Below are 85,985 nucleotides of genomic sequence, written 5' to 3' on the forward strand. Positions count from 1 at the left end.
CGCGGCCGGAGCAGGCGCGGCGGCGGCCGGTGGCGGTGCAGCAGGCGCGGCGGCTGGGGTTGCGTCGGCGCCGCATTGGGTCTTGCGGAAATCATTCCACTTCTGACCGTTGAGGCTGCCGTCGGTCTTGGCGGCCTTATACTTCGCGCTGCACTCCTGCATGGTCAGGGCGTGCGCCGGCGCGCTGGCCGCAAAAGCTGCAAAACCCGAAACGGCAATCACGCACAACAATCTGGTCTGGATAGTCATCCCTGGTCTCCCTTGGGGGGCATTCGTAAGACCATTATCCTAGCGCAACCGGCGCGTGCGACAACGCGTGGACCTGCCCACCCGCCAAAATTTTGTGGCGGCCAAATTGCCGCACGTTCATCCGCGGTTCAGCATCGCCGCGCGACGGTTCCTCCTCCCTTCCTTACGAGGTGCACCCCCATGATGAAGATTTCCTCGCTCGCAACCGTCGCCGCCCTTGCCACCGCTCTGGCGATGGGTGGGGCCTTCGCGCAAACCGCCGCGCCGGCTCCCGGTGCCGCTCCCGCCGCCACGGCCAAGGCGCCGAAGGAAGCCAAGCCGCGCAGCGCCGCCTCGCTCGAATGCTCGAAGCAGGCCGACGAGAAGGGCCTGAAGGGCAAGGAGCGCAAGAAGTTTCGTCGTGAGTGCATAAAGGAGGCCGGCGGCAAGGCGGCTCCGGCTGCGGCTCCCGCGGCGGCCCCCGCCAAGCAGTAATCGACGACGCCTGGAGCGCCGGCACCAGGCGGCGCGCCACGTCATCGAGTGACCGCCTACCTCCAACGGCGGCTCAGGACCGCTCCGGCCAGCTCCGGGGCGGTCTCTTCATCCCCCGCCTGTCGCGTGTCGGCTTTCGCGCGCCGGGAGACGTCTTGCCCGTGTCACAAATCGACCGGCCGATGCATTGCTGCACCGCGTCGCTGCAATTGTTCCGTTAACGCGGATTTGTCATAAGACGGCGTGACCCTGATCCGCGCATCGCTAGCACCTGCCGCCCCCAGCCGCGCCAAACTTCTCAGCGCGATCGAGACCGTCGTCATCGGCAGCGCCGGCGGTTTACTGTTCTTCTGGGCGCAGTTGCCGGGCGGCCTGATCTCGGGCGCGATGACCTCGGTCGCCATCGCGGCGCTGCTGGGGCGGCCGCTCGCGATGCCGCCGGTGCTGACGCAATCGGTGCTGCTGCTGCTCGGCATCTCGCTGGGCTCGCTGATGTCGCGGCAATTGCTGCAGCACATGGGCTCCTATCCGCTCACCATCGGCCTGCTGGCGCTCGCGACGTTCTGCTCGACCTTCGGCTCGAGCTACTACTTGCAGCGCGTGCATGGCTGGGACCAGACCTCGGCGTTCCTCGCCGGCAGCCCGGGCGCGCTGTCGCAGATCACCATCCTCGCTGCCGAGAAGGGTGCGGACGTCGCAGGCATTGCCGTGGTCCAGACCATTCGCGTGATCATCCTGACCGCCGCGCTGCCGATCATGCTGGCGGTGACCGGGGTGACGCATGCCGCGCAGCTGCCGCTGCCGACCGGAGAAGCCTCCCCGCTCGGCCTCGCTGCGCTGATCGCGGCATCGATCGGCGCCGCGCTGTTGTTGCGCTGGGTGAAATTTCCGGCGAGCTGGATGTTCGGTGCGATGCTCGCCTCCAGCCTGCTGCATGGCGCGGGGCTGGTCGATGGCGGCCTGCCGCCCTGGATCCGCAACATCGCCCTGGTCGGCATCGGCGCTGTCATCGGCACCCGCTTTGCCCGGATGAAGACCTCGACCCTGCTGAACCACGTCAATGCCGGCCTGGGGTCGTTCGCGATCGCGATTGTCGTCTCCGCCATCTTCGTCGTGGTGATCGCCTTCACCACCCATGTGCGGCTCGCCGATGTCGTCGTCGCCTTCGCCCCCGGTGCGATGGACGCGATGATGGCGCTGGCGCTGACCCTGCACATCGACCCGATCTTCGTCGGCGCACACCATCTGTCGCGCTTCGTGTTCGTCACCATCTCGACGCCGGGCATCATCCACCTGTTCGGACGGCCGCAGGACGACGTCGACGATTAGGTATTCAGGCTCACCTCGCCAGAGCCGTCACCCTGAGGTGCGCCGCTTGGCCGCGTCTCGAAGGATGAGCGGCCCCTGTCGGGCCGTCGTGCTTCGAGACGGCCGCTTGCGCGTCCTCCTCAGCATGACGGGTTATGGGGCGTGCTCTGCAAGCGGTGTAGGATGGGTAGAGCGGAGCGAAGCCCATCGGCCGCGGTCCACGGATGGCATGGTGGGTTTCGCTGCGCTCTACCCACCCTACGGTCTGCGGTTCAGGACTTGGCGGTCTTCGCGACGCCCCAGGCGGCGATCGCGGCCATCAGCAGCGAGATCAGCACGTTGTAGCCGGCGAGCGAGAGGCCAAGGAAGCGCCACTGCACCTCGTCGCAACGGACCACCTTCACGGTGTCGAGCTTCTCCAGCAGGCTGCCGGCATTGCCGAGATTGAGGATAGGGCCGGTGCAATCGGTCGGTCCCGGCCAGAAGCCCCATTCGACGCCCGAGTGATAGGCGCCGAGCCCGGCATTGGCGAGTGCGGCAAGGCCGAGGATCGCAAGCCCCGCCAACAGCACCGGGCGCGGCGCGCCCTTCGCGGCGGCCAGCGCCACCACCGCGCCGAGTGGGACAGCGAGATAGTAAGCATAGCGCTGCTCGAGGCAGAGCGGACAGGGCAGGATCTCCAGCACGAGCTGGAAGAACCAGGCGCCCGCGATCGTCGCCAGGGCGATCACCGCGACTGCCGCCGATGCCATCAAGGCGGGGTTGCGGGCTGCGCCGGCGTGCGAAGGATGGGCAGTGGCGAGCGTCACGGCGGGTCTCCTGCGAGCATCATCCGGTCGGGCCATCACCCACCTCCATGCTCTGTCCGGGTCGTATCGCGCGAAAATACCGCTGTCGAGGCACGGGACAATCACATCCGCGCGGGTTGACCGTGACGGGCCGCCCGCTATAGTCCGCCGCGCTTCGCGACCCCGGCTATTTTCTCGGCCCGGGCCACGAATGCCCCTGTGGCGGAACTGGTAGACGCGCTCGACTCAAAATCGAGTTCCGCAAGGAGTGCTGGTTCGATTCCGGCCAGGGGCACCAACTAGGCTGGTCAAACCGCGCGTCGATCTCGGCGATCCCCCGAACATCCGCCTTTGGCGATGCGGGTGCCCTTCGGTCCGCCCTCGATGATGAATCCCACCGTTCCGCCTGGGTACGGAATACGCAAACCAATCCGGCATTGCGGCACGGCCGTGCGCCATCCGTTCCATTAGCAGCATGCTGACGCGACTTAGGCACGAGGCTTGGCCCGCCGGTACAGTTGCCGCAGCGACAGCGCGTGCAGCAGGATCCCGCATGGCACCACGAAAGCAGGGGTCAGCACACCCGGATAAGCGCCGGTAGCGCCGATGCTCGGCACGTCCGGAACGATCAGCTGGAGGGGACCGGGCGAGGTGATCGCCCCCATGGTGATCGCGACGGCGAAGTCGGCGAGGCCGAAAATATTCCAGCTGATCGCCGCCCTTCGGCCCTGAGCTGTACCGTTCGCCGCTGCGATCGCCGCCGGCAAGGCGAAAAGGCCAGTCAGTACATCCCCAATTCCTGCCGGCCATCCGAGCAAACCGGTCAGCGTCCCACGCAGTGCGGCAGCCAGAGCCCAGCCGCCGAATACGCGGTAAAGCTGAAGGGCGACAAGCCAGCTCGCCGGCATCGCATCGAGCACCTGCCCCACCCGTTTCGACGACAGCAACAGCGGGACGCCGATGATCACCGGCAGCCAAATCGCCGCCGGCAGCGCCGGCAATGAGGTGCCCGTGCGGAAGGCGCCATTGATCGCCGCGCTCCAGGCGACGGCGAACCAAAGCGTGTAGGGAATCATGACCGTCAGCCAGGTCGTGCGGCGCTGGTCCGGCGCCAAGTCGGTGCTCTCGAGGCCGAGCCACAAACCGAGCGCGATAAGCCCATGCACCGTCAACTGGTGTACCGTAGTCGGAACACCGCTGGCCTGCATGATCGGCAGCCAGTAGATCAACCCAATCCACGCCGCCGTCAGCGGCGCAAGCCACAGCAGACTACGCCATCCCTGGCGCGCGGAGCCGATATCGGCGTGAACAACTGAGGCTGTCATGTTGTCGCCTCCTCGTGGCAACTTTGCTGATCATAGATCGGCCCAAGCCTCTACCAGGTTGGTACGAGCGCAATTGAACTGCTTAGTCGGTTGAGGCGCACCGCCCCGACTGCACGCGCCGAGCGGACCTAAGCGCGGCTCCGTGCGAGTGACAATACAGCCGCTGCCGGCGGGGACTACTGGTGATAATCTTGATGGGGTATGAAGCAGGACTTCACAGTCGGGCAAAGCGCGCTCAACGGCGCGGAAGCCGTTCAGTGATCACCGGATGTCACGGCAACGGCGATGTCCCTGTCGTCAGAATGACCCGAACATCGAACCTAGTAACAGGATGGCCACGAGCGCAACAATGCAACTGACAATCACGGTCATCACCATGTCGAGATAACTTTCACGGTGAGTGAGACCACTGATCTGCAATAGCAGCAACACCGTGCCGTTGTGTGGAAGAGCATCCAGGGTGCCGGCGCTCATTGTCGTAATACGATGCAACAATTCGGGGGCGATGCGATGTTCAACGGCAAGGCGCATGAAGTCTCCGCCAAATGCATTGAGCACAATTGCCATGCCGCCAGAAGCAGTGCCGGTCAGCCCCGCCAGCACATTCATGGAGACGGCTAATGAGACGAGCGGACCGCCTCGAATCGAGAAAACCGCATCGCGAACCAACGCAAATGCCGGCAACGCGGCAACTACCGCGCCGAAGCCAACGAGACTGGCGATCATCAGCATCGGCAAGGCTGCAGAATTCGCACCGGCGTCGAGGCTTTCGCGAAGGGATGGCAAGCGTCGCAAGTTGATGAAAAGGACGGCCAGGTTTGCCGCCGCAAGCGCTACAACAACCGACCAGACGCCGGACACGGCCCCGATCGTCGTGCCGCCCCACTGCTCCTTTGACAGGAACGAAAAATCGAGTCGCGGGAATACGACAAGCGACATCAGGAAGTTCGTGCCGATAACAACGACGAGGGGCAGCACCGCCAGCGCGAAGCTGGGTCCGCCTTCGGCCCGCTTGCCATGCGGCAACTCGGCCGGATCGAAGTCGCCTGCCGGCGCCGCCTGCTCGCGAACCATCTCGTTAACGACAGGAGAGATTTCCACCTCGCCACCGTAACCTTCGCCAGCCTTGCGTGCGGCCGCCTCAGCCCGGCCGAGCCACCACATCCCGAACACGAAGATGATAATCGACGCGATGATACTAAGCCCAGGGGCCGCGAAGGTGGTGGTGCCGAAGTACGGCATCGGAATGGCGTTGTTGACCGAAGGCGTTCCCGGCATCACCGACATGGTGAACGTGAATGCACCGAGGCCGACCGTCGCCGGCAGCAGCCGGCGCGGGATGTTTGCGGCTCGGAACATCTCGTGAGCCATGGGCACCAGCACGAAAAATGCGACGAACACACTCACGCCACCGTAGGTCACAATCGCCGAGGCGATCACCACCGCGAGCATGGTGCGGCTGGTTCCCAACTTGTTTGTCAAGTATTGCGCGATGGCGCTGATTGAGCCGCTGTCCCCCATGAGCTTTCCGAACAACCCGCCCAGCATGAACATGGGAAACCATTGCGCGACAAACCGCGCTGCCCCGCTCATGAACGTTTGGGTCCAGTGAGCGAGCAACGGTTCGCCAGAGAACACCGCCGCGATGAGCGCCGCCAGCGGAGAGACCAGCAGCACACTCACCCCCCGGTACGCGAGCCACATGAGCAGAGCTAAACCGAGCAATACCCCAAACAGTCCCATGGAGCACCTTCTCCAACAATTCCGGGTTGATAATGACCGCGGTGAGAATCAACCTCCCGCGACAGGTTCTTCGAGATCGTTGGCGACAGGGGCTATCTCCACCAAGCGTTGTTGCGGCAGCAGGAACAGCCACGTCACCAGCACGAAAGGTGCCGTAAGTGCCGGGATGGCAAACGGCGTCAACGCAACGTTCAGGGCTGCCTGGGTGATCACCGTGAACACCGTGGCAAGTGCCGCGTAGGCCACGACGCGCCAGCTCGGCTGGTAGAAGACAGTACCAAGTGCGATCGCCGTCAGGACGGGGCTGAACCCGAGCAGACCACCGGTGATCAGGTCGCTCTCGGCGCCCAAAAGATGAGCCGTCAGCACAGCCAGTATCGCTCCCCCTAGAGCGAAGGTTGCTGCCGCGAGCGAGCTCACGGCGAGCCCCGCAAGCAGGAAAAGCGATGCGATGCCACTGGCTTTCAGAAAGACTTGCGAAATGCTCAGGAACACTCCCTGGACAAGGTCAATCAGCTGGAGCGGGCTCGCTTTGTAGGGCTGAAACGCGGTGACGACGGCGCCGGACGGCAGCGCCGTTCCCGCAAGGCCGGAAAACCCATACGTGGCCAGCAAGAGAAGCCACGTTATGAGCACGAACGGAAATGTGAGAGCGCCACCCCAAGGCTTGACGACGTTCGTGGTGGCAAGCATCACGACAACGGATACGGCCGCTCCCAGGATCACGTACACCCAAAGCAGCGGCCCGGGAGCCAGGAACGTAGCCAGCGCAAGGCCAACAAGAATGCCGTTGAAGCCATAGAGCCCGGAATGGAGCGACTCGCTATCGACTCGAAGCCATTGCGCCGTCAGGTTTGACATGACGACCGCGACGACGCCGGCAATCGCCACCCGTGGGGCACCGGCTGCGTAGGAGCCCCAGGCGATCGCGACGAGAAAGAGAGCCCCGCTCAACGGGTTGTTCTGGAACATGACTTGACCGATTCCGCGCAAGTTGATGTCCAGAAATCGCAACACGCCCGAGGATGCGGAGAGGCTTTCCCAGCTCGCCAAGATCTTTTCCATTACTGCCTCCTCGAACGTGTCGACGGGCAGGCCGTCGGCAGCGCCGCCCTCTACCGCCACAAATAGAGCGGAGGTAACGCGGCTCCGATGACCTCCTCGCGTACCACCCCCCAGAATTCCCGCACTTTGGCCTTCACCTGCGCTGTTTCCCTACCCAGCACCTTGAAGATCAGGCCCGCATCATTGGGCAGACGACACGCGCCGAACGCCATGCCCTCCGCCAGGTTGACCTCGGCTTGCATCCGTTCGTGGATACGCTCTGCCGTGTCAGCGGGTGTGCACAGGATCACGTTGGCGAGCACGTCGAAAGAGTTCATCACGCCCGTCTGCCGCATCTCATATCGCCGCGGCTCGATCACCAGCTTCTCTGCGAACAAGGACCGGCCATCGGGCCGCGCAGCTGAGGTAGAGATCGACAACACGGTTGCTCCAAAGCACTCGTCGGGACGATAATGCTTGCGGCCGGATTGAATGATTTCCGAAAACAGCAGTGTCGCCGATGGGGCGATTGAGATTTGAGTGTCGCTGAGGAATCGCGAGTGCCGGTGGGGGATCACTGGATCTGGAAGGAATTCCAAATAGGCGTCGTCGTCGAGCGCAATCGTCTGACTTTGCGCCGCATAGTTGGCCTCCATCGCATGAATTTTGGTTGCCGATTGCGACGTCAGATGAGCCTGCGCACGCGAACCAAGGGTTATGTCGAGAGCGAGCCGGTCTCCCTGCAACACGCAGCCTGTGGTGGTTATGAGAAACACGCTAGCCAAACTCGGCATCGCCTCGTCGCAGTGCAGCGCGCGCTGCACCATGTAAGGCGCGCGGCATTGCAAGTTGGCCAGGATCGTCTGGCCCGAGCGGTGCTCGAAGCCCAGGCGCAGGAAACCCGTCTTCCCGACAGCGCCGCTCTGCATCTGCGGCGGCTCATCCTGGAAAGACGCGAATTCTGGCATCGATGCGCCGAGCGATTCCGCGCGGGCCCAGGGATGAAATGCGACCGATGTCATGCTGACCGCCGTGCGCGCGGATCGATATCGAACAGAAACTCCCGCTCAATCAACGCGACCAGTTCGGGAACGCCCTCTCCCGTCTTGCAGTTGGTGAACAAAAACGGCTTTATGCCGCGCATCATTTTCGAATCCTGCCTCATCACATCGAGGCTGGCTCCAACGTGAGGAGCAAGATCGGTTTTGTTAATGACCAGTACGTCTGAATAAGTGATCCCGGGTCCATTCTTGCGGGGGATCTTGTCGCCTGCGGCAACGTCGATCACATATATGAAGTAGTCCACCAACGCGGGCGAGAAAGTCAGCGTGAGATTGTCCCCTCCACTCTCGATCAGTACGACATCGCTGTCCGGGAAGCGTCGTTCCATATCTTCGACCGCCGCGAGGTTCATGCTCGGGTCTTCGCGCACGGCGGTGTGAGGACAGGCTCCCGTCTCCACGCCGATGATGCGTTCGTGGAGCAGAATGCCCTTGAGTGTACGCTGAACGTGCTTGGCATCTTCGGTCGTCACGACATCGTTGGTGATGATGAGTACCTTGAAGCCGAGATCGAGCAAGCGCGGTGTGATCGCTTCCACAATCGCGGTCTTACCCGACCCGACCGGGCCGCCGATGCCGATGCGCGTGATACTTTTCGACATTGCAGGCTCCATTCAGCGTCAATTCATGAACAAGCGCACGTGCGCTCGGGTGTGGACTGCGGCCAGAATTTCCGTCAAAGGCGCAAAGCTCGCCATGTCCGACAGCCGCTTGGTCGCGGCGATCCCGTACATCTCTTCCGTTCGTCCGGTCAGTTCGTAGAGAATCTGCTGTGTTTCGATGTGGCTGACCTTCATCAGCCGCAAAGCTGCACTGAGGATCGTCGTCGCAACGCCATACTGATGCACGACGAACGCTTGGTAGGCAGACAAATCCTGCACAGCGAAGTTGATCGCCAATGCGATGGGATAACAGCCGGGGGTGACGGATCTCGCAATGCACTCACGCCAGGTGTAGAGCAGCGGCGCACCCACCACCTCGACACCCATTTCGGTGAATTTCCTGCCCATGCGAATCGACATTGATCGCGCTTCGTCGGAGAGCTTGCGCGCGTAAACCTGCGCGTCGATTCGCACGAGAGTATCGACGTCGCCGGCAGTTGCCACGCGATGCGCGGTAATCAGGGCGATGCAGTCACCGCGCGCCGCCTGCTCTACCGCCGAGCGCGCGAAGGCTCTCAGCGTAGCCGCGTCAGTGACGACACCTTCCTGGACCGCGGATTCCAGTCCCAACGAAAATGAGAACGCACCAATGGGAAACATCGAGTCGCCAAATTGCAGCAACCGCGAGAGTAATGCGGCCGTCCTCGGCGCGTCGAAGTTGTCATTTCCGGTGGTCACGTGCGGAATCGGCTGTTACCGGCGACGTTCGTCCGTGTGCGGCGGTTGCCGGATGGGCGTGGACTTGCGCCGGCGGATGTCCATGGAGGTGTCCCATCCCTGCCTCGCCGTCGGCGTAGCTCTCGTGAGTGTGCGAATGCACCGACCCTTCCGCGCCACCGAAGAGCCGCCGGGATTCGTGCGGCGCGAGGTAGGGAACGACCTCTCGTCCGGATGCGAATTCGTAGCGAATTCCCTCAAATCGGTGTGTATTCATCACGGAGGCCATCACCTTGCGATCGACCGTCAGCGGGACATAGACGAGATTGTTCTTGACCAGCGCCGGCCAATGCTGGTTGCCCATGGCATGGCCCAGCTCAACGCACGTGCGCATTGCTATTTCGGATGCCAGAGTCCTCAGATCGCCTAGATGCACGATCATTACGTCGCGCAGCTCGATGCGCGCGACGAGCGCCGAGAGCGCCTGTGCATTCCAAAGCAGAACGTCGCCATCGCAAATGTGCGTATGGCGGTCGAGGGAGACTGCCACCTCTTCGCCTTTGGCGGTGGTCTTGCGGAAGCGGCTCTTCTGCGCCTCCCACTGATCGATCTCGACCAGGTCTACGTCAGCGCCCGACAGCCGCCCGGCCCATTCGGGGTCGGCGGAATTGCCGAGAACGCTCTCGATTATGATCATGGCCGCTCCTCAGCTGAAGAAATACTTCTGGTTCAATGAAACCATGGTCAGGGGTGGAACCGTGGCGTGTTTGCCATCCACCGTCACTGCAAAGGTTTCCGGACTGACTTCGATCTTCGGCGTCTTGGCATTTCGAACCATGTCCTGCTTTCCGATCTTGCGCACATTCTTCACGGGCATCACCTGGCGGCGGAGGCCCAGCCGCTCCTTGACGCCCGCAGCATGTGCAGAGCCGGAGACGAACGTGATGCAATTGGCGGCCAACGCATCGCCGTAGGCGCCAAACATGGGCCGGTAATAGGTAGGTTGCGGCGTCGGCAGCGACGCGTTCGGATCGCCCATCACCGCCCAGCTTATGAAGCCGTTCTTGATTACGATCTTCGGCTTAGCGCCGAAGAACGCCGGCTCCCACAGCACGAGGTCGGCGATCTTCCCGACTTCGACCGAACCCAGCACGTCCGCAATACCATGTGCGATTGCGGGATTGATCGTGATCTTGGCGACGTAGCGTAGCACTCGAAAATTATCGTTGCCCGGCACGTCTTCCGGCAGCTTGCCGCGTCCAGTCTTCATGGCATCTGCGGTCTGGATGCAGCGGAGCCAGCATTCCCCGATACGGCCCATGGCCTGCGAGTCACTCGAGAACATTGAAATGACGCCGAGATCCTGAAGGACGTTTTCCGCAGCGATAGTTTCGGCGCGGATGCGGCTCTCGGTGAATGCAACATCCGAGGGAATGTCGGGGCTGAGGTGGTGACACACCATGATCATGTCGTACAGCTCCGCCTGCGAATTAATGCCGTAGGGGAGCGTGGGGTTGGTCGAGGACGGCAAGACGTTGGGGAGGCCGGCGATCTTGATAATATCGGGCGCGTGGCCGCCGCCGGAACCTTCAGTATGGAACGAATGCACCGTTCGCCCTTCAAGCGCCGCGATCGAATCGTCGATGAAGCCGGATTCGTTTAGTGTATCGGTATGGATGCAGACCTGGGTGTCCGTCTCATCGGCGACGGTGAGCGCGGAGCGCAGCACCGCCGGAGTGGTGCCCCAGTCTTCGTGACATTTGACGCCGACCGCACCTGCCTCAATCTGTTCAACCAGAGCGGCTTTGCCGTGTCCGTGTCCTTTGCCGAGGATGCCGACATTGAGCGGCCAGTTCTCGAATGCTCGCAACATCATGCTGATGTTGCCGGGGCCCGACGTGACCGTTGTCGCGTTGGATCCGTCCGAAGGGCCGGTCCCGCCACCGATCAGGGTAGTCGTGCCGTTTGAAAGCGCGGCCTCCGCCTGCTGCGGAGAGATGAAATGAATGTGAGTGTCGATCCCGGCGGCCGTCAGGATGAGATGCGAGCCCGAGATGGCGTCGGTCGCCAGTCCTAGCTCCAGGCCCGGCGTAACGCGATCCATCGTCTGAGGATTGCCGGACTTTCCGATTGCACAGATGCGTCCATCTTTGATGCCCACGTCCGCTTTTACGATGCCCAGCATCGCGTCGATCACGGTTACGTTGGTGATCACGAGGTCGGGTGCGCCACCCGCCCGCGTTACCTGATTGTCCATCCCCATGCCCTCGCGCATGCTCTTGCCGCCGCCGAAGACGATTTCGTCGCCGTAACCGCCGCGCAGATCGCGCTCGATTTCAACGAACAGGCCGGTATCGCCCAAGCGGATCCGATCACCTGTCGTCGGGCCAAAGAGGCCGACATATTCTTGTCGAGAAATGGTAGCCATCGCGGCCCCTCATTCAAGAAATCTGCGTATCCAGCCTTGGTCTATGAGGAGCGAAAGCCGCGTTGCGCGGCCAGTGCCACCGCCTTGGATTTCACCGTGGCGGCGTTCCTGTCCGCCGTGGGACCATCGACCAGATTGTTGAAACCGTAGACGGCGCGCTTGCCGCCATAGGGAACGAGCTGAACCTCGCGCTCGTCGCCGGGCTCGAACCGAGTTGCAGTGGACGACGGGATATTCAAGTGCAGCCCGAACGCTGTGGCGCGATCAAATTCCAGCGCAGGGTTGACCTCGAAGAAATGGAAGTGCGATCCGACCTGTACGGGCCGGTCCCCGGCATTGCGCACCTTGAGCGTCGTGACCGGGCGATCGGCATCGAATGTGATCTCTGCCGGGCTGCACACGTAGCCGCCGACCGGCACGTTTGATGTGGCCGGATCGACATCGGCGGCAACCTTGGGGCCCAGTTTTGGTCCAGCCATGTCGATCTCCTCCAGGCATTCACTGAATCGGCGTATGCACCGTGACCAGGCGGCTGCCGTCGCTGAACACGGCCTCAACCTGCACCATGGGAATGAGATCGGCGACGCCATCCATCACGTCGGCCTTGGTCAGAACGGTACGCGCCTCGTTGGTTACGTCTTCGATCGTCTTGCCGGCACGCGCGCCATCGAGAGCGGCCGCCGATATCACGGCGACAGCTTCCGGATAGTTGAGCTTGAGGCCCTTGGCTCTTCGTTTCAGCGCCACGTCCGCCAGCATGTGGACGAGCAGCTTGTCGAACTCTCGCGGGGTCAACTGCATGGGATCCTTCCGGAGCCAGGGCTCTCAAAGAGCGCAGACACGTTGGAACAGATTTCCGGCAAGGATCATCCGGTGTTCTACTCAGTTCGATATCGGGAAATACCCAAGAGCCGATCTTGTCGTGCTCAGCTCTTGCGTTCGTCAGTATGATGGCCTTTGATAAACTTCATACCGAGGTACGGCCGTGGTGGACTCACTGACGAGGTCGTCTTTGTGGGTTGTCGATCCCAGCACCGCCCTTCTGTTCGGCGGGCTGGTTTTCGCCAACCTTGCGGCATGGGTCTCGGCGTTTGCCCTGTTCGCCGACCGTCCCGTGATCATGGCCACTGCCCTGCTCGCCTGGGTGTTCGGGCTGCGTCACGCGGTCGATGCCGATCATATCGCCGCGATCGATAACGCGGTACGCAAGTTGGTCCAGGCGGGCGGCACGCCGAAATGCGCCGGGCTATACTTCGCGCTCGGGCATTCCACCGTCGTGGTGATGGCGACGATGCTGCTGTCGGAAACCGCTATCGGTCTTTGGGGCGAGGACAGCCTGGGCAGGCGCATCGGCGGCCTGATCGGCACTTCGGTTTCGGCCGCGTTCCTGCTGCTGATCGCACTGATCAATCTTGTGACCTTCATCAGCCTGTGGCGCACCTTCCGTTCCGTACGCTGGCAGGCGAGCCATCGGATGGAAAACCTCGATGCTGTTGCTAACGGCCCAGGTGTGCTGGCACGCATGCTCAGGCCAGCGTTCCGCGTTGTGACGAAAACTTGGCATATGTATCCGTTGGGCCTTTTGTTCGGGCTCGGCTTCGACACCGCGACCGCAATCGGCCTGATCAGCATCTCGGCGGCGGAGGCCGTACGCGCCACTTCGGCCTGGAGCGTCTTGGTGTTTCCCGCACTGTTTGCCGCTGGCATGACCCTCGTCGATACCGCCGACAGCGCGCTGATGGTGAGCGCCTATCGCTGGGCCTTCGTCGATCCGCTGCGCAAGCTCTGGTACAACCTCACGATCACGGGAGCTTCCGTCGTCACCGCACTGTTCATCGGCGGGGTGGAGGCGCTCGATCTCCTCGGCAGGCAGTTTGATCTCTCCGGCCACCCGTGGTCAGCGATCGCAAGCCTGAACGACAGCCTTGCTGGTCTAGGCTTTGTCGTGATCGGCTTGTTCGGGTTCACCTGGCTCGTGTCCGTCGCGCTGTACCACGCGTTTGTTGCAGACCGCATGTCTGCCGTGAGCGGCCCGAACGCGCGCAGTCTTGAGTGTACCAACGCTTCCGACATAGCGTGAGATTGCCGCAATCACTCGGCATGTACACCGCGGTCGGTTCACGGCAGTCTTGCTTCGCTGACGAAGAGTCGTTAGGGCGAAACCAACTTCTTGCGTACGGCATAGCGAACCAGCTCGGCGGTGGACGACATCCGGAGCTTGCGCATGGCCGAGGCACGGTGGGTCTCGACAGTCTTCACGCTCAGCTTCAGGATCGCGCCGATCGACCTGTTGGTGTGCCCTTCCGCGATCAGCTGAACCACGCTCTGCTCGCGCGAGGTCAACAGCATGTCGGCCCGGTTCTGCTTGTTCGCCCGGTAGTCATGAAGCAGCTTCTCCAGGAGAACGTTGGTGAAGTAGGGCCGTCCGTCGAGCAGGGCCTCGACGGCGGAGATGAGGTGCTTGCGGGCATCGGACTTGAAGAGGAAGCCGCGGATGCCAGCAAGAACGGCCTCCGTCAGAAGCTCCTCGCTCTCGTGCATCGTCAAGATCAGGACCTCGGTCCGCACACGCAGTGCCTTGAGGCGACGGCTGACCTCCAGGCCGTTCATGATCGGCATGGAGTAGTCGACGATCATGATGTCGGGTCTGGTCTCCAGTGCCAGCGCGACGGCCTGCTCTCCGTCGGTCGCTTCTCCGCTCACGATCCAGTTAGAGCGCGTTTCAACGATCGCGCGAAGGCCGGAGCGCACGATTTCATGATCATCCGCAATCAAGATGCGTTTCACGACGTCGTTCCCGTTTGCCGGCCCCGGCCCTGTCGGGCGGACAACGGCGGTGACCGGCCGCGAAGTCGAATGATCATACGGCGCCTGTCGCTGAGGATTATCCAACAAAACCCTGAGATGGCCCGGCGAACGGTACTGACGCCGGGACAACGCCGACGGCACCGTTCAAGCCTCGACCAGGCCCGACCGGACAGCATAGCGGACCAATCCGGCCGTCGAGTTCACCTCCAGCTTGCGCATCGCGGCCGCCCGATGGGCCTCGGTCGTCTTGACGCTGAGATTGAGGATCGCACTGATCCCCTTGTTGCTGTACCCCTCAGCAACCAGCTTGACCACGAGCTGCTCGCGCGCCGTGAGTTCGTGGTGACGCTCGCCATCGGCACTGGATCCGCGATCGACGTCGGTCGCGCAACTCTGCGTGCAGAATGGCCTGTGCAGCAAGAGGGACTCGACCGCCGCGAGCAGCAGCCTGTTCGCATCCGACTTCACCAGGAATGCGCGCGCGCCGGCCTCGAACGCCTGCTGCGCGATTAGACCCGAGTTGTGCACCGTGAAGATCAGAACCTCGGTCTGCAGCGGGTAATCCCTGATCCGCCGCGCCACCTCCACTCCGGTCATGCGTGGCATCGAGAAGTCGAGGATGGCGACGTGAGGCCGGCTCTCGATCGCGGCCGCGACCGCTTTGCCGCCATCGGTGGCCTCGGCCACCACCTCCCAATCCGCGCGTTGTTCGATCACCGCGCGCAAGCCCGAGCGTACGGCCTCGTGATCGTCGGCTATGAGAATTCTCTTCATAGCGGCACACTCCGAATTCTTCACGGCGGTCAAGCCGCGCGTTCAAGCCTGCCGCGTGGCCTAGTGTTCTTTCGCTGATTGCGTGCCTCTGCGGGCCTTTACGATATTTGCGGTCCTTCGCCGATTGCGTCTGCTGGCGGTGAGAGCATGCGGGAACACGGCGCACAATATGGTGCCGGAATGCGGCGCCATTCGATTGGACTGGATATCGAGCGAGCCTCCGATCTCGCGCAGCCGCGCCCGCATCGCGAGAATTCCAACCCCGATCGATACCGCCGAGCCGCTGCGCCGGCCGGGGTTGGGGGGCAGGCCACGTCCATTGTCGCTGACCGTCAGCCGGAAATGGCCGTCGGTCATGCCAATGGCAATGGCAACCTCCGTCGCTTTGGCATGACGGAACACGTTTGTCAGGGCTTCCTGGACGACGCGCAGCAGCGTCCGCTTGGTCTCGTAAGGCAGCCGGTCGACGTCCGGCACGATGTTGACGGTCACGCGCAAGGATGTACGCGCCGAAAATCCTTGGCTGTATCGCTCGATCGTGGCTTTCAATCCCTCGCCCGCCAGATTCCGCGGATGCAAGAGATAGGCAAAGGCGCGGATTTCCCGGATCGCCTCATCGATCGACGCATCGATGTCGTCGCAGAGCCGCTGGGCCGAAGCCGCGTCGCCAAGATTGCTCCGGACGCGCATCAGACCGAGGCTCGCGGCAATCAGATGCTGACAAGTTGAATCGTGAAGATCGGACGCGATCCGTTGCTGGATCCCATCCTGAATGGACGACAGGCCGACACTGGTATTGAGCCCGTCGGCGCATCTGGCGGCGTTCCCAAAGGGATCGTTGCGCACATCGCGGTGGCTGCCGATCAATCGGACGACACCGCCGATGGCGCGATCGACAATCGGCGTCACCGTTGTTTCCATCGTCCGGGGCGAACCGCCAAGCGTGAGACGCTGTCGGACCCTGACCTCCGTTCCTTCTGCAAGGCCGGCTCGGAGCGCCTTGCAGACGGATCTGGCGTCGTCCCCGCTCATGCAATCATAGATGTCCGCGTCGCGGACGTCTTCCGATGACACGCCGAGCTGAGACTCGAATGCTGGGTTGATTCCCTCGTAGGTGAAATGTCCGCGGAAGGATGGGCGCACGGCGAAGAGAAGATCTGCCGAACACATCCAATAGAGTCCGTCGATCGGTCCTTGCGAACCGATTCGCAGCCAGTTCCCGAGACTGGTTCGATCGGACACGCTGGCGGGAACGCCATGTGGCTTCACGGTACGCAACTCGCTCTATTCCTGCGGCTCCCCGACATCTTGAAGACATCGAGGGTCTCCCTCCCCGCCGGCATCCACCACCGGATCGGAAGACGCGCCCTTAGGCAAATCAACAATACACCTCGCGCGACGCCCACACCATAAAGTGGCACGGTCGCGGGAATGAAATCTCGAATTCGTGAGGTGCGCTCCGCGCAACGCCATGTGCAGTTTGTGCCACGCCAGCGACGCTCAAATCCGATGCAACTGTGACTAAAAGTCAGAATGCGGATTTCCCGAGGGACCAGCCGGCGTAATCGGCGGCCTGACCCGGTGCACCTCTCGGCTCAACGGCGGCCGCCCGCAAGACGCAGCAGCATCATGAACAGGTTGAGAAAATTGAGGTAGAGCGACAGCGCGGCAAGGATCGACTTGCGGCCTGCGGAGGTATGGTCATCCGCGACGTCGTACATCGCCTTGATCCGCTGCGTATCGTAAGCCGTGAGCCCCGCAAACACGCCGACGCCGACAATCGAGATCAGCCAGTCAAGTCCGGTCGACGATAGGAACAGTTCACAAGGCTTGCAATGATAATTCCGACCAGGCCCATGAGCAGGAAGGTGCCCAATCCCGAGAGATCACGCCGGGTCGTGTAACCGAGGATGCTGAGCGCTCCGAAACTCGCGGCCGCGATGAAGAATACGCGCGTGATCGACGAGCTGGTATAAATATGCAGCAATATCGAGAGCGATATGCCGACCAGGGCTGCATAGACGAAGAATACGAGCCGGGCCGTCGACACCGACAGCGTGTTGATACGCGAGCCGATAAAGAACACCAGCGCGAGCGGCGCCAGGATGAAGACCCACATCAGCGAGCTCTGCAACAGTGCAGGACCTATGACCTGATAGGTCGCCCAGGCGACGACAGCGGTCAAGCCGACGCCTGCCGCCATGTAGGCGTAGATCCGCAGCATGTAGTCGCGCAGTCCGGCGTCCATCGCGATCTCGCCGCCGGCGCGATCCGCTGCCGTCAGGTTGTGATCGTAATTCGACATCGCTTGCCTCCCCTGGAGCTCGCCGATGGGGCCCACGTTAGGCTTCCAGCCTGCGGAGCGACATCGGATAATCACCCGAAGACGCTCGACAAAAACCCTCCGCTTCCAATGTATCCTCTGTAGCCAGCGATCGGCCGCGCCGTCACGCGCATTACCGATCCACATGCAGGAAACTTGCTTCGGCGCGGTAAGCCCTTTGGAGAAGACGCTCTACACCTCTGTCACTGGAGGCCGGCCGCAGTCTGGCCTAATCTGGGGCATGCGCTTCTTCTTCAACATCGCCGACAGGTATGGTGTCTCGGCCGACGGGATCGGACACGAATGCGCCGAGCAGGATGCCACCGTCCAGCATGCATGCCAGGTGCATTGCTGCCGAACTCGCCAAGGCCAGTGAATTCTTCCGCAGCAGTTTCGTGCTTGTTGCCCCGCGACGGGGCCCGCCCGCTCCTGCGCAAACGAGTTCGGCGCAGCCACCTCGCGCGCCGAGGCCTAAGGCCGCGAGCGCCCAGTTCCGCTGATTTCCTGCCGCCGCTCCCTACAGAGAATCCCTGATGTGCGGCCGCGAGGCGGACCTCTAAAGTCTTCGCGGGGTCGGTTGCAAGCGCGGCCACCTCGGATTGGAAGGCATCCGTCAAGGCGGCGAACGAGGCCGATCGGAAACTCTCGCGCAACGCGCTGATTGCGCTTGTGATCGGATCGTCTGACGTCATTGTCACTGACCGCTCGGAGGCGAGCATGAACATCCAAGCCATGTGTTGCACCTTGATCCTGGGCGCTGTGATGGCCATCACCGCACCATCTGCCCCCTGTCGCGCCCAGGCGAGGGACAGCAGCGTGGCGGCGCCGAAGCAAGCCGGCGCAGCCGCGCCAACGCATGCAACGCCGAATACCAATACGAATCCGGTCAAGCACCGGTACTGGCGGCATCGCGGCGGTAGGCATCCGCACTATGGCAGCCGCCGCGTTCGCACCTGAGGCGTGGCCGATCTCCAAAGACGCCGTCTGTGCGGGCGAAATACGCTCAGACTCGCCAGCTGTCCCGCTCTGCTCACGGCACCAATTTGATCGGCGCGAAGTTCGGCGCCTTGCCGGCCACCCGCCGCGGTAACCTGGCGTCGCCACACGGTGAGCAGCCCGCGGGAAACGCCGTTGCACCACCTCTACCGATCAGTTCATGCTAGGCTGTATCGCACGCGAGCCGAAGGATGGCGAGGTGGGTGCCTCATGCCGGTTACCAACTGTGTCGAACCCTACGCCTAGCTGCGTGATGTGCTGCAGCGGATGGTCGGCGGACATCCAGTGGACCGGCTCGAGCTGCCGTAGCGCGGAGAGCACAAATTCGTGTCATCCATGCGGACGTGCAACAACCCCCTTACCAACGAGCGGCGGGTTACGCGGCTGCAAAGGCGCGGAGGCTATGGATATTGTTAAAGCGATGTTCGCGGCGTTATTGGCCGCCGCCGAGCGAAAGAGGGAGCTTGCGCCCCCTCTCCGGTCACCACCACCCGCCACCCCAGCCCCATCCCGGGCCCCACACCGGACGCGGACCCCACACAGGACGTGGGCTCCAGACCGGACGCGGACGCCACACTGGCCGCGGGCCCCAAACTGGCCGGGGGCCCCAGGCGTAGGCGCCGCGCCATCCCGGACGCCACGCGCGGCGCGGACCCCAAGCGGCGCCGGACCATCGCGGACCCGTACGCCAGCAGCGGCCCCGGGCGTTGCAGACCAAACGGACCTGCTCAATATTTGCGGCGTGGCCCGCAATCTGCCCGGCGTGCAGAAGCCCGTTCGGGATCGCGGAAGCCGAGCCGGCGGTGAGCAGAACGGCACCGAGGGTGGCCAAGCCAATAACAACAGCTTTCAGTTGCATGGTTTATCTCCTTGGTTGGAGACTCCAAGAACTTCGTCAACAACGGTTGGTTGCGGGCACTGGGAATTACCCGAAGGGGGCATCGGGAATTACCCGAAGGTCGGTCAGCGTTGCAACAGATGGATGATCGCGATTGGCGCCAGGGCCACCCCGATCTAGGTCAGAGCTATGAGGTGTTCCGACAAAGTTGACACTCAGGCCGATGCCACCAGCGGCGCGAAGCAAATAGTAGTCTCGGCAAACTGACAGTACCGATCGCGTTGGCAGCCTTTAGGATCTGCTTTGACCCATGAGGGAAAGGAGGCAAAAGAGTCGGGTCGCCGATGCTCTTGTCACTTCCGTCCCTGCAGATCAGGCCCCAAGGATGATTGCTCGCTTGATGGTCGTCAGATGGCACGCGAACGGGTTTCCACTCTACCGATCAATTGCCAGCACCTCGCAGGCGACGTCGATGAAGCTGCGAACAAAACGCAGCTCGCTCTTGTCTACCGGAGTGACCAGGCAATTGGTGTAGGTTTCAGGCATCTCGACCACGTCGACCGCCACAAGTCCGGGCGACGCGAACATGCTATCGTCGAGCAGGAGACCGACGCCGACGCCGTGCAGCACCGCTTCCTTCACAAGCGGGAATGTTGTGGTCCTCAGAATACTCGACAGCTTGATGCCGAGCTCAGCGCACTTGCGGTGGAGCAGTCGTTGGGTCAGCGAGCCATCCTCCGGCACAATCACGGTCGAATCGGCGAGATCGCGCAGCGAGAGCCGCTTGCGCCCAGCAAGCGCATGCCCACGGCATACGTAGGCTCGGTAGCGCGTCGTCGCGACCGGTAGGCTATAGAGCAGATTGTCCGCCTCGGGCTGGGTGACGATGGCGATATCGACAGTGCGGTCGTGCAGTTGCTGCATCGCTAGCGACCAGCTCACCAGGGTGAAGTCGATTTGCACGCGAGGATGCAGCGACGCGTAGCGGGCGATCACCGGCATTGCCGGACGCGGTGCGTTGGCGATCACGCTGAGATGGCCGGCGGCAATCTCGCTGTAGTTTTCGACCTTCTCCTCGATCAGTTGCTCAAGCGTGCGAAGCCGGTCTGATACCGCGAATAGTTCACGCCCGGCCCGCGTAAGCTCCAGTCCGTCGCGCCGTCTGACAAACAGCTGCGTGCCCATGGTTCGCTCCAGCTTAGCGACATGTTGGGTAATAGAGGACTGCGTCACGCCCAGCTTCTCGGCGGCATGCGTGAAGCTGCCTTCGCGCGCGGCGTGGGTGAAGGCGCTGATTTGGTAGGGGCTTGTCTTCATCGCATCGATCGCGCTTTGCCCGTGAGCAAGCCGACTGTCGCAGACATTAATGCAGCTAATGTGACGTCATGGTGACGTTAACTGTGCTTGTTACTGCACTCCGACATCTTCGATCGCCGCGCCTCATGAAACTGATCCAACTGACCGACATCCATCTGACGACACCGGGCCAGACCATCGGTGGACGCGATCCCAATGCCAACTTCGAGGCCGCGCTCACCCATGCGCTCTCGCAGCATCCAGACACCGAGGCGATCGTGATTACAGGAGATCTGTCCGACTGGGGCGACCGCGCTGACTATGAGCGGTTGCGGGCGCGCATCGCAACATTACCTGTACCGGTGCATCTTGCCATCGGCAATCACGATGATCGCGCGATCTTCCTGCAAGTATTTCCCGAGCTTGCCGACGCGGACGGTCACGTTCAGTCGCGGTTTCCGCTGTCGCGCGGCACTGGCTTGGTCATCGATACTTGGGGACCTCGCAGCCACGCCGGCTTCTTCTGCGCGAAGCGTTGCGCCTGGCTTGAACAGGCGCTGACTGTGGCAGATGCACCCGTGTTCCTGTTCATGCACCACAACCCGGTGCCGACCTACATCGCGCCACTTGACCACATCATGCTGCGCGATTCGGACACGTTCGGTGCGGTGATCGCCACGCACCGTCAGCACATCGCGCACATTTTCTTCGGCCACTGTCACCTGCCGCTCTCCGGCTCGCTGTATGGCGTGCCGGTCAGCGGCTCGCGCGGCACCAATCATGCCGGATGGGCGGATTTCACCGAGCGGCACATGCTGCTCGGCTCCGACCTTCCGCAGGCATACGCCGTCATAGTCGCGAACGGCGCAACAGTCACCGTGCAGATGGTGGAGTTCGGTTACCGAGGCGAGCGGCGGATCGAGGGATCGCCTGACTACGATGCGTGGAACCGCACGACTATGGTTCGTTAAGACCGATCACCCGGGCACAAGCAGTGAGGACTGAAGCATGCAACTGAGCGCTTTGCGAATATTGACTACGCATGTCGGAAGCCTGCCGCGGCCGGGCGAACTGGAGGCTCTCCTTCTACGCCGAGAGAGGAATGAACTCGACAGTCAACTCGGAGAGCGATTGCCCAATATGGTGGCCGACGCCGTGAAATCAGTCGTCCGCCGTCAGACAGAGCTCGGCATCGATATCGTCTGCGACGGCGAGATGAGCAAGTATGCCTATTCGACCTACGCGCGCGAGCGGATGTCCGGGCTTGAGGGCGAAGATCAGCCGCTGGCCCTGTCCGAACTCAACGAGTTTCCGAACTTCGCCGAAAGAATCAAGCTCGATATCAAGACGCCCGCCTGCGTCGGGCCACTGAGCTACCATGGCACAGCGGCGCTCGCGACCGACATCGAAAACCTCAAGGCAGCCATCGAGGACACACAGGCGGAGGAGGCGTTCATGTCCGCGTCCTCACCCGGCATCATGTCGCACTACATGCCGAACAAATATTATCCTTCGCAGGATGCGTACCTCGATGCGCTCGCAGACGCGATGAAGGTCGAGTATGAGGCGATCGTCAGCGCCGGTCTCTTGCTGCAGATCGATTGTCCGGATCTGGCACTCGGGCGTCACTTCCGAGCCGCGCCATTGAGCGTGGAGGAATTTCGCAAGGAACTTGCCCAGCTTATCGAGGTGCTCAACCACGCACTGCGTGACATTCCCGCAGACCGCATGCGCCTGCATCTGTGCTGGGGCAACTACGAATCACCCCATCACCACGATATCGAGCTTGCGCACATTCTCGATCTGATTCTGAAGCTGCGCCCCTCCGCGCTGCTGGTAGAAGCGGCCAATCCACGCCATAGGCACGAGTGGGCGCTGTTCAAGGAGACGCCCCTGCCGGATGACAAGGTGCTCGTGCCGGGCGTGATCGACACCTGCACAAATTATTTGGAGCATCCGGAAGTCGTGGCGCAGCACATCGAACGCTACGCCGACGTGGTGGGCCGCGAACGGGTGATCGCCGGGACCGACTGTGGTTTTGCGAGCTTTGCGACGTTGCACACGGTCGATCCGGACATTGCCTGGCGCAAACTGGAAGCGCTGGTTCAGGGCGCCGAAATAGCCTCACGCCGGCTCTGGTAACGGCAGCTATGGGGAAGGAGGAAGAACAATGGCTGAAGCGCGTCGGTCATCATCGGCTTCACGAGTGTCGGCCGATTGCGGAAAGTCCGGCTCAGGTTGGACGGTTCGCCACCGCGGCTATACGACGAGTTTGTCTTGTTGAGATAGAAATTGTTGCCGTAAGCGGCAGCTTTGCAGCACATCTTTACCGTGCATGACGCACCGGGTTCGCCTGGCTCACGTCTTCCGCGCGTTCCCCGCGTCTCTGATCGGATTGGTGGCGCGTGCCTATGCGCGAGCATTGGCATCGGTTGATACTGCTGGCTTAACCATTGAAGAGACGCCGGCCCGCCTACAAGCAACCGCAGCATCTGTGCTTACGAGTTCGCGCGCTTGGCATGAACGCCGTACGGGCTTCGCGTGGCGCGGCCAAGCGAAGCTTGCGTTACATCTCCACTTTACGCGGCGGTACCCGCCAGCGGATCGATCGACATCAGTTGCGCCTCCAGCGTGACGACCGTCGACGCAAGCTTGTCGCGGCGCTCTCTCAGATGCTTCGCGAGAGTGGGGTAGAAGATGTGCCCCGCTTCGGCTCTGTGCGACCGCTGCTCCTCCTCGACGATGTCGGAGTTCAGGAGCTTAATTCTCCAATTGAGGTCTGCGATCAGCGCCTGCAACTGCAGAGACCCCGACATTCCAAAACCGGACGTTTGCTGCATGACATTGCCTCGATGTGAAACAGGCCGAACCCAGGTCGGCGAACAATCAGGCACTCAGCAAGGCCTATGCCAAAGGCGACACGGGTCGCGCCCTGCCTGAAACGGCTTCGGCCCGATCGAAGCGACGCATCGGAACATCCGAATTGCGGCGGCCGCAATGTCCGGTAGCCTTGCCCGGTCTTTGGCAATCAACGAGGGGCCGAAATGCCTGACGTTCTGGTTGAGACACGGAAGGGCTGGCTCGCCGGCCGAAGCGCCCAGTTCCTGGCCGCCATTCAGGACGCGATCAGCGCAACGCTGCGAACGCCGGCGCACGACAAGATCCTTCGCCTCGTGCAGCATGCACACGACGATTTATCGATCCCCGATTGGGTGGGCGAGCGCTTCACCCATATCGAGATCACGCTGTTTCCTGGCCGAACCGTCGCGACCAAGCGCGCGCTCTATGCGGCCATCGTCGAGAACCTGCAGCGGTTCGGCGTTCCCGCAAACGACGTCAAGATCATCCTGATCGAGGTGCCGCGCCAAAATGTCGGAATGCGCGGCGGCAATGCCGCGTCCGATTTCGACATCGGGTACGAGACGGCGGTTTAGCCGTCGGGCGTCACGCCATCACTGGTTGAGGATCGCCGGGATATCCTTGCCCGTCTTCGGCCCCGGCAGCGAGCTCAGGAAGGCGTGGATATCGGCGGCGTCCTTGTCGGACAGCACCTGCTCCGAGAATGACGGCATATCGTTCGGCGCCTCGCGCAGGAAGGCGATGAACGACTCCACCGGCAGCGCGATCTGCGCCAGCGCCGGGGCCGGATAGTTGAAACGGCCGCCCTGCCCGGCGCGGCCGTGGCATTCGAAGCAACCATCGGCAAGATAAAGCCGCTTGCCGTTGACGGGGTCACCGGCCGGCGCGTCGTCGGCGCGCGAGGCAACAACGGCACCGCCGACGGCGAAAGCGGCCGCGATCGCGGCGACCCCAAAACGCATCACAGCAAGACGCATCACAGCGCGGCGAATCGCAGGTTGACTGATCTTCATCTTCGCCCCCGCTTCAACGCTGATCCATCACGACGTCGAGCAACGCCGGCTGGCCGCTCTTGACGATGGCGACCGCGCGCTTCAATGCGGGCACAAGCCCGCTTGGATCGCTGATCGGACCCTCACCATAGACGCCAAATCCCTTGGCGAGCGTCGCATAGTCGACGAACGGATCCTTGATGGTGGTGCCGATATCGGTGTTGGTGATGCCACGGCCGTGACGCGCCGCCATCGCCTGCAGATACATGTATTCCTGATGATAGGCCCGGTTGTTGTGCACGATATAGAGCATCGGGATCCGATGATGCGCAGCGGTCCACAGCGTCGACGGCACGAACATGAAGTCGCCGTCGCCGCCGATCGCAACCGTCAACCGGCCGTGGCGCTTGTTGGCGAGCGCGGCGCCGAGCGAGGCCGGCAGCGTGTAGCCGACGCCGCCGCCGCCGGAGACGCCGTTCCATTGATACGGCTTGTCGAAATTCCACAGACGGTGCGGCCATGACAGGCCGATCGAGGTGCCGACCAGCGACCAGTCCTCGTCCTTGATCTGGTTGTAAAGCTCGGCGCACAGCCGCGCCGTGGTGATCGGGCTGGCGTCCCAGCCGATGGTGGCATCCGACTTCGCCTGTTCGACGGTCGCCTGTTTCGCCGCCGCGAGCTTCTTGCCGCGCGCGTCGAAGGCGGACTTGCGGCCCTCGTCGACTTGGCGCTTCACCTGCTCGATCAGCGCCGGCAGGCTCGCCTCGGCGTCGCCCGATATGTCGAGGTCGACGTCCTGGTAGCGGCCGAGATCCTGGTAATTGGCCTTCATGAAGAGGCCGCGGGTGCCGAGCGTGACGATCTTGGCGGTCTTCCTGTAGCGCGGCTCGGAGGTGCGCTCGATGCGATCGTGGAAATCGCTCAGCGTGCCCCAGATGTCATTGACCTCCATCGCCAGGATCAAATCGGCCTGCGACAGGATCGAGCGGCGGAACGACTGGTTGAGCGGATGCCGCGAGGGGAAGTTCATGCGCCCGTAATTGTCGATCACGGCGCATTGCAGCGTTTCAGCGAGCTCCACCAGGCACGGCATGCCGGTCGGCGTGCGCGCCATGCGATCGCACAGGATCACCGGGTTCTCGGCCGCGACCAGCATCTTGGCGAGCTGGGCCAGCGCCGCGTCGTCGCCTTGCGGCGCGAGCGCCGGAGTGAACTTCGGGATGCGCAGGCGGTCGCGGTTCGCAATCGGATTTTCCTGCAGCTCCTGGTCGAGCGACAGCATCACCGGCGCCATCGGCGGCGTGGTCGCTATCTTGTAGGCGCGCAGTGCCGATTCCGCGAAATGCTGCAGCGAGGCCGGCTGATCGTCCCATTTGACGAAGTCGCGGGTCAGCGCAGCCGGGTCGATCGCCGAATGCGGCCATTCGGCGCCGGGCGCGCGCTTGTCGGCCTCCATGATGTTGCCGCCCATCACGATGACGGGGACGCGATCACACCACGCGTTGTACATCGCCATCGAGGCGTGCTGCAGCCCGACCGCGCCGTGGCAGATCATCGCCAGCGGCTTGCCTTCCATCTTGGCGTAGCCCTGGCCCATATGCACCGCGATCTCTTCGTGCGGACAGGTGATGATCTCGGGCTTGGTGTTGCCGCCGTGATTGATGACGGCTTCATGCAGGCCGCGGAAGCTCGAGGCGCAGTTCATCGCCAGGTAATCGATGTCGAGCGTCTTGAGCACATCGACCATGAAGTCGCCGCCGCTCGAAGTCTGGGTGACCGGATCGGCCGGCGGCGGCGACGCATCGGCGGCAGCGAGCTTCGGGCCGGGAAGCGCGGCCTTGGGACGCTCTTCCGGAACGGCGGAGATTGCGTTGGCCGCGGCCGGCGTGCCCAGCGCTGCGGCGCCAGCTACCGTGGCACCCTTCAGGAAATTTCGACGGCTGGGATCGTGTGCGCCATCGCGGCGCGAGCTGCTGCGTTTCGACATGGCTTACTCCCCGGGAATGTCACCAGATGCCTACGAGCTCTTTGCTTGTTGGCGCGAGTGTCAGCCTCGAGCTCGAGAGCCGTCAATACACAGACACGTCAGCCTGCAGCTTTGGCTGAGGTGCTCCGCGAAATCAGCATGGGAATAAAATTGAAGGCGGTAGCGCGTTCTCTCGCAACGAGGCCGATTTGCCTGTGTGATGAGGCCATCGAGGCCCTGCTCGATCAGCACAATGTCAGATGCATCGGCTTTGATGCGCTGCGGGAGTCACAGCGCGCGACCGGTCAGATCATCGCGGCAACTCGTTCCAGCCCGATCATGCGCGCGAGCGAGCGCACTTCGGTCTTCTGATCCTCGCGGAGCTGGAACAGAAGCGGCATCGCGGCCGATTTCAGCTGCTGGACTTCCTCGGAATCGGGATCGATCGGCATGGTGGCCGATGCGGGATCGCCCGGGCGCTTGGAGTGGATCTTGCGCGCAACGGCGCGCAGCGCGGTCTCGACCGCCGGCCAGTAATATTCCTGATCCGATGTCAGCCTGAGCCGTTGCTTGATGCCGGCAATCTGGGCGTCGCTCAGCAGCGTGTAATTCTGCTGCGGCGCCGGCTTGGCGGCCACCTTCGGCTTCGGCAGCGCCTCGGGCTCGGTGGTCTTCTCGGCCGCCTTGGATTCAGTTGCCTTGGATTCAGCTGTCTTGGGTTCAGCTGTCTTGGGCTCAACCGCCTTGGACTCGGTAGCAGCCGTCGGTTCCGCAGCCTTCGGTTCAGCGGTGTTCGGCTGGCCGGTATCGGCTGGTGCGGTGACCTGCTCGAAGGCCTTCGGCGTGACGACATCGGTGGGCTCGGCGGAAGCATAGGCCTGCCGGATGGTGTCAGGCGGGCCCGGAATTGCGGCCTGCGCGCGGAGCAGCAGCGCTGACGGCGCGGCCAGCGGCTGGGCGGCCTGTGGTGGCTCGTAGCCGGCGGCCGCGAGCGAAACCACCGCGAGCTTGTCCTGCTTGCTGGCCCTGTTGGCGACCGGGGCTGCGTTGGGGGAGACCTCGGCAACCTGGGACGGCGCCGCCGGCACACTGTCGCGGCCAAGGATGGCTGATATCGCGGCGCCGGCGAGGAGGAAACTGGTCAGCGCGGCGAGGGTGATGGCTCTGGTCACACAAACGTCTCCATTCCAGGCCGGTATCGCAGCAGGCTGAACGCCAAATGCGGCCTTAGAGTGCTCCTACGGCGGCAGGGGGCTGCCACATTGGATGAAAAATCGCCGAGGCGGCCGGGGCTTAGGCCGCGGCGGCAAGCTCGTAGGCTTCCTGGATGTCGGCGACGATCTCGTGCGCCGGCCACAGGGCGCCGGGCTGAACCGAACGCATGCTCACCGTCCAGTTGGTGCGGCGCGTGCGCGGCGTGCTGACGATGTCGAATTCGACGTGGCGGCACAGCGGATGCCGCTGCAGGGCATGGGAGACCCGGGTCCTGAGTTCGTCGAGCGTTGCCGGGGTCTTGGCAAAGAGCGCCTCAAAATCCATGTCGCATGTCCATCATTGCCGGTCCCGCCGGCCGTAGCGGCGGACCATCCTGTGAGGCTATTGATGGAGCGATCGTGGTTAATGGCGCGTTAAGGCAACGGGAAGGGTTCTCGCTCGCGCCCTCCCCTACGGACTGGCCTTTGCGACGAATTAAACGAGCTTCACCCGCGCGCTCGCGGCATCGTACTCGGCGGCCGTCCGCGCCACGAGTTCGTCGACGGGGAGCACCCCGGTCACGCCTGAGGTGGAGTGCCCGCCGCTCCAGATGTCGCGCCAGCGTTTGGGGCGGCTTTCGCGTGCGCCCACGTCGATGTCCTTGCCGATGTCGATCGCGCCGCGCGCCGGCAGATTGTCGGGATCGAGACCGGCCGCCTCGATCGAGGGTCGCAGCATGTTGGTCTGCAGGCCGGTGAACGCCGTCGTGAGCAGGACGTCGTCGGCCGAGCTGTCGACCAGCAACTGCTTGTACCTGTTGTCCGCCATGCTCTCGCGCGTGGCGATGAACTTGGTGCCCATATAGGCGAGATCGCAGCCGAGCGCCTGCGCCGCGCGCAGCGCATGGCCGTCGCTGATGCCGCCGGCGAGCACGATCGGGCCGTCGAAGAAGCCGCGCACCGCGCGCACGAACACGAACGGATTGAGCCAGCCGGTCTGCCCGCCGGCGCCGGCGGTGAGCAGCACGAGCCCGTCGGCTCCGGCCGCAACCGCGCGCTCGGCGTGGCGGATCGAGGCGACGTCGGCAAACACGAGCGCACCGGCATCATGCAACGGGGCGAGCACCGGTGCGGGCGAGCCGACCGAGGTGATCACCATCTCCGGCTCGTGCCGCAGCAGCACCTCGACATCCTGCGAAAGGCGCGCATTGGAGCGATGCACGATCAGGTTCGGGCAGATCGGCGCGGCGCGTTGTCCACTCGTATCCGCGTGTGCCTCCAGACGCCTTTCCATCTCGGTGAGCCAGGCATCGAGCTGTTCCGTCTCGCGGCAATTCACTGTCGGAAACGAACCGATCACACCGTTGCGGCAGGCAGCTACCACCAGTTCGACGCCGGACACCAGAAACATCGGCGCGGCGATCAGCGGCAGCCGAAGGCGATCGCGCAAGCGGGCGAAAGGATCTGCACCAGACAAGTTGTTTCTTCCCTGCATCATTGTGTTAGCGTCACGGCCAACATTGGCACGATAAACGCCAAAGACAAGCAGACGGGAGGACAAACCACATGAGCAATCCGCTCTACGCATTTCCGGCGGCATGCGAGCAGACGCTGCGGGCGCTGGCGCGCTATCCGTCGCGGACGGCTTTCGCATGGCCGGGCGGTTCGCTCAGCTATCAGGGCGCGACCGACATGATCGGGCGGATGCAGCGCGTGTTCATGTCGCTCGGCTTCGCGCCGGGCACCCGCGTCGCCCTCCTCACCGCCAATCGCGCCGACACCTGGTGCGCCGGCGTCGCCGCGCAATTGTCGCGACTGGCGGTGACCTGGCTGCATCCGCTGGGCTCGCTCGACGACCAGCTGTTCCAACTCGACGACTCCGAGGCGCAGATACTCGTCGTCGACGGTATCACCTTCCGCGATCGCGGCGGCGAGCTCGCAGCGAAAGCGTCGGGACTCAAGACCGTGTTCACGCTCGGCCCGGCGAGCTACGGCGCGGACCTCCTGCAGGCCGTCGAGGCCGCCGGCAGTGCAAGCCCGAAGAACTTCGCCAGTCACGACGACATCGCGATCCTGAACTACACCGGCGGCACGACAGGAAAATCCAAAGGCGCATTGCGCTATCACCGCGAACAAAGCGGCTCGGTCAACGCGATTCTCGCCGACTTCGAGATTCCGGAGACACCGCGCTATCTCACGGTGGCGCCGATCAGCCATGTCGCCGGCACCAAGGTGCTGCCGACGCTGATGCGTGGCGGCACCGTGCATATGCTGAAAGGTTTCGATCCCGAGGCCGTGTTCACGACCATCGAGCGCGAGAAGATCAACTTCACGCTGTTCGTCCCGACCATGATCTATGTGATGCTGGATCATCCGGCGCTTCCCAGGACCGACCTCTCCTCGCTCGAGCTCCTGCTCTACGGCGCGTCAGCGATGTCGCCGAGCCGGCTGGTCGAGGGCATCGAGCGGATCGGGCCGGTGTTCTCGCAGCTCTACGGCCAGACCGAATGCTATCCAGTATCGGTGCTGCGCAAGGCGGATCACGATCCGAAGACGCCGGACCTGTTCGCGTCCTGCGGTTTCCCGATCGCAGCCTGCCAGGTGAAGATCCTGGATCAGGACGACCGCGAGGTCGCGACCGGCGAGGCCGGCGAGATCTGCGTCCGCGCAAGCCACGTGCTCGCGGAATACTGGAAGCGTCCCGACATCACCGCGGAGACGCTGAAGAACGGCTGGCTGCACACCGGCGACATCGCACGCATGGACGAGCGCGGCTACATGTTCATCCTCGACCGCAAGAAGGACATGATCGTCTCCGGCGGCTTCAACATCTTTCCGCGCGAGGTCGAGGACGTGCTGTCGCAGCACGCCGATGTGGCGATGGTCGCCGTGGTCGGCGTGCCCGACGACAAATGGGGCGAGGCCGTCACCGCGGTCGTGGTGGCGCGCGAGGGTGCGACGCCCGACGCCGATGAGCTGATCGGCCTGGTGAAGGCGAAGAAAGGTTCGGCGCACGCGCCGAAGCAGATCCAGTTCGTCAAGGAGCTGCCGATGACCGGCGTCGGCAAGGTCGACAAGAAGGTGCTGAAGGCCCGCTACTGGCACGGGCGCGACCGCATGGTGGGGTGAGCGCTCAGGGCAACGGCGAGAGAGCGTCAGACGGCGGCAACGGCGTGCGCGCCGGCTCCGGCCGCTGGTCGGCGCCTCCCCCGAGCAATTGATCGAGCCGCTCGCGCAGCTGATCCTGGTGATACGGCTTTGCCAGCCGCGGCAGGTCGACCTGGATGCCTTCGGGCAGTTCGGCGTAGCCGGTGGCAAGCAGGACGGCGAGTTGCGGCCGGATCTCGCGCGAGGCGGCGGCAAGCTCGATACCGGTCATGCCGGGCATCATGTGGTCGGTCATCATCAGGTCGATCGGCTGGTCGCTCCTGAGGATCTCCAGCGCATGCTGGCCGGAGCTGGCGCCGATCACGCGATGGCCGAGATCCTCGAGCATTTCCGTGGTCGACATTGCGATCAGCGGATCGTCGTCGACCAGCAGGATCACCGCCGATCGCTTCACCTTCTGCGGCGCGAACACCGGGCCTTCGAGTTCTGGCGCGGCGGTGGCGACCGGAAGCAGCAGCGTGGCCGTAGTACCCTTGCCGACCTCACTGGCAAGCTGCAGCGCGCCGCCGAGCTGCACCGCCAGCCCATGCACCATCGACAGACCGAGGCCGGTCCCCTTGCCTACCGGCTTTGAGGAGAAGAACGGTTCGATCGCCCGTTTCAGGATGTCGGGCGCCATGCCACTGCCGGTGTCGACCACGGACAGTTTCAGATAATTGCCGGGCCGCAACGCCGGATCGTTCTTCGCCTGCCAGGTCGCGAGCCTGATCTCGATCGTGCCGCCCTCCGACATCGCATCCCGCGCGTTGATCGCAAGGTTGAGGATCGCGAGCTCGAGCTGGTTGGTATCGACGAAGGCCGGTGGCAACCCTTCGGGAATGTTCAGCCGCAGCGTGACGCGCGGCCCGAGCGAGCGTTCGAGCAGGTTGCTCATGTCGCGCACCAGCGCCCCGAGATCGACCGGCACCGCGCGCAGGTCCTGCTGGCGCGCGAACGCCAACAGCCGCTGCGTCAACGACGCGCCGCGCTCGGCGCCCTGCAGCGCGCCGTCGATCAAACGGCGCAGCCGCGGATCCTCGGGCATCCGCTTGCGCAGCAGATCGAGGTTGCCCATCACCGCCATCAACAAGTTGTTGAAGTCGTGCGCGACGCCGCCGGTGAGTTGACCAATCGCCTCCATCTTCTGCGCGTGACGGAGCTGCTCCTGTGCCCTTTCGCGCGCAGCGACCTCCTTCATGAGATCGGCGGTGCGCTGCTCGACTCGCTGCTCCAGCGTCGCCGTGAGCTCGGCAAGCGCGGTGCGCTCGGCGGCGAGCTGCGCCAGCAGCGCCTCGCGCTCGATCTCCGCGGTCTTGCGCGCGGTGATGTCGGAGCAGACGCCGACCAGCGACTTGATGCTGCCGTCCGGCCCGCGCACCGCACGGGCGCGGACGTCGACCCAGTGCTGGGTGCCGTCAGGCCAGATGTTGCGGTACTCGATCTTGTAATCCGCCCCGGTCTGCAGCGTATGCTCGATCGTCTCGGTCCGCCGCGCCCGGTCATCGGGGTGAACCGCGTCCAGCAGGTCCTGATAGGTGAATCGATCGCCGGCCGTGCGTCCGAAGAAGCGCTTGCAGCTCGCGGAGGCCTCGAGCGTGAAGTCGGGCAGATGCACTTCCAGCGCGCCGAGATGGCCGGCATTGAGCGCGGTCTGCAGCAGGCTCTCGCTCTCTGTGAGATCTTCGAGGATTCCGCGGGTCTCGTACTGCCGGCGCCGGCCACGCACCGCGGCAGCCACCAGGCTCACCAGGGTCGTCGGATGGAACGGGCGCTCGATGAACGTGACGTTACCGAGTTGCCGGCCAAGCCGCGCCGCTTCCGGATTGCGCCCGGGGCCGCCAGCTTCGCTCATCAGCACGATGGGGAAATCCGACCATGAGGGCTGCTCGTTGAGCCAGCGCGCCAGGCTGGTGAGGTCAGCCTGCCGGATGGCCTCATCCGCGATGATGGCGAGGCCCGCTCCGCTTGCGATCTGGCGCTCGAGTTCGGCAAGGTCGCCGCAGATATTGGCGTAGTAGCCCGCCTCCTTGATCAGGTGAGCGGTCCTGACGGCGTCCCGCTCGCTCGCGGCAAGGATAACCGCGCGTTCCGAGGACGGGCCGGGCTTCACTGCGGCTGCCCTTCCGGCAGCGCCGCCTCACTGGCCGACGCCAAGAGCGATCCCAGGATCACTGCCAAGTCCATTGCCAAGTCGCAAATCCGCTCGGCCCCAGGGGCGAAGACGGCGGCGGCAAAATCGACACGTGTCATGGAACCCCCTTACGGGAGCGCAACTCATTTGTGCCACAAACCGTTCCGGATGCGCCGGATTAATTTTCCGGTCGAACCTGCCGCCGGGGGGACGCCCGTCTGGCCCGCTCGCTGCAGGACAGCACGTATCCCCCGGTTAGCGCCGCTCAATCACCAGGCTCTGGATCGCCTGGCCGAAATAGCCGCGCTGGTCGGCAAGCCGCGACATTGCGAGCCCGGCCCCATCAGGTCCGATCCATGACTCGCCGTCGAGCAGGATCCAGTCGCCGACCGGCTCGCGCGCCAAGCTCACCGTGAGGTCGGCATTGATGAAGGTCCATTCGCTGAAATCCAGCACCGGCGAAGTGCCGTTGGAGAAATCCGAGGCGACCACGGCCCGCATCGCCTGCGAGACGGCCGCGTCCGCGATCAGCGGACGGTCGACGCGGAACCAGATCGCGCCGGCCCCCAACTGGCCGAAGCGGCCGCGTGCGGCCCGCATCGAGATGCTTTTCACGAACGGACTGCTGGCGAGATTCCCCGGCTCGACCATGCATTGATCGGGAGTCGGCAACCCGACCGGCAGGTCGGCGATGTCAGCCGGCAGCTCCGCGGTCTGCTGCTTGATCTTCAGAACGCTGGCGGAGACCACGACGACACCGTCGGCCTTCAGCCTGACGCCGCAGAGTTGGATCTTGCGGCCCTCGCGCAGCACCTCGCGTTCGATCGTCAGCGGCGCCACCGGCACGGGGCGCATCAGGTCGATCGTCACGCGCGCGATGCGCATCGGTACCGGTGTGGGAAGCGCCTCGGCGGCCCAGATCACGAGCGCCGCTGGCGCGGAGCCGTGCTGCATCTGCGGATCCCAAGGACCCGCGGCATCTGGACTCGTGACGACGCGATCGCCGTCAACGCGAAAGATCGGCTCCATCAAGCAAGCGCCGGATCGACCGCGTCGTCGTATTCCTTCTTGAACCGGGCGATCAGTTCGGCTGCGGGCACCACCTTGGAGATGCTGCCGACGCCCTGGCCCGAGCCCCAGATCTCCTTCCAGGCCTTCGGCTTGGCGCGCTCGCCGGAGGCGTCGGTGCCGAAGCTCATCTTGGAAGGATCGGAGGTCGGCAGACTCTCCGGGTCCATGCCGGCTGCGACGATCGACGGCTTCAGGTAGTTGCCGTGCACGCCGGTGAACAGGTTGGAATAGACGATGTCCTCGGCGGACGAATTGGTGATCATGCTCTTGTAGCCGTCGACGGCGTTCGCTTCCTGCGTCGCGATGAAGGCCGAGCCGATATAGGCGAAGTCGGCGCCGATGATGCGCGCGGCGCGGATCGCACGGCCGTTGGCGATGGTGCCCGACAGCGCGATCGGTCCGTCGAACCATTGGCGGGTCTCCGACACGAACGGGAACGGCGAGATCGTGCCGGCATGGCCGCCGGCGCCGGCCGCGACCAGGATCAGGCCGTCGGCGCCCTTCTCGATCGCCTTGTGCGCGAACTTCTGGTTGATCACGTCGTGGAAGACGATGCCGCCCCAGCCATGGACGGCCTGATTGAGCTCCTCGCGCGCGCCGAGCGAGGAGATGATCATCGGCACCTTGTGCTTCTCGCAAAGCGCCATGTCGTGATCGAGCCGGTTGTTCGACTTGTGCACGATCTGGTTCACGGCGAACGGCGCCGACGGCCGCTCTGGATGGGCCTTGTCGTAAGCGGCGAGCTCTTCCTTGATCCGGTACAGCCATTCGTCGAGCAGTTCCGGCGGGCGCGCATTCAGCGCCGGGAATGAGCCGACCACGCCGGCCTTGCACTGCGCGATGACCAGATCGGGCACGGAGATGATGAACAGCGGTGCCCCGATCACGGGAAGAGACAGACGGCCCTTGAACAGAGCAGGCATGGACATTGGCAGCGGATCCTTCGGGTTGCCGGGACGGAACGAATTGTTGGCCTCAAGATGCCGGCCATCATACCAACAAGGCTATCTTTCCAGTGTCAAGTATTGCGTTTTGGCGCTGCAAAATGGATGACAAAACCTCATCCGGCAGCAGTTTTTTTGGAGCAGCGCTGGTATCCCAGACACGCCTCGCCCACGGCTATTGGCAGAGCGCCCGCGTCACGAAATTTTCGGTCTTGCAGTCGTTCGGGCCGCGCTTGTGGCGGGGCACATAGACCACCGGCGAACACTTCTCGGACGCATCGGTATCGAGGCTTTTGCCTTCCTTGAATCCCTTGCTCTGGCATAGCCGGTCGGCACCGAGCTTGCAGTCCGGCGCGCCGTTCGAGGCCACCACGCAGGCCGCGCGCCCCGTGACCATAGACGAGGGACGCGTGAGGTTCGACAGGTCGTTGATGGTCTCGCTGGGGCTCTTCAGCGGCGGCAGGATCGATTTCGATTTCTCGAACAGCTTTCCGATTTCGTTGATCAGCCCCGGATTCTCGCGCTCGACCGGCGCGGGCGCCAGCTCGATGTGCTGCGGCTGCGACGCCGGCGGCAAGGGTTGCTGTGCGGACGGCTGCACACCGAGCACCGGCGCCGCAGCCTGGGCCCAGCCTCGGTCGATCGTCGCCATGACCATCGACAGAGCAAGCCCCGCCATCACGACGCGGGCCTTCGCAATATCCAGCTTGGCAATATCCAGCTTGGCAGAATTCAGCCTCGCGGCATTCAGCAGCTCGTAGATACCATCGGCCATCGCGGCCAGCGTAACCCGAAGCCCGTGATCGGCAAAGCCGACGAAGTGCTAAATCAGCTTGAATGCGACAACAAAGCCCAGCACCAGCACGATCGCGCCGATAGCAACCCAAAGGCCGAGCCGCTTCTCCAGCTCCTTGCGGATGATATCTCCGTAGCGATTGAGCAGCACGGCAACGAAGAAGAAGCGGCCGCCACGTGCGACAATCGAGCACAGGATGAACAGCCAGATGTTGTAGCCGGCAAAGCCCGAGGTGATCGTCACGAGCTTGTAGGGAATCGGCGTCAGCCCCTTGACCAGAATGATCACCGCACCCCACTCGGCATAGGAAGCACGGAACGCGTCGACCTTGTCGGAAAGTCCGTAGAGATGGATCAGCCATTGCCCGAGCGAGTCGTAGAGCAGCGCGCCGATCGCGTAGCCGAGCACGCCGCCGGCAACCGACGCAATCGTGCACACGGTCGCGAACCACCACGCCCGCCTCGGCTGCGCCAGTGACATCGGCAGCAGCATGATATCCGGCGGGACCGGAAAGAAGGAGCTCTCAGCGAACGCAATCGCTGCGAGAAGCCAGAGCGCGTATGGCTTGTCGGCAGCGGCGATGCACCAGTCGTAAATTCGTTTCAGCATGGGCGCGATGAACCATCATGGAGCGCATTTGTCCATGGCGGGAATTGAGTTGATTTTCGGGCGAATTAGGACTGCCGCTTGCGCAGGCGGTTTTCCAGCGCGACGATCCGGCGTCGAACGACCGGGACGGGCGCGGTTTTGGGCAGCTTGACCGGCGACTTCGGCAACTTCTCGGCAATCCCGAGCAGGCGCTCGCGGCGTTCCATCTCCCGCCAGACGTCCTCCGGCTTCACGCCGGCCTCGGCCCACACCACGGTCAGGTTGTAGAGCAGATCGGCGCTTTCGCGGACCACGGCATCGGGCTTGCCGCGGAGAGCATCGATCACGACCTCGACAGCTTCCTCGGCGAGCTTCTTGGCCATCTTGGCCGGACCGCGCTGAAACAGCCGTGCGGTGCGCGACGTTGCCGGATCAAGATCCCTGGCCGCGATCACCGCCCGATAAAGCCGCTCGATCGAATCACCCATGGCTTGCAAGCCTAGTCGAAACGAGTCGCCAGCGTGTTAACGGCGCGCATGACGACGAAAAAAACCACCGACCCTGCGGCCGGTGGTTTCGATTCATTTATGACAGTTCTGAGAACCGCCGACGGTCAAACGTCAGTACGGCACATAGGGCAGTTGCGACCGACCACCGTAGTAGCCGTACGGTCCGCCACCGTAATAGGCCGGTCCACCATAGTAAGCGGGACCTCCGTAATAACCCGGGCCACCGTAATAGGCATACGAGTCGTCATAGTCGCGGCGGTTCTGGGCGGCGATGATCGCCAGCCCCGTGCCGACGATGCCGGCAAACGCGGCCGCCGCCGCTGCGCCACCATTGCCACCACGATAGGTTCGGCGGCGTGCGCTGATATCGGTCGCGCCGCTGATCCCGTGCGACGTGGTCACAGCGGCAGCCTTACCGACCGAAACGGAGCCCGCGAATGCCACTGTCGGCTCGATGGCCGTCAACACCAGCGCGGCAACGGTTGCCAGCGTGGCTGCGCGGCCAATGGACGAAAAAACACCCTTTCGCGCAAACATTGCAGTCATCCTTTGTGGAAGCCGGCCCGGCGGGCCACGGATAGCCAACCACAACCTCTAGATTAGGTTCCGCGAGCCGAATGCAAGCTGAACGAGCCCCTGCAAAGTGTCATGGCAGTCATCAGCCATTCAGCTTGGATGAGGCAGGATGTCCGCAAATTGATCCTTGAAAATGATGCTTGCACTGGCGCATTCGGTGTCATGAAACAGGCGGAAGCCGGCGCGGCACTTTGTCTCGCCTCCCGGAAGTCGTGATGCACCTCAGTCGGACCACCGTTCTCCGCTTGATGCTGGCTAGCGTGATCTGCCTCGCGGGCGGCGTGTGGCCTGGCACAACGCTGCTCCGCGCGGCAAGCGATCCGCCGCAGCCGGCCTCGATCCAGTTCACGCTCGACCGTCCGCTCGATGCCGCCGCCGCCCCGTTCGTGATGGCCACCGTCGACGGCCTGTTCAGCGCCGAGGGACTTGCGGTCAGTACCAACATCGCCACCAGCTCGGCGGATGCCATCACGCGCGTCGTTGATGGCTCGAGCGACTTCGCCCTCGTCGACGTCAACTCGCTGGTGCGTTTTCGCGACAAGCCGGGCGCCGCGCCCTTAAAGGCCATCTTAGTGCTGTTCAACCAGGCGCCCTACGCGATCGTCGCGCGCAAGAGCCGCGGCATCAAGGCGCTGTCCGATATCCAGGGCAAGAACCTCGGCGTCGCCGAGGGCGACCTGTCGATCCGGTTGTGGCCCGCGATCGCCAAGCAGAACGGCGTAAAGGTCTCGAGCGTGAAGCAGAACAGCATCAGCGCGGCGGTGCGCGAGNGAGCCGATGCTCTCCGCCGGCCAGGTCGATGCCGTCACCGGCTTCTCCTACCTCTCGGCGATCAACTTGCGGGATCGCGGTGTGCCCGCCGACGATCTCGCGGTGCTGCGCTTCGCCGATTACGGCTGCGAGGCCTATGGCTTTGCCGTCATCGTCAGCCCGCGCCTCGCTGCGGCCAAGCCGGACACGGTGAGAGGATTCGTGCGCGCGGTGATCGGCGGCACCAACGCCGCCATCAAGGACCCTGCCCGCGCCGCGACCGAGGTCGCAAGCCGCATGGACGGCGGTTCACGCGAACTGGAGCTGGAGCGGCTGCAAGCCATCATACGCGACAACATCCTCACCGACGAGGTGAAGCGCAACGGCCTCGGCGGCATCGACCGGGCGCGCTTCGAGCGATCGATCGACCAGCTCGCGGAGGATTTCAAATTCCAGAAGCGGCCGCACGCATCCGACATCTTCGACGAAACGTTCCTGCCGCCGCGCGACGACCGGCTGATCAACTGAGCATAACGCGCCGTCGCCGCTGGCCCTCCATCGCGAACCCTGATTAGATCGTATCCCGCCTGATCGGGCGGGTCTGTGGCTCAAGGGTCCGCCGGCATGTCCATGCTCCGCCTCTACACCCGCGTTCTGGAATTGCTCGGCAAGGAGGCCCGGCTCGGCTGGATTCTCGCCGGCGCCAACCTGCTGCTCGCCGGCGCACAATTCGCCGAGCCGGTGCTGTTCGGCAAGATCGTCGACGTGCTGTCGGGCCGCCCGGTGACGGGCACGTTCGCGACCGACTCGCCGTGGCCGCTGCTCGGCGCCTGGGTTGCGTTCGGCCTTTTCACGATCGGCTGCAGCGCGGTGGTTGCACTCCAGGCCGACCGGCTGGCGCACCGCCAGCGCCAGGCGGTGCTGACCGATTATTTCGAGCACATCATGCAGCTGCCGCTAACCTTCCATTCCGGCACCCATTCGGGGCGGCTGATGAAGGTGATGCTGAACGGCACCGACGCGCTGTGGCGGCTCTGGCTCGGTTTCTTCCGCGAACACTTCGCTGCGATCATGTCGCTCGTCGTGCTGCTGCCGCTCTCGCTCTATCTCAACTGGCGCCTCGCCATCCTGCTGTTCGCGCTCTGCGTCGTCTTCACCATCCTGACCACGATGGTGGTGCGCAAGACTTACGGCATGCAGAGCGAGGTCGAGGAATATTACAGCGACCTCTCGGCGCGCGCCTCCGACGCGCTCGGCAATGTCGCGCTGGTGCAGAGCTTCGTGCGGATCGATTCCGAGGTGCAGGGGTTGCGCTTTGTCGCCGACAAGCTGCTCGCCGCGCAGATGCCGGTGCTGTCGTGGTGGGCGCTGGTCACCGTCATCACCCGCGCCTCGACCACGATCACGGTGCTCGCGATCTTCACCGTCGGCATCGCGCTGCACAGCCAGGGTCTGACCACGGTCGGCGAGATCGTGATGTTCGTCTCGTTCGCCACCATGCTGATCCAGAAGCTCGAGCAAGTCGTGAGCTTCATCAACAGCGTGTTCATGGAGGCGCCGCGGCTGCGGGAATTCTTCGACGTGCTCGACGCGGTGCCGGCGGTGCGCGACCGGCCCGGCGCGGTCGATCCCGGACGGCTCTCCGGCCTCGTCGAGTTCAACGACGTCTCGTTCTCCTATGACGGCAAGCGGCCGGCGATCGAGGATCTCTCGTTCACCGCGCTGCCCGGCCAGACCATCGCGCTCGTGGGGCCGACCGGCGCCGGCAAGTCGACCGCGATCGCGCTGCTGCATCGCGCGTTCGATCCGCAGTCCGGCATCATCAACATCGACGGTATGGACATACGCGCGCTGAAGCTGACCGGGCTGCGGCGCAACATCGGCGTGGTGTTCCAGGAAGCGCTGCTGTTCAACCGCTCGATTGCCGAGAACCTGCGTGTCGGCAAGCCTGACGCCACCGATGAGGAACTGCGTACCGCTGCGGCGCGCGCGCAGGCGCTGGATTTCATCGAGCGCAGCGACAAGAAATTCGAGACCCATGCCGGCGAACGCGGCCGCATGATGCTGTCCGGTGGCGAGCGGCAGCGGCTGTCGATCGCGCGGGCATTGTTGAAGGATCCGCCGATCCTGATCCTCGACGAGGCAACCAGCGCGCTCGACGCCGTCACCGAGGCCAAGGTCAACGCTGCTCTCGATGAAGTGATGAAGGGGCGCACCACATTTGTCATCGCCCACCGCCTCTCCACAATCCGTCACGCCACCCGCATCCTGATGTTCGATCAGGGGCGCGTGATCGAAAGCGGAACTTTCGATGAACTGGTGGCAAAAGGCGGGCGATTTGCTGACCTCGCGCGTGCCCAGTTCATGTTTCAGGAGCAGCAACGCGCCGATCTGGAAGCGCCTTAATTCCGGCTTTCCAATTGAGGCGGCTGCCGAAATTCAGCCGATTTCGTCCACGATTAAGTTGGGTGGGCTCTGTTCTCCGCTGGCAAGCCGGTATAGGGTTTGCATCGCCGCATCGCGGCCCCCGGACACGCTTGAAACCCGAACGATACTCGCAAAGACCTCCTGTTGCAGGCGGGTCTCATAGGACCGGAACCTCGTGCATCTCTTTCGCCCGCTGCTGCGCAACCCGTCGTTGAAGTGGATTCTTGCCGTCGCGTTGCTGGCCGTCGCGCTGCCGCGCACGGCTCAGGCCGAAGCGCTGCTGCTGATCGAAGCCGATAGCGGCAAGGTGCTGCAGGCCGACAACGCGACGATGCCGTGGTACCCGGCGTCGCTTAGCAAGCTGATGACGGCCTATGTGACGCTGACGGCGGTCAAGGAAGGCCGCGTGTCGCTCGACACGCTGCTCACGGTGTCGCCGACCGCAGCCTCGCAATCGCCCTCAAAGATGGGCTTCCGGCCCGGTACCCAGGTCACCGTCGACAACGCGCTGAAGATGATGCTGGTGAAGTCGGCCAACGACATGGCCGTGGTGCTGGCTGAGGGCGTCGGCGGCTCGATCGATGGCTTCTCGGCGATGATGAACCAGACCGCGCGGAAGCTCGGCATGACGCAGACGAGCTACGTCAACCCGAACGGCCTGCCGGCCGACGGCCAGATCACCTCGGCCCGCGACATGGCGATCCTCGCCCGCGCCATCATCCGCGACCTGCCCGAATACGAATACTTCGTACATATCCCGTCGATCCGCTTTGGCCGCCGGATCACGCCGAACTTCAACAAGCTGATCGGGCGCTATCCGGGTGCCGACGGCTTCAAGACCGGCTTCATCTGCGCCTCCGGCTACAATCTCGTTGCCTCGGCGACGCGCGACGGCAAGCGGCTGATCGCCGTCGTGCTCGGCGCCTCCTCGGGCCGCATGCGTGCGGTCCGCGCCGCGCAGCTGCTCGACCGCGGCTTTGGCGGCAACGGGCTGGCGTGGCTGCGGCCGTCGCTGGGTACCGTCGAAAACCTCGCACCGATCGACGCCTCGCCGCCGAACCTGCACGAGGAGATGTGCGGGCCCAAGCGCAAGCGGCCCGCCAGTGACGAGGACGAAGACACCGTCGCCAACAGCGCCGGCGGTTCGGCGACCAATGGCGAGGGCAGCACCATGTCCTTCTTCGCCTCCGGCCTGCAGGCGGCGATGCCGAAGCCATCCGAGTTGCTGGGGCTGCCGGCTGCCGCGTCGGAGCCGGTCGTGGTCTATACCGGTCCGACCAAGACCGGCGCGGCCTTGGCCGCGGCGGTCGAAGCCGACAGCGAGAAGATGCAGCCAGCGCCCAAGCGCGGCAAGCGTACACGCGTCGTCATCAAGGTCGACAAGAAGTCCGACTCGGCCGCTGACGCCAAGGGCGATGCCAAGAAGGACAAGTCCGACAGCATGCAGGCCGCGGCGAAGCCGGCGCGTCACGCCAACGCGAAATCGGATTCCGCAGCCGCGAAGCCGGCCGCAAAGCCCGCCGACAAGCAGGCCGCCGCGAAGCCCGCGGCGAAGCCGAAAGCTTCGAGCAAGCCGAAGAGCGACGCCAAGCAGCCGGCCGGTTAGCCACCCCGGGGGCCCTCCCCTCTCGATGCGTCGATAGCGCGCAGCGGCTTGCCATTGGCCGCGGCATCGCTCAATACTGCCGAAAACAACGCGGTAAGCCCGCAAAAACCCGGAAGCAATCCGGGACGCCGGGCAACGTCATGAGAGGGGATTGACCACCATGGAGCGCATCTGGCTCAAGGAATATCCGGCCGGCGTGCCTGCCGATATCGACATCACGCAATACTCATCGCTGGTCGAATTGCTGGAAGAAAGCTTCGTGAAGTTTGCCGATCGCAAGGCTTTCATCTGCATGGACAAGGCGATCACCTATCGCGACCTCGACCAGATGTCGACCGCGCTCGGCGCCTATCTGCAGAGCAAGGGCCTGCAGAAGGGGGCACGCGTCGCGCTGATGATGCCGAACGTGCTGCAATATCCGATAGCGACCGCCGCGGTGCTGCGCGCCGGCTTTGCCGTGGTCAACGTCAATCCGCTCTACACGCCGCGCGAGCTCGAGCATCAGCTCAAGGATTCCGGCGCCGAGGCGATCATCGTGCTGGAGAACTTCGCCACCACGGTGCAGAAGGTGCTCGGTAACACGCAAGTCAAGCACGTCATCGTCGGCAGCATGGGCGACCTGCTCGGTTTCAAGGGCGTGATCGTCAATCTGGTGGTGCGGCGCGTGAAGAAGATGGTGCCAGCCTGGTCGATCCCGGGCGCCGTCGCATTCAACGACGCGCTCGCGGCCGGCCGCGGCATGAAGTTCAACAAGCCCACGCTGACGCGCGAGGACGTCGCCTTCCTGCAATACACCGGCGGCACGACGGGCGTTTCCAAGGGCGCCACCCTGATCCACCAGAACGTGCTCGCCAACGTGCTGCAGAACGATGCCTGGCTGCAGCCGGCGCTGAAGAAGCCGCCGCATGTCGAGCAGCTCTTCATCGTCTGCGCGCTGCCGCTCTATCACATCTTCGCGCTGACCGCCTGCTACCTGCTCGCGGTGCGCGCCGGCGGCGTCAATCTCTTGATCCCGAACCCGCGCGACATGGCAGGCTTCGTCAAGGAGCTGTCGAAGTACCAGGTCAACAGCTTCCCGGCCGTCAACACGCTCTACAACGGCCTGCTGAACACGCCCGGCTTCGACAAGCTCGACTTCTCCAAGCTGAAGACGTCGTTCGGCGGCGGCATGGCGACGCAGAAGCCGGTCGCGGAGAAATGGCTGAAGGTCACCGGCTGCCCGCTGTCGGAAGGCTACGGCCTGTCCGAGACCTCGCCGACGCTGACCTGCAACCCGGCCGACGCCGACAAGTTCTCCGGCTCTATCGGCCTGCCGGTGCCCTCGACCTATCTGTCGATCCGCGACGATGACGGCAACGAGCTGCCGATCGGACAGGCCGGCGAGATCTGCGCCAAGGGCCCGCAGGTGATGGCGGGCTACTGGAACAGGCCGGACGAGACCGCACGCGTGATGACCGCGGACGGCTATTTCCGCACCGGCGATATCGGCGTGATGGACGAGAACGGCTTCACCAAGATCGTCGACCGCAAGAAGGACATGATCCTGGTCTCCGGCTTCAACGTCTATCCGAACGAGATCGAGGAGGTGCTCGCGAGCCATCCGGGCGTGCTGGAATGCGCGGTGATCGGCGTGCCCGACGCGAAGTCCGGCGAGGCGGTGAAGGCCTTCGTGGTCAAGAAGGACCCGAACATCACCGCCGAGGACATCATCAAGTTCGCGGCCACGCAGCTCACCGCCTACAAGGTGCCGAAGCAGATCGAGTTCAGGACCGACCTGCCGAAGACCAATGTCGGCAAGATCCTGCGCCGCGAGCTGCGCGACGAGAAAAAGGCCGCGGCATGAGGCGAGCGCTGACGGCGTCGAGCGATGACTGATGCGGGCCTCGCGACAGCGGCTGACGTCCTCGCGTTCTGGCGCGTGGTCGGACGCGATCGCTGGTACGAGCGCGACGACGCGTTCGATGCCGAGATCCGGGACCGCTTTCTCGCGGCCTGGGAGAAGGCGGCTGCAGGCGAATTGTCCTCATGGGAGGCGAGCGACGACGGCGCGCTGGCGCTGACCATCGTGCTCGACCAGTTTCCCCGCAACATGTTTCGCCAGGACGCGCAGACCTTTGCCAGCGATGCGCTGGCGCGCGAGGTCGCGGGCCGTGCGATCGATCGTGGCGTCGACGAGCGCGTCGATCCGCACTTGCGCGAATTCCTTTATCTGCCCTTCATGCATTCGGAGCATCTCGCCGACCAGCAGCGCTGCGTCGAGTTGATCCGGCACTCCGGCGGCCACCCAGATAACCTCAAATATGCCGAGGACCACGCCGACATCATCCGCAGGTTCGGGCGCTTCCCGCACCGTAACCGCGTCCTGGGCCGGCCGACGACGCCGGAGGAGCAGGCTTTCCTCGATGCTGGAGGCTTTTCCGGCTGATGACGGAACAGTGACTGCCCTCCGGCATTGCCGTTCTTCCGCCAGATCGTATTGTGCCGTCCGACCGCCGGGTTTAAGACAATTCCGCTTCACCGAAGGGAGAATTAGCATGACGATCAAGGTTGGCGACAAGCTGCCGGAAGCCAAGTTTCGTGTGATGACCGCGGAAGGACCGCAGGTCAAAACCACCGACGACATTTTCAAGGGCAAGAAGGTTGCGCTGTTCGCGGTACCCGGCGCCTATACCGGCACCTGCCACAAGATGCATCTGCCGAGCATCTTCCTCAACGCCTACGCCATAAAGAACAAGGGTGTCGACACCATCGCGATCGTCTCGGTCAACGATGCCTTCGTGATGAATGCCTGGAAGCGCGACACCGACCAGCGCGACGAAGCCACCTTCCTCGCCGACGGCAATGCCGACTTCACCAAGGCGATCGGCATGGAGCTCGACGCCTCCGGCAACGGCCTCGGCATCCGCTCCAAGCGCTACTCGATGCTGGTCGAGGACGGCGTCGTGAAGAAGTTCAACCTCGAGCCCGCACCGGGCAAGGTCGAAGTCTCCGGCGGCGATACGCTGCTCGGGCAGCTCTAAGCTGGTGCCGCAGGCACACTGTCATCACCCGGCTCGACCGGGCGACCCAGTACGCCGCGGCCTCACCTTTTCAAAACCACTTTCTCAGGAATACTGGATCGCCCGCCCGCGCGGGCGATGACCGTTTTGGCGCGGCGAGCGTTTCTTCCCTTCTCCCCTTGTGGGAGACCTTCCAACGTAAAAAGCGTTGAGAGATCAATGGCTCGGCGGGTCAGTATCCGCCGAGTGTCAGGAAGAGCTGCCGCACACCCGGAGACGCTCGGGTGCGAAGCAGCATAGTGAGCGCGAAAATTGTTAGCAAGCTGAGCCGCTATCTGTACTAGCAGGGCGCCGAGTGAGACAAAATCGTCGGAGAGCTGCTTGCTTGGCCCTCGATGATTTTTCATAGCAACTTTTTTACCCGCGATCCCAAGGAGGCTCCATCTGCGGTGCGAGGGGCCGGGTTTACCTTTGTAAAGCGGCCGGGCGAATACGGCCTTGCATCAGGGGAGCAATACCGACCGCACCGAACGCGTGCCGAGGTTTTAAATGACGAGGTGTGGCCGACCGGCGAGATCATGATCGATGCCTCAAGCCACGATGCAGCCCTCCGAGCCTTCAACCTGTTTCTCGCTTCCGTTGTAGTGATGAGCGGTGGCGATGCTTTTTTCCTGCCACAGCCATTCGAAATCGAGAGACTTCGGGAAGAAGGCTCCAAAGAGCGGGCAGAGTTCTCGACACTCAGAGAAGGATTGATGCGGGCTTGTGTTCTTGCGGGGCGCGCAAGCAGACGCCGATCGATAAGCTACGCCGTGCACAAGTTGCGCCTCAGCTATGGCCTAGCGAGCCCGCCGATTGTCGATCTTGACCCCTCAATGGGAGGCCCAAAAAGGTTCTTGGTTGGACGTGATGCGATGGAGCACGTCTATAGCGCCAATGCAGTCGCGCTAGCCTACTCCGTCATCGAAGAGTTGGGCTTTGAAGTGAGGGTTAGACAGAACGAGGCGAGCAGGATGCCGGATGGCACTTGGAACGCCAGAGTGCGTGCCGACCTTGAAGCTCGATTGCGCAATGGCGGGATTGACATCACCGAAACGCACGTTTGGTCGCTGAGAGGCCGACCGACCCGGATTGAATTGGCTAAGCGACCACCCNCCCGCCGCAGTAAGGAAGCCGAAGTGGTCGCGAGGAACGGTGCGAGATGTCGAACTGAGCTTGATCGACGGCATCGCGATGGCGAGTTGGCTTAGGAGCAAGGTCAGCACGCATCGGTTTAGCGATAAAGTTCGGAGCCTGACTGCTTACGACATTCACAATGTGCAGTCTCTTGCGAGACACCTACTTTTGGGACGTTGCGGGTTGTGGCGGAAGACGCAGTGAGCGTGACAGGCTAGGAACGGGTCAACATGGCAACTCAAAAGAAAAGCGAGAGCTTCTCGCCAAACGACCATCCCAGAGCTCTCCAAGAGGAGCGTCGCCGAATTCGGCTCTTGTATTCGCTAGGCGATTTCCAGCTTGCCTTGAGTGCCTGCGATTTCCTTTACGAGTGCGATCCGCAGGGACAATATAGTAAAATTGAACTGCGGCGGTTTCGCTGTTTTGAAACTACGCTGGTCATTGCATACGGCAGGCCCTTCTCGCAGTCCGAGGGCGGCGTTCCGCCCTTGACCTTAAAAATGGCGAAGGCTCAGTTGACTGAGCCGCAGCAAGCACTGCATCGGCGTCTTATTCGGATGCGCAACAAAATCATCGCCCACTCGGATCGAGAGATGATGCGAATGACTGCTAAAACCTTTGATGTGCCGCTGGATGACGATGAAGAGAACGGGCCAAAATTTGTTCTTATTCACTCTGTGTTTGATGAAGGCATTACCCTGCTAGGCGATCTTCTGATCGATACCAATGAGCTACTCCGTAAACTCTATCATTCCATCTACAAGACGCTCTCTGACCAAGCCCAAATTGATCCGAGCTTGTTCAATATGAGGCTAGATCACGACCATCACAAGAAAGATTAACGGCACCGCCCGACATGTGTAATCTCTATTCGATCACCACCAATCAATCCGCGATGATCAACCTGTTCCGCGTGGTCAATCGCTACGTCGGCAACCTGGCCCCGATGCCCGGCGTCTTTCCGGACTATCCGGCGCCGGTCGTTCGCAATACGGACGCCGGAAGCGAGATGGTGTTGATGCGGTGGGGCATGCCACCTCCACCGCGCACCGGAGGCCCGCCAGTCACGAACATCCGCAACACGTCGTCACCACATTGGCGCGGCTGGCTCAAGCCCGAGAACCGCTGCTTGGTCCCCGCCAACAGCTTTGCCGAATATGCGCCCGAGCCGAACCCCGGGACCAAGAAAAAGGATGTCGTCTGGTTCGCGCTGAATGAGGACCGGCCGCTTTTCGCGTTCGCGGGCATCTGGACCGAGTTCAAGGGCGACCGTGGCACCAAGTCCAAGCCGATCCCGGGGCCGCATCTCGTCTACGGCTTCCTGACGACGGCGCCGAACGCGATCGTCGAGCCGATCCATCCCAAGGCCATGCCGGTGATCCTGACCACCGATGAAGAACGCGATGTCTGGATGCGCGCGCAGTGGGTGGAGGCCAACGCGTTGCAGCGCCCATTGCCGGATGACGCGCTCAGGATCGTGTTACGAGGGGCAGACAAAGAGGATAGGGTCGCGGCGTAATCCGGCCAAACCAGCCAGTATCAGTGCGAGAGAACTTACGCAGGGGTTGACCCGACGCGGCGGTCCGTGTTGATGCAACTAATGCGATACCGTTGTCAGGTGAGCCGGGGGCCAGCCGAAGTGACACCCGATGAATTTATTCGAAAGTGGAAAAGCGCCGAACTGAACGAGCGGGCGGCGGCTCAATCCCATTTCATTGATCTGTGCCGGATGCTGGACGAACCGGCGCCGACGGATGTCGATCCGAAAGGCGAATGGTACGCCTTTGAGCGTGGCGCGACCAAGACCACAGGCGGCGAGGGCTGGGCCGACGTCTGGAAGCGCGACCATTTCGGCTGGGAGTACAAGGGAAAGCGGAAGGACCTCAAGGCTGCCTTTGCGCAGCTGCAACAATATGCCCTAGCGCTCGAAAATCCGCCGCTGCTGGTCGTCTGCGACATGGATCGGTTCGAAATCCATACCAACTGGACCAATAGCGTTTCGGCGGTTCACGAATTTGGCCTCGACGATCTGCGCGACGCCAACGTCCGGCAAAAACTCAAGTCGGTCTTCTCCGACCCTGAGAGGCTCAAACCCGGCAAGACCCGCCAGGCGCTCACCGAAGAGGCGGCGGCCGAATTCGCTAAACTCGCACAGCGCCTGCGTGATCGAGGCCGCCCCGCCGAGACTGTTGCCCATTTCATCAATCGACTAGTCTTCTGCATGTTCGCCGAAGACGTCGATCTTCTACCGAACAAAATGTTCAAGCGGATGCTGGAACATGCCTCCTCGCGGCCAGACGAATTCCAGTCACTTGCGAGCGACCTTTTTAAGGCGATGCAGTCCGGAGGACGGGTCGGCTTTGAGCATGTAGCATGGTTCAACGGCGGCCTTTTCAACGATGACACGGCTCTGCCACTAGACAAAGACGACATCGCGCTAACGCTGGTCGCGGCGAACTTGGATTGGGCGGAAATCGACCCATCCATTCTCGGCACGCTGTTTGAACGCGGCCTTGATCCGGACAAGCGGTCGCAGTTGGGTGCCCACTACACGGATCGAGATAAGATCATGATGATCGTCGATCCTGTGATTGTGCGTCCGTGGCTGGCAGAGTGGGAAACAGCAAAGGCGGAAATAGCAAAGTCAGTAGAGAAATCTCGCTCCGCGAAATCGGCAAGCGCGCGCACGAAAGCACACGATCAAGCCGTTGCTGAATATCGCTCCTTCTTGAATAAGCTTCGCGCATTTAGAGTTCTCGACCCAGCATGTGGGTCGGGCAACTTCCTCTATCTCGCGCTTCTTGCGCTCAAGGATATCGAACATCGCGTCAGCATAGAAGCTGAGGCGATGGGTCTCCAACGAGAGTTCTCGCAGGTCGGCCCGGCCGCCGTCAAAGGGATTGAAATCAACCCCTACGCCGCGGAGTTGGCGCGCGTTTCCGTGTGGATTGGCGAAATTCAATGGATGCGGCGGAACGGTTTCGGGGTCTCTGACCGACCGATATTGAAGCCTCTCGATCATATCGAGTGTCGCGATGCAGTGTTGAACGAAGATGGCAGCGAAGCGACGTGGCCGGACGCTGACGCAATCGTCGGCAACCCGCCGTTTCTCGGCGACAAGGCGATGTTGAGTGTACTTGGCACGGCTTATGTTGACAAACTACGTTCAAAGTTCGCCGGTCGCGTGCCGGGCGGGGTCGATCTAGTTGTGTACTGGTTCGAAAAAGCTAGGGCGGCGGTCGAAGCCGGCTTATCCAAATCGGCCGGGCTCGTGTCCACACAGGCTATTCGCCGCGGCTCGAATAGGTCCGTGCTGGACAAGATTTCAGCAGGCGCAACTATCTTCGACGCCTGGGCTGACGAGCCATGGGTGGTGGACGGAGCGGCTGTTCGCGTTTCGCTCGTCTGTTTCGCCAGAGAGATAGATAATCCTCGTCAGTATCGGTTGGATGGCAAACGGGTCACCTCAATCCATGCCGATCTCACCGGGGATACTGTCGATCTGACGAAAGCTCTGCCCCTGCCTGAAAACGTCGGTTGGTGCTTCCAAGGACCGGTAAAGGTGGGGCCATTTGATGTTCCGGGCGACACGGCAAGAAACTGGCTACAGTTGCCGCGAAACCCAAATGGGCGATCTAACTCCGACGTCGTTCGTCCGTGGCTGAATGGACAAGACGTGACAAGGCGATCATCTGACCGCTGGATTGTTGACTTCGCTGACATGCCTGAGAAGGACGCAGCGGTATACGAAGCACCGTTCGAGTACGTTCGACGGAACGTGAAACCGTTGAGGGATAAAAACAATCGCGAGCGCCGCCGAATTTTCTGGTGGCAGCATGGAGAAACTGTTCCCGGTTTGCGCAAGAAAACGATCGGGCTGAAGCGTTTGATCGCCACGCCTCGTGTTTCGAAGCATCGCATTTTTGTCTGGGTGTCATTGAAGGTGCTGCCCGATAGCCGGATAAACATAGTGGTTCGCGACGATGATGCCACCTTCGGCATTTTACATAGTCGTTTCCACGAGGCTTGGTCGCTTCGACTTGGTGGTTGGCATGGCGTCGGCAACGACCCGCAGTATACGCCAAGCACAGGGTTTGAGACATTTCCGTTCCCGGTTGGACTTGCACCGAATATCCCTGCTGCGGCTTCCGCAAATGATCCCCGCGCGAAAAAGATCGCTGAGGCTGCCGACCAATTGCATAAGTTGCGCGAGAATTGGCTAAATCCCGCCGACTTAGTCCGACGCGAGCCAGAGGTCGTCGCTGGCTTTCCCGACCGCTTCGTTCCGATAAACGAAGATGCAGAACGCGCGCTCAAGAAGCGCACGCTCACCAACCTGTACAACGAACGACCGACCTGGCTGGCGAACGCCCATGCCGAGCTGGATGCCGCCGTCGCCGCCGCGTACAATTGGCCGACCGACATTTCGGAAGAAGATGCGCTTGCGCGGCTGTTTGCGCTCAATCAGGAGAGGGCCGCGGGATCGGCGCCGGGTGAGCTTCTAGCCGAAACCGCACCAACGGAATAGTCATGGCAACTACCATCGACCCGGGCACTTTGATCTTGATCGCAGATGCCATCAAGAGCGCTGTCGAGAGCGCCTTAGAAGCGAACTCGATCGAAGCAGCTAAAGCGCCTCTTGAGACCGTCAAGGCATTCAATGAACAGTTGCTGAAACTCGCTGTCGCTGCGCAGCACGAGATCGACCGTGGCAACGCAGCCGATACCTCGAGCGATTGAGGCCGCGCACCGCGCGCGCCCCAGCCAACCACGTTGAAGGCCCGATACCTATTGCGCCTGCGCCACCCGCTCTCCGATATGCCGGAGCCAGCCGATTACCTCATCTCCCGGATCACATTCAGCGAGACGCGCGCGGGACATCTTGGTAACCGCCGCTGTATTGAGCAACGACTTTGCCTGCCCGGTTTTTTTGTTGCATTTCTTTGGAGCATCGGCGGGCCAAGGTGCATCTGCTGTTGCTGCGTGCGCTGCCTGCGCAACAAGCGTGGGAACGTCGTCGAAGTCGGTAAACGGCGCTCCAAAGGTGACGGTAATGTTTGCGTCTTGGTAGGCTTCCAGAATGGCCTCCTGATGGAGAAAATTCTCCATTTCGCGCTTACTGGTCGTGACGGCGGAACAGCCGTCACGCGCATTCACTTCGGAGGCAAATGTATCGTACTTCCCGGGCTGCGGCGGTGGGTTGTCGCGGTCATAGATGTGGAACTCGGGCCTGTTCAGGGGATGAAGTCGCGACGTCCAAAGCGCTAGATTGTTGCCCCCGAACGGGAAGAAGATGAGTTCACCGGAAATCTCAAGCGCATCAATATCCGGCACATCCACTCCGTCGGCCCTGAGCACTTTGCTCATGCCCTTGAGGAAGGAGATGTCGTGCTTTCCTTCAACCCCCACGAACAATTTGACGGAATGATCCGGCAAGACGCCCAGCGAATGTGCGATCCGAGCGTTTGTGTCAGGCCCACCGGCAGCAACCGTCCGAGTGCCGTTCTCATGGGCCTCAATAAAGCGTAGGCACGTGTCAGGAAGCGCCCGAGCGAGCATCGGCGTGTGAGTGGTTACAATTACCTGCCGCCCGGCGGTCGCAGACAAATCAGAGAGCGCAGACATCAACATGCGCTGATTTCGCGGATGCTGGCCCGTCTCGGGCTCTTCAATCGCATAAATGACCGAGCCCGCCTGCCTCTCAATCGCCGCCTTCTCGGCCTTCGCCCTAAAGAAGTTCAGGAGCACAAGGCGCTTGACCCCACTCCCTCTCTTGTTGAGGGGAATTCCTTCGTCACCCGTGATGCTGGTTTGGAATAGGCTGTCCCACTTCTTGGTCGTTACAACGGGATTAAGGGTTTGTGCGACGGATGCATCCATCTCCTTGATCTTTTCGACGGTCGCCTCCGCGATCCTTCGGACCTCGGCTTCGACGTGGGCTTGGATCTTGGCTAAATCCTGCTCGACAGCCTTTAACGCGTCGCGAATGGCCGCCTTTAGTGGATCCTGCGCCTCCGCGTCTTGGTCGGTACTCGCTCTGTCAGATTTGAACAGGGCGAACGCTGGAAGGTAAGGAGCGAGAGCGGTCCAAACCTGCTTCCCGCCTTCCTTCTCCAAGGAAACAGGCACGAGGTCCAATTTTAGCGCCTGCGTGCCGCCCCAAATTGCAGCTCGGATCGGCGCATTTGCTTGTTTGTTTACATCGGAGAGGTCGATCCCGAGTTCAGTGGCGCGTGCGACAAGGTCAGCTTTTTTTAGCTGTAGTAAGTCGTTCACTCCGCTTCCAGTGGGATGCACGGCGACAGCTTCCACGGAGGTAAGCTTGGGGGTCGCGAGCGAGCCGTCGAAGGTCTTACGGACTTCGAGCCGCCGGTCGAGATTAACGAGATACTCGGCTTCCAGACTGGTTTCGTAGTCGGCATCCAAGATGATCTTCTCGGGAAGATCGTCGAACTCGCAAGTGATCCGCACGGCCTTGCGATCGCCTGAAAGGCAGGCATCGTCCTTGTCGGGCTTGGCCTCCTCGAAGAAGATCGCGAGACTATCCATGATGGTGGATTTTCCAACATCGTTTCGGCCCACGATCGCGGTGATGTCATCGAACTCGATGCAAACTTCGTCTTTGAAGCAGCGAAAATTCTCTAGCTTGAGCTTGGTCAGCCTCATGGAGCCCCCCGGCCTTGAAGCAGAGCGCATACCACATAGGGTTGCGCGTTGTCCTTACTGCTCGGGACCGGACACCCCGATCTCCACAGGATCATTTCAGCTTTTGAAAGGTACTTTGGGCCGAACGACATGGCGCGGGATCGCGGCACCGCCCGCCATCGGCATATCTGGTACCCGCCTTTCCCGGTTTTGCTGCGTCCACTAATATCGCGAATTCTGAGGGATAGGTCGGTGAGCGATCTCGAACGGACATGGCGCTTATGGAAGTCGCTTTCGCGGCCGGACCGCGCCCGATTTCTCGTCATGCTGAGGGCAGCCTACAGCGACGAGCGCGAGCGACGGACGACTGGCCTCGCCGCAGGCTCTGGCGTGAGGATATCGCGGCTTGCCGATCTGTCGCTAAGCGAGGCGGACCTTCAACGGCCCCGACTGTAGGAAGCCCCCCGGCGCGTTTATCGGATCGGAGTGCTAAGGTCCGGGCGGCTTGCGTAATTCGCGGTAATCAGGGTCTGCGGCCCGGGAAACCACAGGATGGGCGGCGGCGGATGGCACGTCACCCGCCGCCGCTCTCACGCGCCGCCGCCATGCTCGATCGAAACGGAGCGGCGCATCTCGCGAACTATTGGCCGGTCGCGCTGACCCACGCGATCCCGAGGACCGCGCGCGGATCGCAATCGACCCGGTAGTCGATCGTGATGCCGTCGTCCTGCGCGGCCTCGATCAGCGCGCATTCCTCGCGCTCGGTAGCCAGCACGTCAGCGAGGATTTGCGCCTCGGCCTTCTGCCGCTGCTCTCGGGTCAGCGCCGCCTTATCGTCCGCGACCTCATCGATCTCGCGATCCAGAGCCGCGGTCAGCGTATCCCGGTGCAGCCACGCCACCAGCGCCAACGCATCCCGCACCTCGGCGAAGCCGATCGCGCTCGGATCAACATTGGCGATCGGCACCTGATACGTCGTGGTCGCGAACGCGATGTCCTCGCCATGATCGATGGCATGATGCGCGATCGGGCGCCCGGCCTCTGCCAGTTGATCGATCTGCTTCCGCATCCGCTCTTTCGCGAGGCCGCTCGGCCAGGGCGCCGCGCGGACCCGTGCCAGATCGGCCTGCAACTCGCGCGCGCGACGCCGAAGGCGTTCGAGTGCGTCGATGACCGTCTCGCCCTTCTTCAAGTTCGGCTCGATGGCCGGACGCATGACGATCGCGGCGCCGTTCGGCTTCGTCCGGATGCAGGTCTCACAATTAGTGACCACCGCGCTGAGATTATTCCAGCGGGAGCCGTTCAAGTCACGCCGCTGCGTCCGGCGCACAAGCTCGGCGGTCTTCTGGTCCAGACGCCGCTGCTCGTGGAGCACGCGAACGTCATCATCGGGCAGGTCGGGGCCGCCTTGCCCGCGCGGCATCTGCAATTCGCGGAGCCGGTCCCGGTGGCGCTGGATGTCGAGATGCAGGCTTTGCCATTCCTCATGGTCGGATCGGGCCAAAAGCGCAGCGTCGTCGCGCTGCTGGCGCAGTTCACGCAAACGCTCTGCGGCGGACGGCGGCAGCGCATCGATCACGTCGCCGATATTCGCGATCAGCATTCCGGGCAACGGACCCGTCACCGGAGCGGCCCCCACGGGCGTCTCCATTTCATTCCGGATCGCAGGCCGATCGGTGCCTAAGCCGTAATTCTGAAACTGATTGATGCGCGCCATGATGCCCTCGCTTGATCGCGGAAGCGATGAAAGCACATCCCGCTTGCAATGAAATCGGGTAGCTCGTTGCAAACTTCACTCAAACATTGCGCGAAAGGATTGTAGTGATCTGACGGGCTTTTAGTGCACGGGGGTACGCCTTGAAAATCGCCCAGAGCAGTTGGCGACGCGCATCGCGATGTGGACATACGGCTTGAGACCGTGCTGTTTGCCAACTGCTGCTCTCGTAGCGGCTCATTTCCCGCTCGATGCGTTCCGCCTGCGCGTTACGGCTCAGGCCGGGACAGAACCGACCTGCAAATTCGCGGATCAGACTATGTCGTCGCTCGTGCCCGGCTCGCGTTTCCAGCGACCGCTGGCCCGGTCTGGTCCGCAACGCCTCGCGCAGGGCGGCGACATCGTCCAGCGAGAGCGAGTTGAGATTAATCCGGACCGGCGCGGTCATGATTTCCTCGGGGCCGCTTTGCGCCAGTCGCGCCAGTGCCAGTCCCTTTTAATAAAGGGACTGGCGCAACTGGCGCACTGGCGCAGGCAGCGGCTCTTTACGGCCATCGGGTGCGCCAGTCGTGCGCCAGTTCGGCGCCAGTTGCGAAACGGACGGCTATTCGTCATCGGGATCGTCGCTCGCCGGTCCTGCGGACGGATCGGGCCTTTTGAAGCGGCCAGGGATAATGAAGCTGCGGTCCTTGCGGTCTTCGTCCTTGCGCTGCTCGACCTCCAGTACCTTATTTTCCAGCCATTTCTTGATGATCGCTTGGAGCGACACGAGGTCTTTAGCGTCCGTGTCCCCGTCGTGCGTGACCTTCAATCCGAGTTGCTTTGCAAGCGCATAGCCGAACCAGTTCGGCGAGCGCCGATCGGCGCGATATGCGCCAGTCCGCGCCAGTGTCCGCGCCAGTTCCATGTCGGCGGTGGTGACGTATTTGAAGGGGTCCGGCGGGGCCCACGGACTGGCGCACGCGACAAGGTCGCCGTTGAGCAGATCTTCAACCACGAGCCGCATCCAAGTCGCCTTGCCGAGCGGTCCCATATTGGCCTTGCCGTTGCTGATCCGGATGTGCAGGCGGCGCTCGTCCCCGGATATCCCGAGCTTCGCGGCCTCGTCTGGCGTCATGAAGTTGAGCACCCGGGCGGACCGTACCGCCCAGAGCACTGAGGATGCGCCGCGCATGTCCTCAACGGTGGTTTCGGACTGGCCAGGCTTTGGCTTCCCGGGATGATGAAACAGCTCGCCCGCCGAGTTGGTCCGACCGGCAATCGAGCCGAAGCCCTCCTTGATCACCATGTCCATGTGCTCATTGAAGCTCTCGCCGACGCTGTGGAACGAGATCAGCGGATCAACCATGAACACGTCGATGCTGTTCTGGCGGATGAAGTTCTCCATGTATTTGACGACGCCGTGATCGATCACCGGCATGCCAAGGATCAGCTTGGCGATCCGCAGCGGGCTATTGCGGACAGACTGGACATAGAGACGACCGCCTAAGTCCGCTTGCGCGATCTGGTAATGCTGGCAAGTCGCGGCGAGGCGCCGATCGAGTTCGTCCTGATCTTCTTCACCATTGCAGAACCAAACCCGCAGCTTTCCCGCCGGGAGGGCCTGCTTGGTTGCGAGGTCGAAGCCGACCGCCATGCTCACGGCCTCGTAGACCGCGCGCGTGGTTTTGGCGCGACCGCCCGCACCGATCGTGGCGCCGATGGTACCGCGAATGTAGTGCCCCTCGTACAAGCTCTGCCGTTTCGGAATGGTCGCCGGATCGCGCCACCACGGGACCGGCGGCTCGCGGTTTTGCACTTTCGTGGGATCGCCGCCGCCATTCGCACCAGCCTTGGAGTGCTTAAAGCGGGTGAATTGGACCTTGGCCGCGAGGTGTTCTTCCGGCCCTTTCATGGCGCGACCTCGCGCATCGCGTCGTCGAAATCGTCGCCAGTCAGCGGGTCGGCGAGGATCACCTCGCGCCCGGCATCGATCCATCGGTCAGCGCAATCCTGCGCCGCCTCGGCGTTGGCGCCGTCGTCGTTCCGCTCGCCAAGGATCGTGAGGCTCTCGATGCTGGGCAGCACTGGAAATGCACGAATGCCGCCCTTGCTACCGGCGGCCCAAACAGGCCGAAGCCCTCGGATGTATGCGGCAAGGCACGTCTCGAAGCCCTCGCCGATGATAAGGCCGGTGGTGACGTCCTCGTCGGCGCTGATCTTGATCGCCGCGCCAGCGGCGGGGCCGAGCTTCTTGCGCGTGATCTTGCTCCCATCCCCGGCCAGGAACGTCCGCTCGATGGCCTGCGGCTGATCCGTGTGGATATTGCGCAGCAACGTCACCATGCCGGGAGCGCGCTGGCCGACGAGGGACAGCGCCGGATGGAAGCGAACGACCGTGCCGCAAATCTCAGCGGGCAGGATCAGGTGGCTTCGCCGGGACGGAAAATAACGCCGATCGATCATCGTGCCGCGCGGGTCATCACTCTTTTGCCAAATGGCGAAAGCCCACTCCTGCATTGCGTGCTGATCGCTATCGTCGGTGGACGAAGGGCGCGGCGCGCTGGTGCGCTCGGCGGCGCCACGACTGCCGCCGTGCCACTCGCAATGATGGCAGTAGAAAACAAAGCCGTCGGCGTCGGACTTCACCGAAAGACACTTCTCGGACTTCTTCTTGCGCTGATCGCTGCAACACGGGCAGCGGAACACTCGCGAGCCGAAGAACTGGCCGGGATGAGCGCCAACGCGCGCCAGCATGGCGAGAACTGTTTCGACTTGCGACGCAAACTGGTCGGGCATATTTTGCCCTCGGACTATTGTTGAAACTGTTTCGGCCCGGCGCAAGCCGGGCCGTTTTCTTGTCGTTAGGAATTTGCCTTCTCGCGTGCCTCGGCCCAATCGGCGGCCGCCTTCAAAGAAATCCGGACGGCTCGGCCGATGCGCATCTCTCGCGGGCCCAAGCCAGCATCGCGCATCTTGAAGTAAAAGCGCTCTGAGATGTCGTGCGCTTCACAGAACTTCGGGATTGTGTAGGCCGCTAGAGGCGTCGCCGGTGCGGGCGCCTTTTCGCTGGCGGGCATAGCTATGATCCTCCATGCAATGCGAAGCAGGAAGGGAATTTTCGCACGCTTGCTCAGGCTGTCAACGTAAACCGCACGCGCGTTCAAAACTGAAGAACACAACGGCGTATCACCGTGGATGACGGCAAACGCTGGCGGCTAGGAACGAATAGATGCGAAGAATGAAATATTTTCGGCGCGGACCTACTGGGCTCCGATGGCGATGACATTGTCGGAAGGCGGGGCCGCATCGTGATGCAGTAGCGCCCGGCGCGAGACCGCATCGCTGTGCTCGGTGATATATTTGCTGTAAGTCCGCTCGATCTCGGCGACCGACGTGTTATGCGTCGCGGCGACGACGCGGACAGGAACGTTTTTCAGCAGTTGCCGCACGATGCTGCTGTGCCTCAACGCGTAGACGGTCACCTCAAGAGGATCGAGGCCGATGGCCTTGACGACCTCGCGGATATCATCGCGATAATCGCTGCTGGCGTCCTTTCCACCATCGCGCCCCCAAGGTTGGCCGTCGCTCTGCACCAGCAGCGGCGCGTTCGGCGAGCGGCCGACGGCCGCCCGCGACAGCTTCGCGGCCAATGCGGGCGTGACCGGCACCGAGTATCGTTCGACTTTCTTGCGGATGCGGTTACGCCCGCCGCCTTTGCCGGATTTGACCATCATCAGCTTCGGCTCGGTCTTGTGAGCGATCAGGTCCCGGATAGTGAGCCGCGCGGCCTGCGACGGGCGCGTGCCCGTCACGGCCAGCGTATCGACGAACAGGCCGAGGTTCTCGTCGCGGTCATAGGCGGTCGCGACAAACTTGCTGACCAGATCATCGGCAAGGATGACATTGTTCGGCTCGCTGGCGTCCGGCAGCATCTGCAAGCCGGTCTGCCATGCGTGCTTGTTTTTAATGCGCTGATCCTGCGAGGCCGCGAGGTTGAGCGCGGCGATGATGTTCTTGCAATGGCGGTTGACGCTGGCCGGGACCATCTTCGCCAGCAGGCCATCGCGCCATTTGCGCAGTTCCTGCGCGTCGAGCAGCGGCACCGGCTTGGACAGCAGTGCGGCGGTCAGATGCTTGCGCGGCCAGCGCCCGTTGTAGCCATTGGCGCCACGCGCTTTCAGGTCGTCCTCGTAGCGCGTCAGCGCCACGTCGAGGGTCAACGGCTTATTGCCTTGCTCCTCTGCGGCATCATCGTCGCCACCGCCGCGCACCAGCTTGCGGGCTGCGGTGATCGCTTGCGAGTAGTCGAGGATGATCTTGCCGTCGGCCTTCTCGTAGTCGTCAGCAGTGCCGAATTTTTTCAGCCACTCGCCGCCGTGGCCGTCGCTCGCGCGGATCGACCATGTGCCGGTGCCGTCGTTGCGCCGATAGCCGAGCGACAGGCCAGGACCTAATCGTTGCCAGTGCGGGCGCTTCTGGATCGGCAATTTGAGGCGGGCGGTGGGCGTTTCGAGCGATGAATTGCGGGGCTTCGGCATGGGCGGGCGGCTTCTAGTATCCGGAAAGTGTCAGGAAGAGCGGGATACAGAAGTGTGCGCCGAGTTACAGGGTGATGCAATATTTACTCGCGTTTACATGGACTTAGATGGGGACTAGTTGATGCATCGAGATGCATGGAGTTGCAAAACTTTCCCCTTGTGGGAGAAGGTGGCGCGGATGCAATCCGCGCCGGATGAGGGGTCTCTATTCGAAGACAGACCCTTCACCCGTCCGCGATGCTCCGCATCGCGTCCACCCTCTCCCACAGGGGGAGAGAGCAAGATCGTCGAAATTCCAGATTCGTAGGATGAGGCGCCCGCCTGCCCCTACCCCTTCAACCGCGCCATCGCCACGCCTTCGCGGGCGAGCTGATCGGCGCGTTCGTTCTCGGCGTGGCCGGCGTGGCCCTTGATCCAGTGCCAGCGCACCTCGTGCGGCTTGAGCGCGGCGTCGAGCCGCTGCCACAGCTCGACATTCTTGACCGGCTTCTTGTCGGCGGTGCGCCAGCCGTTGCGCTTCCAGCCATGGATCCAGCCGGTGATGCCCTGGCGGACATATTGGCTGTCGGTGGTGAGGTCGACCACGCAAGGCTTCTTCAAGGCTTCGAGCGCCGAGATCGCCGCCATCAGCTCCATGCGGTTGTTGGTGGTGTGCGCTTCGCCGCCCTTCAACTCTTTCTCGTTATCGCCGAATCTCAGGATCGCGCCCCAGCCGCCCGGTCCGGGATTTCCGGAGCAGGCACCATCGGTGAAAACAGTGACATGCGGCTTGTCGCTCACGCGGCGCATCCCGTGGGCGTGATGCCGTAGTCGTTGAGACCAGCGACATTCTGCTGGAAGCGCAGCTTGCGGACATATTCCAGCGGGTCCTTCGGCTGCACCAGCGCGCCTTCGGGCACATTCAGAAAGTCGACCAGACGCGTGAGCAGGAAGCGCATTGCAGCCCCCCGCGCGAGCAGCGGCATCGCGGCCTCCTCGGCCGCCGACAGCGGCCGTTCGCGACGGTAGGCATTGAGCAGCGCGCGCGCCTTGGTCACGTTGAAGGAATGATCCGGCTCGAAACACCAGGCGTTCAGGCAGATCGCGACGTCGTAGGCCAGGATGTCGTTGCAGGCGAACGGGAAGTCGATCAGCCCCGACAGCTTGTCGCCCAGGAAGAAGACGTTGTCGGGAAAGAGGTCGGCGTGGATGACGCCGAGCGGCAGGTCGGCCGGCCAGTTCGCTTCGAGATAATCGAGCTCCCACGCGATGAAGTCGTGCAAGCCCGGCTGCACGCTGTCCACCCGCGCGGCGGCAAGATCGAACAGCGGCCGCCAGCCGGAGACCGACAGCGGATTCTGCCGCACCAGCCGAAAGTCGCGACCTGCAAGATGCATCTTGGCGAGCGCCTCGCCGACGCCGGCGCAATGCGCCACGTTCGGCCGCCGCGGCCACACGCCTTCGAGAAAGTTGATGATCGCCGCCGGCCGGCCGGCGAGCCGGCTATAGACCTCGCCTTTGCGATTGCGCGCCGGCTGCGGGCACGAGACGCCGCGCTCGGCGAGATGCGCCATCAGCGACAGGAAATACGGCAGGTCGCCCTCCGCCACGCGCTTTTCGTAGAGCGTGAGGATGTAGGCGCCCTGGCTCGTGTGCAGCAGGAAGTTCGAATTCTCGACGCCCTCGGCGATGCCCTTGTAGGAGAGCAGTTCGCCGATGTCGTAGCTTTTGAGGAATTCCGCGAGGTCTTCGGCGGCGACGTCGGTGTAGACCGCCATATGGTTTATTCCGCGACGGCAGCGTCAGGCCGCAGCGAACGCGGCAGCGGGAAGAACTCGTTCTCCTCCGCAGCCGAGACCGTCTCCACGTGAAGTTCGTAGCGTTCGGCGAAAGCACCCATGATCTCCTCGACGATCACCTCCGGCGCGGACGCGCCCGCGGTGATGCCGAGGCTCTTGATGCCTTCGAAGCGCTTCCAGTCGATATCGCTGGCGCGCTGGGCGAGCACGGCAATCGGGCAGCCCTCGCGCTCGGCGACCTCGCGCAGACGCTGCGAGTTCGACGAGTTCGGCGCGCCGACCACGATCAGGGCATCGACCACCGGGGCCACCTTCTTGACCGCGAGTTGGCGGTTGGTGGTGGCGTAGCAGATGTCTTCCTTGTGCGGCCCGTTGACGTTCGGGAAGCGCTCCTTGAGCAGCGCGACGATCTCGGCGGTGTCGTCGATCGACAGCGTGGTCTGGGTCACGAAGGCCATGTTGTTCGGGTCCTTCGGGGTGAAGGTCTTGGCGTCCTCGGCGGTCTCGATCAGCGTCACGGCCCCCGGCGGGAGCTGGCCCAGGGTGCCGACCACCTCGGGGTGATGCGAATGCCCGATCAGAAGGATTTCCCGGCCGCGCTTGAAATGGATCGCCGCCTCACGGTGGACCTTGGTCACCAGCGGGCAGGTTGCGTCCAGCGAGAAGAAATTGCGGGACTTGGCCTCGGCCGGAACCGATTTGGGAACCCCGTGGGCCGAAAACACCACCGGCGCGTTGGTATCGTCGGGGATTTCGGCCAATTCCTCGACGAAAATGGCGCCTTTGGTCTTCAGGCTGTCCACGACGTATTTGTTGTGGACGATCTCGTGCCGGACATAGACCGGGGCACCATAGATGGTGAGCGCCCGTTCCACCGTGTCGATGGCACGGACCACCCCGGCGCAGAAACCACGCGGGGAACAAAGCACGATTCGAAGGTCGGGTTTCTTCGCTGACATGGGGCTATCTCGGGACCGAATCACCCCTCGCCAGTGGGCGGGGAACGGCCTGTTCGGCTAAGGACTTGGGACCGCTTTCGGGCGCTGTCAAGGCGATTTTACTGCCCATTGCGCCATTCCCCACTGAGGGCTTATATAGGTCCATAATTCCCGTCATCGCCGATGACTACCAGCTTCGCCTCGACAGAGGTGGGCGAAGCACAAAGGAGATTTGCCATGAGCAACGCACCGCTGATGCCGAAGGCGACTGCCGTGTGGTTGGTCGATAATACCGCTTTGACCTTCGATCAGGTGGCCGATTTTACCAAAATGCACCCCCTGGAGGTGCGCGCCATTGCCGACGGCGACGCCGCCCAGGGCATCAAGGGCATGGACCCCATTTCCAACGGCCAGTTGACCCGCGAGGAGATCGAACGCGGCGAAAGAGATCCGGAGTATCGCCTCAAGCTCCAGGAGAGCAAGGTCGTGCTGCCGACCGCGGCCAAGAAGAAGGGCCCGCGCTATACCCCGGTGTCGCGTCGCCATGAGCGGCCGAGCGCGATCCTCTGGCTGGTGCGCAACCACCCGGAGCTGAAGGACGCCCAGATCATGCGGCTGGTCGGCACCACCAAGACCACGATCGCAAGCGTGCGTGACCGCACCCACTGGAACGCCTCGACCCTGACGCCGATGGATCCGGTGACACTCGGCCTGTGCTCGCAGATCGAGCTCGATTTCGAGGTGCAGCGCGCGGCGAAGGAGAAGCCGACCACCACCGTCTACGGCGGCGCCACGCTGCTGCCGGCTTCCGAGACCACGCGCAAGGATCAGCCCGATTACTACGAGCCGACCGAGAAGCAGCAGGACGACCTCAACGTCGACGCCGTGTTCGCCAAGCTCAAGACGATCGGCGGCAAGAAGGTCGACGACGAGGAAGAGTAGGCGCAACTCGCGATCGATCGCTGAAACGCAAAAGCGCGGCGGGACAACCCGCCGCGTTTTTGTTTGCGCGCAAGCAGCGCCAGGAGCGCGACGAGAAGTTGCGGCGACCTATATCAGCCGAGTTCGATCTCGCCCGATATGTCATGAACGAGATCGACGCTGCCGATAGTCAGCACAACCTTCGCCGGAAGCTTCTCATTGCCTTTGAGCCGGCCGCTCGCGACGGCCTCGCGCACCGCCTTCTCGATTTCGCGCTGGGAGGTAATGCCGACCTTCTTGAGGAAACCGCGAAGGCTGGCGTTGAAAACGTCCTCGTTCATCATCGCCTCCTCATGACATCTAATGCACGTCCGGATGGTTCACCATGTACTCGCCGAGATCGCGCTGCTTGCGGTCGGCGCGGGCTTCGGCGTTCTGGCGCTGGACGTCGCGGTCCTTGCGGCAGGCGACATATTCGGGCGAGCCGACCTTCACCGTGCCGTTAGCCTGACAATATTGATCGTCATCGCCCATGCTCTCCGCGACCGGCGAACGGCCGCGCTCGAGGCAGCCTGCGAGCAGCGGCAGCGCGAGCAGCAATGCGAGGGGCGCGCGTGCGGAAATCGATCGCATCCGTAGGTCCGTATCTCGTGGCGACATGGCGTGTGACGCCGGGAATGACCCGGCAATCCATCAAAATCAAGGCGGTTTTGCTTCTGGATGCGTTTCGGCGCCCTGACTTTGTCCCCCACGCTGTCGAACATTGGCAACCGCGCTTTGATCGATCGGGATTCTCAGGTGCGCAAGTGCGCACCATAGTTCGATGCTGCGCATCGCCCCGGAATGACGGAAACCCCTACGCCTTGCCCTTCAGCGCCTCGCCGATCTCATCGAGCACCTTGGGATCCTCGATGGTCGCCGGCATGGTCCAGGCCTCGCCGTCGGCGATCTTCTTGATGGTGCCGCGGAGGATCTTGCCGGAGCGGGTCTTCGGCAGCCGCGCCACCGTGATCGCGAGCTTGAATGCGGCGACGGGGCCGAGCTTTTCGCGCACCAGTGCCACGACCTCCTTCTCGACATCGTCGGGGCTCTTTGTCACGCCGGCCTTCAGCACCAGGAAACCGCATGGCACCTCGCCCTTGATCGCGTCCTTGATGCCGAGCACCGCGCATTCGGCGACGTCAGGATGCGAGGCGAGGATCTCTTCCATGCCGCCGGTCGAGAGCCGGTGACCGGCGACATTGATGATGTCGTCGGTACGGCCCATCACCCAGACATAGCCGTCCTCATCCTTGTAGCCGGCGTCCGACGTCTTGTAGTAGCCGGGGAACTCCGAGAGGTAGGCGTCCTTGAAGCGCTCGTCCTGCTGCCACAGCGTCGGCAGGCAGCCGGGCGGCATCGGCAGCTTGATCACGATCGAACCCATGGTGCCGGCGGGCACCGGCTTTGCGGACTCGTCAACCACGTCGACCTGATAGCCCGGCATCGGCACCGTCGGCGAACCGTGCTTGACAGGCAGCTCGCCTAAGCCCATCGGATTGCCGGCGATGCACCAGCCGGTCTCGGTCTGCCACCAGTGATCGATCACCGGCACCTTGAGCTGCTGCTCCGCCCACTCCACCGTCGGCGGGTCGGCGCGCTCGCCGGCGAGGAAGAGCGTGCGGAATTTCGACAGGTCATGTTGCCGGATGAACTTGCCGTCGGGATCTTCCTTGCGGATGGCGCGGAACGCAGTCGGCGCGGTGAACAGCGCCACCGCCTTGTGCTCGGAAATCAGGCGCCAGAACGCGCCGGCGTCGGGCGTGCCGACCGGCTTGCCCTCATACATGATGGTGGTCGCGCCGTGGATCAGCGGGCCATAGACGATGTAGCTGTGACCGACCACCCAGCCGATGTCAGAGCCGCACCACCAGACCTCGCCCGGCTTCACGCCGTAGAGATTGTACATCGACCATTTCAGCGCGACGAGATGCCCGCCGTTGTCGCGCACCACGCCTTTCGGAATTCCCGTCGTGCCCGAGGTGTAGAGGATGTAGAGCGGATCGGTTGCGAGCACCGGCACGCAGGGCGCGGCCTTGCCGGCATCGAGGGCCGCACGGCGCAAGTTCGCCCAATCATGATCGCGGCCGGCCGTAGGTTCGCAGCCATGCTGCGGCCGTTGCAGGATGATGCAGGTCTCCGGCTTCGCGCTCGCGAGGCGGATCGCTTCGTCGAGCAGCGGCTTGTATTGCACGATACGCCCGGGCTCGAGCCCGCAGCTTGCCGAGAAGATCAGCTTCGGCTTGGCATCGTCGATCCGGCTCGCGAGCTCCTTCGCCGCGAAACCGCCGAACACCACGCTGTGCACCGCGCCGATCCGCGCGCAGGCGAGCATCGCGACCACCGCTTCCGGCACCATCGGCATATAGAGGATGACGCGATCGCCCTTGGCCACGCCGAAATCCTGCATGACCGCGGCCAGCGCCTGGACCTCCTTCAGCATCTCGGAATAGGTGAACTTCGTGATCGTGTTGGTGAGCGGAGAATCGTGGATCAGCGCGAGCTGATCGGCGCGGCCGCCGGCGACATGACGATCGAGCGCGTTGTAGCAGGTGTTGACCACGGCGCCGGTGAACCAGCCCCCATACGCGCCCATCGCGGGATCGAAGATCTTCTTCGCCGGCTCGGTCCAGTCGATCTCGCGTGCCGCTTCGGCCCAAAACCCTTCCGGATCCCCGAGCGAGCGTGCGTAGACCTCGTGATATTTGCTTGCATCTTGAATGTTCATGGCGTTTCTCCCGGCCTCTCTTCGTCGTCACGACGGCGCACGACCGTCACCAACAACGAAGAATTGGCTTTCTTTGACGGCCATTGTCATGGGAAGGCGCGACAATTCAAGCCGAAAACGTTCCGACCTTGGCACTAAAGCGCGATGAAATCAGGTTGAATCGTCATCGCGCTTTAGCTTATTGTTTAAGCATGATCTCCGCGCAAACGCGTTCCGCGTTTGTCGCGAGGGAAAACCGCTTCACACTTTTCCGGGTCATGCTTTAGGCCGGCGATAAGCCATCACCGGCGCCATGGGGGTAGTTCTCCGGACTTATTTTGCTCTGCCGGCGGCAAATGCCGGGCGGGTATCAGCGTATGGGAAGCGGAGCCGGACCGAGCCTCAAACCCCGGACTCGTCGACGACCGCGGGCCGCACGTCAATTTCCGTTCGTGCCATTCAACCGCTGCAGCCGATCGCGCATCTCCTTCTGCAGGTCGTAGTCGGGCTTGCCGAACTGGGCGTTGCGGCGAGCGATGAACCGATCCTGGTCGCGCTGCAGCTCGCGCGCCTGACGCGGGTCTTTCGTCGCGCGGACCACCCGGACGGTCGATGCATTGAGCTCGCGATCGAGATCGGCGAGCTCGGGATTGGCGCAGATCGCCTTTTCGACCGCGCGGCGCGCCTTGCGGCAATCGAAGCTCGGCTTGCCGGCGACCGCCATCATGGCGCCCATCCGTTCCAGCTCCAGCGACAACGATTTGTAGTTGGCCTTGGCCGCGTCGTGACTGGGATTGAGCTTGAGCGCAGCACCGAAATCCATGATCGCCTTGCGCCGGTCGCCCTTCCGCCGCCAGAGCTCGCCGCGCGCATTGTATGCGTCGGCCTGCGCCGGATCGAGCCGCAGCACGGTGTCATAGTCTGCAATCGCGCGATCGATCATCTGCTTGCGGTCGTAGGCGGCGGCGCGCGCCAGCAGCGCCTTGACGCGCTCGGGCTTCGCCGCCTTGTCGTTGTCGATGAACGTGCCGCAGACGTCGATGGTCTTGTCGTCGTCTGCGCCAGCGGCTGCGGCCACGCAGGGGCCCGGATCGATCTGAACATCCTTGCCCGGCTCGCTGCCGGTCGCGCGCGCGGCACCGGCCATCAGCAGGCACGACAGGCAGGCGCACAGCAGCGCCAACGCGACGGCCTGCGCCAGATTTCCAGAGTTGCGTCGCATCGAATTTGCCGACAAGGCGTCCCTCTCCTGCGCCTGAACCAACCGGGCGGGCCGTCGCGCGGACAGCACGCAATTTGCGGCAAAACCACACGCTGGATTATACGTCAATTGCGACGATCGGCTGCACGGGGGTCATCTTGCTGACATTCGAATGGATCATCGGCCTCCTGCTCGCCGCAGTTGCGCTGTCGGCGCTGGCGCGGCGGCTCAAGGTGCCCTATCCGACCTTCCTCGCGATCGGCGGCATACTGCTGGCGCTGCTGCCGTCGGGCCCGTCTTGGATCCTCGAACCGAAGCTGGCGCTAGCGCTGTTCGTTGCGCCGGTGCTGCTCGATGCCGCCTACGACACCTCGCTGCGCGACCTCCGCAACAACTGGCTGCCGGTCTCGACGCTGGTGCTCGCCGCGGTCGGCATCACGACCGCCGCCGTCGCGGTGGCCGCACGTTGGATGCTTCCGGACATGCCCTGGGCCGTTGCGATCGCACTCGGCGCCATCGTGGCGCCACCCGATGCCGCGGCAGCCACCGCGATCCTGCGCCAGGTCAGCCTACCCTACCGGATCCAGAAGATTCTAGAGGGCGAAAGCCTGCTCAACGATGCGAGCTCGCTGTTGATCTATCGCGTCGCCGTCGGCCTGGTTGCCGCCGAACACATGAAGGTGCGGGAGTTCGTACCGTCAGTCGCAGTGGCGCTGGTGGGAAGCCTCGCCGCCGGCTACCTGTTCGCCCAGGTCTGGACGCTGATCACGCGCCGCATCACCGAGGCGCCGAGCGCGATCATCACGCAGTTCGGCGGCACCTTCATGGTGTGGATCGTGGCCGAGCGCATCGGACTGTCCGGCATCCTCACAATCGTCGCCTATGCGATCACGATTGCCCGCACCGCCCCCGCACGGACGCCGGCACGGCTGCGCGTGTCTTCCTATGCGGTGTGGGACACCGTCGTGTTCGTGCTCAACGTGCTGGCGTTCATGCTGATCGGCATGCAATTGCGCCCGATCAGGGCCGGGCTCGATTTCGACGTGCAGTTCAAATATGCAACGTTTGCCGCCACCATCCTTGCCGTCGTCATCCTCGTCCGCATCGCCTGGGTGATGCCTTATGGCGCCTTCCTGCGCGCCTTGAAGACACGCGGGCTGCTCCCGCCGCGTGTGGTGCCGGCCGTGCCGACGATAAGACGCGGCATCATCGTATCCTGGTGCGGAATGCGCGGCATCGTCACGCTGGCCGCCGCCTTTGCCCTGCCCGAAAGCTTCCCGTATCGCGATCTCATCCTGGTCACGGCCTTTGCCGTTGTGCTGGGCTCGCTCGTGATCCAGGGCCTGACGCTGCGGCCCCTGATCCTGCTGCTCAAATTCGACGAGGACGATCCGGTCGCGCGGGAGGCTGCGTATGCTCGCGCCGTGGCCTATCGCGCTGCGCTCGGCGCGATCGAGAGCGATCCGTCCGAGGAAGCCGAGATCCTCCGGCTCGAATACCGGGCCGTGCTGCTGCGCGCCGAAACCGAGCCCGACGGCGGCGTGGCAACGAGCGAGTTGCCGGCCGATCCGCTGCGCCGGCGCGCCATCCGCGCAGCCCGCCTGGCGCTGCTCCAACTCCGGCACATCGAAGTGATCGGCGACGATGCCTTCCACCAGGTCGAGGAAGAGCTCGACCGCGCCGAGCTCAGCGCGGGAGCGTGATCCGTCGCCGCGGAGTCTCAGGCCCCCGACTTGGAGGTGATGCCGCCATCGACCACGAGCTCGATGCCGGTGACGTACTTCGATTCGTCTGACGCGAGGAACAGCGCCGCATTGGCGACGTCCCAGGCCTCGCCCATGTGTCCCATCGGCACCTGCGCATCGCGGGCACGCCACATCGCCTCCACGTCGCCCTTGGCGTAGCTCTGCGCCAGCCCAGCGGAATGCTCGACCATCGGCGTCTTCATCAGCCCGGGCAGGATCGCGTTGACGCGCACAAGCTTCGGCGCGAATTCGACCGCCGTCGAGCGCGTCATCTGGTTCATCGCCGCCTTGCTGGCGTTGTAGCTGACATAGGAAATGCCGACATGGCGGATCGAGGCGATCGATGAGATGTTGATGATCGAGCCGCCGCCCTGCTTGATCATTACGGGGATGACGTGCTTCATCGAAAGATAGGCGCTCTTGAGATTAACGGCGAACACGCGATCCCATTCGGCTTCCGCGACCTCGACCACGCTGCCGACCTCCGCGATGCCGACATTGTTGTCGAGCACGTCGATGCGGCCGTAGGCCTTCAGGCAGGCCGCGACCATCGCCTCGACCTCGGCGGCGCGCGACACGTCGGCGGTGTGCGCGGTCGCCTGGCCGCCTTCGCCGGTGATGATCTTGGCCGTCTCTTCGGCCGCCGCGCCGTTGCGATCGACGCAGAACACGCTGGCGCCCTCGCGCGCGAAGGTCACGGCGGTCGCCTTGCCGTTGCCCCAGCCGGGCCCGATCGAGCCCGCACCGACCACCATCGCAACCTTGCCCTTGAGCCGATCCATCGATTGTCTCCCTCGTTGTTCTTGCTCCCGGATTACGCGGAGCCTGTCATCGGGCGCGCATTCGCGCGACCCGCTGGCTACATCCGAGCTATGGACTATTGCAAGCGCTCATCGTGGTGACACTAGCACCGATCGTATGGCCGAAAATCTCCGATAGCGTCTGGCAGCGTGCCTCATGGCACAGGTACCATTCGCCGGCAGCGCCGGAGTTGCCGAGCACGACCTCCGGCCTTGGCGTGGGCGGCGGAGCCCACTGGAACCAGCCGTCGACGAGGCGCGCCTCCGGCGGCGGCTCCATGCCGGCGCCGAAGCCCTTGATACGCGCCTGGACGAGTTCGAGGCCGGCGTCGGTGACGCGCCAGTCCTCCTGCCAGGCCGTCTTCTCGATCGAATGCGTCCACGCCAGCGTGAAGGCCGCGATCGACAGCGCCTTCACGACACCTGCGGATGCAAGGCAGAGGCTCAAGCCGCCGCCACCACGCTGCGCGACCGCTGCCGCCACTGCCACAGCACCAGCACCGCGGCGAGCGTGAAGCCCGCAGCATCCGAGAAGGGGAAATCGCCGAGCAGGCAGAGCGCCCCGGCAAAGGCCACAACCAGTTCAATCAGCGTCAGCCGCGTGAACAGGAAGCCGATCGCGACCACGCCGAACAGCGCGATCGCAACCAGCGCCTTGAAGGTCGCGAGCGCCACCGCGCCGTACAAGCCGAGTTGGGCGACCATCGGATCGTTGGTCTGCAGCATCAACGCCGGCGAATAGACAAAGATGAAGGGAATGACATAGCCGGCGAGCGCGATCCGCATCGCCTCCCAGCCGATCTTGTCGGGATTCTCCTTGGCGATCGGCGCCGCCGCCAACGCCGCAAGCGCCACCGGCGGCGAAAGGTCGGCCATGATGCCGTAGTAGAACGCGAACATGTGGCTCGCGATCAATGGCACGCCGAGCTTCGCCAGCGCGGGCGCGGCGAGCGCTGCGGTGATGATGTAGGTCGGGATGGTCGGAATGCCGGTGCCGAGCAGGATCGACAGCAGCATGGTCATGATCAGCGCCAGGAACAGGCTCTTGGCGCCGAGACCGATGATCCAGCTGCCGAAGATGGTGCCGACACCGGTCTGCGTCATCATGCCGATGATGGTCCCGACGATGGCGCAAGCCATGCCGACGGTCAGCGCCGACTTGGCGCTGTCGGCGAGCGAATCGCGGCAGGCGGCGAGTGTGGCACGGCCGCCGCGGGTGATCGCAGCGATCACGACGAGACCGGCGACGACGCTCGCAACGGGAACGATCTCGAGCCCGTTGCGCGAAACCGCCGCGACCACCAGCGCCAGACCAATCCAGAAGATATAACGCACGACGGTATTGGAGAAGCCGAGCGTGATACTCGCGCCAAGGATCAGCGCGACCGTCAACGCGAGCCCCATGCTGCCGGCATAGAGCGGCGTGAAGCCCTCGAACAACATGTAGACCAGCGCGGCAAGCGGCAGCACCAGGTACCAGCGCGCCACCAGCGCCTTCCAGGCGCTCGGCGTTTCCGAACGCTTCATGCCGACGAGGCCGTGCTTGCCGGCCTCGAGATGCACCATCCAGAACGCGGACGCGAAGTAGAGGATCGCCGGGATCACCGCGGCCTTGACGATTTCGGAATAGGGAACGCCGAGCGTCTCCGCCATGATGAAGGCGACCGCGCCCATCACCGGCGGCATGATCTGCCCGCCCATCGAGGCGGTGGCCTCGACGCCGGCCGCGAAGGCGCGGCGGTAGCCGAACTTGATCATCAGGGGAATGGTAAACTGGCCTACGGTCACGACATTGGCGACGCCTGATCCCGAGATCGTGCCCATCATGCCCGAAGCGAACACCGCGACCTTGGCCGGTCCGCCGCGGGTGCGGCCGAACAGGCCGAGCGAGACGTCGGTGAAGAGCTGGATCATGCCGGCACGCTCGAGGAACGAGCCGAACAAGATGAACAGGAAGATGTAGGTTGCCGAAACGTAGATCGGCACGCCGTAGAAGCCCTCGGTGCCGAAGGAGAGATGCGTGACGATCTGGTCAAAATCGTAGCCGCGATGATTCAGCGGTGACGGCAGATATTGCCCGAAGAACCAGTAGAGCAGACAGGCGCCGCACATCAGCGGCAGCGCCGCACCCATCAGCCGCCGCGTGCCCTCGAAGATCAGCACCGCGAGCAACGTGCCGACCGCAAGATCTGTGGTGGTCGGATCGCCGTCGCGGGCGATCAGGTCGGCATAGAAGATCCACTGATAGAGCCCGCAGAGGAAGCCGGCGCCGCCGACGATCCAGCTCAGCGCCCGGCCGAAATTGGTCTTTGCGGTGAAATTGCCGATCAGGCCGAAGGTGAGCAGCAGCAGGAAGCCGACATGCACGCCGCGCACCACCTGGCTCGGCAGGTAGTTGAACGCCGCGACATAGAGCTGAAACACCGCGAAGGCGAGACCGATGGCATAGGCGAGATAGCCCCAGCCGCGGGGACCGAAACCCTCCGGGAAGCCGTGCTCGAAATTATCGAATTCAACGTTGACGGGTTGCTGAACGCCCTCGGCCTGCTGCTGCATCGAATCATTCCCCCACGCCGTGCCCGCGACGTCAATATCCACTGTCCGCCCACCGAAAGCCGCGTCAGGTAAAACGCGCCCCGTCATTGCGAGCAAAGCGAAGCAATCCATCGCGCCGCAAGTGGGGAGATTGATTGCTTCGTCGCGTCGCTCCTCGCAATGACGGCAAGGAGCAGACGTCCGCCCTTACTTGATCAGGCCCTTTTCCTTGTAGTAGCGGATCGCGCCGGGGTGCAATGGCACCGGACTGCCGTTCGCCGCCGTCTCCAGCTTGATCTCCTTGCCTGCGGCGTGGGCGTTCGCCAGTTCCGGCAGCGATTCGTAGATCAGCTTGGTCATCTGATAGGCGAGATCGTCGGAGACCGCGCTGGAGGTGACGAGGTAGTTCACCACCGCCGCGGTGGGCACATCCTTGTCCTGGCCGGTATAGGTGTTGGCCGGGATGATCACCGAGACGAAGGGCGGACCGATCTTGTCGACGGTCTCCTTCGGCACCGACACCACACTGATGTCGGTCGACGTCGAGAGATCCTTCAGCGAGGCGACGCCGAGGCCGGCCGACTGCAGCGTCGCGTTGAGCTGACGGTTCTTCATCAGGTCGACGGATTCTGCGAACGCGAGATACTCGACCTTGCCGAGGTCCTTGTAGCTCATGCCGGCGGCCGCAAGGATCGCGCGCGAATTGAGCTCGGTACCGGATTTCGGTGCGCCCACCGACAGGCTCTTGCCCTTGAGATCAGCGAGCGTCTTGATGCCGCTTTCGCCGGTCGCGACGATCTGGATGTAGTTTGGATAGATCGCGCCGATGGTGCGCAGCTTGTCGAGCTTGCTCTTGAAGCCGGCTTCCGCGTCGCCTTCCCAGGCGGCTTTCAGCGAATCACCCAGCGTGAAAGCGAGTTCGCCACGGCCTTGCTGCAGCAGCACCAGATTCTCGACCGACGCCTTGGTGGCCTGCACCTGGGTCTTCACGTTCGGAATCTTCTCGCCGTAGATTTTGCCGATCGCGACGCCGAGTGGGTAATAAACGCCGGAAGTCCCGCCGGTCAGCACGTTAATGAACTGCTCGGCCTGGGCGACAGGCGCCGAAAAAACGCTGGCTGCCATGATCGCAGCAGCCATCAACTTCAAATTCATCCGTATTATTCTCCCCTAGAGCCCGCCGGAAATTGGCCGGACACGTCCGCCCGGTCAACCCAGCCAAACGACGCATGCGATGTCGCAGGCGCGTCGCAGGTGGCTATCAACACCGGATGCCGGAACCCGGCGCCCATCGCGCGAGGTATTACCTGCAGCCGTCTGAAACGCCCTTGGCGCGAGCGCTCGACTCTTGCTGCCGCTGCTTGACCGGTTCGCAGCAGTCGCCACCACAGAGGCGCTTGCATCCGCGGCGGATTCGATCTTCGCGTGGGCGCTCGCCGTGCTTGCGGGCGCACTCGGACAATCTGATGCCTGAAACATCGCGAGCGGCAACAACGACACGCGACTCAACTGCATGGACTCCACTGAGCAGATAGCGCGTCGCGCGCGACTCCCTCGATCGATCGGAGATCGATGATCTCGCCATCGGCGCGCGCAACTGATTCGCTTCACGTGATGCAACTTCATGTCCAACAATGGTGCAGATGTCGCACCAACAACGATGCATCAACACAGTTGTTAATGTCGTCTCTCGATGACACACGAAGCCGCTATTTCCGGCGACCGTCGTGAACTCGGCAATCGCGCTCCATGAACGCCAGATGACGCATTTATTGCAGGCGGCCCTGCGACAGTACGTACCATTTCGTCCGCAATTTAATTCGAATTGGAGGCTTTAAGGTTATCGAAGCAATGCATGTATGATCCCGAAATTTCCATGATTGCCATCGCCGCTCCGATGTACGACTCGGTCGGGGCTACTCCGGATACGGCGGGCATGAATCACATCAGTCAAATCGGATACGCGCGAGCCGGCTGGTTCGGGCATCGCAAGCTGACACCGCGCGCCTGCATCGCGGACAGCAAAAAACACCTTCGCACATTCCTTGCGGAGGCACTCGACGATCTCGGCTTCATCACCAGTGAATGCGGTCAGGCCGACGAACTTGACGCTGTATTGGATGCGGAACGACCCGATCTGCTGGTGCTCGGAGTGTCCGTGGACGGGATCGAAGTCAGTAAAATTCTCGAGACTTTGGTCAGAAAGGAATATGGCGGCAAGGTCCTGGTCATCGGTCTGCCCGACTCGATCATCGTAAAGGCGGTCCGGCAAATTGGCGACGAGTACGGTATCGCGATGCTACCGGCATTACCGACACCGTTCAGCGCGGCAACCCTTCGTGACACTCTTGCGTCACTGTTGCCGGTCGAGCCCGCGCCAAGTCCCGCTGTCGACGTGCCCGAAGCGTTGAAGGCCGGCTGGCTCGAGCTCTGGTATCAGCAGAAGATCCATCTGCGCACGCTGGTTCCGAGCGGGGCCGAGGCGCTGATCCGGATGCGCCATCCCGCATGGGGCGTCGTTCCGCCGGCCTACTTCATTCCCGATGAGGGCGACCCGCACTTTCAGGCGCTGTCCGAATTCGTCATCGACCGGGCGATCGAGGACTGGCGATATCTGCTCGAGCAGAAAGGGCCGGTTGATCTCTCGATCAACCTGCCGATCTCGTTTCTCGCCAACGCCGACGCGGTACGCGAGCTCTGCCAGCGGATGCCGGATCACCCTGCATTCGCAGGTCTCCTGATCGAGATCGACAGCACAGAGTTGATCGACAATCTCGATCTTGCGATCGATGTCGCCAGACGCGTACGCCTGCACAACATCGCCATCTCGATCGACAATGTCGGCGCCAATTGGCCGTCCTTGATGGGACTTGAGCCCTTCCCCTTCGTCGAGCTGAAGGTCGATCATCAGTTCGTCACCGGCTGCGCGGATCAGCGCTTGAAGCAGACGGTGTGCCGCCGAATCGTCGAGCTGGCCCACGACAACGGCGCACGCGTCGTTGCGCAGGGGGTCGAGACGCGCGGGGACTTTCTCGCCGCACACGACATGGATTTCGATCTGGTCCAGGGTTACCTGTTCGGCAAACCAATGGGCATCAGGAAGTTTGCAAGATCGCGCCTTCAGCTTCCGCCGGAAAAGGACGTCGCGATCTGACAGCGGACCTCGTCAGGCCTGCGCGCTGCGATCGATTGCGCGCAGCGCCTCGCCGCGGGCGATCAGCCGCTTGGCGTTGGAATACGTCGGGACCTCGAGCAGCGAGCCGTCGAATTCAACGCGTCCGAGGCCCTGCGCCCGCGCCGCCTCGAAAGCCGCCACGATCCTGTTGGCCTGGCGTAGTTCCTCCTCACTCGGTGTGAGGACGCCGTTGATGATGGCGGCGTGCGCGGGATCGACCAGGCTCTTTGCGCCATAGCCCAGCCGGCGCCCCCAGATCGCGTCGCGCGCGACGCCGGCGGCATCGCTCCAGGTATAGGGACAATCGACCGCGACGACGTTGGCGGCGCGGCATTCGACCAGAAACCGTTGCCGCGCATAGGCAAGCTCGATGCCGTCGGTGCCGCGCTCGGCGCCGAGGTCGGCCGCAAGGTCCTCTGAGGCCATCAGGCAGCCGATCGTGCGCCGGCTCGCCGCGGCGATCGCGCCTGTTTGCACCAGGCCGCGCGCGAACTCGATGTTCGGTAGCAACGCCGTCGAGCCCTCCGCAATACCGTAGTCGCGCTCGAAGCGCGTCACCGCCTCGTCGAGTTGCACCACATGATGAGGTTCGGCGACTTTCGGCAGCGCGACGATATCAGGACGCCCGCACATGACGGCCGCAAGGTCATCCATGCCATCCTGCTCGAGCGGGTTGACGCGCACCGCAACAACCGCGCCCTGCTCTCGCCAGGCCGCGTAGAGATCCGCAGCCAGCTTCCGCGCCTTCGGACGCAGCGCCGGCGGGGTGAAGTCTTCCAGCTCGTGGATCAGCACGTCGGCGCCGCTTGTGGGCGCGCGCTGCAGCACGTCCTCGTTGGCACCTTCGAGAAACAGCCAGGAGCGGCAGAGCGGGGCCGGGCGCGGCGTGCGCATCACAACGCCCGCGCCGCCGTCACTGGAACGTCATATCTAGGCATTTCGAGATGTCGGAGCCGAGCCCGGACGAGATGGTGATGCAGCCGCGGATCTTCTGGGTGTTGTTGTCGCTCGCCCAGATCGCATAGCCGCCGGGACCGAAGAACGAGTTGGTGTTCGGCGGCTCGGTCTCGGTGGCGTCGAACGAATAGTTGCCGTCGGTATCGAAGATGCGCGGCTTCTTGGTGCAGCCGCCATCCGCCTGAACGTTGATGACCTCCTTGTTATCCCGCGTCAGCGCCAGGGACACCTGGCAGCGGAAGTATTCCGAGGTCTTGGCGTTGAACAGATAGGCATACGACCTGCAGGTCGCGGTGTTGAGCTTGCCGGCGGAGAGGCCGCGGCTGCAGGAAATCCGCTGGTTGTTGGAAAGCTTGAACTCGTCCGCCCGCGCGAACGAAGCCAGCGTCATGAACGACAGGGCGACACCGAAACCGATCTTCACGACGTGGTGCATACGAATCATCCCAAGGGTGTGTTCTGGCAATGAAGTGCTTGTAGACGGAAACGCGAAGATAGTCGCGAAGCATCCTGCGGGAAATCACAAAGTCGCGGAAATGCGTGAGTCGACTGCGCCCATTGGCGTATTGACGGATCGACGACGTTCGTGATTTGTTCAAAATACTGGGACGACGCCATTTCTCGGCTGGAGGTGGATCATGACGAATTTTTCAACCAAGACCTTTTTGACTGCAGTAGCCGTTGCCGCGCTGACCACATCCGCATTCGCTCAGGAGGCGACGCCGTGGGAGCTGAAGACCGACATGGGCTACGCCTACGGCAAGGACGGCAAGACCGTGTCGTACAAGATGGGCACCAACAATGCCGGCACCCTGTTGAAGGGAGCGAAGAAAGTCCCGAAGGGCACGCTGTTCTTCATCGGCCACAACGGCCAGCTCTACATGCGCTCCGGCCCTTATCTCGAGGGCGACGGCAAGTTCATGTTCGGCTCGGAATAGGGTCCGAACGCCGGAGCGCTGCCCCGTCACAAGCGCAGGATAACGATCAGAACACCGAGGCCAGTTCCTTGGCGCCGGGCTTGTTACTGTTGTAATCCATCCGCTCGTTGGTCACCGCGAGCAGCTTCGCCACCGTGTTGTGGCGGACTGCGACGGGATTGCGCTCGTAGCCGCCGCGCTGGAAGAAATTCGAGGTCGGCACCTGGTCGCGCATCGCCTGCGGCATCGTCACCATGTCGTAGCCGGTGCCGTCGCCGGTCAGGTTCATCATCTCGAGCTCGGCGGCGGTGAGCGGTCGGTTGTAGCCCTTGGCACGCGCGAAGATGACCGAGGTCAGCAGCTTGTGGGTCTGCAGCATCGGGCCGACGTCGACGTCGAGCACCATGGCGTGACATGCCCATCCCTGCGGCGTGTCGGCGAGCCGCGCATGCGCCGACCAGTCGTCCGGCACCGTACGCGTGAACGCGACCATCTTCTTCAGCACAGCGAGCTTGTGCTCCATGGCCTTGCGCGCCGGACCTGACGTGGCGGCAACCCGCTGCGTCAACTCGCGCACGAATTCGTGGCCCTGCTCGGCCATCAATTCCACGGTGTTGGTGGTGAGCAGCTGGTTGTAGCCGACGGCGGTCGAAATCGCGCGCTTGCCGCCGTGCTCGATGCCTGACTGCACGTCGTAGCTGCCGGTGCCGCCGGTCTCGAACGAATAGACCCGCACCGCCTGCTCCGGCGTCAGGCCCGCCGCGCGCGCATAACGGGCATAGGCGCGTTTGAATTCCACCTCATTGGCAGGACGCTGCGGTGTGAACTGGTATTGCTCGGCTGCGGCCCGGACGAAATCCGCGACCACTGGAATCTCCTTGCGCGGCGGCCGCGGCTTCCCCTCTTCCTCCTCTGGCACCGGATTCACCGGCCGCTTCGGTCCCCGATAGACCGGAGGCTGCTCAAGTACATAGTCGTCAAGTGTAATCTGCACGCGGTCGCGGCGCTTGGCGTTGCGGGTGCGCCGCTTGTCGGCGATCGCGTCCCAATAAGCGCCCGCGTCCTGCTCGAATGCGGCGCGAGCCTCCTGATATTCCTGCAGCTTGCGGCGATAGTCGGCGATTGCCTGGGGCGACACGGCCTGCGCCATCGCGTTCGCAACGGTCGGCGGCAAAACGCTGGCCTCGCGGGCCAATACGGAGGGCGCACCCGCAGTCAGCGCGAGCGCGACAAATCCAAACCCCGGGCGAATCAATTGCGGGCGCATGAACCTCTTGTAGCAAGCGCAGGCGCGAAGTCAGCCCGGAATTCCCCGGTCCGCGCGCGCCGCGATGCCGCGGAGTTGCGCCGCGAAAACAACATCTTTACCGACGCGACGCAGCCCCTTGTGGCGTGCCTCGCCCGAAAGATGAACAGCCGTTAACGCGGGCGCGTTCATGATCCGCCTACTTCCACGCAAACACCGGCTGCTCGAGATCGGCGACGCGGGTGTCGCGCCCTGCCAGCACTTCGCGGAATTGATAGATCAGTGCCGCCGTCGGCGCATGGATGAGCCGGCCGCCGAGGCGGAACCGTATCACACGCCGCGCACTCTCGGGGATCGAGACGAAGGTGAACGCGTCAGCAGCCTCGACGGCGTCGAGCCCGATGCGATGCACCGAGGCGACCTCGTCCGGGTTCGGCACGATCGCAGCCTTGCTTCCCGCCCAGACCACGACCGGCGTGATCAGATAGCCCGAGCGTGTCGGATAATCGTCGAGTACGCCGAGCACGTCGCTCTCGCCGAGCGAAAGTCCGACCTCCTCATGCAGCTCGCGCAGCGCGGCCTGGGCCTGCGTCTCGCCGGAATCGCAACGCCCGCCCGGCAGCGCCCATTGCGCGCTATGTGCACGAAGGCTCGCGCTGCGGCGGGTCAGCAGGAAGGCGGTGTCGTGGCCGTCATCGCTTTCGGTCAGCGCGAGCGCGACCGCCGCGCGCTTCAGCGTCGGTGTCGCTTCCGCCGGCGTCCGGCGCGTGAACGCGGCACAGAGCTCTGCGATATTCCGCCGGGTGGCATCGTCAAATGTGCGGGCCATTGATCTTGACTACAACACAACAGCGTTTGATGAAATGACGGCTAGCACATACCCCCTCCGATCAATCCTAGTAACCAACGGATCCATCACATGACGGCCAAGGCCGCGGACAAACTCAAATCCGACGGCTGGAAGATCGTCGACACCACCGGTTTCCTGCACTTGGTCGGCCCGCTGTGGCAGCGGATGGACGATGACCTCCCGGAATTCGCACTGATCACCGAGGACAAGCATCACAATCGCCGCGGCCTCGTACAGGGCGGCGTGATCATGACCTTCGCCGACCGCTGCTGCGGCATGACCGCGCGACACGTCTCCGGCAAGCCGACGCTTGCGACGGTGCAGCTCGACACCCATTTCGTGGAGGCCGGCAAGATCGGCGAGATCCTGATCACCCGGCCGCGCGTGGTACGCTCGACCCGCAGCCTGATCTTCATCACCGCCGAGGTGACCGTCGACAAGCGCTGCATCGCGATGGTCAATGGTGTGTTCAAGATATTGAAGAGCGAGAGTTGAAGCGTCATTCTGGGATGGTCCGAAGGACCAGACCCCAGATGCGCAATTGCGCATCGAGAATCTCGAGATTCCGGGTTCGATGCTAACGCATCGCCCCGGAATGACACCCGAAATGAGGGAGCCTCCGCGATGCAATACCGTCAGCTTGGCCGCAGCGGCCTGAAGGTTTCGCCGATCTGCCTGGGCACCATGATGTTCGGCGGACCGACCGACGAGGCGACCTCGTCGCGGATCGTGGCGAAGGCGCGCGAGGCCGGCATCAACTTCATCGATAGCGCCGACGCCTATAACGGCGGCAAGTCCGAGGAGGTCGTCGGCCGCGCGATCTCCAACAGCCGCTCCAATTGGGTCCTCGCGACCAAGCTGGCCAACCCGATCGGCGACGATCCCAATCACGGCGGGCTGTCGCGACGCTGGGTGCTGCAAGCCGCCGACGAGAGCCTGAAGCGGCTCGGCACCGATCACATCGACATCTACTATCTGCACAAGGAAGACCACGCGACGCCGCTCGAGGAGACGGTGCGCGCGATGGGCGACTTGATCCGCGCCGGCAAGGTGCGCTATTTCGGCGTCTCCAACTACCGCGCCTGGCGCGTCGCCGAGATCTGCAATATCTGCGATCGCCTCGGCATCGATCGTCCGATCGCGAGCCAGCCCTATTACAACGCGATGAACCGGATGCCCGAGGTCGAGCACTTCCCTGCCTGTGCTTATTACGGCCTCGGCATCGTGCCCTACAGCCCGCTGGCGCGCGGCGTGCTGACCGGCAAATACGCGCCCGACGCTGCACCGGCGGCGGACACCCGCGCCGGCCGCAACGACAAGCGCATGATGCAGACCGAGTGGCGGCCGGAATCCCTGCAGCTCGCGCAGGAGATCAAGCATCACGCCGAGGCGCGCGGCATCACCGCCGGGCAGTTCGCGGTGTCGTGGGTGCTGAACTCGTCGTTCGTCAGCGCGGTGATCGCGGGTCCGCGCACCGAAGGGCAATGGGACGACTACATCCGCGCGCTCGACTACCGCTTCACCGCCGAGGACGAAGCGCTGATCGATCGCCTTGTCGTCGCCGGCCATCCCTCGACGCCGGGATTCAACGATCCCGCCTATCCGATCGAAGGACGACGAGCGCGAACCGAGCGGCCGCTGTAACCGGCCTCCGGTCATCGGCATCTCGGAATTGCCGAAGCCAAGCTTCGAAGCTTCCGAATTGCGCAAGCGCGGCGTTGGCGGCACGATCGGCGCATGACAACGCTGATGCAGGTGCTTCCATGATCTCGTCCACCACGCTGGAGTGGATCGTGGCGCTGCTGGTCTGCTGGACCTGCCTGACGGCGATCTACCGGTCATCCGCAGCACCCGTGACCTGCGGGCCTCGCTACGCCGCGAGCATGACGTCGCAATCCTTGCCCGTGCCGCCTCCGGACCTCGATGCAGAGGCGGTCGTTCGGGACATGATGCTGCATGATTGAACGGGATGGGCAGACCTCGGAAAGCCTTTCGTCTTCAAATTGCACCCTCGAAAATGAAACAGGGCGGCGCCGAAGCGCCGCCCTGTTCTGATTATCCTTGCCCGCCGCTTACTTGACGAGGTCGAAGCGGTCGGCGTTCATCACCTTGGTCCAGGCGGCGACGAAGTCCTTGACGAACTTCTCCTTGGCGTCCGCACAACCGTAGACCTCGGCGAAGGCACGCAGCTGCGAGTGCGAGCCGAAGATCAGGTCGACGCGGGTGCCAGTCCACTTGAGCGCATTGCTCTTGCGGTCGCGGCCCTCGTAGACGCCTTCGCCGGCATCGCTCCACTTCGTCCCCATGTCGAGCAGGTTGAGGAAGAAGTCGTTGGTCAGCGTCCCCGGCTTGCCGGTGAACACGCCATGCTTGGACTTCTTGGCGTTGGCACCGAGCACGCGCAGGCCACCGACGAGAACCGTCAGCTCCGGTCCGGTCAGCTTCAGGAGTTGCGCACGGTCCACCAGCGCCTCTTCAGGCGTCATGAACTGCGGCTTGCCGCCGATATAGTTGCGGAAGCCATCGGCGCGCGGCTCGAGCGGCGCGAAGGACGCAGCATCGGTCTGCTCCTGCGACGCATCGGTGCGGCCGGGCGTGAACGGAACCTTCACGTTGGTGCCGCCATCCTTCGCCGCCTTCTCGATCGCCGCGGCACCGCCGAGCACGATCAGATCGGCGAGCGAGACCTTCTTGCCGCCGGCGTTGAACTCCTTCTGGATGGCTTCGAGCTTGCCCAGCACACCCTTGAGCTGCGCCGGCTCGTTGACATCCCAGTCCTTCTGCGGAGCGAGACGGATGCGCGCGCCGTTGGCACCGCCGCGCTTGTCGGAGCCGCGGAAGGTGGACGCGGACGCCCACGCCGTCGACACCAGTTCGGACACCGACAGACCCGAGGCGAGGATCTTCGCCTTGAGCGCTTCGGCATCCTTGTCGTCGATCACGGCATGATCCAGCGCCGGGACCGGATCCTGCCAGATCAGCGTCTCCTTCGGCACCAGCGGGCCGAGGTAGCGCTGGATCGGGCCCATGTCGCGGTGCGTGAGCTTGAACCAGGCGCGGGCGAAGGCGTCCGCGAACTGGTCCGGATGCTCGTAGAACCGGCGCGAGATCTTCTCGTAAGCCGGGTCCATACGCAGCGACAGGTCGGTGGTCAGCATCGTCGGCTTGCGCTTCTTCGACGGGTCGAACGGATCGGGAATAATCGCGTCCGCGCCCTTCGCCACCCACTGCTGTGCACCGGCCGGGCTCTTGGTCAATTCCCATTCATACTTGAACAGGTTTTCGAAGAAGTAGTTGCTCCACTTCGTCGGGGTCTGCGTCCAGACGACTTCCGGACCGCCGGTGATCGCATCGGCGCCGACGCCGGTGCCATGCTTGCTCTTCCAGCCCAGGCCCTGGTCTTCGAGCGCCGCGCCTTCCGGCTCCGGACCGATCAGCGACGCATCGCCCGCGCCGTGGGTCTTGCCGAAGGTGTGGCCGCCGGCGATCAGCGCGACGGTTTCCTCGTCGTTCATCGCCATGCGGAAGAACGTCTCGCGGATGTCCTTGGCGGCAGCGACCGGATCCGGCTTGCCGTTCGGACCTTCCGGGTTGACGTAGATCAGGCCCATCTGCACGGCGCCGAGCGGCTCGGAGAGCTGACGCTCGCCGCTGTAGCGCTCGTCGCCGAGCCAGGTGCCTTCCGGACCCCAGTACAGCTCCTCCGGCTCCCACACGTCGGCGCGGCCACCGGCGTAGCCGAACGTCTTGAAGCCCATCGACTCCAGCGCGACGTTGCCGGCGAGGACTAGAAGGTCTGCCCAGGAGATCTTGCGGCCGTACTTCTGCTTGATCGGCCAGAGCAGCCGGCGTGCCTTGTCGAGGTTCGCGTTGTCAGGCCAGCTGTTCAACGGCGCGAACCGCTGCTGGCCGGCGCCTGCGCCGCCGCGGCCGTCGGTGATGCGGTAGGTGCCCGCACTGTGCCAGGCCATGCGGATCATGAGACCGCCGTAGTGACCGTAATCGGCGGGCCACCACTCCTGCGACTCCGTCATCAGGGCCGCGAGGTCCTTGATGACCGCGTTGAGATCAAGGCTCTTGAACTCCTTCGCGTAGTCGAATTCCTTGCCCATCGGATCGGACAGGTTGGAATTGTGATGCAGGACTTGAACGTCGAGCGTGTTGGGCCACCAGTCACGATTCGTGTGTCCGTGGGAACTGCCCGTAAAGGGGCATTTGCCCGCGCCTTCGTCGGTTTTTGCGTCCATGTTTCTTCTCCGAGGTGGTGGATTCTGGAATGTGCTGGAACTCTTCCGAGACTAATTCTACGCGTCCGACTCCATCAGGGGAAATTGACTTTAATGATCGCGCCAATAAGATAATCTGATGATAAATGTCACACTACGGCAACTCAGGTATTTCGATGCGCTGGCCCGTCATGGGCATTTCGGACGCGCCGCGGACGCCTGCGCGGTCTCGCAGCCCGCGCTGTCGATGCAGATCCGGGAGATGGAACAGGCGCTCGGCGGCGTGCTGCTCGAGCGCGGCGCGCGGCAGGTGACGCTGACGAGGTTCGGCGAGGAACTGCTGCATCGCGTCCGCGATATCCTGCGCTCGGTCGACGAGCTCGGCGACTTCGCCCGCGCCTCGCGCGACAAGCTCGCCGGCCGCCTGCGCGTCGGCATGATCCCGACGATCGCGCCATATTTGCTGCCCAAGGTGATCGAGAACCTCGCGCGGCTGCATCCCGAGCTCGATATCCACGTCCGCGAGACCCTGACGCCGAAACTGATCAAGGAGGTGTCCGAAGGACGGCTCGATACGGCGATCGTGGCGCTGCCGGTGTCGGAACCGTCGCTGACGGAGGTCGCACTGTTCTCGGAGAATTTCCTGCTGGTCCGGCCGGACGCCGACGCCGGAACACCGGTGCCGAGCAGCGAACGCCTGCGCGGAATGCGCCTGCTGCTGCTCGAGGAGGGACACTGCTTCCGTGACCAGGCGTTGTCGTTCTGCAACATGCAATCCTCGCCGCCGCGCGAGGTGCTGGATGCGAGCTCGCTGTCGACGCTGGTCCAGATGGTCGGCGCCGGCATCGGGGTCACGCTGATTCCGGAAATGGCCGTGGCCGTGGAGACACGCTCGGCGCCGGTCGTGATCTCGCGCTTCCGGAATCCGCAGCCCTCCCGCACCATCGGCATGGTCTGGCGCAAGACCAGCCCGCTGGCTGCGCAACTCCAGCAAATCTCCGAAGTGGTCTCGCTCGCCGCCGACGCGCTGCATGCGCCGAAGGGGAATGGCGGTGCGAAGGAGGCGACGAAGCGCGCGGGACGGCGGAAGGTTGCTTGAGAGGTTGAGTATTTGCTCCACACCCACAACCGTCGTCCCTGCGAAAGCAGGGACCCATACTCCGTGGCGGTTGTCGTGATGGGATTCGTCGTTCCAGCTTCGCACAACACTAGACATTCGTGGTTATGGGTCCCTGCTTTCGCAGGGACGACAGCGAATGTGTTGAATCGCTATTGAGTCATACGTCCGCATTCTCGCGACATGATTTGTCCGAGTTTTGCATTTCGTTTTCGCCGCTCTTCGCAGAGGGCGCAGGGAAAGCCGGGTGCCGATCGCACCCATGGGTCCCGCGTAATAAAAAAAACGCGGGAGGTAGGACCACAGGTGTAACCGGAAACATCCCGGCTTTCCCTGCGCGGTGGTTTACGGCTTATACGTACTCTCCCCGGTGAGACTGGGCTTTCTTGTCACCGTCATCAGCAAGAGTTCATGCCTCTCGCCGATAAGACACCTGCCACTAGGTGTGGAGCCTCAAGAGGTTGTTCCCGGTCAATCCGAGTCTGCTGATCGGTGGCTTTGAGCCGATACTGCCATGAGGACGATGCCAGTTGTAGCAATGAAGCCATCGTGGCAACTCGGCTGCTCTTTCTGCTGAGGTGTTGTAGGCCTGCGCATAGGCCCATTCTCGTAGGCTGGTTTGAATGAAGCGTTCGGCCTTGCCATTGGTTTTGGGTGTATAGGGCCTGGTGCGGATGTGCTTGAGGCCGAGGCGCTTACACGCCCTTAGGAAGGCGAAGGATTTGTAGCACGCGCCGTTGTCGGTCATGACGCGCTGTACCTTCACGCCGAGGCTCACGTAGTAGGCCACGGCCGCCTTGAGGAAAGCGATGGCGCAACCCTTTCGCTCGTTCTTCATGACCTGGCTGAAAGCGATCCGTGACGCATCGTCGATGCAGACATGTACGTATTCCCAGCCTGGCCCTTGACGGCGAGAACGCAGATTGCTCGACCCATGTCGATCGCCGGTGATCCGATGGCCGATCCGATTGAACTTGCCGAGCTTTTTGATGTCTATGTGGATCAGTTCACCAGGATGCTGGCGCTCATAGCGCCGGATCGGCTCGGCCGGCTCCAGGGCAGCCAGCCTGTTCAAACCGAGTCGGCGCAGGATACGGCTGACGGTTGCTGCGGAGACCCCAACTTCGAGCGCGATCTGTTTGCCGGTGTGGCGCTGCCGGCGGAACGTCTCGACAGCGGCGCATGTGGCTGCCGGGGTTTGGCTTGGCAATGAATGAGGCCGCGAGGAACGATCCCGCAAACCATCGACGCCTAATGCGCGGAAGCGCTTGACCCATTTGGCGACCGTCTTTGCCGTCACATTGAATTGGAGCGCGGCTGTGGCCTTCGTCAGGCCGCCCTCGATCACGCTCCGCACCATCGCCTCTCGACCTTTCGGCGTCAAAGGCGCATTCTTGTGGATGTTCATCTGGTCTCTCCGGGGAACACTGAAGTTTCGCAACCTCAGCTT

80 protein-coding genes, 1 tRNA gene and 3 pseudogenes are annotated in these 85,985 nt (G+C 63.2%); 28 read left to right on the forward strand and 56 right to left on the reverse strand.

Annotation, left to right across the window (positions count from 1 at the left end):
• Window positions 1-249 (reverse strand): annotated as a pseudogene (locus AS156_RS43945) (hypothetical protein); the annotation flags it as partial.
• A 183-nt stretch (window positions 250-432) separates the two neighbouring features.
• Between AS156_RS43945 and AS156_RS05005 the strand changes: the two are divergent.
• Window positions 433-723, forward strand: a complete 291-nt coding sequence (locus AS156_RS05005; protein ID WP_066501005.1) for a PsiF family protein — start codon at window positions 433-435, stop codon at window positions 721-723.
• 243 nt (window positions 724-966) lie between these two features.
• Window positions 967-2,052 (forward strand): AbrB family transcriptional regulator, encoded by a 1,086-nt coding sequence (locus tag AS156_RS05010; RefSeq protein WP_066500838.1) that lies wholly within the window; start codon window positions 967-969, stop codon window positions 2,050-2,052.
• 251 nt (window positions 2,053-2,303) lie between these two features.
• Here the strand turns inward: AS156_RS05010 and AS156_RS05015 are convergent, their stop codons facing one another.
• Window positions 2,304-2,783 carry a disulfide bond formation protein B gene (locus tag AS156_RS05015; RefSeq protein WP_066500844.1) on the reverse strand — a complete coding sequence of 160 codons (480 nt, stop codon included), beginning with the start codon at window positions 2,781-2,783 and terminating at the stop codon, window positions 2,304-2,306.
• 249 nt (window positions 2,784-3,032) lie between these two features.
• Here AS156_RS05015 and AS156_RS05020 point away from each other — a divergent pair.
• Window positions 3,033-3,117, forward strand: a tRNA-Leu gene (locus AS156_RS05020).
• Window positions 3,118-3,307: 190 nt separating this feature from the next.
• On the opposite strand, the gene AS156_RS05025 is transcribed toward AS156_RS05020, so the two are convergent.
• From AS156_RS05025 to AS156_RS05070, 10 genes are all read right to left on the reverse strand, one after another.
• The gene (locus tag AS156_RS05025) at window positions 3,308-4,144 is read right to left on the reverse strand and encodes an MFS transporter (RefSeq protein ID WP_066500850.1); all 837 of its coding nucleotides are present in this window, start codon (window positions 4,142-4,144) and stop codon (window positions 3,308-3,310) included.
• Between the two features lie 297 nt (window positions 4,145-4,441).
• Complete coding sequence (locus tag AS156_RS05030; RefSeq protein WP_066500852.1) at window positions 4,442-5,887, reverse strand: GntP family permease; 1,446 nt, start codon at window positions 5,885-5,887, stop codon at window positions 4,442-4,444.
• Window positions 5,888-5,935: 48 nt separating this feature from the next.
• Window positions 5,936-6,952 (reverse strand): urea transporter, encoded by a 1,017-nt coding sequence (gene yut, locus AS156_RS05035; RefSeq protein WP_066501006.1) that lies wholly within the window; start codon window positions 6,950-6,952, stop codon window positions 5,936-5,938.
• Between the two features lie 50 nt (window positions 6,953-7,002).
• The gene (locus AS156_RS05040; protein WP_066500856.1) at window positions 7,003-7,953 is read right to left on the reverse strand and encodes an urease accessory protein UreD; all 951 of its coding nucleotides are present in this window, start codon (window positions 7,951-7,953) and stop codon (window positions 7,003-7,005) included.
• Window positions 7,950-8,594, reverse strand: a complete 645-nt coding sequence (gene ureG / locus AS156_RS05045) for an urease accessory protein UreG (protein WP_066500857.1) — start codon at window positions 8,592-8,594, stop codon at window positions 7,950-7,952. Before ureG ends, AS156_RS05040 begins: the two co-directional genes overlap by 4 nt.
• 18 nt (window positions 8,595-8,612) lie before the next feature.
• Complete coding sequence (locus AS156_RS05050; RefSeq protein ID WP_066500860.1) at window positions 8,613-9,332, reverse strand: urease accessory protein UreF; 720 nt, start codon at window positions 9,330-9,332, stop codon at window positions 8,613-8,615.
• Window positions 9,316-10,008 (reverse strand): urease accessory protein UreE, encoded by a 693-nt coding sequence (locus tag AS156_RS05055; protein ID WP_082747339.1) that lies wholly within the window; start codon window positions 10,006-10,008, stop codon window positions 9,316-9,318. Before AS156_RS05055 ends, AS156_RS05050 begins: the two co-directional genes overlap by 17 nt.
• A gap of 9 nt (window positions 10,009-10,017) precedes the next feature.
• Window positions 10,018-11,739 (reverse strand): urease subunit alpha, encoded by a 1,722-nt coding sequence (locus AS156_RS05060; protein ID WP_066500861.1) that lies wholly within the window; start codon window positions 11,737-11,739, stop codon window positions 10,018-10,020.
• Window positions 11,740-11,780: 41 nt separating this feature from the next.
• Complete coding sequence (locus AS156_RS05065; protein WP_066500862.1) at window positions 11,781-12,218, reverse strand: urease subunit beta; 438 nt, start codon at window positions 12,216-12,218, stop codon at window positions 11,781-11,783.
• A 19-nt stretch (window positions 12,219-12,237) separates the two neighbouring features.
• Entirely contained in the window at window positions 12,238-12,540 is a 303-nt protein-coding gene (locus AS156_RS05070; protein ID WP_027559076.1) for an urease subunit gamma, read from the reverse strand.
• A gap of 211 nt (window positions 12,541-12,751) precedes the next feature.
• Between AS156_RS05070 and AS156_RS05075 the strand changes: the two genes are divergently transcribed.
• Window positions 12,752-13,819 carry a HoxN/HupN/NixA family nickel/cobalt transporter gene (locus AS156_RS05075; RefSeq protein WP_245312554.1) on the forward strand — a complete coding sequence of 356 codons (1,068 nt, stop codon included), beginning with the start codon at window positions 12,752-12,754 and terminating at the stop codon, window positions 13,817-13,819.
• A gap of 71 nt (window positions 13,820-13,890) precedes the next feature.
• Here the strand turns inward: AS156_RS05075 and AS156_RS05080 are convergent, their stop codons facing one another.
• The 5 genes and pseudogenes from AS156_RS05080 to AS156_RS05110 all read right to left on the reverse strand — a co-directional run bounded on the left by AS156_RS05080 (window position 13,891) and on the right by AS156_RS05110 (window position 20,795).
• On the reverse strand, window positions 13,891-14,526 hold the full coding sequence (locus AS156_RS05080; protein ID WP_066500868.1) for a response regulator: 636 nt from the start codon (window positions 14,524-14,526) through the stop codon (window positions 13,891-13,893).
• Window positions 14,527-14,691: 165 nt separating this feature from the next.
• Window positions 14,692-15,321, reverse strand: coding sequence for a response regulator (locus AS156_RS05085; RefSeq protein WP_066500870.1), 630 nt, complete (start codon window positions 15,319-15,321; stop codon window positions 14,692-14,694).
• 60 nt (window positions 15,322-15,381) lie between these two features.
• Window positions 15,382-16,491 carry a sensor histidine kinase gene (locus AS156_RS05090; RefSeq protein WP_245312555.1) on the reverse strand — a complete coding sequence of 370 codons (1,110 nt, stop codon included), beginning with the start codon at window positions 16,489-16,491 and terminating at the stop codon, window positions 15,382-15,384.
• Window positions 16,492-16,916: 425 nt separating this feature from the next.
• A pseudogene (locus tag AS156_RS05095) lies at window positions 16,917-17,626 on the reverse strand (Bax inhibitor-1/YccA family protein).
• 2,287 nt (window positions 17,627-19,913) lie between these two features.
• Complete coding sequence (locus tag AS156_RS05110; RefSeq protein ID WP_066500874.1) at window positions 19,914-20,795, reverse strand: LysR family transcriptional regulator; 882 nt, start codon at window positions 20,793-20,795, stop codon at window positions 19,914-19,916.
• Window positions 20,796-20,863: 68 nt separating this feature from the next.
• Here AS156_RS05110 and AS156_RS05115 point away from each other — a divergent pair, with 68 nt between their 5' ends.
• On the forward strand, window positions 20,864-21,745 hold the full coding sequence (locus AS156_RS05115) for a phosphodiesterase (protein ID WP_245312556.1): 882 nt from the start codon (window positions 20,864-20,866) through the stop codon (window positions 21,743-21,745).
• A 37-nt stretch (window positions 21,746-21,782) separates the two neighbouring features.
• Window positions 21,783-22,916 carry a cobalamin-independent methionine synthase II family protein gene (locus AS156_RS05120; RefSeq protein WP_066500876.1) on the forward strand — a complete coding sequence of 378 codons (1,134 nt, stop codon included), beginning with the start codon at window positions 21,783-21,785 and terminating at the stop codon, window positions 22,914-22,916.
• A gap of 437 nt (window positions 22,917-23,353) precedes the next feature.
• Here AS156_RS05120 and AS156_RS05125 read toward each other — a convergent pair whose 3' ends face one another.
• Complete coding sequence (locus AS156_RS05125; RefSeq protein WP_066500878.1) at window positions 23,354-23,614, reverse strand: hypothetical protein; 261 nt, start codon at window positions 23,612-23,614, stop codon at window positions 23,354-23,356.
• 204 nt (window positions 23,615-23,818) lie between these two features.
• On the opposite strand from AS156_RS05125, the gene AS156_RS05130 reads away from it, so the two are divergent.
• A complete protein-coding gene (locus tag AS156_RS05130) occupies window positions 23,819-24,208 on the forward strand; it encodes a tautomerase family protein (RefSeq protein ID WP_066500882.1) in 390 nt (129 codons plus the stop codon).
• Between the two features lie 18 nt (window positions 24,209-24,226).
• Here the strand turns inward: AS156_RS05130 and AS156_RS05135 are convergent, their stop codons facing one another.
• The 5 genes from AS156_RS05135 to AS156_RS05155 form a co-directional block, all read right to left on the reverse strand.
• Window positions 24,227-24,646, reverse strand: a complete 420-nt coding sequence (locus tag AS156_RS05135; RefSeq protein WP_066500883.1) for a c-type cytochrome — start codon at window positions 24,644-24,646, stop codon at window positions 24,227-24,229.
• 13 nt (window positions 24,647-24,659) lie between these two features.
• Window positions 24,660-26,612: a thiamine pyrophosphate-binding protein gene (locus AS156_RS05140; protein ID WP_066500885.1), complete on the reverse strand. Its 1,953-nt coding sequence runs from the start codon at window positions 26,610-26,612 to the stop codon at window positions 24,660-24,662.
• A 284-nt stretch (window positions 26,613-26,896) separates the two neighbouring features.
• Window positions 26,897-27,763: a hypothetical protein gene (locus AS156_RS05145; RefSeq protein WP_066500886.1), complete on the reverse strand. Its 867-nt coding sequence runs from the start codon at window positions 27,761-27,763 to the stop codon at window positions 26,897-26,899.
• A gap of 121 nt (window positions 27,764-27,884) precedes the next feature.
• Entirely contained in the window at window positions 27,885-28,130 is a 246-nt protein-coding gene (locus AS156_RS05150; RefSeq protein WP_066500889.1) for a hypothetical protein, read from the reverse strand.
• Between the two features lie 150 nt (window positions 28,131-28,280).
• Window positions 28,281-29,282 (reverse strand): NAD(P)H-dependent flavin oxidoreductase, encoded by a 1,002-nt coding sequence (locus tag AS156_RS05155; protein ID WP_066500893.1) that lies wholly within the window; start codon window positions 29,280-29,282, stop codon window positions 28,281-28,283.
• A 68-nt stretch (window positions 29,283-29,350) separates the two neighbouring features.
• Between AS156_RS05155 and AS156_RS05160 the strand changes: the two genes are divergently transcribed.
• Window positions 29,351-30,913: an AMP-binding protein gene (locus AS156_RS05160; protein ID WP_066500896.1), complete on the forward strand. Its 1,563-nt coding sequence runs from the start codon at window positions 29,351-29,353 to the stop codon at window positions 30,911-30,913.
• A gap of 4 nt (window positions 30,914-30,917) precedes the next feature.
• Here the strand turns inward: AS156_RS05160 and AS156_RS05165 are convergent, their stop codons facing one another.
• The 8 genes from AS156_RS05165 to AS156_RS05195 all read right to left on the reverse strand — a co-directional run bounded on the left by AS156_RS05165 (window position 30,918) and on the right by AS156_RS05195 (window position 37,507).
• On the reverse strand, window positions 30,918-33,041 hold the full coding sequence (locus tag AS156_RS05165) for a hybrid sensor histidine kinase/response regulator (protein WP_066500898.1): 2,124 nt from the start codon (window positions 33,039-33,041) through the stop codon (window positions 30,918-30,920).
• On the reverse strand, window positions 33,038-33,181 hold the full coding sequence (locus tag AS156_RS42710) for a hypothetical protein (protein ID WP_160331058.1): 144 nt from the start codon (window positions 33,179-33,181) through the stop codon (window positions 33,038-33,040). Before AS156_RS42710 ends, AS156_RS05165 begins: the two co-directional genes overlap by 4 nt.
• Window positions 33,182-33,317: 136 nt before the next feature.
• Window positions 33,318-34,091 carry a thioesterase family protein gene (locus tag AS156_RS05170; protein ID WP_066500900.1) on the reverse strand — a complete coding sequence of 258 codons (774 nt, stop codon included), beginning with the start codon at window positions 34,089-34,091 and terminating at the stop codon, window positions 33,318-33,320.
• Window positions 34,091-35,062 (reverse strand): NAD(P)H-dependent flavin oxidoreductase, encoded by a 972-nt coding sequence (locus tag AS156_RS05175; RefSeq protein ID WP_066500901.1) that lies wholly within the window; start codon window positions 35,060-35,062, stop codon window positions 34,091-34,093. Before AS156_RS05175 ends, AS156_RS05170 begins: the two co-directional genes overlap by 1 nt.
• A gap of 190 nt (window positions 35,063-35,252) precedes the next feature.
• On the reverse strand, window positions 35,253-35,852 hold the full coding sequence (locus AS156_RS05180; RefSeq protein ID WP_082747341.1) for a hypothetical protein: 600 nt from the start codon (window positions 35,850-35,852) through the stop codon (window positions 35,253-35,255).
• 48 nt (window positions 35,853-35,900) lie between these two features.
• Window positions 35,901-36,482 (reverse strand): YqaA family protein, encoded by a 582-nt coding sequence (locus tag AS156_RS05185; protein WP_066500902.1) that lies wholly within the window; start codon window positions 36,480-36,482, stop codon window positions 35,901-35,903.
• Between the two features lie 65 nt (window positions 36,483-36,547).
• A complete protein-coding gene (gene hisE, locus AS156_RS05190; RefSeq protein ID WP_066500903.1) occupies window positions 36,548-36,949 on the reverse strand; it encodes a phosphoribosyl-ATP diphosphatase in 402 nt (133 codons plus the stop codon).
• Window positions 36,950-37,081: 132 nt separating this feature from the next.
• Window positions 37,082-37,507: a hypothetical protein gene (locus tag AS156_RS05195; protein ID WP_066500905.1), complete on the reverse strand. Its 426-nt coding sequence runs from the start codon at window positions 37,505-37,507 to the stop codon at window positions 37,082-37,084.
• A 254-nt stretch (window positions 37,508-37,761) separates the two neighbouring features.
• On the opposite strand from AS156_RS05195, the gene AS156_RS43955 reads away from it, so the two are divergent.
• The 12 genes and pseudogenes from AS156_RS43955 to AS156_RS05250 form a co-directional block, all read left to right on the forward strand.
• The coding region (locus tag AS156_RS43955; RefSeq protein WP_245312557.1) for an ABC transporter substrate-binding protein at window positions 37,762-38,316 on the forward strand (555 nt) is incomplete at its 3' end.
• Window position 38,317: 1 nt separating this feature from the next.
• Window positions 38,318-38,824, forward strand: a pseudogene (locus tag AS156_RS43960) (ABC transporter substrate-binding protein); the annotation flags it as partial.
• Between the two features lie 96 nt (window positions 38,825-38,920).
• A complete protein-coding gene (locus AS156_RS05205) occupies window positions 38,921-40,702 on the forward strand; it encodes a glucan ABC transporter ATP-binding protein/ permease (RefSeq protein ID WP_066500907.1) in 1,782 nt (593 codons plus the stop codon).
• A 196-nt stretch (window positions 40,703-40,898) separates the two neighbouring features.
• Complete coding sequence (locus AS156_RS05210; protein WP_066500908.1) at window positions 40,899-42,329, forward strand: D-alanyl-D-alanine carboxypeptidase family protein; 1,431 nt, start codon at window positions 40,899-40,901, stop codon at window positions 42,327-42,329.
• Window positions 42,330-42,489: 160 nt separating this feature from the next.
• Window positions 42,490-44,172: a long-chain fatty acid--CoA ligase gene (locus AS156_RS05215; RefSeq protein WP_066500913.1), complete on the forward strand. Its 1,683-nt coding sequence runs from the start codon at window positions 42,490-42,492 to the stop codon at window positions 44,170-44,172.
• Between the two features lie 24 nt (window positions 44,173-44,196).
• Window positions 44,197-44,754 (forward strand): DUF924 family protein, encoded by a 558-nt coding sequence (locus AS156_RS05220; protein ID WP_066500915.1) that lies wholly within the window; start codon window positions 44,197-44,199, stop codon window positions 44,752-44,754.
• A gap of 109 nt (window positions 44,755-44,863) precedes the next feature.
• Window positions 44,864-45,349, forward strand: a complete 486-nt coding sequence (locus AS156_RS05225; RefSeq protein ID WP_066500916.1) for a peroxiredoxin — start codon at window positions 44,864-44,866, stop codon at window positions 45,347-45,349.
• A gap of 374 nt (window positions 45,350-45,723) precedes the next feature.
• Window positions 45,724-46,482: hypothetical protein (locus tag AS156_RS05230; RefSeq protein WP_210184210.1), on the forward strand; the 759-nt coding region annotated here is incomplete at its 3' end.
• Window positions 46,483-46,734: 252 nt separating this feature from the next.
• Window positions 46,735-47,346, forward strand: coding sequence for a hypothetical protein (locus AS156_RS05235; RefSeq protein ID WP_066500918.1), 612 nt, complete (start codon window positions 46,735-46,737; stop codon window positions 47,344-47,346).
• A gap of 14 nt (window positions 47,347-47,360) precedes the next feature.
• Window positions 47,361-48,023, forward strand: coding sequence for an SOS response-associated peptidase (locus tag AS156_RS05240; protein ID WP_066500920.1), 663 nt, complete (start codon window positions 47,361-47,363; stop codon window positions 48,021-48,023).
• 120 nt (window positions 48,024-48,143) lie between these two features.
• Window positions 48,144-51,032: a class I SAM-dependent DNA methyltransferase gene (locus tag AS156_RS05245; protein WP_066501014.1), complete on the forward strand. Its 2,889-nt coding sequence runs from the start codon at window positions 48,144-48,146 to the stop codon at window positions 51,030-51,032.
• Between the two features lie 2 nt (window positions 51,033-51,034).
• Window positions 51,035-51,244 carry a hypothetical protein gene (locus tag AS156_RS05250; RefSeq protein ID WP_066500922.1) on the forward strand — a complete coding sequence of 70 codons (210 nt, stop codon included), beginning with the start codon at window positions 51,035-51,037 and terminating at the stop codon, window positions 51,242-51,244.
• Between the two features lie 48 nt (window positions 51,245-51,292).
• Here the strand turns inward: AS156_RS05250 and AS156_RS05255 are convergent, their stop codons facing one another.
• The 10 genes from AS156_RS05255 to ispH all read right to left on the reverse strand — a co-directional run bounded on the left by AS156_RS05255 (window position 51,293) and on the right by ispH (window position 62,120).
• Window positions 51,293-53,170: an ATP-binding protein gene (locus AS156_RS05255; protein WP_066500924.1), complete on the reverse strand. Its 1,878-nt coding sequence runs from the start codon at window positions 53,168-53,170 to the stop codon at window positions 51,293-51,295.
• A 619-nt stretch (window positions 53,171-53,789) separates the two neighbouring features.
• Window positions 53,790-54,728: a hypothetical protein gene (locus tag AS156_RS05260; protein WP_136626025.1), complete on the reverse strand. Its 939-nt coding sequence runs from the start codon at window positions 54,726-54,728 to the stop codon at window positions 53,790-53,792.
• A 217-nt stretch (window positions 54,729-54,945) separates the two neighbouring features.
• Window positions 54,946-55,311, reverse strand: a complete 366-nt coding sequence (locus tag AS156_RS41770; protein WP_136626026.1) for a hypothetical protein — start codon at window positions 55,309-55,311, stop codon at window positions 54,946-54,948.
• A gap of 156 nt (window positions 55,312-55,467) precedes the next feature.
• Window positions 55,468-56,757, reverse strand: coding sequence for an AAA family ATPase (locus AS156_RS05265; protein ID WP_066500928.1), 1,290 nt, complete (start codon window positions 56,755-56,757; stop codon window positions 55,468-55,470).
• Window positions 56,754-57,641 carry a toprim domain-containing protein gene (locus AS156_RS05270; protein ID WP_066500929.1) on the reverse strand — a complete coding sequence of 296 codons (888 nt, stop codon included), beginning with the start codon at window positions 57,639-57,641 and terminating at the stop codon, window positions 56,754-56,756. Before AS156_RS05270 ends, AS156_RS05265 begins: the two co-directional genes overlap by 4 nt.
• A gap of 65 nt (window positions 57,642-57,706) precedes the next feature.
• Complete coding sequence (locus tag AS156_RS05275; protein ID WP_066501018.1) at window positions 57,707-57,922, reverse strand: hypothetical protein; 216 nt, start codon at window positions 57,920-57,922, stop codon at window positions 57,707-57,709.
• A 183-nt stretch (window positions 57,923-58,105) separates the two neighbouring features.
• Window positions 58,106-59,383: a site-specific integrase gene (locus tag AS156_RS05280; protein WP_066500931.1), complete on the reverse strand. Its 1,278-nt coding sequence runs from the start codon at window positions 59,381-59,383 to the stop codon at window positions 58,106-58,108.
• Window positions 59,384-59,710: 327 nt separating this feature from the next.
• A complete protein-coding gene (rnhA, locus tag AS156_RS05285; protein ID WP_430641778.1) occupies window positions 59,711-60,172 on the reverse strand; it encodes a ribonuclease HI in 462 nt (153 codons plus the stop codon).
• Entirely contained in the window at window positions 60,160-61,140 is a 981-nt protein-coding gene (locus tag AS156_RS05290) for a homoserine kinase (protein ID WP_066500933.1), read from the reverse strand. Before AS156_RS05290 ends, rnhA begins: the two co-directional genes overlap by 13 nt.
• 5 nt (window positions 61,141-61,145) lie before the next feature.
• Window positions 61,146-62,120, reverse strand: a complete 975-nt coding sequence (ispH, locus tag AS156_RS05295) for a 4-hydroxy-3-methylbut-2-enyl diphosphate reductase (RefSeq protein ID WP_066500934.1) — start codon at window positions 62,118-62,120, stop codon at window positions 61,146-61,148.
• Between the two features lie 216 nt (window positions 62,121-62,336).
• Here ispH and AS156_RS05300 point away from each other — a divergent pair, with 216 nt between their 5' ends.
• Entirely contained in the window at window positions 62,337-63,041 is a 705-nt protein-coding gene (locus AS156_RS05300) for a DUF1013 domain-containing protein (RefSeq protein WP_066500939.1), read from the forward strand.
• Between the two features lie 113 nt (window positions 63,042-63,154).
• Here the strand turns inward: AS156_RS05300 and AS156_RS05305 are convergent, their stop codons facing one another.
• From AS156_RS05305 to AS156_RS05320, 4 genes are all read right to left on the reverse strand, one after another.
• Complete coding sequence (locus AS156_RS05305; RefSeq protein WP_066501029.1) at window positions 63,155-63,361, reverse strand: DUF6494 family protein; 207 nt, start codon at window positions 63,359-63,361, stop codon at window positions 63,155-63,157.
• A gap of 19 nt (window positions 63,362-63,380) precedes the next feature.
• Entirely contained in the window at window positions 63,381-63,653 is a 273-nt protein-coding gene (locus AS156_RS05310) for a hypothetical protein (protein WP_066500941.1), read from the reverse strand.
• 223 nt (window positions 63,654-63,876) lie between these two features.
• Window positions 63,877-65,787, reverse strand: coding sequence for a propionyl-CoA synthetase (locus AS156_RS05315; protein ID WP_066500944.1), 1,911 nt, complete (start codon window positions 65,785-65,787; stop codon window positions 63,877-63,879).
• A gap of 418 nt (window positions 65,788-66,205) precedes the next feature.
• Window positions 66,206-66,913: a lysozyme inhibitor LprI family protein gene (locus tag AS156_RS05320; protein WP_245312558.1), complete on the reverse strand. Its 708-nt coding sequence runs from the start codon at window positions 66,911-66,913 to the stop codon at window positions 66,206-66,208.
• 212 nt (window positions 66,914-67,125) lie between these two features.
• On the opposite strand from AS156_RS05320, the gene AS156_RS05325 reads away from it, so the two are divergent.
• Window positions 67,126-68,670: a cation:proton antiporter gene (locus AS156_RS05325; protein WP_066501033.1), complete on the forward strand. Its 1,545-nt coding sequence runs from the start codon at window positions 67,126-67,128 to the stop codon at window positions 68,668-68,670.
• Between the two features lie 17 nt (window positions 68,671-68,687).
• Here AS156_RS05325 and AS156_RS05330 read toward each other — a convergent pair whose 3' ends face one another.
• The 4 genes from AS156_RS05330 to AS156_RS05345 form a co-directional block, all read right to left on the reverse strand.
• Entirely contained in the window at window positions 68,688-69,494 is an 807-nt protein-coding gene (locus AS156_RS05330) for an SDR family NAD(P)-dependent oxidoreductase (protein WP_066500947.1), read from the reverse strand.
• An 88-nt stretch (window positions 69,495-69,582) separates the two neighbouring features.
• Window positions 69,583-69,996 carry a DUF1850 domain-containing protein gene (locus tag AS156_RS05335; RefSeq protein WP_066500949.1) on the reverse strand — a complete coding sequence of 138 codons (414 nt, stop codon included), beginning with the start codon at window positions 69,994-69,996 and terminating at the stop codon, window positions 69,583-69,585.
• On the reverse strand, window positions 69,957-72,068 hold the full coding sequence (locus AS156_RS05340) for a TRAP transporter permease (RefSeq protein WP_066500951.1): 2,112 nt from the start codon (window positions 72,066-72,068) through the stop codon (window positions 69,957-69,959). The genes AS156_RS05335 and AS156_RS05340 overlap by 40 nt, the downstream gene beginning before the upstream one ends.
• Window positions 72,069-72,254: 186 nt before the next feature.
• Window positions 72,255-73,202: a TAXI family TRAP transporter solute-binding subunit gene (locus tag AS156_RS05345; protein WP_066500962.1), complete on the reverse strand. Its 948-nt coding sequence runs from the start codon at window positions 73,200-73,202 to the stop codon at window positions 72,255-72,257.
• Between the two features lie 781 nt (window positions 73,203-73,983).
• Between AS156_RS05345 and AS156_RS05350 the strand changes: the two genes are divergently transcribed.
• Window positions 73,984-75,201, forward strand: coding sequence for an EAL domain-containing response regulator (locus tag AS156_RS05350; protein WP_066501034.1), 1,218 nt, complete (start codon window positions 73,984-73,986; stop codon window positions 75,199-75,201).
• A 12-nt stretch (window positions 75,202-75,213) separates the two neighbouring features.
• Here the strand turns inward: AS156_RS05350 and AS156_RS05355 are convergent, their stop codons facing one another.
• Window positions 75,214-76,116 (reverse strand): HpcH/HpaI aldolase/citrate lyase family protein, encoded by a 903-nt coding sequence (locus AS156_RS05355; protein WP_066500966.1) that lies wholly within the window; start codon window positions 76,114-76,116, stop codon window positions 75,214-75,216.
• A gap of 19 nt (window positions 76,117-76,135) precedes the next feature.
• A complete protein-coding gene (locus AS156_RS05360; RefSeq protein WP_066500969.1) occupies window positions 76,136-76,615 on the reverse strand; it encodes a hypothetical protein in 480 nt (159 codons plus the stop codon).
• 202 nt (window positions 76,616-76,817) lie between these two features.
• On the opposite strand from AS156_RS05360, the gene AS156_RS05365 reads away from it, so the two are divergent.
• Window positions 76,818-77,117, forward strand: coding sequence for a hypothetical protein (locus AS156_RS05365; RefSeq protein ID WP_066500972.1), 300 nt, complete (start codon window positions 76,818-76,820; stop codon window positions 77,115-77,117).
• A gap of 46 nt (window positions 77,118-77,163) precedes the next feature.
• On the opposite strand, the gene AS156_RS05370 is transcribed toward AS156_RS05365, so the two are convergent.
• Genes AS156_RS05370 through AS156_RS05375 form a run of 3 tightly spaced genes read right to left on the reverse strand, consistent with a single transcriptional unit; the run spans window position 77,164 to window position 79,171 of the window.
• On the reverse strand, window positions 77,164-78,363 hold the full coding sequence (locus tag AS156_RS05370) for a hypothetical protein (protein ID WP_066500975.1): 1,200 nt from the start codon (window positions 78,361-78,363) through the stop codon (window positions 77,164-77,166).
• Between the two features lie 30 nt (window positions 78,364-78,393).
• Window positions 78,394-78,534 (reverse strand): hypothetical protein, encoded by a 141-nt coding sequence (locus AS156_RS42715; RefSeq protein ID WP_160331059.1) that lies wholly within the window; start codon window positions 78,532-78,534, stop codon window positions 78,394-78,396.
• A 7-nt stretch (window positions 78,535-78,541) separates the two neighbouring features.
• Window positions 78,542-79,171: an NUDIX hydrolase gene (locus AS156_RS05375; RefSeq protein ID WP_066500977.1), complete on the reverse strand. Its 630-nt coding sequence runs from the start codon at window positions 79,169-79,171 to the stop codon at window positions 78,542-78,544.
• A 90-nt stretch (window positions 79,172-79,261) separates the two neighbouring features.
• On the opposite strand from AS156_RS05375, the gene AS156_RS05380 reads away from it, so the two are divergent.
• The 3 genes from AS156_RS05380 (at window position 79,262) to AS156_RS05390 (ending at window position 81,156) form a co-directional block, all read left to right on the forward strand.
• Window positions 79,262-79,687 (forward strand): PaaI family thioesterase, encoded by a 426-nt coding sequence (locus tag AS156_RS05380; protein WP_066500979.1) that lies wholly within the window; start codon window positions 79,262-79,264, stop codon window positions 79,685-79,687.
• Between the two features lie 129 nt (window positions 79,688-79,816).
• The gene (locus AS156_RS05385) at window positions 79,817-80,836 is read left to right on the forward strand and encodes an aldo/keto reductase (protein ID WP_066500982.1); all 1,020 of its coding nucleotides are present in this window, start codon (window positions 79,817-79,819) and stop codon (window positions 80,834-80,836) included.
• A gap of 119 nt (window positions 80,837-80,955) precedes the next feature.
• The gene (locus AS156_RS05390) at window positions 80,956-81,156 is read left to right on the forward strand and encodes a hypothetical protein (protein ID WP_066500983.1); all 201 of its coding nucleotides are present in this window, start codon (window positions 80,956-80,958) and stop codon (window positions 81,154-81,156) included.
• A 108-nt stretch (window positions 81,157-81,264) separates the two neighbouring features.
• Here AS156_RS05390 and katG read toward each other — a convergent pair whose 3' ends face one another.
• Window positions 81,265-83,439: a catalase/peroxidase HPI gene (katG, locus tag AS156_RS05395; protein ID WP_066500984.1), complete on the reverse strand. Its 2,175-nt coding sequence runs from the start codon at window positions 83,437-83,439 to the stop codon at window positions 81,265-81,267.
• A 118-nt stretch (window positions 83,440-83,557) separates the two neighbouring features.
• On the opposite strand from katG, the gene AS156_RS05400 reads away from it, so the two are divergent.
• Complete coding sequence (locus AS156_RS05400; protein ID WP_066500986.1) at window positions 83,558-84,517, forward strand: LysR substrate-binding domain-containing protein; 960 nt, start codon at window positions 83,558-83,560, stop codon at window positions 84,515-84,517.
• 457 nt (window positions 84,518-84,974) lie between these two features.
• Here AS156_RS05400 and AS156_RS05405 read toward each other — a convergent pair whose 3' ends face one another.
• Window positions 84,975-85,943: an IS481 family transposase gene (locus AS156_RS05405; protein WP_066500989.1), complete on the reverse strand. Its 969-nt coding sequence runs from the start codon at window positions 85,941-85,943 to the stop codon at window positions 84,975-84,977.
• Between the last annotated feature and the right edge of the window lie 42 nt (window positions 85,944-85,985).

It is taken from the genome of Bradyrhizobium macuxiense, assembly GCF_001542415.1.
GTDB lineage: Bacteria > Pseudomonadota > Alphaproteobacteria > Rhizobiales > Xanthobacteraceae > Bradyrhizobium > Bradyrhizobium macuxiense.

Bases quoted from the DNA above. Each gene is read 5' to 3' on its own strand.
- AS156_RS05070 (WP_027559076.1), bottom strand. From the start codon at position 12,540: ATGCAGTTGACCCCGCGAGAGTTCGACAAGCTGCTCGTCCACATGCTG.
- AS156_RS05155 (WP_066500893.1), bottom strand. From the start codon at position 29,282: ATGATGCAGGGAAGAAACAACTTGTCTGGTGCAGATCCTTTCGCCCGC.
- ureG (WP_066500857.1), bottom strand. From the start codon at position 8,594: ATGTCGAAAAGTATCACGCGCATCGGCATCGGCGGCCCGGTCGGGTCG.
- AS156_RS05305 (WP_066501029.1), bottom strand. From the start codon at position 63,361: ATGAACGAGGACGTTTTCAACGCCAGCCTTCGCGGTTTCCTCAAGAAG.
- AS156_RS05160 (WP_066500896.1), top strand. From the start codon at position 29,351: ATGAGCAATCCGCTCTACGCATTTCCGGCGGCATGCGAGCAGACGCTG.
- AS156_RS05225 (WP_066500916.1), top strand. From the start codon at position 44,864: ATGACGATCAAGGTTGGCGACAAGCTGCCGGAAGCCAAGTTTCGTGTG.
- AS156_RS05275 (WP_066501018.1), bottom strand. From the start codon at position 57,922: ATGCCCGCCAGCGAAAAGGCGCCCGCACCGGCGACGCCTCTAGCGGCC.
- AS156_RS05265 (WP_066500928.1), bottom strand. From the start codon at position 56,757: ATGAAAGGGCCGGAAGAACACCTCGCGGCCAAGGTCCAATTCACCCGC.
- AS156_RS05115 (WP_245312556.1), top strand. From the start codon at position 20,864: ATGGTGACGTTAACTGTGCTTGTTACTGCACTCCGACATCTTCGATCG.
- AS156_RS05345 (WP_066500962.1), bottom strand. From the start codon at position 73,202: ATGAATTTGAAGTTGATGGCTGCTGCGATCATGGCAGCCAGCGTTTTT.
- AS156_RS05205 (WP_066500907.1), top strand. From the start codon at position 38,921: ATGTCCATGCTCCGCCTCTACACCCGCGTTCTGGAATTGCTCGGCAAG.
- AS156_RS05170 (WP_066500900.1), bottom strand. From the start codon at position 34,091: ATGGAGCCGATCTTTCGCGTTGACGGCGATCGCGTCGTCACGAGTCCA.
- AS156_RS05290 (WP_066500933.1), bottom strand. From the start codon at position 61,140: ATGGCGGTCTACACCGACGTCGCCGCCGAAGACCTCGCGGAATTCCTC.
- AS156_RS05110 (WP_066500874.1), bottom strand. From the start codon at position 20,795: ATGAAGACAAGCCCCTACCAAATCAGCGCCTTCACCCACGCCGCGCGC.
- AS156_RS05370 (WP_066500975.1), bottom strand. From the start codon at position 78,363: ATGCGCCCGCAATTGATTCGCCCGGGGTTTGGATTTGTCGCGCTCGCG.
- AS156_RS05140 (WP_066500885.1), bottom strand. From the start codon at position 26,612: ATGTCGAAACGCAGCAGCTCGCGCCGCGATGGCGCACACGATCCCAGC.
- AS156_RS05280 (WP_066500931.1), bottom strand. From the start codon at position 59,383: ATGCCGAAGCCCCGCAATTCATCGCTCGAAACGCCCACCGCCCGCCTC.
- AS156_RS05060 (WP_066500861.1), bottom strand. From the start codon at position 11,739: ATGGCTACCATTTCTCGACAAGAATATGTCGGCCTCTTTGGCCCGACG.
- AS156_RS05195 (WP_066500905.1), bottom strand. From the start codon at position 37,507: ATGTTTGCGCGAAAGGGTGTTTTTTCGTCCATTGGCCGCGCAGCCACG.
- AS156_RS05270 (WP_066500929.1), bottom strand. From the start codon at position 57,641: ATGCCCGACCAGTTTGCGTCGCAAGTCGAAACAGTTCTCGCCATGCTG.
- AS156_RS05065 (WP_066500862.1), bottom strand. From the start codon at position 12,218: ATGGCTGGACCAAAACTGGGCCCCAAGGTTGCCGCCGATGTCGATCCG.
- AS156_RS05390 (WP_066500983.1), top strand. From the start codon at position 80,956: ATGATCTCGTCCACCACGCTGGAGTGGATCGTGGCGCTGCTGGTCTGC.
- AS156_RS05055 (WP_082747339.1), bottom strand. From the start codon at position 10,008: ATGATCATAATCGAGAGCGTTCTCGGCAATTCCGCCGACCCCGAATGG.
- AS156_RS05235 (WP_066500918.1), top strand. From the start codon at position 46,735: ATGGCAACTCAAAAGAAAAGCGAGAGCTTCTCGCCAAACGACCATCCC.
- AS156_RS05250 (WP_066500922.1), top strand. From the start codon at position 51,035: ATGGCAACTACCATCGACCCGGGCACTTTGATCTTGATCGCAGATGCC.
- AS156_RS05085 (WP_066500870.1), bottom strand. From the start codon at position 15,321: ATGAAGAGAATTCTCATAGCCGACGATCACGAGGCCGTACGCTCGGGC.
- AS156_RS05005 (WP_066501005.1), top strand. From the start codon at position 433: ATGAAGATTTCCTCGCTCGCAACCGTCGCCGCCCTTGCCACCGCTCTG.
- AS156_RS05220 (WP_066500915.1), top strand. From the start codon at position 44,197: ATGACTGATGCGGGCCTCGCGACAGCGGCTGACGTCCTCGCGTTCTGG.
- AS156_RS05090 (WP_245312555.1), bottom strand. From the start codon at position 16,491: ATGTGTTCGGCAGATCTTCTCTTCGCCGTGCGCCCATCCTTCCGCGGA.
- rnhA (WP_430641778.1), bottom strand. From the start codon at position 60,172: ATGCGCCGCGTGAGCGACAAGCCGCATGTCACTGTTTTCACCGATGGT.
- AS156_RS05400 (WP_066500986.1), top strand. From the start codon at position 83,558: ATGATAAATGTCACACTACGGCAACTCAGGTATTTCGATGCGCTGGCC.
- AS156_RS42715 (WP_160331059.1), bottom strand. From the start codon at position 78,534: ATGAACGCGCCCGCGTTAACGGCTGTTCATCTTTCGGGCGAGGCACGC.
- AS156_RS05330 (WP_066500947.1), bottom strand. From the start codon at position 69,494: ATGGATCGGCTCAAGGGCAAGGTTGCGATGGTGGTCGGTGCGGGCTCG.
- AS156_RS05040 (WP_066500856.1), bottom strand. From the start codon at position 7,953: ATGACATCGGTCGCATTTCATCCCTGGGCCCGCGCGGAATCGCTCGGC.
- yut (WP_066501006.1), bottom strand. From the start codon at position 6,952: ATGGAAAAGATCTTGGCGAGCTGGGAAAGCCTCTCCGCATCCTCGGGC.
- AS156_RS05385 (WP_066500982.1), top strand. From the start codon at position 79,817: ATGCAATACCGTCAGCTTGGCCGCAGCGGCCTGAAGGTTTCGCCGATC.
- AS156_RS05405 (WP_066500989.1), bottom strand. From the start codon at position 85,943: ATGAACATCCACAAGAATGCGCCTTTGACGCCGAAAGGTCGAGAGGCG.
- AS156_RS05255 (WP_066500924.1), bottom strand. From the start codon at position 53,170: ATGAGGCTGACCAAGCTCAAGCTAGAGAATTTTCGCTGCTTCAAAGAC.
- AS156_RS05375 (WP_066500977.1), bottom strand. From the start codon at position 79,171: ATGGCCCGCACATTTGACGATGCCACCCGGCGGAATATCGCAGAGCTC.
- AS156_RS05240 (WP_066500920.1), top strand. From the start codon at position 47,361: ATGTGTAATCTCTATTCGATCACCACCAATCAATCCGCGATGATCAAC.
- AS156_RS05365 (WP_066500972.1), top strand. From the start codon at position 76,818: ATGACGAATTTTTCAACCAAGACCTTTTTGACTGCAGTAGCCGTTGCC.
- AS156_RS05030 (WP_066500852.1), bottom strand. From the start codon at position 5,887: ATGGGACTGTTTGGGGTATTGCTCGGTTTAGCTCTGCTCATGTGGCTC.
- AS156_RS05125 (WP_066500878.1), bottom strand. From the start codon at position 23,614: ATGCAGCAAACGTCCGGTTTTGGAATGTCGGGGTCTCTGCAGTTGCAG.
- AS156_RS05320 (WP_245312558.1), bottom strand. From the start codon at position 66,913: ATGGCCGGTGCCGCGCGCGCGACCGGCAGCGAGCCGGGCAAGGATGTT.
- AS156_RS05360 (WP_066500969.1), bottom strand. From the start codon at position 76,615: ATGCACCACGTCGTGAAGATCGGTTTCGGTGTCGCCCTGTCGTTCATG.
- AS156_RS05350 (WP_066501034.1), top strand. From the start codon at position 73,984: ATGAATCACATCAGTCAAATCGGATACGCGCGAGCCGGCTGGTTCGGG.
- hisE (WP_066500903.1), bottom strand. From the start codon at position 36,949: ATGGGTGATTCGATCGAGCGGCTTTATCGGGCGGTGATCGCGGCCAGG.
- AS156_RS05355 (WP_066500966.1), bottom strand. From the start codon at position 76,116: ATGCGCACGCCGCGCCCGGCCCCGCTCTGCCGCTCCTGGCTGTTTCTC.
- AS156_RS05185 (WP_066500902.1), bottom strand. From the start codon at position 36,482: ATGCTGAAACGAATTTACGACTGGTGCATCGCCGCTGCCGACAAGCCA.
- AS156_RS05175 (WP_066500901.1), bottom strand. From the start codon at position 35,062: ATGTCCATGCCTGCTCTGTTCAAGGGCCGTCTGTCTCTTCCCGTGATC.
- AS156_RS05310 (WP_066500941.1), bottom strand. From the start codon at position 63,653: ATGCGATCGATTTCCGCACGCGCGCCCCTCGCATTGCTGCTCGCGCTG.
- ispH (WP_066500934.1), bottom strand. From the start codon at position 62,120: ATGTCAGCGAAGAAACCCGACCTTCGAATCGTGCTTTGTTCCCCGCGT.
- AS156_RS05215 (WP_066500913.1), top strand. From the start codon at position 42,490: ATGGAGCGCATCTGGCTCAAGGAATATCCGGCCGGCGTGCCTGCCGAT.
- AS156_RS05120 (WP_066500876.1), top strand. From the start codon at position 21,783: ATGCAACTGAGCGCTTTGCGAATATTGACTACGCATGTCGGAAGCCTG.
- AS156_RS05130 (WP_066500882.1), top strand. From the start codon at position 23,819: ATGCCTGACGTTCTGGTTGAGACACGGAAGGGCTGGCTCGCCGGCCGA.
- katG (WP_066500984.1), bottom strand. From the start codon at position 83,439: ATGGACGCAAAAACCGACGAAGGCGCGGGCAAATGCCCCTTTACGGGC.
- AS156_RS05135 (WP_066500883.1), bottom strand. From the start codon at position 24,646: ATGAAGATCAGTCAACCTGCGATTCGCCGCGCTGTGATGCGTCTTGCT.
- AS156_RS05025 (WP_066500850.1), bottom strand. From the start codon at position 4,144: ATGACAGCCTCAGTTGTTCACGCCGATATCGGCTCCGCGCGCCAGGGA.
- AS156_RS05300 (WP_066500939.1), top strand. From the start codon at position 62,337: ATGAGCAACGCACCGCTGATGCCGAAGGCGACTGCCGTGTGGTTGGTC.
- AS156_RS42710 (WP_160331058.1), bottom strand. From the start codon at position 33,181: ATGACACGTGTCGATTTTGCCGCCGCCGTCTTCGCCCCTGGGGCCGAG.
- AS156_RS05015 (WP_066500844.1), bottom strand. From the start codon at position 2,783: ATGGCATCGGCGGCAGTCGCGGTGATCGCCCTGGCGACGATCGCGGGC.
- AS156_RS05150 (WP_066500889.1), bottom strand. From the start codon at position 28,130: ATGGATTTTGAGGCGCTCTTTGCCAAGACCCCGGCAACGCTCGACGAA.
- AS156_RS05180 (WP_082747341.1), bottom strand. From the start codon at position 35,852: ATGGCCGATGGTATCTACGAGCTGCTGAATGCCGCGAGGCTGAATTCT.
- AS156_RS05340 (WP_066500951.1), bottom strand. From the start codon at position 72,068: ATGCAGCAGCAGGCCGAGGGCGTTCAGCAACCCGTCAACGTTGAATTC.
- AS156_RS05315 (WP_066500944.1), bottom strand. From the start codon at position 65,787: ATGAACATTCAAGATGCAAGCAAATATCACGAGGTCTACGCACGCTCG.
- AS156_RS41770 (WP_136626026.1), bottom strand. From the start codon at position 55,311: ATGACCGCGCCGGTCCGGATTAATCTCAACTCGCTCTCGCTGGACGAT.
- AS156_RS05380 (WP_066500979.1), top strand. From the start codon at position 79,262: ATGACGGCCAAGGCCGCGGACAAACTCAAATCCGACGGCTGGAAGATC.